Annotated in this window: 112 protein-coding genes, 3 pseudogenes, 1 riboswitch and 2 other annotated features (2 of these 118 only partly in view); of the genes and pseudogenes, 102 read left to right on the top strand and 13 right to left on the bottom strand. The window is 28.0% G+C overall.

Features of this window, described 5'->3' with window-relative positions; translation table 11 throughout:
• Positions 1–19, top strand: the final stretch of a protein-coding gene (locus tag ACQPUY_RS05480; RefSeq protein ID WP_430840043.1) for an alpha/beta family hydrolase. It extends 707 nt beyond the left edge of the window; the window shows 19 of its 726 coding nt (coding positions 708–726); the start codon falls outside the window, past its left edge; it ends in the stop codon at positions 17–19.
• Between the two features lie 60 nt (positions 20–79).
• Here ACQPUY_RS05480 and ACQPUY_RS05485 read toward each other — a convergent pair whose 3' ends face one another.
• The gene (locus tag ACQPUY_RS05485; protein WP_430840045.1) at positions 80–724 is read right to left on the bottom strand and encodes a hypothetical protein; all 645 of its coding nucleotides are present in this window, start codon (positions 722–724) and stop codon (positions 80–82) included.
• 195 nt (positions 725–919) lie between these two features.
• Here ACQPUY_RS05485 and ACQPUY_RS05490 point away from each other — a divergent pair, with 195 nt between their 5' ends.
• From ACQPUY_RS05490 to argS, 3 genes are all read left to right on the top strand, one after another.
• On the top strand, positions 920–2,410 hold the full coding sequence (locus ACQPUY_RS05490) for an LCP family protein (protein WP_430840047.1): 1,491 nt from the start codon (positions 920–922) through the stop codon (positions 2,408–2,410).
• A gap of 220 nt (positions 2,411–2,630) precedes the next feature.
• Complete coding sequence (locus tag ACQPUY_RS05495) at positions 2,631–3,275, top strand: site-2 protease family protein (protein WP_430840048.1); 645 nt, start codon at positions 2,631–2,633, stop codon at positions 3,273–3,275.
• Between the two features lie 299 nt (positions 3,276–3,574).
• Positions 3,575–3,777, top strand: a binding site (T-box leader).
• 183 nt (positions 3,778–3,960) lie between these two features.
• Entirely contained in the window at positions 3,961–5,652 is a 1,692-nt protein-coding gene (gene argS, locus ACQPUY_RS05500) for an arginine--tRNA ligase (protein ID WP_430840050.1), read from the top strand.
• Positions 5,653–5,865: 213 nt separating this feature from the next.
• On the opposite strand, the gene ACQPUY_RS05505 is transcribed toward argS, so the two are convergent.
• Positions 5,866–6,024, bottom strand: coding sequence for a FeoB-associated Cys-rich membrane protein (locus ACQPUY_RS05505; RefSeq protein WP_430840052.1), 159 nt, complete (start codon positions 6,022–6,024; stop codon positions 5,866–5,868).
• Between the two features lie 413 nt (positions 6,025–6,437).
• Here ACQPUY_RS05505 and ACQPUY_RS05510 point away from each other — a divergent pair, with 413 nt between their 5' ends.
• Complete coding sequence (locus ACQPUY_RS05510; RefSeq protein ID WP_430840054.1) at positions 6,438–7,226, top strand: ribonuclease H-like domain-containing protein; 789 nt, start codon at positions 6,438–6,440, stop codon at positions 7,224–7,226.
• A gap of 74 nt (positions 7,227–7,300) precedes the next feature.
• Here the strand turns inward: ACQPUY_RS05510 and ACQPUY_RS05515 are convergent, their stop codons facing one another.
• Positions 7,301–8,173, bottom strand: coding sequence for a ComEC/Rec2 family competence protein (locus ACQPUY_RS05515; RefSeq protein ID WP_430840056.1), 873 nt, complete (start codon positions 8,171–8,173; stop codon positions 7,301–7,303).
• A gap of 146 nt (positions 8,174–8,319) precedes the next feature.
• Between ACQPUY_RS05515 and ACQPUY_RS05520 the strand changes: the two genes are divergently transcribed.
• The 3 genes from ACQPUY_RS05520 (at position 8,320) to ACQPUY_RS05530 (ending at position 12,589) form a co-directional block, all read left to right on the top strand.
• A complete protein-coding gene (locus tag ACQPUY_RS05520) occupies positions 8,320–9,030 on the top strand; it encodes a lysophospholipid acyltransferase family protein (RefSeq protein WP_430840058.1) in 711 nt (236 codons plus the stop codon).
• A gap of 335 nt (positions 9,031–9,365) precedes the next feature.
• Positions 9,366–11,114: a phosphoenolpyruvate carboxykinase gene (locus ACQPUY_RS05525; RefSeq protein ID WP_430840060.1), complete on the top strand. Its 1,749-nt coding sequence runs from the start codon at positions 9,366–9,368 to the stop codon at positions 11,112–11,114.
• A gap of 131 nt (positions 11,115–11,245) precedes the next feature.
• Positions 11,246–12,589, top strand: coding sequence for a DUF2334 domain-containing protein (locus ACQPUY_RS05530; protein WP_430840062.1), 1,344 nt, complete (start codon positions 11,246–11,248; stop codon positions 12,587–12,589).
• A gap of 44 nt (positions 12,590–12,633) precedes the next feature.
• Here ACQPUY_RS05530 and ACQPUY_RS05535 read toward each other — a convergent pair whose 3' ends face one another.
• Positions 12,634–12,843, bottom strand: a complete 210-nt coding sequence (locus ACQPUY_RS05535; RefSeq protein WP_430840063.1) for a DUF378 domain-containing protein — start codon at positions 12,841–12,843, stop codon at positions 12,634–12,636.
• A gap of 62 nt (positions 12,844–12,905) precedes the next feature.
• Complete coding sequence (locus ACQPUY_RS05540) at positions 12,906–13,373, bottom strand: Lrp/AsnC ligand binding domain-containing protein (protein WP_430840066.1); 468 nt, start codon at positions 13,371–13,373, stop codon at positions 12,906–12,908.
• Positions 13,374–13,625: 252 nt separating this feature from the next.
• Between ACQPUY_RS05540 and ACQPUY_RS05545 the strand changes: the two genes are divergently transcribed.
• Positions 13,626–13,958, top strand: coding sequence for a hypothetical protein (locus ACQPUY_RS05545; protein ID WP_430840068.1), 333 nt, complete (start codon positions 13,626–13,628; stop codon positions 13,956–13,958).
• A 49-nt stretch (positions 13,959–14,007) separates the two neighbouring features.
• Here the strand turns inward: ACQPUY_RS05545 and ACQPUY_RS05550 are convergent, their stop codons facing one another.
• Positions 14,008–15,033, bottom strand: a complete 1,026-nt coding sequence (locus tag ACQPUY_RS05550; RefSeq protein ID WP_430840070.1) for a CehA/McbA family metallohydrolase — start codon at positions 15,031–15,033, stop codon at positions 14,008–14,010.
• A gap of 123 nt (positions 15,034–15,156) precedes the next feature.
• Here ACQPUY_RS05550 and ACQPUY_RS05555 point away from each other — a divergent pair, with 123 nt between their 5' ends.
• From ACQPUY_RS05555 to ACQPUY_RS05590, 8 genes are all read left to right on the top strand, one after another.
• Complete coding sequence (locus ACQPUY_RS05555; protein ID WP_430840072.1) at positions 15,157–15,657, top strand: gamma carbonic anhydrase family protein; 501 nt, start codon at positions 15,157–15,159, stop codon at positions 15,655–15,657.
• A 14-nt stretch (positions 15,658–15,671) separates the two neighbouring features.
• Positions 15,672–16,514 (top strand): CvfB family protein, encoded by an 843-nt coding sequence (locus ACQPUY_RS05560; protein WP_430840074.1) that lies wholly within the window; start codon positions 15,672–15,674, stop codon positions 16,512–16,514.
• Between the two features lie 291 nt (positions 16,515–16,805).
• Positions 16,806–17,642 carry a BglG family transcription antiterminator LicT gene (gene licT / locus ACQPUY_RS05565; protein WP_430840076.1) on the top strand — a complete coding sequence of 279 codons (837 nt, stop codon included), beginning with the start codon at positions 16,806–16,808 and terminating at the stop codon, positions 17,640–17,642.
• A gap of 182 nt (positions 17,643–17,824) precedes the next feature.
• The gene (locus ACQPUY_RS05570) at positions 17,825–19,708 is read left to right on the top strand and encodes a beta-glucoside-specific PTS transporter subunit IIABC (protein WP_430840078.1); all 1,884 of its coding nucleotides are present in this window, start codon (positions 17,825–17,827) and stop codon (positions 19,706–19,708) included.
• 61 nt (positions 19,709–19,769) lie between these two features.
• On the top strand, positions 19,770–21,182 hold the full coding sequence (locus tag ACQPUY_RS05575; RefSeq protein WP_430840080.1) for a glycoside hydrolase family 1 protein: 1,413 nt from the start codon (positions 19,770–19,772) through the stop codon (positions 21,180–21,182).
• Between the two features lie 137 nt (positions 21,183–21,319).
• Positions 21,320–22,126, top strand: a complete 807-nt coding sequence (locus ACQPUY_RS05580; RefSeq protein ID WP_430840082.1) for an amino acid ABC transporter substrate-binding protein — start codon at positions 21,320–21,322, stop codon at positions 22,124–22,126.
• 33 nt (positions 22,127–22,159) lie between these two features.
• Complete coding sequence (locus ACQPUY_RS05585) at positions 22,160–22,801, top strand: amino acid ABC transporter permease (protein ID WP_430840258.1); 642 nt, start codon at positions 22,160–22,162, stop codon at positions 22,799–22,801.
• A 13-nt stretch (positions 22,802–22,814) separates the two neighbouring features.
• Complete coding sequence (locus ACQPUY_RS05590) at positions 22,815–23,504, top strand: amino acid ABC transporter ATP-binding protein (RefSeq protein ID WP_430840084.1); 690 nt, start codon at positions 22,815–22,817, stop codon at positions 23,502–23,504.
• 36 nt (positions 23,505–23,540) lie between these two features.
• Here the strand turns inward: ACQPUY_RS05590 and ACQPUY_RS05595 are convergent, their stop codons facing one another.
• Positions 23,541–26,165 carry a calcium-translocating P-type ATPase, PMCA-type gene (locus tag ACQPUY_RS05595; protein WP_430840086.1) on the bottom strand — a complete coding sequence of 875 codons (2,625 nt, stop codon included), beginning with the start codon at positions 26,163–26,165 and terminating at the stop codon, positions 23,541–23,543.
• 203 nt (positions 26,166–26,368) lie between these two features.
• On the opposite strand from ACQPUY_RS05595, the gene ACQPUY_RS05600 reads away from it, so the two are divergent.
• From ACQPUY_RS05600 to ACQPUY_RS05615, 4 genes are all read left to right on the top strand, one after another.
• Positions 26,369–28,081 carry an ABC transporter ATP-binding protein gene (locus ACQPUY_RS05600; protein ID WP_430840088.1) on the top strand — a complete coding sequence of 571 codons (1,713 nt, stop codon included), beginning with the start codon at positions 26,369–26,371 and terminating at the stop codon, positions 28,079–28,081.
• Between the two features lie 109 nt (positions 28,082–28,190).
• Complete coding sequence (gene trxA / locus ACQPUY_RS05605; protein ID WP_430840090.1) at positions 28,191–28,505, top strand: thioredoxin; 315 nt, start codon at positions 28,191–28,193, stop codon at positions 28,503–28,505.
• Between the two features lie 14 nt (positions 28,506–28,519).
• Positions 28,520–29,383 carry an NAD(P)/FAD-dependent oxidoreductase gene (locus ACQPUY_RS05610; RefSeq protein WP_430840092.1) on the top strand — a complete coding sequence of 288 codons (864 nt, stop codon included), beginning with the start codon at positions 28,520–28,522 and terminating at the stop codon, positions 29,381–29,383.
• Positions 29,384–29,510: 127 nt separating this feature from the next.
• Positions 29,511–31,247, top strand: coding sequence for an oleate hydratase (locus ACQPUY_RS05615; RefSeq protein WP_430840094.1), 1,737 nt, complete (start codon positions 29,511–29,513; stop codon positions 31,245–31,247).
• A gap of 103 nt (positions 31,248–31,350) precedes the next feature.
• Here the strand turns inward: ACQPUY_RS05615 and ACQPUY_RS05620 are convergent, their stop codons facing one another.
• Positions 31,351–32,406, bottom strand: a complete 1,056-nt coding sequence (locus ACQPUY_RS05620; protein ID WP_430840096.1) for an NAD(P)H-dependent flavin oxidoreductase — start codon at positions 32,404–32,406, stop codon at positions 31,351–31,353.
• Between the two features lie 368 nt (positions 32,407–32,774).
• On the opposite strand from ACQPUY_RS05620, the gene ACQPUY_RS05625 reads away from it, so the two are divergent.
• The 50 genes and pseudogenes from ACQPUY_RS05625 (at position 32,775) to ACQPUY_RS05870 (ending at position 76,405) form a co-directional block, all read left to right on the top strand.
• Entirely contained in the window at positions 32,775–33,752 is a 978-nt protein-coding gene (locus ACQPUY_RS05625) for a beta-ketoacyl-ACP synthase III (RefSeq protein WP_430840098.1), read from the top strand.
• Positions 33,753–33,764: 12 nt separating this feature from the next.
• Positions 33,765–33,986 (top strand): acyl carrier protein, encoded by a 222-nt coding sequence (acpP, locus tag ACQPUY_RS05630; protein ID WP_430840100.1) that lies wholly within the window; start codon positions 33,765–33,767, stop codon positions 33,984–33,986.
• Positions 33,987–34,008: 22 nt separating this feature from the next.
• Entirely contained in the window at positions 34,009–34,935 is a 927-nt protein-coding gene (gene fabK / locus ACQPUY_RS05635) for an enoyl-[acyl-carrier-protein] reductase FabK (protein ID WP_430840102.1), read from the top strand.
• Positions 34,936–34,949: 14 nt separating this feature from the next.
• The gene (gene fabD / locus ACQPUY_RS05640; RefSeq protein WP_430840104.1) at positions 34,950–35,903 is read left to right on the top strand and encodes an ACP S-malonyltransferase; all 954 of its coding nucleotides are present in this window, start codon (positions 34,950–34,952) and stop codon (positions 35,901–35,903) included.
• Positions 35,896–36,639 (top strand): 3-oxoacyl-[acyl-carrier-protein] reductase, encoded by a 744-nt coding sequence (fabG, locus tag ACQPUY_RS05645; RefSeq protein ID WP_430840106.1) that lies wholly within the window; start codon positions 35,896–35,898, stop codon positions 36,637–36,639. Before fabD ends, fabG begins: the two co-directional genes overlap by 8 nt.
• Before the next feature lie 15 nt (positions 36,640–36,654).
• On the top strand, positions 36,655–37,896 hold the full coding sequence (gene fabF, locus ACQPUY_RS05650; protein ID WP_430840108.1) for a beta-ketoacyl-ACP synthase II: 1,242 nt from the start codon (positions 36,655–36,657) through the stop codon (positions 37,894–37,896).
• Position 37,897: 1 nt separating this feature from the next.
• On the top strand, positions 37,898–38,389 hold the full coding sequence (accB, locus tag ACQPUY_RS05655; RefSeq protein ID WP_430840110.1) for an acetyl-CoA carboxylase biotin carboxyl carrier protein: 492 nt from the start codon (positions 37,898–37,900) through the stop codon (positions 38,387–38,389).
• A 9-nt stretch (positions 38,390–38,398) separates the two neighbouring features.
• Positions 38,399–38,815: a 3-hydroxyacyl-ACP dehydratase FabZ gene (fabZ, locus tag ACQPUY_RS05660; protein WP_430840112.1), complete on the top strand. Its 417-nt coding sequence runs from the start codon at positions 38,399–38,401 to the stop codon at positions 38,813–38,815.
• Between the two features lie 15 nt (positions 38,816–38,830).
• Positions 38,831–40,174, top strand: a complete 1,344-nt coding sequence (locus ACQPUY_RS05665; protein ID WP_430840114.1) for an acetyl-CoA carboxylase biotin carboxylase subunit — start codon at positions 38,831–38,833, stop codon at positions 40,172–40,174.
• 13 nt (positions 40,175–40,187) lie between these two features.
• Complete coding sequence (accD, locus tag ACQPUY_RS05670) at positions 40,188–41,045, top strand: acetyl-CoA carboxylase, carboxyltransferase subunit beta (RefSeq protein WP_430840116.1); 858 nt, start codon at positions 40,188–40,190, stop codon at positions 41,043–41,045.
• Between the two features lie 44 nt (positions 41,046–41,089).
• Positions 41,090–41,839, top strand: a complete 750-nt coding sequence (locus ACQPUY_RS05675; protein WP_430840259.1) for an acetyl-CoA carboxylase carboxyltransferase subunit alpha — start codon at positions 41,090–41,092, stop codon at positions 41,837–41,839.
• Positions 41,840–42,204: 365 nt separating this feature from the next.
• Positions 42,205–42,699, top strand: coding sequence for a deoxycytidylate deaminase (locus tag ACQPUY_RS05680; protein ID WP_430840118.1), 495 nt, complete (start codon positions 42,205–42,207; stop codon positions 42,697–42,699).
• 113 nt (positions 42,700–42,812) lie between these two features.
• Positions 42,813–43,313, top strand: a complete 501-nt coding sequence (locus ACQPUY_RS05685) for a YcxB family protein (protein ID WP_430840120.1) — start codon at positions 42,813–42,815, stop codon at positions 43,311–43,313.
• Positions 43,314–43,408: 95 nt separating this feature from the next.
• Positions 43,409–44,104: a response regulator transcription factor gene (locus ACQPUY_RS05690; protein ID WP_430840122.1), complete on the top strand. Its 696-nt coding sequence runs from the start codon at positions 43,409–43,411 to the stop codon at positions 44,102–44,104.
• Positions 44,091–45,512, top strand: a complete 1,422-nt coding sequence (locus ACQPUY_RS05695) for a HAMP domain-containing sensor histidine kinase (RefSeq protein ID WP_430840124.1) — start codon at positions 44,091–44,093, stop codon at positions 45,510–45,512. The genes ACQPUY_RS05690 and ACQPUY_RS05695 overlap by 14 nt, the downstream gene beginning before the upstream one ends.
• A gap of 74 nt (positions 45,513–45,586) precedes the next feature.
• Positions 45,587–46,822: a hypothetical protein gene (locus tag ACQPUY_RS05700; RefSeq protein ID WP_430840126.1), complete on the top strand. Its 1,236-nt coding sequence runs from the start codon at positions 45,587–45,589 to the stop codon at positions 46,820–46,822.
• A gap of 8 nt (positions 46,823–46,830) precedes the next feature.
• Positions 46,831–47,025 (top strand): annotated as a pseudogene (locus ACQPUY_RS05705) (GNAT family N-acetyltransferase); the annotation flags it as partial.
• 91 nt (positions 47,026–47,116) lie between these two features.
• Complete coding sequence (locus tag ACQPUY_RS05710) at positions 47,117–48,526, top strand: amino acid permease (RefSeq protein WP_430840128.1); 1,410 nt, start codon at positions 47,117–47,119, stop codon at positions 48,524–48,526.
• 207 nt (positions 48,527–48,733) lie between these two features.
• Positions 48,734–49,144, top strand: coding sequence for a peptide deformylase (locus tag ACQPUY_RS05715; RefSeq protein WP_430840130.1), 411 nt, complete (start codon positions 48,734–48,736; stop codon positions 49,142–49,144).
• 61 nt (positions 49,145–49,205) lie between these two features.
• Entirely contained in the window at positions 49,206–49,733 is a 528-nt protein-coding gene (locus ACQPUY_RS05720; protein ID WP_430840132.1) for a putative immunity protein, read from the top strand.
• Between the two features lie 204 nt (positions 49,734–49,937).
• Positions 49,938–50,399 (top strand): diguanylate cyclase, encoded by a 462-nt coding sequence (locus ACQPUY_RS05725; RefSeq protein ID WP_430840134.1) that lies wholly within the window; start codon positions 49,938–49,940, stop codon positions 50,397–50,399.
• Positions 50,400–50,615: 216 nt separating this feature from the next.
• Positions 50,616–51,428, top strand: a complete 813-nt coding sequence (locus ACQPUY_RS05730; RefSeq protein ID WP_430840136.1) for an ABC transporter permease — start codon at positions 50,616–50,618, stop codon at positions 51,426–51,428.
• Between the two features lie 9 nt (positions 51,429–51,437).
• On the top strand, positions 51,438–52,421 hold the full coding sequence (locus ACQPUY_RS05735; protein ID WP_430840138.1) for an ABC transporter ATP-binding protein: 984 nt from the start codon (positions 51,438–51,440) through the stop codon (positions 52,419–52,421).
• A gap of 23 nt (positions 52,422–52,444) precedes the next feature.
• Positions 52,445–53,254 (top strand): ABC transporter permease, encoded by an 810-nt coding sequence (locus tag ACQPUY_RS05740; protein WP_430840140.1) that lies wholly within the window; start codon positions 52,445–52,447, stop codon positions 53,252–53,254.
• 21 nt (positions 53,255–53,275) lie between these two features.
• Positions 53,276–54,232: a metalloregulator ArsR/SmtB family transcription factor gene (locus tag ACQPUY_RS05745; protein WP_430840142.1), complete on the top strand. Its 957-nt coding sequence runs from the start codon at positions 53,276–53,278 to the stop codon at positions 54,230–54,232.
• 60 nt (positions 54,233–54,292) lie between these two features.
• Complete coding sequence (locus tag ACQPUY_RS05750) at positions 54,293–54,916, top strand: DUF3885 domain-containing protein (RefSeq protein ID WP_430840144.1); 624 nt, start codon at positions 54,293–54,295, stop codon at positions 54,914–54,916.
• Positions 54,917–54,951: 35 nt separating this feature from the next.
• Positions 54,952–55,410, top strand: a complete 459-nt coding sequence (locus ACQPUY_RS05755; RefSeq protein WP_430840146.1) for a hypothetical protein — start codon at positions 54,952–54,954, stop codon at positions 55,408–55,410.
• A 283-nt stretch (positions 55,411–55,693) separates the two neighbouring features.
• The gene (locus ACQPUY_RS05760) at positions 55,694–56,731 is read left to right on the top strand and encodes a helix-turn-helix domain-containing protein (protein ID WP_430840148.1); all 1,038 of its coding nucleotides are present in this window, start codon (positions 55,694–55,696) and stop codon (positions 56,729–56,731) included.
• Positions 56,732–56,889: 158 nt separating this feature from the next.
• The gene (locus ACQPUY_RS05765) at positions 56,890–57,111 is read left to right on the top strand and encodes a hypothetical protein (protein WP_430840150.1); all 222 of its coding nucleotides are present in this window, start codon (positions 56,890–56,892) and stop codon (positions 57,109–57,111) included.
• A 175-nt stretch (positions 57,112–57,286) separates the two neighbouring features.
• Positions 57,287–58,126, top strand: a complete 840-nt coding sequence (locus tag ACQPUY_RS05770) for a metallophosphoesterase (protein WP_430840152.1) — start codon at positions 57,287–57,289, stop codon at positions 58,124–58,126.
• 70 nt (positions 58,127–58,196) lie between these two features.
• Positions 58,197–58,940: a TatD family hydrolase gene (locus ACQPUY_RS05775; RefSeq protein WP_430840154.1), complete on the top strand. Its 744-nt coding sequence runs from the start codon at positions 58,197–58,199 to the stop codon at positions 58,938–58,940.
• 85 nt (positions 58,941–59,025) lie between these two features.
• A riboswitch (TPP riboswitch) is annotated at positions 59,026–59,133 on the top strand.
• A gap of 269 nt (positions 59,134–59,402) precedes the next feature.
• Positions 59,403–59,693, top strand: coding sequence for a thiamine-binding protein (locus tag ACQPUY_RS05780; RefSeq protein WP_430840156.1), 291 nt, complete (start codon positions 59,403–59,405; stop codon positions 59,691–59,693).
• Positions 59,665–60,453 carry an ABC transporter permease gene (locus tag ACQPUY_RS05785; RefSeq protein WP_430840158.1) on the top strand — a complete coding sequence of 263 codons (789 nt, stop codon included), beginning with the start codon at positions 59,665–59,667 and terminating at the stop codon, positions 60,451–60,453. Before ACQPUY_RS05780 ends, ACQPUY_RS05785 begins: the two co-directional genes overlap by 29 nt.
• 15 nt (positions 60,454–60,468) lie before the next feature.
• Positions 60,469–61,473, top strand: a complete 1,005-nt coding sequence (locus ACQPUY_RS05790; protein ID WP_430840160.1) for an ABC transporter substrate-binding protein — start codon at positions 60,469–60,471, stop codon at positions 61,471–61,473.
• On the top strand, positions 61,454–62,176 hold the full coding sequence (locus ACQPUY_RS05795) for an ABC transporter ATP-binding protein (RefSeq protein WP_430840162.1): 723 nt from the start codon (positions 61,454–61,456) through the stop codon (positions 62,174–62,176). The genes ACQPUY_RS05790 and ACQPUY_RS05795 overlap by 20 nt, the downstream gene beginning before the upstream one ends.
• 203 nt (positions 62,177–62,379) lie before the next feature.
• Positions 62,380–62,556: a hypothetical protein gene (locus ACQPUY_RS05800; RefSeq protein ID WP_430840164.1), complete on the top strand. Its 177-nt coding sequence runs from the start codon at positions 62,380–62,382 to the stop codon at positions 62,554–62,556.
• 49 nt (positions 62,557–62,605) lie between these two features.
• A complete protein-coding gene (locus ACQPUY_RS05805) occupies positions 62,606–62,698 on the top strand; it encodes a DUF2292 domain-containing protein (RefSeq protein WP_430840166.1) in 93 nt (30 codons plus the stop codon).
• A 102-nt stretch (positions 62,699–62,800) separates the two neighbouring features.
• Complete coding sequence (locus tag ACQPUY_RS05810) at positions 62,801–63,838, top strand: sulfate ABC transporter substrate-binding protein (RefSeq protein ID WP_430840168.1); 1,038 nt, start codon at positions 62,801–62,803, stop codon at positions 63,836–63,838.
• Positions 63,801–64,658 (top strand): sulfate ABC transporter permease subunit CysT, encoded by an 858-nt coding sequence (gene cysT, locus ACQPUY_RS05815; RefSeq protein ID WP_430840170.1) that lies wholly within the window; start codon positions 63,801–63,803, stop codon positions 64,656–64,658. The genes ACQPUY_RS05810 and cysT overlap by 38 nt, the downstream gene beginning before the upstream one ends.
• Positions 64,659–64,663: 5 nt before the next feature.
• A complete protein-coding gene (gene cysW / locus ACQPUY_RS05820; protein ID WP_430840172.1) occupies positions 64,664–65,515 on the top strand; it encodes a sulfate ABC transporter permease subunit CysW in 852 nt (283 codons plus the stop codon).
• An 11-nt stretch (positions 65,516–65,526) separates the two neighbouring features.
• Positions 65,527–66,621 carry a sulfate/molybdate ABC transporter ATP-binding protein gene (locus tag ACQPUY_RS05825; protein WP_430840174.1) on the top strand — a complete coding sequence of 365 codons (1,095 nt, stop codon included), beginning with the start codon at positions 65,527–65,529 and terminating at the stop codon, positions 66,619–66,621.
• A 9-nt stretch (positions 66,622–66,630) separates the two neighbouring features.
• Positions 66,631–67,221: an adenylyl-sulfate kinase gene (gene cysC / locus ACQPUY_RS05830; protein ID WP_430840176.1), complete on the top strand. Its 591-nt coding sequence runs from the start codon at positions 66,631–66,633 to the stop codon at positions 67,219–67,221.
• Positions 67,222–67,258: 37 nt separating this feature from the next.
• Complete coding sequence (locus tag ACQPUY_RS05835; RefSeq protein WP_430840178.1) at positions 67,259–68,944, top strand: adenylyl-sulfate reductase subunit alpha; 1,686 nt, start codon at positions 67,259–67,261, stop codon at positions 68,942–68,944.
• Positions 68,928–69,239 carry a 4Fe-4S dicluster domain-containing protein gene (locus tag ACQPUY_RS05840; RefSeq protein ID WP_430840180.1) on the top strand — a complete coding sequence of 104 codons (312 nt, stop codon included), beginning with the start codon at positions 68,928–68,930 and terminating at the stop codon, positions 69,237–69,239. The genes ACQPUY_RS05835 and ACQPUY_RS05840 overlap by 17 nt, the downstream gene beginning before the upstream one ends.
• Before the next feature lie 53 nt (positions 69,240–69,292).
• On the top strand, positions 69,293–70,093 hold the full coding sequence (cysD, locus tag ACQPUY_RS05845; RefSeq protein WP_430840182.1) for a sulfate adenylyltransferase subunit CysD: 801 nt from the start codon (positions 69,293–69,295) through the stop codon (positions 70,091–70,093).
• Positions 70,094–70,103: 10 nt separating this feature from the next.
• On the top strand, positions 70,104–71,798 hold the full coding sequence (locus ACQPUY_RS05850; protein ID WP_430840184.1) for a sulfate adenylyltransferase subunit 1: 1,695 nt from the start codon (positions 70,104–70,106) through the stop codon (positions 71,796–71,798).
• 219 nt (positions 71,799–72,017) lie between these two features.
• Positions 72,018–72,671 (top strand): deoxynucleoside kinase, encoded by a 654-nt coding sequence (locus ACQPUY_RS05855; protein WP_430840186.1) that lies wholly within the window; start codon positions 72,018–72,020, stop codon positions 72,669–72,671.
• A 166-nt stretch (positions 72,672–72,837) separates the two neighbouring features.
• Positions 72,838–73,278, top strand: a complete 441-nt coding sequence (locus ACQPUY_RS05860; RefSeq protein WP_430840188.1) for a hypothetical protein — start codon at positions 72,838–72,840, stop codon at positions 73,276–73,278.
• A gap of 162 nt (positions 73,279–73,440) precedes the next feature.
• The gene (locus tag ACQPUY_RS05865) at positions 73,441–74,841 is read left to right on the top strand and encodes an MFS transporter (RefSeq protein ID WP_430840190.1); all 1,401 of its coding nucleotides are present in this window, start codon (positions 73,441–73,443) and stop codon (positions 74,839–74,841) included.
• Between the two features lie 277 nt (positions 74,842–75,118).
• Positions 75,119–76,405, top strand: a complete 1,287-nt coding sequence (locus tag ACQPUY_RS05870) for an MFS transporter (protein WP_430840192.1) — start codon at positions 75,119–75,121, stop codon at positions 76,403–76,405.
• Between the two features lie 177 nt (positions 76,406–76,582).
• Here the strand turns inward: ACQPUY_RS05870 and ACQPUY_RS05875 are convergent, their stop codons facing one another.
• Positions 76,583–78,487, bottom strand: a complete 1,905-nt coding sequence (locus tag ACQPUY_RS05875; protein WP_430840194.1) for an NAD(+) synthase — start codon at positions 78,485–78,487, stop codon at positions 76,583–76,585.
• 269 nt (positions 78,488–78,756) lie between these two features.
• Between ACQPUY_RS05875 and ACQPUY_RS05880 the strand changes: the two genes are divergently transcribed.
• The 18 genes from ACQPUY_RS05880 to ACQPUY_RS05965 all read left to right on the top strand — a co-directional run bounded on the left by ACQPUY_RS05880 (position 78,757) and on the right by ACQPUY_RS05965 (position 100,289).
• Complete coding sequence (locus ACQPUY_RS05880) at positions 78,757–79,188, top strand: NfeD family protein (protein ID WP_430840195.1); 432 nt, start codon at positions 78,757–78,759, stop codon at positions 79,186–79,188.
• A complete protein-coding gene (locus ACQPUY_RS05885; protein ID WP_430840196.1) occupies positions 79,189–80,142 on the top strand; it encodes an SPFH domain-containing protein in 954 nt (317 codons plus the stop codon).
• A gap of 310 nt (positions 80,143–80,452) precedes the next feature.
• Positions 80,453–81,298 carry an amidase domain-containing protein gene (locus ACQPUY_RS05890; protein ID WP_430840197.1) on the top strand — a complete coding sequence of 282 codons (846 nt, stop codon included), beginning with the start codon at positions 80,453–80,455 and terminating at the stop codon, positions 81,296–81,298.
• Positions 81,299–81,528: 230 nt separating this feature from the next.
• Complete coding sequence (locus ACQPUY_RS05895; protein ID WP_430840198.1) at positions 81,529–82,218, top strand: hypothetical protein; 690 nt, start codon at positions 81,529–81,531, stop codon at positions 82,216–82,218.
• A 194-nt stretch (positions 82,219–82,412) separates the two neighbouring features.
• Positions 82,413–83,474: an AEC family transporter gene (locus ACQPUY_RS05900; RefSeq protein WP_430840199.1), complete on the top strand. Its 1,062-nt coding sequence runs from the start codon at positions 82,413–82,415 to the stop codon at positions 83,472–83,474.
• 29 nt (positions 83,475–83,503) lie between these two features.
• Positions 83,504–84,502 carry a 2-hydroxyacid dehydrogenase gene (locus ACQPUY_RS05905; protein WP_430840200.1) on the top strand — a complete coding sequence of 333 codons (999 nt, stop codon included), beginning with the start codon at positions 83,504–83,506 and terminating at the stop codon, positions 84,500–84,502.
• 180 nt (positions 84,503–84,682) lie between these two features.
• Positions 84,683–86,230, top strand: coding sequence for a GHKL domain-containing protein (locus ACQPUY_RS05910; protein ID WP_430840201.1), 1,548 nt, complete (start codon positions 84,683–84,685; stop codon positions 86,228–86,230).
• A 4-nt stretch (positions 86,231–86,234) separates the two neighbouring features.
• Entirely contained in the window at positions 86,235–86,909 is a 675-nt protein-coding gene (locus tag ACQPUY_RS05915) for a response regulator (RefSeq protein WP_430840202.1), read from the top strand.
• 197 nt (positions 86,910–87,106) lie between these two features.
• The gene (locus ACQPUY_RS05920; RefSeq protein ID WP_430840203.1) at positions 87,107–87,262 is read left to right on the top strand and encodes a zinc-ribbon domain-containing protein; all 156 of its coding nucleotides are present in this window, start codon (positions 87,107–87,109) and stop codon (positions 87,260–87,262) included.
• Between the two features lie 533 nt (positions 87,263–87,795).
• The gene (locus ACQPUY_RS05925; RefSeq protein WP_430840204.1) at positions 87,796–91,542 is read left to right on the top strand and encodes a phosphoribosylformylglycinamidine synthase; all 3,747 of its coding nucleotides are present in this window, start codon (positions 87,796–87,798) and stop codon (positions 91,540–91,542) included.
• Positions 91,543–91,789: 247 nt separating this feature from the next.
• Complete coding sequence (purE, locus tag ACQPUY_RS05930) at positions 91,790–92,269, top strand: 5-(carboxyamino)imidazole ribonucleotide mutase (RefSeq protein WP_430840205.1); 480 nt, start codon at positions 91,790–91,792, stop codon at positions 92,267–92,269.
• The gene (purC, locus tag ACQPUY_RS05935) at positions 92,269–92,982 is read left to right on the top strand and encodes a phosphoribosylaminoimidazolesuccinocarboxamide synthase (protein WP_430840206.1); all 714 of its coding nucleotides are present in this window, start codon (positions 92,269–92,271) and stop codon (positions 92,980–92,982) included. The genes purE and purC overlap by 1 nt, the downstream gene beginning before the upstream one ends.
• Positions 92,983–93,071: 89 nt before the next feature.
• On the top strand, positions 93,072–94,493 hold the full coding sequence (gene purF, locus ACQPUY_RS05940; protein ID WP_430840207.1) for an amidophosphoribosyltransferase: 1,422 nt from the start codon (positions 93,072–93,074) through the stop codon (positions 94,491–94,493).
• Positions 94,494–94,514: 21 nt separating this feature from the next.
• Positions 94,515–95,516, top strand: coding sequence for a phosphoribosylformylglycinamidine cyclo-ligase (purM, locus tag ACQPUY_RS05945; protein ID WP_430840208.1), 1,002 nt, complete (start codon positions 94,515–94,517; stop codon positions 95,514–95,516).
• A complete protein-coding gene (gene purN, locus ACQPUY_RS05950) occupies positions 95,504–96,112 on the top strand; it encodes a phosphoribosylglycinamide formyltransferase (protein WP_430840260.1) in 609 nt (202 codons plus the stop codon). Before purM ends, purN begins: the two co-directional genes overlap by 13 nt.
• A 145-nt stretch (positions 96,113–96,257) precedes the next feature.
• Positions 96,258–97,760: a bifunctional phosphoribosylaminoimidazolecarboxamide formyltransferase/IMP cyclohydrolase gene (purH, locus tag ACQPUY_RS05955; protein ID WP_430840209.1), complete on the top strand. Its 1,503-nt coding sequence runs from the start codon at positions 96,258–96,260 to the stop codon at positions 97,758–97,760.
• A 145-nt stretch (positions 97,761–97,905) separates the two neighbouring features.
• A complete protein-coding gene (gene purD, locus ACQPUY_RS05960) occupies positions 97,906–99,153 on the top strand; it encodes a phosphoribosylamine--glycine ligase (protein WP_430840210.1) in 1,248 nt (415 codons plus the stop codon).
• 638 nt (positions 99,154–99,791) lie between these two features.
• A complete protein-coding gene (locus ACQPUY_RS05965) occupies positions 99,792–100,289 on the top strand; it encodes a hypothetical protein (protein ID WP_430840211.1) in 498 nt (165 codons plus the stop codon).
• Here ACQPUY_RS05965 and ACQPUY_RS05970 read toward each other — a convergent pair.
• Both ACQPUY_RS05970 and ACQPUY_RS05975 read right to left on the bottom strand, forming a co-directional pair.
• Entirely contained in the window at positions 100,279–101,229 is a 951-nt protein-coding gene (locus tag ACQPUY_RS05970; protein WP_430840261.1) for an N-acetylmuramoyl-L-alanine amidase family protein, read from the bottom strand. The genes ACQPUY_RS05965 and ACQPUY_RS05970 overlap by 11 nt on opposite strands.
• A gap of 23 nt (positions 101,230–101,252) precedes the next feature.
• Complete coding sequence (locus tag ACQPUY_RS05975; protein WP_430840212.1) at positions 101,253–101,612, bottom strand: SH3 domain-containing protein; 360 nt, start codon at positions 101,610–101,612, stop codon at positions 101,253–101,255.
• Between the two features lie 259 nt (positions 101,613–101,871).
• Here ACQPUY_RS05975 and ACQPUY_RS05980 point away from each other — a divergent pair, with 259 nt between their 5' ends.
• The 8 genes and pseudogenes from ACQPUY_RS05980 to ACQPUY_RS06015 form a co-directional block, all read left to right on the top strand.
• Positions 101,872–102,165 (top strand): hypothetical protein, encoded by a 294-nt coding sequence (locus ACQPUY_RS05980; RefSeq protein ID WP_430840213.1) that lies wholly within the window; start codon positions 101,872–101,874, stop codon positions 102,163–102,165.
• 515 nt (positions 102,166–102,680) lie between these two features.
• The gene (locus ACQPUY_RS05985) at positions 102,681–104,585 is read left to right on the top strand and encodes an acyl-CoA dehydrogenase family protein (protein ID WP_430840214.1); all 1,905 of its coding nucleotides are present in this window, start codon (positions 102,681–102,683) and stop codon (positions 104,583–104,585) included.
• A gap of 47 nt (positions 104,586–104,632) precedes the next feature.
• Positions 104,633–105,835 carry an FprA family A-type flavoprotein gene (locus ACQPUY_RS05990; RefSeq protein ID WP_430840215.1) on the top strand — a complete coding sequence of 401 codons (1,203 nt, stop codon included), beginning with the start codon at positions 104,633–104,635 and terminating at the stop codon, positions 105,833–105,835.
• 438 nt (positions 105,836–106,273) lie between these two features.
• Positions 106,274–106,423: a hypothetical protein gene (locus ACQPUY_RS05995; protein WP_168354877.1), complete on the top strand. Its 150-nt coding sequence runs from the start codon at positions 106,274–106,276 to the stop codon at positions 106,421–106,423.
• Positions 106,424–106,492: 69 nt separating this feature from the next.
• Positions 106,493–106,957: a hypothetical protein gene (locus tag ACQPUY_RS06000; protein ID WP_430840216.1), complete on the top strand. Its 465-nt coding sequence runs from the start codon at positions 106,493–106,495 to the stop codon at positions 106,955–106,957.
• A gap of 13 nt (positions 106,958–106,970) precedes the next feature.
• A pseudogene (locus ACQPUY_RS06005) lies at positions 106,971–107,519 on the top strand (flavodoxin domain-containing protein); the annotation flags it as partial.
• Positions 107,520–107,645: 126 nt separating this feature from the next.
• Positions 107,646–109,355 carry a WD40/YVTN/BNR-like repeat-containing protein gene (locus ACQPUY_RS06010; protein ID WP_430840217.1) on the top strand — a complete coding sequence of 570 codons (1,710 nt, stop codon included), beginning with the start codon at positions 107,646–107,648 and terminating at the stop codon, positions 109,353–109,355.
• A gap of 182 nt (positions 109,356–109,537) precedes the next feature.
• Positions 109,538–109,789 (top strand): annotated as a pseudogene (locus tag ACQPUY_RS06015) (NAD(P)-dependent oxidoreductase); the annotation flags it as partial.
• Between the two features lie 369 nt (positions 109,790–110,158).
• Here ACQPUY_RS06015 and ACQPUY_RS06020 read toward each other — a convergent pair.
• Positions 110,159–110,623 carry a GreA/GreB family elongation factor gene (locus ACQPUY_RS06020; protein ID WP_430840218.1) on the bottom strand — a complete coding sequence of 155 codons (465 nt, stop codon included), beginning with the start codon at positions 110,621–110,623 and terminating at the stop codon, positions 110,159–110,161.
• Positions 110,624–110,791: 168 nt separating this feature from the next.
• On the opposite strand from ACQPUY_RS06020, the gene ACQPUY_RS06025 reads away from it, so the two are divergent.
• The 3 genes from ACQPUY_RS06025 to ACQPUY_RS06035 all read left to right on the top strand — a co-directional run bounded on the left by ACQPUY_RS06025 (position 110,792) and on the right by ACQPUY_RS06035 (position 113,373).
• Complete coding sequence (locus ACQPUY_RS06025) at positions 110,792–111,334, top strand: cysteine hydrolase family protein (protein ID WP_430840219.1); 543 nt, start codon at positions 110,792–110,794, stop codon at positions 111,332–111,334.
• A gap of 132 nt (positions 111,335–111,466) precedes the next feature.
• Positions 111,467–112,444, top strand: a complete 978-nt coding sequence (locus ACQPUY_RS06030; RefSeq protein ID WP_430840220.1) for an alpha/beta hydrolase — start codon at positions 111,467–111,469, stop codon at positions 112,442–112,444.
• A gap of 152 nt (positions 112,445–112,596) precedes the next feature.
• Positions 112,597–113,373, top strand: a complete 777-nt coding sequence (locus tag ACQPUY_RS06035) for a Tim44 domain-containing protein (RefSeq protein ID WP_430840221.1) — start codon at positions 112,597–112,599, stop codon at positions 113,371–113,373.
• A 61-nt stretch (positions 113,374–113,434) separates the two neighbouring features.
• On the opposite strand, the gene ACQPUY_RS06040 is transcribed toward ACQPUY_RS06035, so the two are convergent.
• On the bottom strand, positions 113,435–114,085 hold the full coding sequence (locus ACQPUY_RS06040; protein WP_430840222.1) for a glycosyltransferase: 651 nt from the start codon (positions 114,083–114,085) through the stop codon (positions 113,435–113,437).
• Between the two features lie 220 nt (positions 114,086–114,305).
• Here ACQPUY_RS06040 and ACQPUY_RS06045 point away from each other — a divergent pair, with 220 nt between their 5' ends.
• Together ACQPUY_RS06045 and brnQ are read left to right on the top strand one after the other, a co-directional pair.
• Entirely contained in the window at positions 114,306–114,647 is a 342-nt protein-coding gene (locus tag ACQPUY_RS06045; RefSeq protein WP_430840223.1) for a zinc ribbon domain-containing protein YjdM, read from the top strand.
• 46 nt (positions 114,648–114,693) lie between these two features.
• Positions 114,694–114,947, top strand: a binding site (T-box leader).
• 205 nt (positions 114,948–115,152) lie between these two features.
• A protein-coding gene (gene brnQ / locus ACQPUY_RS06050) for a branched-chain amino acid transport system II carrier protein (protein ID WP_430840224.1) crosses the window boundary here: on the top strand, positions 115,153–115,343 show its beginning. It continues 1,156 nt past the right edge of the window; the window shows 191 of its 1,347 coding nt (coding positions 1–191); the start codon lies at positions 115,153–115,155; the stop codon falls past the right edge of the window.

Consider the following 115,343-nt stretch of genomic DNA (forward strand, 5'->3'; position numbering starts at 1 on the left):
AATGTTAGAGGAAATATAAAAAAATATTATGTAAAAGAAATTAGCTGGCAAATTAATTAACCAGCTAATTTCTTTTATATTATGAAATCATTTCACTAAGCTTTTGTAATGCATCATCTTTTGAATCAAAAGAAAACTTATTTTCTTTAATATAGTTTTGGTCAGTTTCAGGCAAGTTTCCTAAGGGTTTTGAATCTGTATAGACTTTCTTTTCTGATTCAATTACATTGCCATTAGTATCAGTTTTGAAAATAGATATATATCCATTCTCTTCTCCTAAATAATATTTATTAGCTTCAAACTTATCACTTTTTACTTCTTTGTCACGAGTATATGTGAGTTTTTGCTCATTTTTTTCAGAAAGTTTATATCCATCTTTAGAAAGTTCTGTTGTTAATTCTTCTTCAGTTAAATTTTCCTTTAATTTAAGTTTTTCTTTTAAATTAAGTAAGTTATCTATCATGTCTACATTTTCGTTTGTTTTAAGCGTAACGAATATATCATCGCTTAAATATTTATTATCTGCATATACATTTTCATTTTCAACGTCTATATTAGAAATTTTTCTATTAGGGTTAGTAAAATAATCAGTAATAAAATAGCTTAAACAAAAAGAAATAGCTAGTAAAGTTACAAATGATACCAATAATGCAGCTTTTTGTTTTTTATTTAAATTTTTTTTTGCTGAATTAGAATTATTATTATTATTATTTAAATTATCCATATTTATCACTCCTTGCTATGATTATTGACAATAAACACAAAAAGTAAACAAGTATAATTTAAAAATATAAAAAATTATGCATATTGTTATTTTTTTGTAATGAAAATGACAAACTATTCTTGTATAATATTAAAGGTATTGTTGTGGATATGAATATAATTGTTATATAATATGGAAGTAAGGGGAGGAATAGGAATGAGTGAAAATGAATCATTAAAGAAAATAAAAGAAAAGAAAAAAAAGAAGAAAAATATAATAAAAATAATATTATTATCTATATTGGGGGTAATAGCTATTTCAATTGCAGTAGCAGTTGGATATTATAATCATATTAGAAATCAAGTGTATGTAGAGTATACACCTACTCCTACAAATGATGTGGAGTATACTGAAGTAGATGGTATTACCAATGTTTTACTAATAGGAACAGATGGTAGAACTACTGATGAGCCGGCAAGATCAGATTCCATAATAATTGCTACTTTAGATAATAACAATAAGAAAGTTAAGTTAACAAGTATAATTAGAGATACATTAGTAAATATTCCAGAGTATGGGGAAGATAAAATAAATGCAGCATTTTATTACGGAGCTTTGGAGACAGATGACAAAGGCAATTTAAGAGGTTCAGAAGGTGGAGCTGCTTTATTAATGAATACTATAGAAGAAAACTTTAATATACATTTAGATAAGTATATTATAGTGAATTTCTGGGGATTTGAATCTATTATAGATGAAATTGGTGGAATAGAAGCTGATATAAAAGACTATGAAATAGATGAAATTAATAAATATATTGGTGAATCTACAGGAGTTAATTCTCCTCCAATAACTGAAACAGGGTTACAAACTTTAAATGGTCAACAAGCTCTTTCATATGCTAGAATTAGATATGTTGGAAATGGTGGATTTGAAAGAGGAGAAAGACAAAATAAAGTTTTATTACAAGTTGCTACAAAATTGAAAGAAGTTAATCCTTTAAAATATGTAAGTTTAGCTAATACATTGGCAAAGCAAGTTAAAACTAATATAGATATACCAGAAGCATTGAATCTAGCTTATACCATATATAAGTTGCCTTCTTTAGATTTTGAACAATTACAAATACCGCAAACAGAACTTATAGCAAGAGATAATTTATATAAGGATAGAGGTTGGTGTCTATTAATAGACATTGAACAAAATGCACAGATAATGAATGACTTTATATTTAATGATAAGCTTCCTAATTCAGATGAATTTGATTTAGCTTCAGTTCAAAGTGTGGCAGCTATGTACGATGCAGAAGAAGCAAGATATAATTCAGTTTATAATATAAACCCATCAGATTATAATGATAAGAATATCGAAGAAGAAGTACTTCCAACCCCTCCAAAATCAGATTATGAGCAAGGGCAAACTGGAACAGGTTCAGGAACTGGAACGGGTTCAGGAAGTGGAACAGGTTCAGGAACTGGAACAGATTCAGGAAGTGGAACAGGTTCAGGAAGTGGAACAGGTTCAGGAAGTGGAACAGGTTCAGGAAGTGGAGCAGATTCAGAAAGCGGAGCAGGTTCAGGAAGCGGAGCAGGTTCAGGAACTGGAACAGATTCAGGAGATGGAGCGGATTCGGGATCAGGAACAGGAAATGGAGAAACTGGAAATGGTGGAGATGGAACGGGCTCAGGAACTGGAAGTTCTAATTAGAGAAGTGTGGCCCTAAAAATAGAAATTCAAATTCATAATTCCGAGGAAAGAGGAATTATTACATTTAGTTTGTAGAAGTAAATATGTTATATTAGAGTGACTTGGAGCTTGCGACGGAGCACTAATATAACATATTTATTTTTTTAAATAAATATGAACAGAGGGAATTTATAGAAATAAATATGGTATAATCATAAAAAAAGAAAGTAGGAGGGCTTAAATGTCGGATATACTATTAAATAAGATAATAACTATTCCTGCAATATTAATAGCCTTTGTTGCACAAGGTTATGCAAGAGCTAAAGTTGCAGATAAATTAGGAGATAAAACCCCTAGATTTCAGGGAAGATTAAGTTTAAATCCGTTAGCACATATAGATTTAATCGGGTTTGTGATGATAATACTAACTGGATTTGGATGGACAAAACCTGTAGAAACTAATCCAAGTGCGTTTAAAAGAGGATATAAGGATGAAATAAAAGTAACATTAGCAGGACCTTTATCAAATTTATTAGTCGCTTTTATTTTTATGTTTATATTCCAAACTTGGGCTGAAGTTGCATATAATAGATTACCATATTCTACTTATGTTATTATTGCTAATATGCTATATGCTATTTGTTTTATAAATATAAATTTATTTATATTTAATTTAATACCTATACCAGGACTTGCTGGATTTGATTTATTTAGGGAACTTAGTCCTAAAAACTTTTATAAATATGGAAGTAAACTATATGATTATCAACTACCAATACTTTTATTAATTGTTCTTTTTGGAGGAGTTATATTACAATACCCATCACAATTAATTATTAAGTTATTTGCAACAATATCAGGTTTAATATTAGGAATATTCTTTTAGAATTATAAGGCTGTATCAAAACAATTTTGATACAGCCTATTTTACTATTTAGGAAATTATAAAGATGTTACCCTGTGAATAATCTTTTATAATTTCCTTCCTTCAGCTCTGAAGTGCTTCTATTAATTTTGCGATGACTTGGAGCAAATGCGACGGAATAAGCAAAATTATATAGAAGTACTTTTTTATATTAATTTAATAATTAATTATCTTACATAAACTTCTTTCAGATATAATGATTTTAGGTTGACAATAAATCTTTGGTTTATGTATAATGTTGATATTATAATATAATAATATTAATATCTAGGAAGAGAAGAGTACTGTATTTGATTCTTTTAAGCGAGTGAGGGATGGTGGAAGCCTTGTAAGATAGAATATTAGGAAGAGAGCCTTGGAGATAGCTACTGAAATTTAAGTAGGATAGTTCGTTTGCTGCGTTAAAGCATTGAGTGGCATTTAATGCAATCAGAGTGGTACCGCGGATTTATTCGTCTCTTATATATTTAAGAGGCGTTTTTTTTAATTTCAATCATTTAGCTTTGAAGTGCATCTATTAATTTTGTGATGACTTGGAGCGAATGCGACGGAATAAGCAAAATTAATAGATGTACTTTTTTATATGGATTTTTCTAATTAATATAGAAGAATAGAATATAATTTTGAATTTTTAAGGAGGATAAAAATGGATTATAAAAAGAAAGTTGCTGAAGCTATAAAACAACATGTTGATATGGATGTTGAAAATATAGAAAAATTAATAGAAATTCCACCTAAAAGTGAAATGGGTGATTATGCATTTCCATGTTTCCAATTAGCAAAGGCTTTTAGAAAAGCTCCTAATATGATTTCGGAAGAGTTAAAAGATAAGATAAATGGTGAAGGATTCGAAAAGGTAATTAATGTTGGACCTTATGTAAACTTCTTTGTTGATAAGAATGAATTTACAAAGAATACTATTGAAAAAGTATTAGCTCAAGGCGAAGGCTATGGCTCAAGTAATGTTGGTGAAGGGAAAACAGTATGTGTAGAATATTCATCACCTAATATTGCAAAGCCATTCCATGTTGGGCACTTATTTACAACAGCAATAGGTAATTCTTTATACAAATTATTTAAGAAAGAAGGCTATACTGTAGAAGGAATTAACCACTTAGGTGACTGGGGAACTCAGTTTGGTAAGCTTATATCTGCATATAAGAGATGGGGAAATGAAGAAGCATTAGAAGAAAATGCAATAAATGAGCTTTTAAGAATATACGTTAAATTCCATGATGAAGCAGAAAAGGACCCAGCTTTAGAAGATGAAGGAAGAGCTTACTTTAAAGCTTTAGAACAAGGTGATAAAGAAGTTGAGACCTTATGGAAGAGATTTAGAGATTTAAGCTTAAAAGAGTTTGAAAGAATATATGAAGTGTTTGATGTTAAGTTTGATTCTTATGCTGGAGAAGCTTTCTATAATGATAAGATGGATGCAGTAGTTAATGAGTTAAGAGATAAGAACCTTTTAGTAGAAAGTAATGGTGCTCAAGTAGTTATGTTAGATGAGTATAACATGCCACCATGTATAGTATTAAAAGGTGATGGAGCATCAATATATGCTACTAGAGATTTAGCGGCAGCAATGTATAGAAAGAAAACTTATGATTTCTATAAGAGTATATATGTAGTTGGGACTCCTCAAGCATTACACTTTAAACAAGTATTTAAAGTATTAGAACTTGCAGGACATGATTGGGCTAATGATTGTATTCATGTAGGATTTGGATTAGTTAAATTTGCAGACAGAAAGCTTTCAACTAGAAAGGGAGAAGTTATTTTATTAGATGACTTAATAAAAGAATCTGTGGATAAAACTTTAGAAATTATTAATGAAAAGAATCCTAATTTAGAAAATAAAGAAGAAGTAGCTAAGAAAATAGGTGTAGGTGCTATTGTATTTACGTATTTAAAGAATTCTAGAGAAAAGGATATAGTATTTGATTGGAAGGAAATGCTTTCATTTGAAGGCGAAACAGGTCCGTATGTTCAATACTCTTATGCTAGAGCTAATAGTATTTTAACTAGAGCAGGTGAATTAAAAGGAGTTGCAGATTATTCTAAACTAGATTCGAAGGAAGAATTTGAATTAATAAAGGCACTAGAAGGATTTGGAAAGCAAATACATTTAGCAACAGAAAAATTAGAACCATCTATAATTACTAGATATGCAATAGAAGTTGCAAAATTATTTAATAAGTTCTACAATGCTCATTCTGTATTAAACTTAGAAGATGAAAGCTTAAAAGAAGCTAGAATTAACTTAGTAAAAGCCACATGTCAAGTTATTAAAAACTCTTTAGCTTTAATAGGAATAGAAGTAGTAGATAAGATGTAAAATATATAATAGGCTTACAGTAGTATAAGTTGTAAGAATTTATTATAAAAATAATGAAAAAATTAGGAGCTGTTGTAAACAGCTCCTAAATATAAAATGTAAAATTTAAAAATAGGTTAATATTGTCTGATAAAAGACTTAAATTGGTATTATATAAAAACTACTTTTAGTATTTTAACTTAAGTATGAAGTAATAAATATTCGATAGAATATTTATTTTTTTTCTAGCTTAATAATATTTTCTTTTTTTACAGGACAGTTACTAGAACATTTTCCGCAGTTACAACCACTACCTTTAGAAGATTTACGAACACTTTTAAAGATTATATATGCTGCTAATGCAACTATAATTAAAGTAATTAATATCTCCATGAGCACACCTTCTTTTTATAATAATAAATAAATTCATAGCAAATGTTATAGTTTTGGATTTAACAAAGGAGCTTTTTATTTCCACCAATTTCTTTTATTATTGCTTTTCTACTAATTTTAAATCACATAGGCTCATTTTATCCACCTTGTATTGAAAATCATTATCATGATTTAATGATAACAAACTGTTAAAAAATAGTCAATACTATTGAGGAATTATTAATAGTAATTTTCGATTAATTTGGAATATTTATTATTTTCAATGTTGAACATATTAAGTATTACATAATATTATATAAGTAGGGATAATTATATTATTATTTATTCCTATATTGTTATAAAAGATGATATAATGTTATAAGATAAAATAAGGAATTTCAAGGTGATAATGATAAGGAAGAAAGAGTGGTAATGTGATTATAAGAGAAAATATAATAGAGGTAGATTCCACTAATAGGGAATTTATGTTAAAAACGTCTGATATACACAGGCAACCAGAGGAACTTATATTTTTTGATTTAGAACACTATGTTTATAAGAAACCAAAATGTATAGGGGTATTTGGGGCTTGCGTATATGAAAATAATAAGTTATATGTGACTCAATATATGATAGAGAATAAGTATGAAACAATACAAATTTTAGAACTAGCAAAAAAATATTTTGTAAAAATGAAGAAAAAAGGGAAAAAAGCTATTGTCACCTTTTCTGGAAATAATGATTATACTGTGATTAATTATTTGTTCAAAAGGTATGGAATAGAACTTAACTTTTCTAAAGAGTTTGAGGATATAGATATTCAAAGAGAATATGAAAAGGAAATGAAACACTCGATAGGACTTAAAAATTTAGAAAAAGATTTTGATATCCATAGAGAGGGAGAAGTTATAAGTGGGTCTAATCTTGCAAAAACCTTTAATAAAGTTTTAAAAGATAAAGAATATATTTTAAGAATGCCAAAGGAAAAGATTGAAACTATATTATTATATAATGAACAAGATGTAACTAATTTATATAATATATATATGCTTTGGAAAGCTTATGTTAAAAATGAATCTAAAGAAATAAAAGAAATTGATGTGAAAAATGAAAAAGAAGATACTAAAGAGGAAGTCTTAGATGCTATTAATGGTGAAACAATAGAAATAAATAAAGAAAAAAATTTAAATAGCCAAGAAGATGCATTAGGGGAAATGAGATAAAGTATGTATATATATTAATTTAAGAATAAGTTCTTAAATGATAGATGCTCCTAAAATTTTTTTAGGAGCATCTATCATTTCAAAGAAATTTTAATAGTACTCCCATTTGAGGTAAGAACTATATTTCCATTTAGATCAGTCCTATATATATTAGTTTCCTTTAATTTGTTTAGAGTATTTTCTGTAGGATGGCCGTAGGAATTATTTTTTCCTACTGAAATAACTGATATTTTAGGATTTACTGAATCTAAGAAGGATTTTGTTGTTGAAGTTGAAGATCCATGATGACCTACCTTTAAAACATCACTTTTTAAGTTGAAATTATTAGCTAGTACTTCTTGTTCCACATCTTCTTCAGCATCTCCTGTAAATAAAAAAGAATTGTTTCCGTAAGAGACTTTAATAATAGGTGAATAATTATTTAAATTATCATAGGAATCTAAATTAGGAGAAAAAACTTCAAAGGATGTATTTTCTCCAAGGTTTATAGTTGAAGAATTAGCCTTCAATATTTTAATTTTTAAGTTTTTTCTGGAAAGAGCCTCTGCCATATTTTCAAAAGAAGAAGTATTATTATCTATTTTAGGAGAATAGAAGTTTAATACTATATAGTTATTTACTATATAGGCCATGTTTCCTATATGATCTTCGTGAGGATGAGTTGCAATTACATAATCAAATTGATGTATATTTAGTGAATTTAAATATTGAAGCAACTTATCCTTTCCATCCTTAGGACCTGAATCTATAAGTATATTTTTATAATTAACTTGAATTAAAATAGAGTCGCCTTGCCCAACATCTATAAAATGAACCATCATTTCATTTGGATTGGTAGAGGTAATATTTGAATTAATTAATGACTTTAATAAAAAAATACTTAGTAGTGCTAATGTCACTATTAATATATTTTTTATTTTTTTTATTAATTTATATTTTTTTATCATTTAAACTCCTTAAATAGAAATGTATATTTAAATTTGTTAATAATATACATATATTATTGACATGAGAAAATAAAAATATAATTGAAGAATAAAATGTAAGACATTATAATGAAATATAAGCAAATAAGATGGAGGTAGCAAATATAATGAAAGTCTTTAAGGTTATGCATTATGGATTATATATGTTATTTATGCAATTTAAAGCTATTAAACGTTGGTATATAGAGAAAACTAAGGGAGAGAAGGCAGCTATTGACTACAGTGGTAAAGTTGGTGAAGACTGGGCTAGATATACTATACATAGAGCCATAAAAATGAATGTTACTGTGGTTGGAAAGAAAAATATACCAAATCAGCCATGTTGTTATATTGGGAATCATACAAGTATATTAGATATACCATTATTAATTGATTCAGTTGGGAAGTGTATGGGGTTTGTAGCAAAAAAAGAAATGGTTAAAGCACCTGTAATAGGTTATTGGATGGGAAAGTACAATTGTGTTCCTTTAGATAGAGAAAATCCTAGAGAAGCAATTAAGGTTATTAGAGAAGGTGCTGAAAATATTAAGAATGGATATAGTATGGCTATATTTCCAGAAGGAACTAGAAGTAAGGATGGAAAGCTTAGAGAGTTTAAAAAAGGAAGTTTGAAACTTGCAACTATGGCCAAGGCACCAGTAGTTCCAGTTTCAATAGATGGAGCATATAGAGCTTTTGAAATTGACAGAAAATTTAAACCTATAGATATAACAGTTACATTTGGAGAACCAATTTATACAGATAAATTAACTAGAGAAGAAGAAAAAAAGCTTATGGAAAAGGTAAGAGAAGTAGTAGCAAAAAATCTTAATCAATAATATAATTATCAAGAAGCTATATTATTAAGTATATTAATAATATAGCTTTTGTTATATAACTATATTAACTAATAAAATAAAAATGTTCGAACCTATATAAATATTTATTGGAAAGGAAGAGGGTAATATTCGTGTATTTAATAAATCATAAAAAAATAGCATTAAATTTTTAGGTGATTACGTTTACTTTGGAATGAAATATTAAAAATTCGTAAAAATTTTTTAAAATGCAAAATCGGTCTTTATAATCTTGCAGAAAATGTGCTATAATATAAAAAAATAACGTTAAAATGAAATTTTTATTTTGTATATATTTCAAAAGGGGGGGCAAATCTATGAGAAAAGAATTTTCTATAAGTAATGATAAGGTATTAATAAATTTTACAGCTAAATACTGTAGCACATTTGAGGAATTAGTTGAAAGCGAGGGCTTTAGACGAGTTATAGAAAATTATTTAAAAAAGTCAAAAAAGAAATTTACTTTAAGTTGGAGATATTTAAGTCAAGAATTAAAAACGGAAGATGTAAATGAAGTATTAAGCACATTAGTTAAGATTTTTAAGTATTGCACAGTTATGAATGTTGAGGAAATAGTTGAAGCTAATCCTAGCTATTCAGATTTATTTTCTGACAAAGATAATTTTATTGCATTTGTAGAAGATTTATATTTATTCTGGAGAACATTAGAAAGATATACTGTTATTCATAGTAATAAGTTACAAAATGGATTATCAGCAGTTAGTTTTACACAGGCTAACTCAGCATTATCTAATTTAATAATAAAATTATACAGAAAAATAGAGAAAAATGTATTAGGATATAAGCCTAATGTGTTTAGACAAATTCCAGTAGGTGGAAATGCATCTGTTATAATTAATAAGGTTTTATGGCCATTACCAAAGGGATATGAGGCTCTTGAAGATATCGAATTTATAGATAGTATATTATTAGAAACACCATTTATAACATATCCAAAGAAAAACACAAGAAGTGGTATGTTTAGTGAAGTTAATTATAATCCATTAGTCAATTCAACTTTAAATAAGGATCATTGGTTCTGTTATCCTGCTAAGGTTGGTGAGTTACTAGCATTTATATATTTCCATAGAGATTTTATGCAACATGGAATAACATTATGTAATTTATTTGAAATGGCAAGAGTAGAAGAATATAGAGGGAAGAAGCCAGATTTAGTTTATGTTTTTGGTGCAAAGGATAATTATGGAGATAAGAAAACAGTATTCTATGATGATAAAGAAAATGATATAATGGTGGGATATGTAAATCACTCAGAAGAAATAGATTATTTTGGATATATGAAGAAGATGACATTAACACTTCATAACTTAGTAATGATTAAAAGAGGATATCTACCAATTCATGGAGCAATGGTTAACATAGTACTTAAGGATGGAAAGACTGCTAACGTAGTAATTATGGGAGATAGTGGTGCTGGTAAGTCAGAAAGTCTAGAGGCATTTAGGACTTTAAGTGAAGATTATATTAGTAATATGACTGTAATATTTGATGATATGGGAACATTTAAAGAAATAGATGGAAAGATTTATGGATATGGAACTGAAATTGGTGCTTTTGTTAGATTAGATGACTTAGACCAAGGATATGCTTTTAAAGAAATAGATAGAAGTATATTTATGAATCCAGATAAGATTAACGCAAGATTAGTTATGCCGGTTGCGCCATATAAGGAAATTGTTAAAGGATATGAAGTTGATTTATTCTTGTATGCAAATAACTATACAGAAGTAAAAGAAGGAGAAAAATCAATTGAGTATTTTAAGACTCCAGCAGATGCAATAAAGGTATTTAAATCAGGAGCTAGAATGGCGAAAGGAACTACTTCAGAAAAAGGACTAGTTGAGAGTTACTTTGCAAATCCATTTGGTCCTGCTCAAAAGCAAGAAGAAACTAATGAATTAATTGAAAGATATTTTGATGCAATGTTTAATGGTACAGTTAGGGTTGGACAAATTAAGACTTGTCTTGCATTAGAAGGACAAGAAAAAGATGGCCCAAGAAATGCTGCGATAGAATTATTCGATATAATTAAGAAAATGAAATAAATATTTAATAAAGTCTACTTTAAAAGTAGACTTTTTTTATTGTAAAATAATTCTATTATTTATTATTTTTTAGGGGATTATAAAAGATTATTATTTTAATGATTTTTATATTAATCTAGGAGGGGATATAAGTGAGGAAGAAGAAGGTTTATTCAATTATATTAATGATAGTAATTATAATTTCTTTATTTAATTTTCCAGTATATAAAAGTTATGGAATAAACTATAGCTATCACAATACTAGAGGACAAGAATTTATAAGAACACTAAGTTCTTCAGATAATAGTAGTAAAGAAATAAAAAAGGTTCCATATAATATTTCATTTATCTTAAATAATGAAACAATGAATTTTAAAGATGAGGTTTTATATGAAAATAATAGAATATATATAGCTATATCTGATTTTATAAAATATTTTGGCGAAACTGAAGAAATAGATGGTGATAATATTAAAGTAGGTAATATTGCAGATCTAGATATTACAGATAAAACTTACTATGAAGATAATACAATTAAACAATTAAGGGGAGGTATATTTAAAAAAAGTAATGATTATTATATTTCCTTCTTTGATTTATGTGAAATTTTAAATCTTAATACTTTTTGGGATTATGATAATAATAAGATTTATATATCGGAAAAGTCTATAGAAAAAGATGTAAATATAAAGAGAAATTCAAATAAAAAAAATGCATATATAAGATTTGAAGATTTTACAGCAGGAGATGTTTATCTTAGCAAATCTGCTTTGGAAAAGGTTAGAGCAGTTGTTGATTATATGAAAGATGAAAATCAGGATTTTAGCATTTCATGGATACCTAGATACATTAATCATGATTGTAATTTGGATAATGATATATCTAAAAATGATTCTATGGAAAATTCAAATTTTATTTTTACATTAGATTATATAGTTAATAGGGGAGGGACTATAGGATTACATGGATATACACATCAATATGAAGATAGTAATAGTGTTACTGGATTCGAATTTGGAGATGGAGGATGTACTGACTCAGAGGAAATAAGAAGAAAGGTTGAAAGTGCTATAACTGTAGCTAATAATCTTAATATACCTATTACTTATTGGGAAACACCACATTATAGAACAACAGCAGATGAACAGAAGATATTTGAAGAATATTTTAAAATACTATATGAACCTGCAATAGGAGTTTACAATGCTAATATTATAACTAGTGCTAATAACGAAATTACTAAGTATATACCAACACCTCTAGGGTATGTAGATGATAATACTGGTGAATCCATGATAGAGAGAATAAAAAATAGAGACAAAAATCAAGAGTTTAGTTTGTTTTATCATTTAAGCATAGAAATCAATAGTATAGATGTATCTGTTGATAATGATGGTAATATAGTATGTAAATATGATGATAACTCAATATTAAAGAATATAGTAAACCTAACAGATCAATCAGGATATAGATTTTCAAATATAAATAATTTGTAAAATTAATAAGGAAGTTTTACACTTCCTTATTAATTAAGTCATAATTATTCAATAGAATCTGTATATTTACTTTTAGCAAAAAATGAAATGGAGTATAATCCAGCAACACCTACTAAGGCATAAATAATTCTTTCTAAAGCAGGCATTGAGCCAAATAAACCATTAACTAGATTATATTGGAAAAATCCAATTAATCCCCAGTTAACAGCTCCAATTATAACTAAAATAAGAACGATTGAATCTAAAACTTTCATAATAATCCTCCCTTATTAATAGACTACATAAGTAGTTTGACCAAGAGAGAAGAAATTATGCATTATATAGTAATATTTCTATCTATAGGTTGATCTAAAGATATAATTGTATCAGTTCTTTGTATTCCAGTAATAGAATTGATTTTGTTTAATAATATATCTTGAAGGTCTGAGATGTTTTTGCATACAACCTTAGTTAATATAGAATAATTACCAGTAGTTAAATGTATTTCTACAACCTCTTTAATTCTAGAAAGTTCCTCAAATACAGAATTAAATGAAGAGGTCTTGTCTACGTATATTCCAACAAAACAACATACGTCATAACCTAGCTTAGGCAAATTTAAAAGTATTCTTGTTCCTTTAATTATTCCAAGCTCCTCCATTTTTTTCATTCTTACGTGGATAGTACCTCCACTTACATGGCAAATTCTAGCTATTTCTAAGTAGGGAGTTCTACAATCTTTTATTAATAAGTCTAATATCTGTAAATCTAATTCGTCTAACTGTGAAGTTAAATTTAAGCTCATAAGACCACCTCATTTTAACATTTTATAATTTCTTAGTATATTCTATCAAATAATTAATTAAAATAGAAGGGAATTATAATAAATTTAATAAATAAAATTCAAAATTTTATTATATTACTAAAATTTGTATTATAATTTCCAATATATTAGTAAATGTTTTAATGTTACAAATAATTAAATTTATATGTCTTGAAAAGATGGAGTATTTCTTTTAATATAGTATATAGAATCTTTAAAAGGAGGAAGTATATCGTGGGCATACTATTTACTATAGCATATTTTGCATTCCTAATTCTATCAATGATTTTATTATTTACATTAGGTAGAAAGTATGTATTTTCAAGAGTAAGAATAAACAAATGGATTCCATTAGGGATATCATTAGTTTTATTTGTATTACAATTCTTTTTTGGTAAACAAAATATATGGATAAGTGCGATATTTACTTTAGTAGTCGTTTGGTTCTTTATGTGGTTTATTGATATTCAAAGTACAGGTGGTCCTAAGAAAAAGGAAAAGAAAATTGAAATTAGACCTAAGGCTAAACCAAACAGAGTTAAACATATGCAAAATCAAAAAAAATAATAATTTTGAAAATAAACATGGCATTCTTTTATTGAATGCCATGTTTATTTCAATTTAAAATGTCATTATTATTTATAAAAATAGGAGAGCTGAAGGCTACCTTATTATCATCTTCAATTATTTTAATAATATACCATGTTTCATTTTTTTCATTTTTATGCTCATAAAGATACTTAATACTATTTAAATTTATGTTTTCAATAGATCTTATAATTTTACCATTATTACTTATTATTTGAATTTCTCTAATTTTATATTTTATGTCTTCAGCGAATATCATAAATCTAAGTTTAGTAGAAGTAATATTAATTTCTTCACCCATGAATACATCATTAATAGTAAAATAAAACCTTAAATATCTAGATTCAGTTGAATAAGTTCTCCTCTCTCTAAATGCAGAAATAATGTTGGCTGATGAAAGACTATTACAGATACAAACTGTTAGGTTTTCTGAATCTCCAAAGTTAATTTTATGATTGTCTTGTCCGTTAATTGCTCCAATTAGCCAACCGGCATCTAATAAGTTATAATAGTATTTATCATGACGTGTATATTTTCCATCAATACTTCCATTACCTACTTCAATTGAAGTGATTAATTTATTTAATAATTCATTATAATGTAGATTCTTTATATTTTTATGAGGGTGATTAATTGATATAAAGGCGTCAGGATTATTAAGCATCCATAAGGCTAATATTTTTAAGTCTCGTACAGTTCCAGTAAAATAATTATTTGAATTAATTATATTTAAATCTCCATAGAGGCTAGTTTTGCTCTCAAAGCCGACTAAAGGCAAAAAGTCACTATATTTCTTTCTTATTCTAGAAGCATAAATTTTAGTTCCCTGAAACTTTGAATGTTTATTATCTTTAATATATACTTCATCTGAAAGATAGGAGTTATGATCAGTTATGAACATAAAATTTAAACCTGATTTATAGGCATATTCATAGGCTTCAGAAGGGGAACCCTTACCAGTAGAATATTCTGTATGGCAATGAGGGATTCCATAATAGTATTTAAAATCAGATTTATCAAAGGTTGTTATATCTTTACTTCTTTTTTTTCCCAACTTAAACTCCTTAACAAATTATTATCTATCTATATATAGTATTTAAGAAGTATAAATAATGACAATAATATTAAGTAGTGATAAAATATCTTTAAGTATAAATTTATTTGGGAGGTTATAAAAATGATTTTAGATTTTAATGGAGTTAAACCAGTTATAGATAAAACTTGCTATATTTCAGAAAGTGTTGATATAATAGGAGACGTTGTTATTGAAAAGAATGCTAATATTTGGTTTGGAACTACAATAAGAGGAGATATGAGTAAAATTCATATTGGAGAAAATACTAATATTCAAGAAAACTCTGTTGTACATGTAGATTTTGATTATGAAACTAATATAGGAAATAATGTGACAATAGGTCACAGAGCAATTATTCATGGATGTGAAATTGCAGATAATGTTTTAATTGGAATGGGATCTATAATACTAAATGGAGCTAAAATATCAAAGAATAGTATTGTCGGAGCAGGATCTTTAGTAACTCAAAATAAGGTTTTTGAAGAAGGAGTTCTTATTATGGGAAGTCCTGCTAAGGTTGTAAGAAAATTAACTGAAGATGAAATTAAAAGTATAGCGCAATCTTCAAAGAATTATGTGGAAATTAGTAAGAAATACTTATAAAGCCAGGAGGAAAAATGATTAACATAGGTGATTATAATTTATTAGAAGTCAAGAGAGAAAAGGACTTTGGATATTATTTAGGTGATGAGGGAAAAGTTGAGGTATTACTACCTAAATCAATGACAGAAAAAAAAGAAATAAATATTGGAGATAAGTTAGAAGTTTTTGTATATAGAGATTCAAAAGATAGACCTATAGCAACCTTTAAAAAGCCATTAGTAACTGTTGGTGAAGTAGGGTATTTAAAAGTAGTTTTCCAAACAGATTTTGGTGCTTTTGTCGATTTTGGATTAGATAGAGATATTTTTGTACCAATGAAAGAACAAAGATTTAAGCTTCATACAGGAAGTAAATATTTATTTTATGTTTACTTAGATAAAACAGGAAGATTAGCAGCAACTACAGAAGTAGGAGACTATATTTTAAATGCTGTAGAAGAAGGTAAAGAATATAAAATTGGAGATGAAGTAATAGCACAAGTTTATGGAAAAACTGAAGGTGGTACTGTTCATGTTGCAATTGATGGTAAATATAAGGGCTTAATTTTACCTAATGAATATTATATGGAGATATATCCTGGAACTGAAATGAAGTTAAGAGTTAAAAGAATATATGAAGATGGTATTATAGGATTAACTCCTAGAAAAACTAGATTGAATGAAAGAGAAAAGATTCAAGAGGATATATTAAAATATTTAAAGAAAAATGGTGGATTTATGCCTTTTAATGATAAATCTAATCCAGAAGATATAAAAGCTACATTTAATACAAGTAAAAATTACTTTAAAATGGCTTTAGGTGGTCTTATGAAGGAAGGAAAAATAGTTCAAGAAAAAGAAGGAACTAGATTAAAGTAATAAATGTATGTTTAATATATTAAAATTTATTTAAGGTATTAGCGCTTACTTAATTAGGTAGGCGCTATTTTTATAACAAAATTTAGGGCTTAGTAAATGAAATTTTTACTAATTTGGTAAGGTTGACAGTATAAATTTCATGTGATAATATAAATGTGAATTTAATAAAAATATGGGTTGTTACTGGTTATGCAGGCTTTACCAAATTATTAATAGTATCTATGCTAGATATTATTTTATTTGGGTATGGTCTTTTTTTATACTCAAAAATCTGTTAAAGGGAGGAAGATAATGAAAATTGATAAAATAATAAACAATAATTTAATTAGAACATTTGATAATAATGGAAAAGAAGTTCTTGTTATGGGATGTGGCTTAGGTTTTCAAAAGAAAATTGGTGACATAGTAGATCAAAGCAAGATAGAAAAAATTTATTCTATTGAGAATAAAAATGATTGTAATAAATTAATGGCGTTACTTTCTGAAATCCCTTTAGAGTATATTCAGACTTCAAATGAAATAATTTCTTATGCAAAATATTCTTTAGGTAAAAAGTTAAATGATAATATTTATATTTCATTAACTGATCACATAAGCTTTGCAATTGAAAGATATAAGCAAGGCTTAAATTTTGAAAATGCCTTATTATGGGAAATAAAAAGATTTTATAATCATGAATTTCTAATTGGTAAAGAGGCTTTAGGCATTATAAGAAAACGTCTAAATGTTGAACTTCCAGAAGGTGAAGCAGCATCTATAGCAATGCATATAGTTAATGCGCAGCTTAATTCGCGAGATATGAATGATACTTTAGACATAACAAAAATGATTCAAAATATTTTAAATATAGTTAAGTTTCATTTCAATATAGAATTAGATGAATACTCACTTCATTATGAAAGATTTATAACACATTTAAAATTTTTTGCACAAAGAATGCTTAGTGGAAAAGTTATGAAAAGTGATGACACTAATTTTTGTGAAATGATAAAAATCCAATATAAAGATGCGTATTTATGTGCTGAAAAAGTTGGAAAATATATATTAAAAGAGTTTGAACATGAAATTTCAGATGAAGAAATGATGTATTTAACAGTACATATACAAAGAATAGTAAAAGAAGATTAATTTTATTAGGATTGATACTAATAATGTAGGCTATTCATAGAAATTATAGATTTTGAGCGCTCATCTATATTTCTTAGATTTTTTTAGCTTAATTATGCAAGGTAGTTACCGTAAGCAGAATAATTTCTGTGTTATGGGCTTTACTTCATTAAAATTTATATATTTTAAATGGAGGAATAAAAATGGATTATGCAATAGTTGCAAAGAAAATATTGGAAAAGATAGGTGGAGAAAGTAATGTTAATAGTGTACAGCACTGTATGACAAGACTTAGATTCACATTAAAAGATGAAAGCAAAGCTGATGATGACGCTATAAAGAAAATAAAAGGTGTCATGGGTGTAGCTAGACAAGGTGGACAATATCAAGTTATTATAGGCAATAATGTAGGAAGTTGTTATAAAGAATTAATTAAACTTGGAAATTTTCAAGAAAGTAATTCAAGTGAAGTAAAAGAGAAAAAAGGAATTATCAATAGTATATTAGATATAGTTTCAGGTTGTATGTCTGCAACAATGCCAGCTATTATTGGTGCAGGTATGATAAAGGTTTTATTAGTTATATTACCTATGATAGGAATACTATCAGATACTAGTCAAACATATGCAATATTAAGTGCATTAGGTGATGCAACATTTTATTTTTTACCACTTATTTTAGTAATTTCATCATCTAAAAAGTTTAATATAAATCCATATACTTTAGCAGCAGTAATTGGTGTTATGATATATCCAGATTTTATAGGGCTTGTTGATGCAGGTGAAAAGATTTCTTTATTTGGATTACCAGTAGCGTCAGCTAGTTATGCTTATTCAGTAATTCCAGTAATTATGATGGCATGGGTAATGCAATATGTAGAAAAATTAGCAGATAAAATTACTCCAGCAGTTACAAAGAACTTCTTAAAACCGATGTTAACATTATTAATTGCTTTACCAATTGCTTTAATAGTTATTGGACCAATAGGATTCTATGCAGGAGAAGCATTATCAAGTGCAATGGTATTTATTTATGATAAAGCAGGATGGCTTGCAATTATGATAATGGGTTCATTAATGCCACTTTTAGTTATGACAGGTATGCACTGGGCGTTCGTTCCACTATCAATAATGAATATAAACAATCCTAATATTGGATTTGATGCTTTATTATTAGTTGGTATGTTATGTTCAAACCTAGCACAAGCATCTTCATGTTTAGCAGTATTTTTTAAGTCAAAAAATAAGGATTTAAAACAAGTTGCAGGAGCTTCAAGTATTTCAGCATTTCTTGCAGGTGTTACAGAACCAGCTATGTATGGTGTAACTTTAAAATATAAAAAGCCATTATATGCATGTATGATTGCAGGTGGAGTTTCAGGGTTATATGCAGGATTTGTAGGACTAAAATGCTATGTTTTTGCTACACCAGCGTTAATATCTTTAGTTCAATTTATAGATCCAAATGGTGGTTCTAACTTTATAAATGCATTAATAACATTAGGAATTACAGTTGTACTTGCGTTTGTATTAACTTGGATATTAGGTTTTGAAGATCCAGAAAATGAAGAAGAGAAAGATGATCTTAAAGAAGTAAGTAAAGAAATTATAGTTGAAGAAGTTAAAAGCGAATCAAACTTAATTGTATTATCACCTATAGAAGGTAAAGCTGTTTCTTTAAAACAAGTGAATGATGTTACATTTTCTGAGGAGATAATGGGAAAAGGAGCAGCTATAATACCAACAGTAGGAAGAGCTGTTGCTCCAGTAGATGGAACTATTTCTGCACTATTTGAAACAAAACATGCTATTGGATTAACTTCAGATAATGGAGTAGAAATATTAATTCATATAGGGTTAGATACAGTTAAATTAGGTGGAAAACACTTCATTGCCCATGTAAAGAGTGGGGATAGAGTTAAGGCTGGAGATTTACTAGTAGAATTTGATATAGAAGAAATTAAAAAAGAAGGATATGAAGTAATTACACCAGTACTAGTTACAAACACACATGACTATAAAGATATATTATCTTTAATAGATAGAGATGTTAAAGAAAAAGATGAATTAATTAAAGCAATAAAGTAAATTTAAATTAAGAGTTGGAGCTGTCTATACGACAGCTCCAAATAAAATGGAGGTTGTTAAAATGATTAAGTTTCCAGAAGGATTTTTATGGGGAGGAGCTACAGCAGCTAACCAATTTGAAGGAGCATATAACGAAGATGGTAAGGGATTATCAATTCAAGATGTAATGCCAAAGGGGATAACTGGTCCAGCAACTGAGGAACCAACAGAAGATAATATGAAACTTGTAGGTATAGATTTTTATCATAGATATAAAGAAGACATAAGGTTATTTGCAGAAATGGGATTTAAGACATTTAGACTTTCTATTGCATGGTCAAGAATATTCCCAAATGGTGATGATAAAGAACCAAATGAAAAAGGATTAGAATTCTATGATAAAGTTTTTGATGAATTAGCTAAGTATGGAATAGAGCCATTAGTTACTTTATCGCATTATGAAACGCCGTTAGCATTAGCTAAAAATTATGATGGGTGGACAGATAGAAGACTTATAGGATTCTTTGAGAATTATGTAAGAACTGTATTTACAAGATATAAAGATAAGGTAAAATACTGGTTAACATTTAATGAAATTAATTCAGCATTACATTTTCCTTTAATGAGTGCTGGAATATGGACTCCAAAGGAAAAGTTAAGTAAACAAGATTTATACCAAGCTATGCATCATGAATTAGTTGCAAGCGCATTAGCAGTTAAGATTGGTCATGAAATAAATCCAGATTTTAAGATTGGATGCATGATTTTAGGTGTACCAAATTATCCATTAACTCCAATGCCAAGTGATGTATTAAAAACTTTAGAGCAAGATAGACAAAATCTTTTCTTTGCAGATATTCATGCAAGAGGAGAATATCCAAAATACATGAATAGATACTTTAAGGAAAATAATATTGAAATTAAGTTTGAAGAAGGAGATGCAGAAATACTTAAAAATACAGTAGACTTTATTTCATTTAGCTACTATATGAGCTCATGTGCAACCGCAGATCCAGAAAAAAATAAAGCTGGTAAAGGAAACCTAATTTCAGGAGTTCCAAATCCATATTTAAAAGCATCAGATTGGGGATGGCAAATAGATCCAGAAGGTTTAAGATATATACTAAACTTCTATTATGATAGATATCAAAAGCCTTTATTCATAGTTGAGAATGGCCTTGGAGCTGTAGATGAATTAATTACAGATGAAAATGGAAATAAGACTGTAAATGATGATTATAGAATTAATTACTTAAATGATCATTTAGTACAAGTTGCAGAAGCAATAGAAGATGGTGTTGAGCTTATGGGATACACTACATGGGGATGTATAGATTTAGTATCTGCATCTACTGCTGAACTTAAGAAAAGATATGGTTTCATATATGTTGATAGAAACGATGATGGAACTGGAACTTTAGAAAGATATAAGAAGAAGAGTTTTAACTGGTACAAAGAAGTTATAGCAACTAATGGTGGAAGTTTAAAAAGATAATCATATATTAATAAAAATACGATAAGAAAAAATTATCGTATTTTTATTGACTTTATTACTTCACTATGATAAAGTAGTAAATAGAAAAAGTGGTGTAAAAATTTTAACATTAACTACAATATTAGGGGGATATAAAAATGAATTTAAAAATAAAGAAGAGAATTTTAGTATTAGGTTTATTATCAGTATTGCCATTCACATTAATAGCTTGTAAAGAAAAAAATACAGAAAGTACCTTGGATAAGGAGAAACTAGTTCTAGGATTTGATGATACCTTTGTTCCAATGGGATTTAAAGATGAGAATGGAGAATATACAGGTTTTGATATAGAACTTGCAAAAGAAATTGGTAAAAAGCTAGGAAAAGAAATAGTCTTTCAACCTATTAATTGGACTATGAAAGAAACTGAACTTAATAATGGAAATATAGATTTTATATGGAATGGTTATAGTATAACAGAAGAAAGAGAAAAAAAAGTTGCTTTTTCAACTCCATATTTGAATAATAGACAAGTTATAATAACATTAGCAGACTCGGATATAAATACTAAAGCAGATTTAGAAGGAAAGATAGTAGGAGCTCAAAGTGAATCAAGTGCTATTGATGCAATAGAAGCAGATGGAGATATAATAAGTACTTTTAAGGATGGAGAAGTTATTACTTTTGATACTAATAATGAAGCCTTAATGGATTTAGAAGCAGGGAGATTAGATGCAGTTGTTGCTGATGAAATATTAGCTAAATATTATATAAATCAAAGAGGTTCTGATAAGTACAAGGTATTAGACGAAGACTTTGGAAAAGAAGCTTATGCTGTAGGAATGAGAAAAGATGATACAGAATTAGTTGAAGCATTCAATAAAGCTTTTAATGAATTAGTTGAAGAAGGTATTGCTGGAGAAATATCCAAAAAATGGTTCGGCGATGATATAATAGCAAAATAAAAAAGGACAGGAGAGGTGTTTACTTTGGAGTTAATAAATGAAATAATGACTTTTATTCCAGAAGCTTTAGGAGGATTAAAAGTAACAATAGAGATATTTGCAGTTACGCTTATTTTATCTATTCCATTAGGTGTTATTATAGCATCAGGAAGAGTTTCTAAAATAAAGTTTATAAAATCAATAACAGGATTTTATGTATTAATATTAAGAGGAACACCTCTTCTTTTACAAATTATATTTATATTTTTTGGATTGCCTTTATTAAATATAACTATTCCAAGATTTCAATCAGCTGTATTAGCAATGGTTTTAAATTATGGAGCATACTTTGGAGAAATATTTAGAGCAGGAATATTGTCTATAGATAAAGGTCAATTTGAGGGAGCAGAAGTTCTAGGTTTAAGTAAAAAGGATACATTCTTTAGAATTATAATGCCACAAGCATTAAAAAGAATATTTCCACCAGTAGCTAATGAAGTAGTAACTTTAGTAAAGGATACAGCTTTAATTTATGTTGTAGGTTTAGATGAATTATTAAAAATTGCAAAAATAGCATCAAATAGAATTTCTTCTATAATGCCATTTGTAGTAGTAGGAATAATATATTTATTATTTAATGGATTAATAACTAAAATTTTAGAGTATATAGAAAATAGATTTAATTATTATGAATAAGGAGGAGGATACTATGCTAAAAATTAAAAATTTAAGAAAAAGCTTTGGAAAAAATGAAGTTTTAAAAGGTGTAAATTTAGAAGTAAAGAATGGTGAAATAGCAGTTATAGTAGGACCCTCCGGTGGTGGAAAAACAACATTACTCAGATGTATAAATGGCTTAGAACTATGTGATAATGGAAGCATAGAAATAGGTAATAAATATTTATGTGAAAATGGTAATTATAAAAGTAAGGAAGAGTTTAATGAAGCAAGAAGAGATATAGGTTTAGTGTTTCAAAACTTCAATTTATTTCCACATATGAGTGTTTTGGAAAATCTAATAGAAGCACCTAAAAGAGTTTTAAAAAAAAGTGATGAGGAAGCTAAGAAAAAAGCTGAGGAAATTTTAAGTTTTCTTGGATTAGGTGATAAGCTTGAAAGTTATCCTCATGAATTATCTGGTGGTCAAAAGCAAAGAGTGGCAATTGGAAGAGCATTAGCTTTAAACCCAAAGCTTATGTGTTTTGATGAACCTACATCAGCTTTAGATCCAGGATTAACAGGAGAAGTAGCAAACCTAATAAGAAGTCTCGCAAAGGATGGAATGAGTATGCTTATAATAACTCATGATATGGATTTTGCTACAAAGGTAGCAGATAAAATTTATTCTATGAATAATGGAACTTTATTAGATGGAAATTTTTACACAGTATCAAAATAATTAAAAAGGCACGAAAGTGCCTTTTTAATTATTTATTTAATTTTTTTTATCACTTATTCTAAAGAATATCTTTACTATTTCGTTAACAGCAAATGGTATTAATGAAATTAAAATTACTATTCCCCAATCTTTTAAAGTCAGAGAATATACTTTAAATATTGTAGCTGTAAATGGAATAGTGATTATAGCAAACTGTATTAATATACCGAATAACACGGAACAAATTAGCCATTTATTTTTAAGTATTCCAACCTGGAATAATGACTTAGTTTCATTCCTCATTGAAAGAGAATAGAAAAGTTGAGAAACACTAAGAACTACAAAAGCCATAGTTTGAGCATGTCTCAATGATTCAGGATATAAATATTCACCTAATACAAAAGCAAATAGAGTATTAGCTCCTATTAATATACCATTAAGTATTAATAGAATCCCCATTCTTCCAGCAAATAAACTTTCTTTTGGACTTTTAGGAGGAAGATCCATTACACTTTTATCACCAGGATCAACACCTAAGGATAATGCTGGAAAACTATCTGTTATTAAATTTACCCAAAGAATATGAATAGGTAATAGTGGAGCAGGCCAATTTAATAATATTGCTACAAATAAAGCTACTACTTCTCCTAAGTTACAACTTAGAAGGAATATAATAGATTTCTTAATATTATTAAATATATTTCTACCTTCCTCTACAGCCTTAACGATTGTAGTAAAATTATCATCCGTTAATACCATATCAGCGGCTCCCTTAGCAACATCAGTACCTGTTATTCCCATAGCAACCCCTATATCAGCTGCTTTTAATGAAGGAGCATCATTAACACCATCACCAGTCATAGAGACTATATTATCATAAGATTTAAAAGCTTTAACTATCTTAACTTTATGCTCAGGGGATACTCTTGCAAATACTCTATAATTATTAATAATTTTAGTAAACTCTTCATCTGAATAGCTATCAATTTCACTTCCAGCCATAGCTTGAGAGATATCTTCTGCAATTCCAAGTTCTTTAGCAATAGCTACTGCAGTATTTTTATGATCTCCAGTTATCATTATAGTTCTAATTCCAGCTTTTTTACTTAATTCTATAGATCCCTTAACTTCTTCTCTAGGTGGATCAATCATTCCCATTAGCCCAACAAAAATAAGATCTTTTTCTAATTCATCTATAGCAACATGTTCATTATCAATATTTTTATAAGCAAGGGCTAAAACTCTTAGTGCATCATCAGACATTAAATTAGATGCTTTTAAAACTTCGTCTTTTTCTTTATTTGTGAATTCCTTAACTTCACCATTAACTAAGATTTTATTAGATATTTTTAAAATACTGTCTATAGCACCTTTAGTAAATACATTATACTTATCATTATAAGAATTTACTGTAGTCATAAGTTTTCTGTCAGAATCAAAAGGAATTTCATTTATTCTTTTAAATTCTCTATTTAAATCCTCTTTAAAAATATTAACTTTATTTCCTACATCTATTAATGCAACCTCTGTAGGATCTCCTGTTTGAATTCCATCTTTGGAAGTAGCATCATTACATAATATCATTCCATGAACTAAAAGTTTAGTTTCATGATTATTTATATCTATATTTTCTAGATTCGTAATTTCTCCATTAATATAATATTTTTTTACTGTCATTTTATTAATAGTTAATGTACCTGTTTTATCAGAGCAAATTATATTTACAGATCCTAAGGTTTCAACAGAAGGAAGCTTTCTTATAATTGCATTTTCTTTTATCATTCTTTGAACGCCAAGTGCTAATACAATTGCGACAATAGCTGGTAATCCTTCAGGAATAGCTGCAACAGCTAAGCTTATAGATGTCATAAACATTTCTAAGATATCCCTTCCTTGAAATATAGAAACTATAAACATTAGTATTGATATTCCAACGGCAATAAATCCTAAAGTTTTACCTAGCTGAGCTAGTTTCTTTTGAAGTGGGGTAGTATTATCATCTTCTGCATCTAGCATTTTAGCAATCTTACCAATTTGTGTATTCATGCCAGTATTAACTACTATTCCAACTCCACGACCGTAAGTAACAAGTGTGGACATAAATGCCATATTATGTTGGTCACCTATTGGAACTTCTTTGTCATCCAATATAATATTAGAATTTTTTTCTGCTGGAACAGACTCACCAGTAAAAGCAGATTCTTCAATTTTTAAGTTAGCAGTCTCAATAAGCCTTAAATCTGCTGGAATATATCTTCCTGCATCTATAACTATAATATCTCCTACAACAACTTCTTCAGAGGGAATTTCAATAACATTTCCATCTCTTCTTACTAAGGCTTTAGGAGTAGACATGCTTTTTAACGCTTCCAAAGCTTTTTCAGCCTTTGATTCTTGTATTACTCCAATAATGGCATTAATAAATATAACAATTAGTATAATTATTGCATCACTTATTTCACCAACTACAGCTGAAATAATAGAAGCAATTAAAAGTATATATATCATTACGTCATTAATTTGAGAGAAAAAAAGTTGTAATAATGATTTTTTCTTTTTTCCTTGAAGCTTATTTAAGCCATTTTTCTCTAACCTTGATTTAGCTTCAGAAGAAGAAAGACCATTAATTAAATTAGAAGATAATTCATTAATTATATCTTCTGATCTTTTATTAAACCACATTTAAAAACCTCCAACCTTTATAATATATTTATAAAAAAACCTATATAAATATATTGTATTTATTTTTAATAATATTAATACATGGAAAAAAAGTGAGTAAATTTATTTTTAAAGATAAAATTCTTATAAAGTATGGAAAATTATTATTAATTAGTCTATTATTAAATAATACTAATATTTGTAGTACTATAAGGAGGAGAAGTATGGTAAAAAGATTTATTAGTTATTATAAGCCATATAAGAAATTATTTTTCTTAGATATGTTAGCAGCTTTTATAGCAGCAGCTTGTGATTTAGTTTATCCAATGATGACTAGAACATTAGTTAATGATAGTATACCTAATAAAAATATTAGGATGTTAATTATATTTGCTGTAACTTTAATAATTATATATTTAATTAAGGCAGCTTGTGGATATTTCATGCAATATTATGGACATGTTATGGGGGTTCATATGCAAGGAGACATGAGAAGAGATATGTTCTTGCGCCTACAAAAATTGCCTAATACATATTTTGATAATAATAAGACTGGAGATTTAATGAGTAGAATGATTAATGATCTTATGGAAGTATCAGAACTTGCTCATCATGGTCCGGAAGATTTATTTATTTCAGTTGTTATGTTAGTTGGTTCTTTTGTTGTGTTGTGTACAATTAATATCCCATTAACTCTTATAATTTTTGCATTTATTCCATTTATAGTTTTATTTACTTGGCAGCAAAAAAATAAAATGCTTAATGCATTTATGGAAACAAGAGTAGAAACATCAGCCGTAAATTCAAATCTAGAAAATTCTCTATCAGGAATAAGAATTACAAAGGCTTTTGTATCTCATGAGCATGAAATAGATAAATTTCAAAATGGAAATGATAGATTTAAAAGAGCTAGGTCTAAAGCATACAAGGTAATGGCTGAATATTTTGCAGGAGTTGGCTTTGGAATAGATATATTAGATTATGTTTCTTTAATAGCTGGAGGTATTTTTACTTATTTTAATATAATTAACTTAGGTGATTTCTTTGCTTATCTATTATATATTAAGCTATTTACTCAACCAATTAAGAAACTTGTTAACTTTATGGAACAATACCAAAATGGTATGACAGGATTTAAGAGATTTATAGCTATAATAGATGAGGAAATAGAAGAGGATGGAAGTAGGGAATTAAAAAATATTAAAGGAAAAATTGAATTTAAAAATGTCAATTTTAGTTATGAAGAAAAAAGTATATTAGAAGGAATTAATTTAGATATAGAAGCAGGGAAAATGCTAGCTTTAGTTGGGCCTTCAGGAGGAGGTAAAACAACTTTTTGTAATTTAATACCTAGATTTTATGATGTAACTGATGGTGATATTACTATTGATGGTGAAAGTATTTATGATGTAACTTTAGAATCATTAAGAGGTAATATAGGTATAGTTCAACAAGATGTATTCTTATTTACAGGAACTATAAAAGATAATATTTTATATGGTAAACATGATGCAACTGATGAAGAAGTAATAAAAGCAGCTAAAAGAGCTAATATACATGATTTTATAATAAAATTACCAGATGGATATAATACTTATATAGGTGAAAGAGGTGTTAAGCTTTCTGGTGGACAAAAACAAAGAATTTCTATTGCAAGAGTTTTCTTGAAGAATCCACCAATTTTAATATTAGATGAAGCAACTTCTGCCCTAGATAATACAACAGAATATATGATTCAAAAATCTTTAGAAGAACTTTGCGAGGGAAGAACTACAATAGTAGTTGCTCATAGATTATCAACAATAAAAAATGCAGATGAAATTTTAGTATTAACTGATAAAGGAATAGAAGAAAAAGGAAGCCATGAGGAGCTTCTTAATGATGGTGGATTATATAAGGAATTATATGAATCACAATTTTTAAATTTAAAGAAATAAAATATAAGATATTGGAGAAAATATCTAGAGAGTATATTGACTATTAATAAAAAAATATAGTAGAATAATTAATAATACCCCTATAGGGTATATTAGGAGGTAGATTTATATGGTTCAACATGTATCTGAAGTTGATTTTAGTGAAGTAGTATTAAATTTTGAAGGTGTTGTGTTAGTTGATTTCTGGGCAACTTGGTGTGGTCCGTGTAAAATGATAGCGCCAGTAGTTGAAGAAGTTTCTAATGAAGTAAGCAATGCAAGATTTGTAAAAGTTGATGTTGATGAAAATGAAAATTTAGCAAATAAATATCAAATATCAAGTATTCCAACGTTAATGATATTTAAAAATGGTACTCCTGTTGATACATTAGTAGGATTCATGCCAAAGGATTCTTTAAAAGCTGCTGTAGTTAAGCACCTATAATTAGAGGTATTATATTGAGTAAGAGATATGATATTGCCATTGTAGGTAGTGGACCAGCAGGATTATCAGCAGCATTAAATGCAAAAATTAGAAATAAAGATTTCATTATTTTTGGAAATAAAAATTTAACTAGTAAAATAGTTAAAGCACCTAAAATTAATAATTATTTAGGGTTTTATGGACTTAGCGGAGAAAATTTAAAAGAAAGATTTCAAGAGCACTTAAATGCTATGAATATAGAAATAACGGAAGAAAGAATAAATAGCATATATGCAATGGGAGAATATTTTGCATTAATGGCTAATGATAAGACCTTCGAAGCAAAGTCTGTTATATTAGCTACTGGAATAGAGTTTACAAAGCCTATTAAGGGCGAAGAAGAATATTTAGGTAGAGGTGTTGGATATTGTGCTACTTGTGATGCACCTCTATATAAAGGGAAAACTGTAGTTATAATAGGTCATAATAAAGAGGCTGAAGATGAAACTAATTATGTGTCTGAAATTGCTGGAAAAGTATATTATGTTCCAATGTATAAAGGAAAGTATAATTTAAATGATAATATAACTTTAGTTGAAGATAAACCTATGGAGGTTATAGGTGATTTAAAAATTAAAAAGTTAGTTTTACAAAATTCTGAAATAGAAACTAACGCAGTTTTTATATTAAAAGATTCTATTTCTCCAGGTCAGTTAGTACCTGGCCTAAAAATTGAAGATGAACATATATCAGTTGATAGACTTATGACAACGAATATTAAAGGTTGTTTTGCAGCAGGAGATTGTGTTGGTAAGCCTTATCAATATATAAAGGCTGCAGGAGAAGGAAATATTGCCTCACTTAGTGCAGTAAAATATTTAGATTCTTTAAAAAAATAAAACTATATTAGAGTGCAAAGTTATTATAATTTTGTACTCTTTTTTGAAATTGTCTAAATACTTTATAGTTTGGATAAACTATAATATTATTAAAGAAAATAATCTATAGGAAGGTTGGGTACAATTTATGGCTAATAAACAAAAAAATAGTAAAGTAAATCCTTTGTTAGTAGTTGGAGCTATTGCAGGAGCAGCAGCAGTTGCAGCAGCTGCAAAGAAAGTGAAAGATAATAAAGAAAAGAAAGAATCTTTTGTAAGATTTAGTGAAAATTTTGTGGATAATAAAGAAAGGCAAGCTTACTTTGTTGGAGGTGGATTAGCATCATTAGCAGGAGCTGCCTATTTAATAAGAGATTGTAATTTTAAAGGAGAAAATATTCATATTATTGAAGGACTTCATGTTTTAGGTGGAAGTAATGACGGAGCTGGAGATGCTACCAATGGATTTATTGTTCGTGGTGGTAGAATGTTAAATGAAGAAACATATGAAAACTTTTGGGAATTATTTAAAACTATACCATCAATAGATATGCCTGGTATGAGTGTTACAGAAGAAATATTAAATTTTGATCATTTACATCCAACTCATTCACAAGCTCGTTTAGTTGATAAGTTTGGAAATATAATAGATGTAACTAGTATGGGATTCAATAATGCAGATCGTTTAGCATTAGGAAAGTTAATGATGATGCCAGAAGAAAAATTAGATGATTTAACTATAGAAGATTGGTTTAGAGATACTCCACATTTCTTTACTACAAATTTCTGGTATATGTGGCAAACAACTTTTGCTTTCCAAAAATGGTCTAGTTTATTTGAATTCAAGCGTTATATGGAGCGTATGATATTTGAATTTTCACGTATAGAAACTTTAGAGGGAGTAACTCGTACAACATATAATCAATATGAATCAGTTATCCTTCCAATTAAGGAATATTTAAGCAAGCAAAATGTAGATTTTAGTATAAATGCTACAGTTACAGATATAGATTTCAAACCAGGAGAGGGAATAACTGCCACAGCTATTCATATACAGGATGCTGAAGGAGAAAAGATAATAGAATTAAAAGAAGATGATATATGCATAATGACTAATGGATGTATGACTGATAATGCAACATTAGGAGATTTTAATACAGCTCCAGAATATAAAACTGAAAACCCAATTTCAGGAAATCTTTGGGAGAAAGTTGCAAAGAAGAAGATGGGACTTGGAAACCCAATACCTTTCTTTGATCATCCAGAGCAAACTAACTGGGAGAGCTTTACAGTAACTTGTAAAGGCAATAAGTTATTAAAACTTATTGAACAATTCTCAGGAAATATACCAGGAAGTGGAGCATTAATGACTTTTAGAGATTCAAGTTGGTTAATGAGCATAGTAGTTGCAGCTCAACCTCATTTTAAAAATCAACCAATGGATACAACTATTTTCTGGGGATATGGACTTTATACAGACAAAGTTGGTGATTATGTAAAGAAACCAATGAGAGAATGTACTGGAGAAGAAATATTAACTGAACTTTTACATCATCTTCACTTTGAAGATCAGATTGATGAAATTATGGATACAGTAGTAAATGTAATTCCATGTATGATGCCATATATAGATTCTCAATTCCAACCAAGAAAGATGACAGATAGACCTAAGGTTGTACCTGAAGGTTCGACTAATTTTGCTATGATAAGCCAATTTGTTGAAATACCTGAAGACATGGTATTTACAGAAGAGTATTCAGTTCGTGCAGCAAGAATAGCTGTTTATACATTATTAAATGTTAAACATAAAAATATTATACCTGTAACACCTTATAAAAAAGATCCTAAAGTTCTAATGAAAGCATTAAAAAAATCTTATAGTTAAAAAATAAGCTGCCAGAGGGCAGCTTATTTTAATAGTGCATAATGGATAATGGATAATGAATTATCCATTACCCATTACCTATTACTAAGGTATGGTTGATACATCATAAAAGCATGATTTTATTTAGAATTTCTTGAACAGAAACAATTTTATCTATTTTATAGGCATTTGCACCACAAAAAACTAGTCCATTTTCTACGTCTCCTTTGACGGCTTTTATTAATGCAGAGCTTATGCAATAAGGAGTACTAGAAGGATTGCAAGGAATTAAACAGTTATAACATTTTGTAATTCGTATCTTTTCATTTTTTAAAGTTTCTGTTAACTTATTTCTAATAGCTCTTCCAGGCATACCTACAGGACTGATAGTAAACTCAATATCTTCTTTCGTGCAATTTACATAAGCATTTTTAAAATTAATATGGGCATCAGATTCATGCGTTGCAGCAAATAGGGTAGCAATTTGAACTCCACTTGCACCAAGTTCTAAATATTTCATCATATCTTCATGAGTGAAGACCCCTCCAGCAACGATTACTGGTATTTTTTTATTAAATTCTTTTTCAAAATTTTTAATTTCTTCTATCACACTTAATATATTTTTATTAAAGTTAACAACTTCATTTTCTATATTATCTTTCTTAAAACCTAAATGTCCTCCAGCTAAAGGGCCTTCAATTATTACAGCATCGGCTGTTCGATTAAAGTGTTTTTTCCAATAGCTAAGAATAATTTTAGCAGCTTTTGAAGATGAGACTATTGGAGCTATTTTTATAGAACTATCTTTTGTGATTTCAGGTAAGTTTAAAGGTAGTCCAGCACCTGAAATTATCATATCTGCACCAGCTTCTATAGCTGTTTTTACATGTTCAATATAGTTGTTCATTGCCACCATAACATTAACACCGATGATTCCGTTACCGCTTATTTCTTTTGCTCTTTTAATATGTTTTGTTAGCCCTCGTAGGTTAGCAGCTAAGGTATTAGTTTCAAAATCATCCTCTTGATATCCAGGATGAGCAGCTGAAATAACTCCTATTGCTCCGTGTTTCGCTACATTACCTGCAAGATTTGATAGGGATACACCAACCCCCATTCCTCCTTGGATTATAGGTATTTTTGCAATTAAATTGCCTATTATTAATGGTTTAATATTCATAAATCTACTCCTTTTATATTCAAAATAATACTTTGACTATCAAAGTATTATTAATAGTATAATCTAGTAATTTGAAAAATACAATAATATTAAAAAATAATTACGATTATTGACAAAACAAAAAAATGGTATTATTATGATGATATTAGTTTGATAGTCAAAATATTTGAATTGCGTAAAGTGATGAATATGATTAAAAAGATATGATGGTAATAAAAATTCAGTTTATTTTGATTTGGAATAACTAATTCAAAAAATAATAAAGTATTATCTTAATATAATTAAATACTTTGATATTAAAAATATTTGATATGGATATAAAATATAATAAGAGTAAAGAGCTTTTATATTTTAGAAAGAGGCGTTAAATGAAGGGAGTAAAATTACTTGGATTTGGTCATTATTGTCCAGAGAATATAGTTACTAATAAAGATTTGGAAACTATAGTTGAAACTACCGATGACTGGATAATAAAAAGAACTGGTATTAAAGAAAGAAGGATATCAACTGGAGAAGGTACTGTTGAATTAGCATATAAAGCAGCTTTAAATGCTTTAGAAAATAGTAACTGTATTAAGGATGATATAGATTTAATAATAGTTGCAACAACTTCACCAGATAAAATAATGCCTTCAACAGCATGCAGTATTCAAGGATTGTTGGGTTGTAAAAATGCAGCAGCCTTTGATATTTCAGCAGCTTGTTCTGGATTTGTATATTCACTAATAGTTGCATCAAGTTTAATAAAAGGCACTGATAAAAAAAGAGCTTTAATAATAGGCTCTGAAGTTTTATCAAAAATAATTGATTGGTCTGATAGAAGCACTTGTGTATTATTTGGTGATGGAGCGGGAGCAGCAGTATTAGAGCTTTGTGAAGAGGAAGATTCAATAATTAGCACCTGTTTTTCCGCTGATGGTAATTTAGGAGAAAAATCATTAGTAGCTGCAGAATTAAAATTAAATACACCTTTTGCTCAAGATAACTCTATTGAAAAGAGATATGTTGAAATGAAGGGTGGTGAAGTATTTAAATTTGCAGTTTCAGTATTACCTGAAATAGTTAAAGAATTATTATCTAAATCAAATGAAGATATAGATAATATAAAATATATTATTCCACATCAAGCAAATTTAAGAATAATAGATGAAGCTGCAAGAAGATTAAAAATTAATAAAGAAAAGTTTTATATTAATGTAGACAGATATGGAAATACTTCAGCAGCAAGTATTCCAATAGCATTAAGTGAGCTTTTTGAAAAAGATCTTATAAAAAAGGGAGACAAAATTATTTTAGCAGCCTTTGGAGGGGGACTAACTTGGGCTGGAGCATTAATTAAATTTTAGGAGGAAATAAAAATGGTATTTGAAAAAATTAAGGGAATAGTAGTTGATCAATTAGGAGTTAATGAGGGGGATGTTAAATTAGAGACTAGTTTTATTGAAGATTTAGGAGCGGACTCATTAGATTTATTCCAAGTAGTTATGGATTTAGAAGATGCTTTTAACGTAAAAGTTGAAAATGTTGAGAATATTAAAACTGTAGGAGATGCTGTAAAATATATAGAAAGCGTTATATAAAAAATAAATTGGAGGAAAGCTCATGAATAATAATATTTGCAATTTGTTGAATATTAAATACCCTATTTTTCAAGGGGGAATGGCATGGGTTTCAGATAGTTCTTTAGCAGCTGCAGTTTCAAATGCGGGTGGTCTTGGAATAATTGCAGGGGCAAATGCTCCTGCAAGTTTTGTAAGGGAGCAAATTAGAAGAGCTAAGGAATTAACTGATAAACCATTTGGCGTAAATATAATGTTACTTTCTGAAAATGCAGATGAGTTATCAGAAATAGTAATAGAAGAAGGAGTTAAAGTAGTAACAACAGGAGCAGGAAATCCGGGTAAGTACATGGAAAAGTGGAAGAATGCGGGAATAAAGGTTATACCAGTTGTAGCTTCAGTAGCATTAGCAAAAAGAATGGAAAGAGCAGGTGCAGATGCGATTATTGCTGAAGGATGTGAGGCTGGAGGTCATATAGGTAAATTGACTACTATGGTTTTATTACCACAAGTTGTTGATGCAGTAAGTATTCCTGTTATAGCAGCTGGTGGAATTGGAGATGGAAGAGGAATAGCAGCAGTATTTATGCTAGGAGCAAAAGGTATTCAAGTTGGAACAAGGTTTTTAGTCGCTGATGAGTGTACAATACATGATAACTATAAGGAAGCAGTTATTAAGGCAAAAGATATAGATACTGTTGTAACAGGTAGACCAACAGGGCATCCTGTGCAGGTTATTAAAAATAAATTAGCAAGAGAATATATGAATCTTGAGAAGGAAAATGCTCCAATTGAAAGAATAGAAGAATTAGGAAGAGGAGCATTAAGAAAGGCTGTAAAAGATGGAGATATTGAAAATGGCTCACTTATGGCAGGACAAATTTCAGGACTTGTAAATAAAAGACAAAGTGCTAGAGAGATAATTGAAGAAATGTTTAGTGAGTATGAAAAAGTTAAGAATAGCCTTTAAGAGGAGATGAAAATATGAAAATAGCATTTATTTTTGCAGGTCAAGGCTCTCAATATATAGGTATGGGTGAGGAATTATATGATAATATTTTAATTTGTAGAGAAACCCTTGATAAAGCAAGAGAATTATTAGACTTTGATATAAAAGAGTTAATGTTTAATGGAGAAAAAGAAGAGTTAGATATTACAGAAAATACTCAGCCTGCAATATTAGCTACTTCTATTATGGCAATGAAGGCATTGGAGGAAAAAGGAGTTAGACCAGATGTAGTTGCTGGATTAAGTTTAGGAGAATATTCAGCCTTAGTTGCAGCAAATGTATTATCTTTTGATGAGACAATTCCTCTAATAAGAAAAAGAGGGGAATTTATGCAAGAAGCTGTGCCAGTAGGTATTGGTGCTATGGTTGCTATTATAGGATTAGAGTTAAATAAAATAAAATTAGCTTTAAATGAGGCAAGTGCTATTGGAATAGTTGAAATTGCTAATTATAACACTCAAAATCAAATTGTTATTGGTGGAGAAAAAGACGCTGTAGAAAGGGCAAGGAAATTATGTTTAGAAGCTGGTGCTAGAAGAGCAATTCCATTAAAGGTTTCTGGACCGTTTCATACATCCTTACTAGAAAGTGCTTCAATTAAACTTAAAGAAGAGCTTGATAAAATAGAGTTTAATAAGCCAAAAGTAAAAATAATATCTAATGTTACAGCTGATTTTATTGAAAATAAAGAAGAAATAAAAGAAATACTTTGTAAGCAAGTTAAATCTTCAGTTAGGTGGAGTGAAAGCATAAATAAGATGTTAGATATGGGAGTAGATACTTTCATTGAACTTGGACCAGGAAGAGTATTAAGTGGATTTGTAAAAGAAATTAGCAGAGAAAAAAGTTTAAAGATTAATATTTTTAACGTTGAAGATTTAAAATCTTTAAATAAAACATTAGAAGGGATTGGAGTTTTAAATGATTAAAAGTAAAAATGCAATAGTTACAGGTGGTGCAAGAGGAATTGGAAAAGAAATAGCAAGAAGCCTAGCAGAAAATGGAGCTAATATTGCAATTAATTATAGGAAATTTACTGATGAAATTAAATTGTTTGTTGAAGAATTAAATTCTCTTGGAGTAAAAGTTTTAACTTTTAAATGCGATGTTAGTAAAGAAGAAGAAGTTGAAGAATTTATAAAAGAAGTTAAGAATAGTTTCGGTAGTATAGATATATTAGTAAATAACGCTGGGATAACTAAAGATGGTTTGCTATTAAGAATGAGCGAAAAAGATTTTAATGATGTTATAGATGTTAATTTAAAAGGTACATTTAACATGACAAAAGCTGTATCAGGAATAATGGTTAGACAAAGATATGGAAAGATAATTAATATTTCATCAGTAGTAGGGGTAGCTGGTAATGCAGGTCAATGCAATTATGCGGCTTCTAAAGCAGGGGTTATAGGATTCTCTAAATCAATAGCAAGGGAGCTAGCATCACGAAATATAAATGTTAATGTAATAGCTCCAGGATATATTAATACAGATATGACTAAAGTTCTACCAGATAAGGTAAAGGAAGAAGTTTTAAAGACTATTCCTATGAAAAAAATAGGTGAGCCTAGAGAAATAGCTAATTTAGCTCTATTCCTATCATCTAATTTATCAGATTACATTACAGGTCAGGTAATAAATGTAGATGGTGGAATGGTTATGCATTAAAAGGAGAGAATTAATATGAAAAGAAGAGTAGTAGTTACAGGACTAGGTGCTATAACACCTATTGGCAATTCTGTTGAAAGCTTTTGGAGTTCTGTAAAAGAAGGTAAAAATGGCATAGATAATATTACTTATTTTGATACATCCGACTTTAAAGTTAAGGTAGCAGCAGAAGTTAAAAATTTTAATGCAGAAGAGTACTTAGGAAAAAAAGATGCAAAAAGATTAGATAAATTTACTCAATTTGCATTAGTAGCAGCAAAAGAGTGTATTAAGGATAGTAACATAGATTTAGATTCTGTAGATCGGGAAAGGTTTGGAGTGATTTTTAGCTCAGGAATTGGTGGACTTATTACTATCGAAAATCAAATGACAAATTTAATTAATAGAGGACCTAGCAGAGTATCACCAATGGCAATTCCAGCTATAATTTCCAATATGGCAGCTGGTGCAATTTCCATTGAGTTTGGAATATTAGGAACTTGTTTAAGCGTTACAACAGCATGTGCTTCATCAACTCAGTCTATTGGAGAAGCCTATAGAAGTATAAAAGATGGATACTTAGACAGAGCTATAGTTGGAGGTACAGAGGCATCTATATGTAGATTTGGTATTGCAGGATTTCAATCTTTAACTGCTCTTAGTAAAAGTGAAGATATTAATAGAGCATCTATTCCTTTTGATAAAGATAGAAATGGATTTGTTATGGGAGAAGGTGCCGGAGCATTAATATTAGAAGATTTAGAAAGTGCATTAAATAGAGGAGCTAAGATTTATGGTGAAGTAGTAGGATATGGAACAACATGTGATGCCTACCATATTACATCACCAAGGTTAGATGGGGATGGAGCATATAGGGCTATGAGAGACGCAATAAAAGATGCTAATATAAAACCTAATGAAATTGGTTATATAAATGCTCATGGAACTTCAACAGAAATTAATGATAAAGTTGAAACTCTAGCAATTAAAAATGCTTTTGGAGAAGTTGCAAAAGATATATATGTAAGTTCTACCAAGTCAATGACAGGACATTTACTTGGTGCAGCAGGAGCTGTTGAAGCAATAATCTCTATTAAAGCATTAGAGGATGGATTTATTCCTGCAAATATAAATTATTTAAATCCAGATGAAGATTGTGATTTAAATTTAGTTGCAAATGAAGGGAAGAATAAGGAAATAGATTATGCTATGTCTAATTCATTAGGTTTTGGTGGCCATAATGGAACAGTAATATTTAAAAAGTGGAGAGGAAAATAAGATGTTAACTTACGAGCAAATTAAGGAATTAATAAAATCAATAGATTCATCTTCTCTTAGGGTCTTTGAATTAGAAGAGCAAGGTTTTAAATTAAAATTAAGTAAAAATGAAGAAACTTCAAAGGAGATAATAAAGGAAAGTAACTCTATAAATGAAGTTAAATCAGCAATTACTTCATCAGAAAGCAATAATATAGTAATTAATAATAAAGCAGAAATAAATAATGATACAAATGAATCTTCCAATAATGATGAATATTATAATGTAGTTAAATCTCCTTTAGTTGGAACTTATTATTCATCAGGAACTCCAGATGGAAAGCCTTATGTTCAAAAGGGTGATAAGGTTAAAAGAGGAGATGTTCTTTGTATAGTAGAAGCTATGAAGATTATGAATGAAATAACTTCTGAATATGATGGAGAAATAGTTGAAGTATTAAGAAGTGATGAAGATATTGTTGAATTTGGAATGGAATTATTTAAGATAAAGTAGGTGAATATTTTGGATATAAAAGAAATAATGGAAATAATACCTCATAGATATCCATTTTTATTAATAGATAGAGTAGAGTCTTTAGAAGATAATAAAATAGTAGCTATAAAAAATGTAACTATGAATGAGTATTTTTTTCAAGGACATTTTCCTGTAGAACCAGTGATGCCGGGAGTTTTAATTATTGAGGCTTTAGCTCAAACTGGAGCAGTCGCTTTACTTAAAAGAGATGAGTTTAAAGGGAAGATAGCTTATTTTGGAGGAATAAATAATGCTAAATTTAGAAGAAAAGTAGCTCCTGGAGATACATTAAGATTAGAAGTTGAACTAACTAAAATTAGGGGATCAGCAGGAATAGGTAAAGGAATTGCTTATGTAGATGACAAAAAGGTTTGTGAGGCAGAGCTAACATTCATGGTTGGATAATAAAGAGGTGTTTTTATGATTAGAAAGGTATTAATAGCTAACAGAGGAGAAATAGCAGTTAGAATAATAAGAGCTTGTAAAGAACTTGGAATAAAGACAGTAGCTATTTACTCAGAGGCTGACAAAGATGCGATGCATGCACAGTTGGCAGATGAAGCTATTTGTGTTGGAAAGCCTAAATCTAAGGACTCATATTTAAATGAAAGTAATATTATAAGTGCAGCTGTAATAACTAAGTGCAATGCCATTCATCCAGGTTTTGGATTTTTATCTGAAAATGCAGAGTTCGCAGCAATATGTGAAGAGTGTAATATTAAATTTATTGGACCTAATAGTGATACTATAGGAATAATGGGAGATAAGTCTAGAGCAAGAGAGATTATGAGAAATGCAGATGTTCCTATAATTCCTGGTAGTAATGGAATAGTTAAAAGTTTAGATGATGCATATTCCGAAGCAGAAAAAATAGGATATCCAGTAATGATAAAAGCAGCTTTAGGAGGAGGCGGTAAAGGAATAAGAATAGTTCATTGCAAAGATGAATTAGAAAATGCTTATTTTACTGCAAAAACTGAAGCAAAAGTAAATTTTGGGGATGATACAATTTATATTGAGAAGTTTATAGAGAATCCTAGACATATTGAATTTCAAATTTTAGGGGATGAATATGGTAATATAGTACATTTAGGAGAAAGAGATTGTACCATTCAAAGAAGAAATCAAAAAGTATTAGAAGAGGCCCCATCAACAATTTTAAGTGAAAATCTTAGATCAGAAATGGGGAAGGCCTCAATTAATGCTGCTAGAGCAGTGAATTATGTGAATGCAGGTACTATAGAGTTTTTAGTAGATAAGTATGGACATTTTTATTTTATGGAAATGAACACTAGGATACAAGTTGAGCATCCTATAACAGAGATGGTTACGTCTATAGATATAGTAAAAGAACAAATAAAGATTGCTAATGGAGAAAGATTAGATTTTTCTCAAGAAGATATTAAAATTAAAGGGCATGCTGTTGAATGTAGAATAAATGCTGAAAATCCAAGTAAGGGATTTATACCTTCTCCAGGAAGGATAGAGTTTTTAAATTTACCTGGTGGTAATGGAATAAGAGTAGACACTGCAGTTTTTACAGGATATACTATACCACCAACTTACGATTCTATGATAGCAAAATTAATAGCTTATGGTAATAATAGAGAAGAAGCTATTAATAAGATGCTAAGGGCATTAGATGAGTTTGTAATTGAAGGAATTGACAATAATATTGAGTTTCAAATAGATATTTTAAATAATGAAAAATTTCGCTTAGGAGACTATGATACTAGTTTCATAAGCAAAGAATACAATTTATAGTTGGTGAAAAAATATGGGGATTTTTAAGAAAAGACAGTATGGAGTTATAAACATATCTAATTTAGAAGAAAAGGATATACCAGTAGTTCCAGATGGAACTTGGATTAAATGTAGCAATTGTGGTAAGATTCTATATAAAAAATCTTTAGAGGAAAATTATAATATTTGTACTAATTGTAATTATCATTTTAGACTTGGTAGTTATGAAAGAATTGAACAAATTTGTGATAAAGGAAGCTTTAAGGAATTTAATAAATACATGAAGTCAAAAAATCCAATGAACTTCCCAAACTATGAAGAAAAATTAAAAACAAATGAAGAAAAAAGTGGTACAGCTGAGGCGGTAGTAACAGGTGAAGGTGAAATTGGTGGAAATAAAGCAGTTATTGCTGTCATGGATTCAAACTTTTTAATGGGAAGTATGGGAACTATAGTTGGAGAAAAAATCACTATTGCAGTGGAAGAAGCTACCAAAAGAAGACTGCCTATTATTATATTTACAGCTTCAGGTGGAGCAAGAATGCAAGAGGGAATACTATCTCTTATGCAAATGGCTAAAATAAGTAGTGCATTATCAAGACATAGTGATGCTGGCTTACTTTATATAACTGTATTAACAGATCCAACAACAGGTGGAGTAACAGCTAGTTTTGCAATGCTTGGAGATATAATATTAGCAGAGCCAAAAGCTTTAGTTGGTTTTGCAGGAAGAAGAGTAATTGAGGGAACTATAAAAGAAAAATTGCCTGAAGATTTTCAAAGTGCAGAATTTTTATTAGAACATGGATTTATAGATAATATTATTAAAAGAGAGAAATTAAAAATGGCTCTTTCAGCTCTTCTAAATTTTCATAGAGTTAAGGAGGTGTAGTTGTGAAGGATATTAAAGCTTATGATAGATTACGAGTTGCTAGAATGATAGAAAGACCGACTACACTAGATTATATAGATAAGATATTTACAAACTTTTTTGAATTACATGGAGATAGAGTCTTTAGGGATGATAAGTCCATAGTTGGTGGAATTGGACTTTTAAATGGTAGACCTATTACTATAATAGGTATACAAAAAGGAAAAGACCTAAAGGAAAATATGGAGAGAAATTTTGGCTCTCCTCATCCAGAAGGATATAGAAAAGCATTAAGATTAATGAAGCAAGCCGAAAAGTTTAATAGACCAATTGTATGTTTTATAAATACTTCCGGTGCGTATTGTGGGATAGAAGCAGAAGAAAGAGGGCAAGGAGAAGCTATTGCGAGAAATTTAATTGAAATTGCTCAAATTAGTGTGCCTATAATTTCTATAATAATTGGAGAAGGAGGAAGTGGAGGAGCTATTGCATTAGCAGCTGGAGATAGAGTATGGATGCTTGAAAACTCAGTTTACTCTATTTTATCCCCAGAAGGCTTTGCTTCAATATTATTAAAAGATCCTTCTAAATCAAAGGAAGTTGCAGAAATTATGGGAATAACATCTTATGAGCTTTTAGAAAGAGAAGTAATCGAAAAAATAATAAAAGAACCTAATGGTGGAGCTCATAAAAACTTAGATTTAGTTGCAAGTTCAATAAAGGACGAATTAATTAAAGAGTTTAAGGTTTTACTTAATAAACCAAAAGATATACTTTTAGAAGAAAGATATCAAAGATTTAGAAAGTTCAAATAAACAAAGGGGAAATATCATTTTGTTTGTTCCGTCGTGAACTCCAAGTCACCACAAAATGATATTTCCCCTTTCAAAATAGAAGGAAGAAATTCCTCATTCCTCGGAATTTGCAATATAGTTACTTGTTCCGTCACAAGTTCCAAGTCACCGAGAGATAGCATCTTTCCTTTAATAAACTAAATGAAGAAACTCCTCATATTTCGGAGTTTCTATAATTTTGTTTGTTCCGTCGTGAACTACAGTCATCACAAAATGATATTTCCCCTTTATAGTCAGAAGTATTTAAATAATTAGAGATATAATGTATAATAGAATAAATTATTTTTAAATTTAGACTATTCTAATTATAATAGGGGGTATTTTAATTGAAAAGAATAGATTACATATCTTGGGACGAATATTTTATGGGTGTTGCTATTTTAGCAGGTATGAGAAGTAAGGATCCAAGTACCCAAGTTGGAGCATGTATAGTAGATAATGATAATAAAATATTAAGTCAAGGTTATAATGGGTTACCTAGGGGATGCTCTGATGATGAGTTTCCATGGAATAGAGAAGGTAATATGCTTGAAACAAAATATCCCTATGTAGTTCATGCGGAGTTAAATGCAATATTGAATAGTAGAGGAACAAATTTATTAGGTTCTAAAATATATGTCGCCTTATTCCCATGTAATGAATGTGCAAAGGCAATAATTCAGTCAGGTATTAAAGAAGTTGTTTATTTATCTGATAAATATGCTGATACAGATATAGTTAAAGCATCAAAGAGAATGCTTAGTGCTGCAGGAGTTAAAATGACTAAACTAGAGCCTAAAAATAAGACTATAGAGATATCTTTTGATATAAACAATATTTAATTTAGTTAAGGAAGCGATAGCTTCCTTTTTATTTACACATCATGGGAATTAATGGTATGATAAATTAAGAGAATATATATTATTTTGAGAATTTATATAAGGAGGGAACATATATGTTTGAGAGCACAGGAGTAGTTAATGAAGAAATAGTAAGGACTTTTAAAAGTGGGGTATTACCATCAGCAACGGAATTTTTTTTTAGAACAATGATTTTTATATGTATGGGCTTTGGAATTCTAAGTATATTCATGACTGAAAATAAAGTCTTTCTATTAAGTTTTTCTTTATTAACTATTATTTTTATTACAGAATATTTTTATATCATTAATAAGGTTATTAAAATATGCATACAACGTATGGAAGAATCTGTTGGGAAAAAAGAAAGTAAATATAATGTATATTTTGATGAAGAAGGAGCTATAGTAAATAATTTAGATACAGGGGTAAAATCACATATGAAATACGATGTATTTAAGAGATTTGCTGAAACTTCTAATGCATATGCACTTTTTACAAAATCAAATGAAATTATTGTTATATTTAAAGAGTGCATGAACAAAAGTGAAGTTGATGAATTTAAAGGATTTATAAAAGAAAAATGCCAACTGAAATAGTAGATGGTTTTAGTAAACTTTTATTAGTTAACAAGTTGTTAAAATGTGTTTATATTTGTATTGTATAATATAAGTCAATTGATTAGGAGAAAGTAATGAGAGAAAATATTTTAATTATAGAAGACGATAAGGATATAAGTGAAATACTGCGATTTGCTTTAATGAAGGAAGGATATAAGGTAAAAATAAATCCTAATGGATTAGAAGCTGAAGATGAAATAAAGGGATTCAATCCAGATTTAATACTACTAGATATAATGTTAAATGATACAGATGGGTTTAGTGTTTGTAGGAAAATTTCAAGTTATAAAATTCCTATAATTATGCTTACAGCTAGAGTAGACGTTATGGATAAAATTTTAGGACTAGAATTGGGAGCAGATGATTATATTACAAAACCTTTTGATATAAGGGAAGTAATAACTAGAATTAGGGTGGCACTTAGACTAAGGGAAGAGATTAAAAGGATATCACAAAAAACTGAATATACGGATATTATTATAGATGATGTTAGAATAAATGAAAATTGTAGAAGTGTTTATGTATTTGGAGAAGAAGTTGAGATGAAACCTAAGGAGTTTGATTTATTATTATTTTTATCAAAAAATCCTAATAAAGTTTATTCAAGAAATCAATTATTAGATTTAGTTTGGGGATATGACTATTTAGGAGATACAAGAACTATTGATGTTCATATAACTAGATTGAGGCAAAAGGTAAGAAAAAGATTAAATATAGAAACTGTTTTTGGAGTGGGCTATATGTTAAAGGTGAAAGATGTTAACAATTAGAAAGAAATATGGAATAGTACTAGGAACTATTTTTATTTTGTCAGTAATAGCTTTTAATTTAATTATGGACAAGTTCTTTGATAAAGAATTTGAAGATTTTATTAGAAATGATATGAAAGATATTTACTATATTTCATCTAAAAATTTAGAAGATTACATAGCTTTAAATAGTATAGAAAAAAGTAGTATAAATATAAATGATTTTGATAACAAGATGATAAGGTTTGTAATTGAAAGGGTAAACACTCAAGGAATATTTTATGATATCAATGGAAATATTATTTCAACTGCTATAACTAACGAAAAAGTTATAGATTTAAATATTTTAAAGGATTTACCACCATCCTTTGAAGAAGCAAAGAATAACAAAACAATGCTAGATATAGAAAGTAAGAATGGAAGCATATTAGGGAAATTAAGTGTTCCTATTTATAGAAATTATAATGAGCAAATAGGTACATTAGTTTTAATTAAAGATTACAGTGATAATTATATAAGAAATATAAATATAAAGAGATTAGTAAATATTATAGTTTTAATATTATTTTTAGCTATATTTATTTGTATTTATTTTATAGCATCTAATATTATAAAACCAATAATACTTTTAAAAAATAAGCTTTTAGAAATATCAACGGGAACCTATCCAGAAAAAATTGAAAATAAATCTAATGATGAAATTGGAGTTCTTATAGATAGTTTTAATAATATGAGTGAAAGAATAAAGAATAAAGATGAGAAAGAAAAAAGCATATTTAGAAATATTACTCATGAATTAAAAACACCATTAACTAATATTTCAGGCTATGCACAAATTTTAAATGAAGATGGTTTTAATGATGATGAATTTAAGAGGAATGCTTTAAATAGAATAATTTCTGAAAGTAATAGGATGCATGAACTAGTAATATCATTACTTGATATATCAAAGCAAAGTAGTGATTTAAAAGAATATTCCTTTGAAGCAGTTAACATAAAAAATATTATTGAAGATTTAATAAGTATAAAATATCCGAAAATAATTGAAAAAAACTTAAATATAATTAGTAAAATTAATAAAGAGATTATAAATGGAAATAAACAATACCTAACTATGTTGTTTAGTAATTTAATAGATAATGGAATTAAATATTCATATGAAAATACTGATATAAAAATAGAAACAAAAGAAATTGAAGAATATTTTCAGTTTTCAATATTAACTAAAGGAAAGAGGATACCTATTGAATTTAAAGATAAAATATTTGAGCCTTTTGTAAGAGTAGGAGAAAAAGGTTTTTCATCTAAGGACTCAAATGGACTAGGATTATATATATGTAAAAATATAGTTTTAGGACATAGAGGAAATATAGAAGTTGTTTTAAATAATGATAAATCAAAATTTATAGTGAATCTCCCAAAAGATTAACATCTTAGAAATAACTTAGTATTATTTTGAAAATAAATAATTATTAAAATGAGATTAGAAAGGGGAGAGATAATATGGTAATTAAAAAAATATTTATAGGATTAATAATTATTACTTTAAGTACAGGTGTTGGATGTTCCAATAGTATATCAAAGGAAAATAAGGTTATAGATACTGTTGTAATTGATGAAAATGCTAAAGGAACTGATAAATCTAATAATAATTTTAATGTTGAAAAACTTTTAACAACTGAAAATCTTAGTGGAAATAAAAATGGAGCAATAATAAGAAAAAATGATAAGTTAATAGAAATAAATTATAGTTCAGATTATGGAGAAGGTGAAGAAACAATATATTCGACTCAATTTCCAAAGCTATATATTGATAGTTTAGATATAGGAACTATTACAGATAAAAAGGAAAATGATAGAAATATAGTTAGTTGGGAAAATAAAGATATAAGTGGACAATTAATTGTAGATTATAAAGGTTTTACGGAAAACTTTAGAATTTTAAAAGATGATAAAGTATATATGTTAGATGATAACTGTGAAACAAAGGAAATAACTGCATATAAAAGGCTATTAGAAGATACTAATGGAAATATAATTAGATTTCAATCAAGTGAGGATGGAAAATTTGATATTTATTATTTTGATAAAGGAAATGGAATTGAAAAAATAGCAATAATCGATACAATAAGGGATAAATATTATGAATTAACAGGAGAGGTGATAGAGGTTATAAAAAATAATTCTATAAGTGTTTTAACTAATGAGGATGATAAAATATATATATTATTTGATAATGGTACTTCGACAACTATAGGGTATGTTGAAGACAATAAGTTTAATACTATACTTGATAATAAAACTGGAATAGACATTTGGGTTCAAGGTGGGATTGTTTATAGTAATAATAAGATATTATTCTCTGGTTTTGTTGAAGAAAAATATGGTGTATGGAGATATGATTTAGATACTAAAGAATTAACAAAAGAAGTTGAAGTAGATTACTTATATTCATTTTTAAAAATTAATAAAGAGAAAGATATAATTTTAATAGAAAATATAGGCGTACAAGATGAAAGAAATATAAGTATAGCTAATATAAATGATAATTTGGAGATATCTAATATTAAAGATTTTACAAATATTATTTTAGATAATAAAAATTATAGTGAAGGTTCATCCATTAAAGGTTGGAGCAACGATGGAAATAAGTTTTATGTACAATATATTAATTCTAATTCTTCAGAGGGAGGTCTAAAAATAGATGATATTTACTATGAGATATATGAGGTTGAATAGTAAGAATAATTGGACTTAAGGCACTTTGGTGTGGATACTTTGAGGGAAATGAAAAGTCACTTCGTGTTCAAGAAAAATGTGGCTTTGAGTATCATCATACTAATTATGATAAGCATTGGCCATTGATAGGGGATATAAGAACAGAAATTATTACATGTATTACTAAAGCAAAATGTTTGAATAATATGTTTATTTGCAAATAGTATAGGGAAGATGTTAAAATGATAAAAGCTGCAAGATATAATAATATTATAATTGTAGTTTTTATTATTTTACAAAAGTGAGGTTAAAAATATGCCGGAAAACAAAAGCAAAAAAATTATGTGGTATAGTCTTGCATTAATGGCCTTTTCAGGAGTTTGGGGATTTGGTAATGTAATCAACGGATTTTCTGAATACAATGGCTTACAAGCAGTTGTTGCTTGGTTAATTATTTTTGCAATTTATTTTATACCATATGCATTAATGGTTGGAGAATTAGGATCAGCATTTAAAAGTCATGGGGGTGGCGTTAGTTCTTGGATTGGAGAAACTATAGGACCTAAGATAGCATACTACGCAGGTTGGACATATTGGATTGTACATATGCCATATCTTTCACAAAAACCTAATAGCTTTATGATTGCAACAAGTTGGGCTATTTTCCAAGATAGTAGAATTAGTAATATGAATACATTATTATTACAAATAAGTTGTTTAATTATATTTGTAATTGCTATGTATATTGCATCAAAGGGATTAAATCCATTAAAGAAGCTATCTTCTTTAGCTGGAACATCTATGTTTGTAATGTCTATGCTATTCATATTATTAATGATGGCAGCACCAGCAATTACAAATGTTCAATTAAATGAAATTGATTGGTCATTAAGTACATTTATGCCGAAGTTTGATATGTCATTCTTTACAAGTATTTCAATATTAGTTTTTGCAGTTGGTGGTTGTGAAAAAATATCTCCATATGTAAATCAAATGAAGGATCCAGCTAAAGGTTTTTCTAAGGGAATGATAACACTAGCAATTATGGTTGCAGTTACAGCAATACTTGGAACAATTTCATTAGGAATGATGATTGATTCAAATAATATACCTAGTGATTTAATGACAAATGGAGCATACTATGCATTCCAAAAGCTAGGCGAATACTATAACTTAGGGAATTTATTTGTTATAGCTTATGCAATTACTAATATGATTGGACAGTTTGCAGTACTTATAATTTCAATAGATGCTCCATTACGTATGTTACTTGATAGTGGGGATAGAAGATTTATTCCAGAAAAGTTATTTGTACAAAATAAAAATGGTGCATATACTAATGGACATAAATTAATTTTTGTTATAGTTTCTATATTAATTATAGTTCCAGCAATAGGAATTGGAAGTGTTGATGAGTTAGTTAGATGGTTAGTAAAGCTAAATGCAGTATGTATGCCTTTAAGATATTTATGGGTATTTATAGCCTATATAGCTTTAAAGAAGGTTGGAGACAAATTCCAAAGAGAGTACTATTTTGTTAAAAATAGAACCCTAGGAATAATTTTAGGAACTTGGTGTTTCGCTTTCACAGCATTTGCATGTATAGGTGGAATGTACTCAAAAGATATATTCCAACTAGCGTTAAATATTATAACTCCATTTGTATTAATTGCATTAGGATTAATATTACCTTATATAGCTAAGAAAACTAATATATCTAAATAGTAGAAGATGCTATCTCAGTAATTTTTTAATTACATATGAGATAGCATTTTTTTATATACCATAAGGTCAAACATTCTGTATATATTTTGCTAAAATTTGTTTTTAAGTTATTTATGTTAGAGTATAATTTTATTGTGCAAATTAAAAAATAGAGATTGATATAATTAATAGTATTTAGAAAAAGAAATTAGAAAGGTTGGATTAATCATGATAAGACCAATTGTAAAGGATATATTATTTTTAGGACAAAAGTCAGAGCTTGCAACTAAAGATGATGTAGCAGTTATTGATGATTTAGTAGATACATTAAGGGCAAATTTAGAGTGTTGTGTTGGCATGGCTGCTAATATGATAGGAGTTAAAAAACGTATTCTTGTATTTAGTGTGGGTGATATTATAATTCCTATGGTAAATCCAGTTATATTAAAGAAAGAGAATGGTTATGAGATAGAAGAGAGTTGTTTATCTTTAACTGGCTTTAGAAAAACAATGAGATATGAAACAATTGAAGTTGAATATTTTGATAGAAACTTTAAGAAGCATAAACAAACATTTAATGGATTTACTGCACAGATTATTCAACATGAAATAGACCATTTTGAAGGGATAATAATCTAATATATAAAATTTCTTATGATGAGATTACTAATTAAAAAATATTTAAGAAAAAGGAGTTATCATGGCTAAAGTACGAAAAATGCTTGGAAAAGCGGATTCACCATATATTATATCTCTTATGAGATTAATAGAGATACAAAGCAATAATACAATTATAAAATGGTGCAATGAATATGCAAAGGAACATATTCTACCAATATATGAAAAAGATTATCCTAATGATCTTCGTTTAAAAAATGCACTAAATGCAGTAAATGAATGGCTAGAAAGAAAAATTAAATTAGTAGAAGCAAAGAAAATTATTAAGGAAGTTCAAATAGCTGCAAGAGAAGCTGAGGGAAATCCAGCTGCACAAGCTGCAGCCAGAGCAATTGGAGCAACAACAACGACGATAAATACTGTAACAAGTTCACTAGGACTTGCATTTTATGGTGCTGCAGCCATAGCATATTTATCAATTGGTGTTAATGAAAAGGCTCAGGTTTATGATGAAATTGCAGCGAGAGAGTGCAAAAAAATGGAAGAGGCTTTACGTAAAATTGCTATAGTAGACGAGCCTAATCCAGCAAAAATAAATTGGAACTGCTAAGTGGGAAAGTTTAATAAAAATAGATAATTATAGAATTTCAATATATTGTTATTCATAAAAGTTTAAAAGAATTTGAGATAGTGAATTATAATATAGATTATTAATAAGGATAGGTGGAAGTTTTGGATAAAGACAGTATATGTAAAGATAAGCTGCTTTAAATCATTAAATTACAGACCGAAGTAGCTCAATAAGGAATGGATATTGGTAACATTATGTAATAGATCTTTATTCTATGACCGTTTGAGACAAAAATTATCGCTTGCGTTAAGAAAAAATGAGGAATTCGGAATTATTTCTCTTGATATGGACGGACTAAAAGAGATTAATGATAATTATGGACATAGAGCTGGAGATGCAGCAATTAAGGAAATTGCTTTTAGAATTAAGAGTTTAGTAGGAGAGCTAGATACAGTTTCTGGACTTGGCGGAGATGAGTTCGAAATTATTGTTGGAAATGTAGTTGATAGAAATGATATAAAATTATTAACTAAGCGAATAGATTGTGAAATTATAAAACCTTTCGGATTTGAAAATTTTAAAATAAATCTTAGAGCCAGCATAGGATACGCCCATTTTAAGGAAGATGGCATAGAAATGGAGGTTTTGATTGAAAAGGCAGATAAATCAATGTATGAGGCGAAAAGAGAGTGTAAGGAATTGTGAAATGTACCTTGATTTAGTGTATACTAATGAAGAAAACATAACTCTTATCTATACTAAAATATAGGTAAGAGTTTTTTGTATTAATTTACAATATAGTTATTAATTAGAAAATGTTGACAGGAATATAAGTGTGGTATATAATTCCATAGTCTTAAAGGAGACTGGATTTTAATTAACTAAATAGTTAATCAAAATTATAATAAAAGGAGGGTTATTATGGAATGGAGAATATTAAAAGCCACATTTAAAAGAAATCTAATTATTAATTTAAGAGCATATCCAAAGGATTTCTTTATAGGGAACTTGCTAACAGGAGTATATACTGTAATTTCTGCTTTATTTATGTACAAGATGTTATTTGATGGGAATATAACAGAGGAATTTGTACAGTATACAAGTACTGGAGATTATATGGGATATATAATTTTAGGAAGTTTAACATATCTATTTGCTGTTAGGACATGTCTAAATGTAAGTAGAAGTCTTATTACAGAATTAAGAGAAGGAACTTTAGAAAGCTTAATGATAGCACCATTTAAAAGAATAGAATATTTCTTAGGAAACATGTTACATCAAACTTTAGCCACATCTTTTGAAATTATGGTATCTGTTATTATTGCTATTCCTTTTGGGCTAACCTTTAAAAATATGAATTTTATATCATTTATATTAGTTTTTATTATTACTTTATTTGGATTTTTTAGTTTATCTTTAGTCCTTGGAGCATTAATGCTTTATACAAGGGATACGTATATATCACAAAATACCTTATTTGTTGGAATGTTACTTTTATGTGGGATTACTTTTCCAATAGATTATCTGCCATATCCCTTAAGGATAGTAGGGGAATTAATTCCTGTAACAGAAATTTCTAATTTAATTAGGGGAACAACCTTGCTAGGACAGGGAATAGTAGAGCAAATGCCAAGAATTATTTATGTAGTTTTATTAAGTCTAGTTTATTTATTAATTGGATTTAAATCATTTAAATATGTAGAAAAAATTGCATTAGAAAAAATACAAGGATAGGTGAGAAATATGATAGAGGCAAAGAATTTAAAGAAGATTTATGAAACTAAAGTATCTAAAGGATTATTTAAAAAGGAAAAGACCTTAGTTAATGCGGTAAATGATGTATCTATAAGAATAAATAAAGGTGAAATTATAGGCTTTTTAGGTATTAATGGAGCAGGAAAAACAACAACTATAAAAATGTTAACCACATTAATATCCCCAACAGAAGGAAGCTATTACGTAGATGGGATAGATGCTATTAAGAATCCTATGGTTATTAAAAAGAAAATAAATATGGTAGCTGGTGGAGAAAGAATGATTTATTGGAGACTTACAGCTTATGAAAATCTTTGGTATTATGGCAGCCTTTATGGATTAGACTCTAAATTATTAGGGGAAAGAATAGATGAACTATTAAAACTGGTAGGGCTATATGAAAATAAAGATAAAAAGGTTGAAGAGTTTTCAAAGGGTATGAAGCAAAGATTACAAATAGCTAGAGGCTTAATAAATGATCCAGAATATCTTTTTATGGATGAGCCAACTTTAGGATTAGATGCCATAGTTTCAAAGGAACTTAGACAGCATATAAAACTTTTAGCTAAAGAAAAAAATAAGGGGATATTATTAACTTCTCATTATATGGAGGAGGTAGAAGAGCTTTGTGATTATATTTATATATTAGATAAAGGGAATATAATAAATCAAGGAACAGCAAAGGAGTTAGCTAAAGACACTTTTTCACATATAAAATTAAAATTATCTTTATATAATGAGGGTTATAATTTTAAAGAACACTTATTAAAAAAATTACAAGAGGAAGATAGTAAGGTCAAAATAATTCTAAAAGAAGGTTATTACAATGTAGAATCAACAAAAGACTTAAGAGTAAAAATATCAGAATTTTGTAATGAAAATAAGATATTAATTAAAGAAATATTTAAAATAGAGCCAAGACTAGAAGATATAATAATTAAACTATCTAATACTAGAAAGGTACTTAATTAATTTAAGAAAGAGTGGTTTATATTATGATGGAGTTTTTTAAAGTAGTAAAAGCAGAGTGTAAGAAGCAACATTTAAATTATTTTCACAGTAAAATAATTTATGTATCATTATTTATATGGCCTGTTTTAAATTTTATAACTAGTTATTATAGCTTTAAACCTTTTAAAATAATAAATAGTAAAATACCTTATTTGACTGAAGAAAATATAATTATATATCTTTTGTTAGGATATATGACTATGAGTTTATTTAGAAGCTTAGTTCAATCAGCTTGGAACTTTTCTTTCGAGAGAATAAGTGGTACATTAGAGTTAATATATTTATCTCCAGCTTCTAGACAAGCTGTTATATTAGGTAATGCAATCTCATCACTTTTTGAAAGTGTAGTAGTTATCGTATGTTTTTCTGTAGGAGTTATTATATTTAAAAAAGAAGTTTTAAATATAAATTATTTAGGATTAATAATAGTTTTATTAATTACCTTGGTAATGGCTGTATTATGGGGAATGCTTTTAAATTCGTTATTTTTATTTTCTAGAGATTCAGGATTTTTATTTACCATACTAGAAGAGCCGATGGAGATTTTTTCAGGGGTAAAGGTTCCGGTAGTTGTATTTCCTATTTGGGCAAAAGTTATTAGTGTAATTTTTCCATTAACCTATGCTATAGAAGGAGTTAGGAAGGTAATATTGAGTGGTGATAGTAGTATATATTTAGGTGATTTTATTACGATAGGAGTTACTATAATAATTATTGAATATATAGCTTCAGTAACTATTATTAAAATTGTTGAAAAGCATAGTAGGAAAACGGGAAACTTTACTTATTTTTAAATAAAAGGATGTTGATTAATTATGAGGGTAGATGCAATTTATGAAAAGGGAATAGTTGTTGAATTTGTATATTCACCATTATTTGAAATGTTTTGTGCATTACATGTGCTTTCAAATAGTCAGCATCATATCCATAGAGATAAATGGGTAGAAAAGATAAATAGTTTAATGACGGAAAATATGAAAAATGATATTAATAGATTTTCTTTAATTACAGATGAGTATTTAATAATAATGGATTTTTGTAATGATTTTAAAGAATGCTCAGATTTAAATATACTAAGTGCATTAGATTTTCTTGATGATGTGCCATTTTATAAGATAAATGGAGTATTTAAAAATTACAATAAAAGAATAACAAATATATATTATAGAGAGCTTTTAAGATTTCTAAGAGATTTTTATATTAAGATTTTTCAAAATGAGTTAAAATATATAGAACCAATTATTATTAGGGAATTAAAGAGAAAATTAACTTTAGGAAAAGATAAAGGAATTTTTTATCTTATAGATAGTATTCATAGTAGAATAGAGGTTCTAGAGGATGAAATAGTATTTTATAAGTTTAAAGAGTTTAGAGTAAAACTAGTAGATCTAAAGTATATAAATATTAATGTTTCTACTTTTATAAGTCCACATTTACTTTTAGGACAAGGTAAAAATAGCATAAATTTAACTGTTTTAATAGAGTTAGGTAATAATGAAGATAAGTGCCCTAAAGACTTAGAGAAAAAGCTTAAAGCTTTAGGAGATGCCACAAGGCTTAGGATATTAAGTGAAATAAATCCTATAGGCAAAAGTACTCAAGAGTTAAGTAATAGCTTAAATATATCAGAAGCTGCAGTATCTAAGGCTTTAAAGCTATTGTTAGAAGCAAAATTAGTAAATAAAATAAGAAGAGGCAATTATATAATATACTCATTAAACTCTATAGAAATTGATTATTTACCATATAATATTTATGAATATATAAATTAGAAATAAGTTATATTTATTAAATTAATAGGATGAAAAATATTATAATAATAATTAGAAGAAATGGAGAATTTTAATATAGATAATGTGGATGTGAATAAATTGAATTTATATATTAATAGTTTATTTAACGAATATTGTAATTTAACAAAAACTTGTATTTCATTTGAGATTGCACCAAACCAATATCCTTATTATGATGTTGATAATATAGAAGATAAGGATTTAAAATATAGAGAAGAATATGTAGATATATGTGTTGAAGATACATATGAAATTTGGGAGCAATGCGAATTCTCTAATGATTTGATTGTATTATATGAAGATAAATATAGTAGTCATAAGAAAAATGAAAAAGAGTTTGTTGAAAGTACTTTACAATCGTTAGATTTTAGAATGTATTCATTTAAATGGAAAAATGATGGTGAGGCTTATAATGGTGTTAGATATATTTGGAGAACCAATAAAATAAATGTAAAAGAACTTTTTAGAAAAATAATTCTTTCAGATATAGGAGAAAATACAGAATTAGACTGTGCAGTATATATTATTGATAATAAAACAAAAAATGTATTTTTCCTTTATGATGATAGAGGTGTTTATATATACTCGGATAATAAAAAAATTATAAATAAAATAAAGCAAGTTGATAAAGATAGTGAAGTTTTTGTGAAGAATTTAGGGTAGCATATAAGAGGTAACTTATAAGTTATGGAGGAGAAATGAATAAAGTATATTTAGATGTAACAGAACTAGATAAGTGTGTATGTGTAGTTATAAAAGATAAGGAAGTCATTAAAGCAGGTATTACTGTTTATCCTATGAGTTCAAATGAAAAAAATGAAAATTATCAACAATATGCTGATAATTATGATATACATTTTATTTTTGATGATGATATTCCTAAATTATCATTTTATACAGTTCCTCAAGTCGATATTTTTGCAACAGATAGTGAAGATGGCTTAATTGGAAGCGTTGGTTCAATGACAGATTTAGAAAGTGATTCACCAATATGCTATATCAATAACAATAAAAAATGCTTTTTTATTGCAAATAATCTAAAAGAGTTTTTAGAAAAAACTGATAACTGGAAAAATAATCTTAAACCATACAATGAAGTTGTATTTTATGATTCTAAATTAGAAGCTGAAAAAGAATTGAGATTTATTAATATTTAAGTTCTAAAAAGTAACTAATTTAAATTAATGTTCTATTACAACTTTCATTTTAATTAATAGATAAATATAATTAGAATATAAAAACTCACTTAATATAGTTATGGTGATTAGCATTATAAGTAAGTTAGTAATAGATTTATTAGGGATGCTAAAATAACTAACAGTTATTTTTTATGAATAAAATATGAAAATGGGTCAATTGTTTAAAATATGTAACTTTGATATTATTTAATTAATAAATGAAAAATTAATTAATGATAGAAATAGAGGTGACCTTACTCTTATGAAAATAAATGAAGTGATTAGGTATTATAGGAAGAAGGAAAGTCTTACTCAAGAACAAATGGCTAATTATTTAAATATAAGTGCACCAGCAGTGAATAAGTGGGAAAATGGAATATCATATCCAGATATAACTTTACTACCTTCTCTTGCGCGTGTCTTAAAAATTGATATTAATACTCTATTAGGATTTAACAAGGAATTGACAGACATAGAAGTTAAGAGTTTTATAAAAGAGATAGGCGAAATTATATCGAAAGAAGGCTTTAAAAAAGGATTTGAAAGAGGGTGTGATTTAATTAAAGAATATCCTAATTGTGATGAGTTAAGAATTGGGATATCAACAGTATTAAGAATATATTTATTAGAACCTAATATTGAAGAAAAATATAAATATGAGATTAAAATTATTGAGTGGCTTGAACTTGTAGCATCAAGCAATAAAGAAAATATAGCTTCTATGGCTAGATTAGATTTGTCAGCAATGTATAGAGAGAAAAAAGAATATAAAAAGGCTCAAGAGATATTGGATAAGATTCCAGAGATAGATATAGATAAAAAATTTCAACAAGCATTATTATTTGAAAGTAGCGGAGACTATGATAAAGCTTATGCTATTTATGAAAGTAAATTGTGGAAAAGCTCTCATGAAGTGTTTGCAACTTTATCTTTTATAATAAATCTATTATACAAAGAGAATAAATTTAGTGAAGCAGAAGAGTATGTGGAGTTTTGTAAAAAGGTTATTGAAGTATTTGATTTTGGATCATACTATAAATATCAATTAGATTTATCTTTAGCAAGAGAAAAGAAGGATAAAGAAAAAAGTATAGAAATGATTATAAAAATGGTAAATGAAGCAAGTAGTATGGATAATGCTATGAATTCAAAGCTATATAAGAATATGAAATTTAATGTAAATTCGAGTATTAGCAAAGATAAATACGAAAGAATAGTGAAAGAGGCAATTAAAAAAGATAAGACTCTTGATTTCATAAAAAATGATTCTAGAATAAAATTTTTATTAGGCCAAGACTAAAGTTTATAAAAAGTTTGATTATATATTTTAAAAACAAATAATCCTATATAGTTTGAAAATTTTTAAATAAAAAAGTTAGTTGCTTCCAATTAATTAACATTGATATTTTAAAAGTCTAGTAATATAATGTTAAAAAATATTTAATAAGGAGAATATCAATGAATAAAGGACAAGAAAAATTTTTTGAATTTATAATGCAAAATGTAGAAGAAAAAAATCAAGAAAAAGCTAAAGAATTATTAGCTGAAAGCTTTGGAAAACAAGATAATGGTACATTTAATAAAGAATATATGATGACTTTCATTCCTAGAATGTTAGAATTAATAAAGCCAGAAAATATTGAACAAGTAAAAAGTATTATGATGAATCATAAAGCATAATTATAAATAAGAATATCGTATTATCAGGAGTGATATACGATATTTTTATTTTTGATATATTTGTATATAATTTGTAGTTTTCTAATATTATTAAGTAAAATAATGATATACTAAACATATATTATTGATGAATAAGGAGTTAAGAGATATTTATATGAAGGAGAAATATATAATAATGAAGATATTAGTAGTTATTATTTTATTTGTTATTGCATTTTTTTTATTCTCTATATGGCAAAACAATAGTATTGTTATTTCTAATTATAATTATGAAAGCTCAGAAATTCCTTCCAAATTTAATGATTTTAATATTGTTCAAATTTCTGACTTACATAATAAAAACTTTGGGGAAGAACAATCTAAGTTATTAGAGAAAGTTAAAAGTTTGTCTCCAGATATAATTGTTGTAACTGGTGATTTAATAGATAGACGTAAGTATAATTTAGATGTAGCAATGAGTTTTATAAATAAAGCAGTTGAAATTGCACCTATTTATTATGTTTCAGGTAATCATGAGGCTTGGTCTGGAAAATATTCTGAAATAAAAGAGCGGCTAATTGAAGCAGGAGTTAATATTATAGATGATGCAAATGTAGAAATTAAAAGGGGTGATGAAAGAATCCAACTTTTGGGATTATCTGATCCAGCTTTTTTGACATCTAATTATATAGATGGCACTGATACTAGTAGTATAGAGAGAAATTTAAGCAATTGGTCAGAGATTGAAGGCTTTAAGATTTTACTTTCACATAGACCGGAACTATTTGATTTATATTCTAGAAATAATATAAATTTAGTTTTTTCAGGACATGCTCATGGTGGACAAATTAGAATTCCATTTATAGGAGGACTTATTGCTCCTAATCAAGGCTTTTTTCCTAAATATACTAGTGAAAGTTATAATAGTGATAAAACTACAATGTTTGTTAGTAGAGGACTTGGAGATAGCTTATTTCCATTAAGAGTATTTAATAGACCAGAAATTATATCAGTAACACTAAAAGTTTCTAAATAAGAATATAAAAATAATTATGTGGATAGATACTTAGTTTATAATTTTCATTACAAAAGTGAAGGAGGGTAACATGTATATAGATTGTCATACGCATTTAGATTTTTTTGAAGATAATATAGATAAAGCAATTGAAGAGATAAATAACAATGAAATATTAACCTTAGCTAATAGTATGGATATTGAAAGTTATATTAAAAATAAAGAATATAGTAGAAAAAGCAAGTTTATTAAACCTTGTTTTGGAATTCATCCATGGAAAGCGGCAGAGTATACAGGGGATTTACAAGAATTAATTTCTTATATTGAAGAAAGTGAAATTATAGGAGAAATAGGATTAGATTATCTTTGGGTAGAAGATAAGAATACCTTTGAACCTCAAAGAAAAGTATTTAATTTTATATTAGAAGAAAGTATTAAGAGAAGTAAAGTAGTAAGTCTTCATACGAAGGATGCAGAAGAGGAAATATATGAGGCTCTTAAGAAATATAATTATAGTAAAGCAATAATTCATTGGTATAGTGGAGATATAAGTACTTTAGAGAAGTTTATAGCTCTTGGCTGCTATTTCACTGTTAGTGTGGATATTGGTTATTCAGAAAAAACCTATGAAGTACTTAGTAAAATACCAATAGATAAATTACTTATAGAAACTGATGGACCAACTGCTCTGGAGTGGGTGAATGGAAGGTATGGATATCCAAGTGAAATAAAGAGGATTTATGAAAAAGTAGCCGAATTTAAAAATATCCATATTAAAGAGTTGATGGTTATTGTTGAAGAAAATTTTCAAAGATTATTTAGTGAAGGAATTTAAACATTTTTATTCAAAGATGAAAGATAACTATTATTAATAAACTTGACATTTATAACCAAAATGATAAAATAAAATTATAAACTTAATAATTTGTCTGGGGGGGCAGTGAACTGTCTGAGATAAAATTGATACTATTTTGACCCACAAACCTGATTTGGATAATGCCAACGTAGGGAGATTATGTATTGTTTTCAATTACAAATTAAGCTATCAAGCAGCGTTCTTAAGCAGGAATGCTGTTTTTTTGTTTTTGGAGAATTTATAAAAAATTATTCTAAGGTTAATTTTTTATAAATTCCATCCATCAGCTTTGAAGTGCATCTATTAATTTTGTGATGACTTGGAGCTTAGTCACGGAATAAGCAAAATTAATAGTTGCACTTTTTTTGTAAATAATCATTCTATCAGATTTAAGATAATTACTTAAGTTAATATTAAATTAAATACGAGGAGGAGAATTTTATGTCACTTTGTAATGTAAGTCTTCAAGTAATACCAACAGTTACTGAAGAAAGAATTTATCCTGTAGTGGACAAGGTTATAGAATATATAGCATCTACTGGAGTAAAATATGAGGTTGGAGCAATGGAAACTACAATGGAGGGTGAGCTGGATGTTTTACTAGAAATAGTAAAGAAAGCTCAAGATATATGCGTTAATGAAGGCGCATCAAGAGTATGTTCTATGGTTAAAATAGACTATAAAGATGAAGGCGTGACTATGGATGAAAAAATCGGAAAATATAGAAAATAAATTAGCACCTATAGTATTTTTAATAATTTTATTGATTATATGGGAAGGAATAGTTAGGGGCGGTGGAATAGAAAAATATATAATGCCAGCTCCTACAGATATCATAAAAGTCTTAATTAGTGATTTTAAAACTATGATACCTCATATTTTAGCTACATTATATGAAGGAGTTGTAGGATTTATAGTTGCTATAGGTCTATCTATAATATTAGCAATAATTATGGATATGGTGCCATTAATAAAAAAGGCTCTTTATCCAGTTTTAGTTATTTCACAAACTATACCAACTATTGCTTTAGCACCACTTTTTATTATTTGGTTTGGATTTGGTGCATTACCTAAAATAATAGTAGTAGTTATTGTATGCTTTTTCCCAATAGTAATAAGCATAGTAGATGGATTAGAAGGTGTAGATAAGGATTTAATAAATCACTTTAAATTAATGGGAGCTTCTAAATTAAATATATTTGTACATTTAAAGCTTCCTTATGGAATGATAAATTTCTTTTCAGGAATGAGAATTGCAGCAACTTATAGTATTATGGGAGCCATAATTGGAGAGTGGCTTGGAGGAGATAAAGGCCTTGGTGTATATATGACTAGAGCAAGAAGTGCCTATGCTTTAGATAAAATGTTTGCAGCTATAGTAATAATAGTAGCTATAAGTATGGGGATATTTATTTTAGTTTCAGTAATAGAAAAAATATTTACTCCGTGGAATAATGAAAAAAGGAAGAATACAAAAGGGGAAAATAATTAATTAGAGGTGGAAATAATGTTAAAAAAGAGAATAATATCAGTAGTATTAGCATCAATAATGTCATTAACTTTATTTGCAGGATGTAGCAAAAATGAAGAAGTGAAAAGTGAAGAAGATTTACAAAAGGTTACAGTAATATTAGATTGGACACCAAATACAAATCATACTGGCTTTTATGTAGCAAAGGAAAATGGATACTACAAAGATCTAGGATTAGATGTAGAAATTATTCAACCATCAGAAGGATCATCACTACAACTTTTAGCAGCTGGAAAGGGAGATTTTGCAGTTAGTTATCAAGAAGATTTAACTTATGCTAGAACATCAGATAGTCCATTACCAGTTATGGCAATAGCAGCTATAATACAACATAATACATCAGGTTTTGCTTCTCCTAAAGAAAAGGGAATAGAAACTGTAAAAGATTTTGAAAATAAAGTCTATGGTGGATGGGGTAGTCCATCAGAAGAAGCTATTTTAAAGACTGTTATGGAGAAGAATGGAGCAGATTTTAGTAAATTAAAGATGATTGATGCTGGAACAGAAGACTTTTTTATAGCAACTAAAAATAATTTAGATTTTGAGTGGACTTTTGAAGCATGGACAAATATTGAAGCTAGTCTTAGAGGTTTTGATATAAACTACATACCAGTTAGAGATTTAGATCCAGCTTTAGATTACTATACACCAATTATTGCTACTACTGAAGATACAGTTAATAATAAAAAAGAATTAGCTAAAAAATTCATGGAAGCTACTACAAAAGGTTATGAATATGCTATAGCAAATCCTGAAGATGCTGCTAAGATATTAGTGAAAAATGTGCCAGAAATCAGTGAAGAATTAGCTATAGAAAGTCAAAAGTATCTTGCAGATAAGTATATGGAAGATACTAAAATTTGGGGACAAATGAAGGATAGCGTATGGGATAACTATACTAACTTCTTATATGAAAATAAATTAATAAATAAGGAAATGAAAGCAAGCGAGGCTTATACAAATGAATTCTTATCAGAATAAGATTTTATTAAAAAATGTTTCTAAATCCTTTGATGATATGGAAATATTAAAGGATATAAATATTGAAGTAAATAAAGGTGAACTAGTTTCTATACTTGGACCATCAGGAAGCGGGAAAAGCACTATTTTTAATATATTAACTAACATTATTAAGAGTGATAATGGCTTGGTAAAAGTAGATGGTAAATTAAGCTATATGTATCAAAAGGATATGATGGTTCCATGGAAAAAGGTAATAGATAATATAGGTATACCACTTATTTTTAAAGGAAAGAGTAAAAAAGAAAGTAGAGAAGAGGTAAAAAAGCATATAGAAGAATTTGGACTTGGTGGATTTGAATATAAATATCCGTCTCAATTATCAGGCGGTATGAAGCAAAGAGCTAACTTTTTAAAAACATATTTAACTACCAATGATATTATGCTTTTAGATGAGCCCTTTGGAGCATTAGATTCAATGACAAGAAGAAAAATGCAAAGGTGGCTTTTAGACTTAACTAAAGAGATGAACTCTACTATATTATTCATAACTCATGATATAGAAGAAGCAATATTACTTTCAAATAGAATATATATAATTTCAGAAAAGCCTGCAGTTATAAAAGGGGAAATTAAGGTTAATTTACCTAAGGAAAGAAATGAAGATATTGTTACTAGTGAAGAGTTTATTAAGATAAAAAAAGATATAATAAATCTTATGTAATAGAAAAAGATTCATGCAAATTGCGTGAATCTTTTTATTTAAAATAATTAAAAATAAATTTTGTGAAATGGTTGACAAATTAACTAGCATAGAATAATATAATTACATAGTAAACCGATGGGAAAAATGTAAATAATTATAAGGGGGAGCTATTAATCAATAAAAAATAATATTTAGAACTATAGTGGGGAGTGGTTATAAATATGACTAAAAATTATACTAGTACAAAATTAAGACAGGACGGAAATATAATGATTAGACAAATATTGGAAAATTTAAACAGAGTTTATAGTGGGACTTTAACAATAATTAAACAGGATGGTTATCCAATACAATATAATTTAAATGAAAAATTTTATTCTGGAGAGTATCTTTGTTAAACATGATATTAATATAGGAGAGGATAGTTTAAATTTCATTATAGAAACTTTGGATAAAATAGCTTACGGAAGTATAATAATTACAATGGATAAGGGACATATTTCAAAAATCGAGAGAGAAGAAAAGTTTAGATTAAAATAAATTTATAGATATTTAATATAAAGTTGACTAAAAAATTAGAGGCTTTATGAATATTAATTTTCATTAATATTCATAAAGCCTTTTTTGTTTGGGGGAATAAATATGTTAAAAAATAAAATAATAATAGGATTTGCCATATTGGGATTAATATCCATAGGTTCACTTACAGGTTGTGGAAATATGAAAGAAGAAAATACTGAAAGTAAGGAAATAACTTTATTGAACGTTTCTTACGATCCAACTAGAGAACTATATGAAAGTTTTAATGAGGCTTTTTCAAAATATTATGAAGAAAAGACAGGAATAAAAGTTAATATACAACAATCTCATGGGGGCTCAGGATCACAAGCAAGATCTGTAATAGATGGCTTAGAGGCAGATGTAGTTACATTAGCATTGGCAGCAGACATAAATTCATTAAATAGTAAACAAGAACTTATAGCAAGTGATTGGCAAAGTAGACTAGCAAATAATTCAACACCTTATACATCAACTATAGTTTTTCTTGTTAGAAAGGGTAACCCTAAAAATATAAAGGATTGGGATGATTTAATAAAGCAAGGCGTAAATATAATAACTCCTAATCCAAAGACATCTGGAGGAGCAAGATGGAACTATCTATCAGCTTGGGGATATGCTTTAAAAGAAAATAATAATGATGAAAATAAAGCAAAGGAATTTATAAGTAGTTTATATAAAAACGTTAGTGTTTTAGATTCAGGAGCTAGACAAGCTACTACAACTTTTGTTCAAAATAATATTGGGGATGTTCTAATTTCTTGGGAAAATGAAGCATTACTAGCCATAAACGAAAAGGGGGATGGAGATTTTGAAATAATAGTTCCATCAATAAGTATATTAGCAGAACCACCTGTAGCAGTAGTAGATGCAGTAGTCGAAAAGAAGGGGACAAAAGAAATAGCAGAGGAATATTTAAAGTATTTGTATTCAGATGAGGGACAAGAAATTGCAGCTGAAAATTATTATAGACCTAGAAATGAAGAAATTTTAAATAAATATAAAGATAAGTTTGCAAATTTAGAGTTATTTACAATAGAAGAATTTGGTGGATGGGAAGAAACTCAAAAAAAGCATTTTAATGATGGAGGTATATTTGATGAAATTTATAAAAAAGAATAAAAATATACCTGGTTTTAATTTAACCATAGGATTTACTGTCTTTTATATTAGTATTTTAATTTTAATACCTATATCTACAGTATTTTTTAATACTTTTAAAATGGGATTTAGTGAATTTATGGAAATAGTTACTGATGAAAGAGTAATACATTCCTATTACATTTCTTTTGGTACATCATTTTTAGCATCAATGATTAATTTGTTTTTTGGTTTATTAATAGCTTGGATATTAGTTAGATATAAATTTTTAGGAAGTAAAATAATTGATTCTATAGTAGATATACCATTTGCTTTGCCAACAGCGGTAGCAGGTATAGCCCTTACAAGTTTGTATGCTCCCAACGGGCTTATAGGAAAAGTATTTATTAATATGGGAGTGAAGGTAGCATTCACTCCTCTTGGAATAACACTTGCATTAGTTTTTATAGGTCTTCCTTTTGTAGTTAGAACTGTTCAGCCAGTTTTAGAAAATATAGATATAGAATGTGAAGAAGCTTCATTATGTTTAGGAGCAAGTGGATCTAAAACATTTTTAAAGGTTATTTTACCAGAATTGATACCAGCATTAATAACAGGATTTACATTATCCTTTGCAAGAGCTTTAGGAGAATATGGATCAGTTGTATTTATAGCAGGAAATATACCCATGGAAACTGAAATAACGCCACTCCTAATAAGGGGTAAATTAGAACAATATGATTACAATGGAGCAACAGCTATTGCATTAGTTCTACTAGTCTCATCTTTTATCATTCTATTTTCTATTAACATTCTTCAATGGATAAATAAAAGAAAGAAGTTAGTAGTACAGGAGGGATAAGAATCATGAAAGTAGAGAAATTTAAAAATGCTAGATATGAAAATAAGATAATTAAATATTTTCTGATAAGTGTAGCTTTAATTTATATAATATTAATTCTTATAGTTCCTATAATTTCAGTTTTTTTAAAAGCTTTTGAAAATGGACTTAAACCTTACTTTGATGCCATAACTGATGAGTATACATTAAAAGCTTTAAAACTAACCTTATTAACTATTGTAATTACAGTTCCTATAAATACTATCTTTGGTATAGTAGCTGCCTTTGCAATAGCAAAATTTGAATTTAAGGGAAAGAGCCTTTTACTATCCATTCTAGATTTGCCTTTTGCTGTATCACCAGTAATTGCAGGACTTATATTTGTTCTTTTATTTAGCACGAATCATGGTTATTTAGGAGAATTCTTAAATGAAAATAATATAAAAATAATTTTTGCACCACCTGGAATAATAATTGCAACTTTATTTGTTACTATGCCTTTTGTAGCTAAAGAGTTGATACCTTTAATGGAATCCTTAGGAAATAATGAAGAAGAAGCTGCTACTATTTTAGGAGCAAGTGGATGGAAGACCTTCTTAAAGGTGACATTACCAAATATAAAATGGGGATTATTCTATGGAATTATTTTATCAACTTCAAGAGCAGCAGGGGAATTTGGAGCTGTATCAGTTGTTTCTGGACATATAAGGGGATTAACTAATACAATACCTCTTCATATAGAAGTACTTTATAACGAGTATCAGTATAATGCAGCATTTTCTGTTGCATCAATTCTAACTATTATTGCAGTTGTTAATTTAATTATAAAGAATATATCAGAATGGAAAGTTAAAGATTTAAATAAGGTAAAGAACTAGGAGGGATTTAATTGAGTATAGAAATTAAAGAGATAAGCAAAAAATTTGGGAATTTTAATGCTCTTGATAATATAAATTTGAAAATTGAAACTGGTGAATTAGTTGCGTTACTAGGACCATCAGGCTCAGGGAAAACTACTTTGCTTAGAATTATAGCAGGACTTGAAGAAGGTGATAAAGGAACAATACTTTTTGACGGATTAGATAATACAAATAAAAAAACTAAAGAAAGAAATGTTGGCTTTGTTTTTCAACATTATGCTCTTTTTAAACAAATGAATGTTTTTGAAAATGTAGCATTTGGATTAAAGGTAAAAAAGAAAAAATCAAGATTGAGTAATGAAAAAATAAATGAAAAAGTTATGGAATTATTGACTTTAGTAAAAATGGAAAATATGGCTAATAGATATCCAAATCAATTATCGGGGGGACAAAAACAAAGAATAGCCTTAGCTAGAGCTTTAGCAGTTGAGCCAAGAGTACTTTTGTTAGATGAGCCTTTTGGAGCTTTAGATGCAAAGGTAAGAAAAGAATTAAGAAGATGGCTTAGAAAGCTGCATGAAGAATTTAATATAACTAGTGTTTTTGTGACTCATGATCAAGAAGAAGCTTTAGATGTTGCAGATAGAATAGTTGTATTAAATGGAGGGAAAATAGAGCAAGTTGGAACTCCAGAAGAAGTATACGATAATCCATCAAATGAGTTTGTTTATAATTTCCTGGGAAATGTTAATTTGTTTCACAAAAGAATTCAGAGTAATGAGGATAAAGAAGGAAACTTTATATTAAATAACGATTCTAAAGAATTAAATTCAAAGATTTATGATGACTATGCGGCTAAGGCAATAAATGAAATTAGTTACGTAAGACCACATGATATTGAAATTTTATTAGAAAATGAAGATAGTGCTATAAAAAGTAAAGTTACTTTTATAAGGGCAGTTGGACCAGTAGTAAATATTGAACTAATAAGGCTTGATAATAGTGAAATTATAGAAGCACAGATAAATAAGGATAATTATAAAGTGTTAAATATTAAAGTAGGACAAGAAGTCTATATTAGGCCTAAGGATATAACAACTTTTATAATAGATTATACTATTTAGGAGATTATTATGAAAAGAAATATAGTTTGGCAAAATACAAAAATAAGTAAAAAGCATAGAGAAGAATTATTAAATCAAAGGGGAGTAGTTCTTTGGTTCACAGGATTATCAGGAGCAGGAAAATCTACAATAGCCTCTTTTTTAGAAGAGTTTCTAATTAAAAGGGGGAAATTAACCTATTTATTAGATGGAGATAATTTAAGACATGGATTAAACAAGGATTTAAGTTTTTCATATGAAGATAGGAAAGAAAATATAAGAAGAGTTTCTGAAGTATGTAAATTATTTCAAGATTCAGGAATTATAACAGTAGCATCATTTATATCACCATTAAAAGAAGATAGGTATATGGCAAGGAATATTATAGGAGATAATTTTATTGAAGTTTTTGTAAAATGTCCGTTAGATGTATGTGAGAGAAGAGATCCTAAGGGATTATATAAGAAAGCTAGAAATGGAGAAATAAAAGACTTTACTGGAGTAGATTCAGAATATGAAGAGCCTGATAATTCTGAGATAGTAATAGATACTTCTAAGAATTCTATAATGAAGTCTTTATCAGAAATAATAGATTTTCTAGAAAAGAAAAATCTAATTTAATCATTACTATTAAATTAGATAAGATTAGAGGTGAATTATGAATTTTGAAATAGAAAAGATAGAAACTGATATTTTAATTATAGGAGGGGGTACTTCAGGGTGTTATGCAGCAATAACATTAGGTGATATAAGTGATAAAAAAGTTTTAATAGTAGATAAAGCAAATATAAAAAGAAGTGGGTGTCTTGCAGCAGGAGTAAATGCTATAAATGGATATTTAAATAATGGGGAAAGCGAGGAAAGTTATTTAAATAATGTTATCAAAGAAGGGTCATCTATAGTAAGAGAAGATTTAGTTTATTCTATTGCGGAAAATTTAAATAAGGTTACTAATAGGTTAGAAGAGTTTGGAGTTGCTATTTTAAAAGATGAAAATAATAACTATATAGCCCGTGGAAAAAGAAGTATAAAAATAAATGGAGAAAATATAAAGATTATTTTAGCAAATGAAGTAAAAAAGAGAAAAAATATAAATATCTTAAATAACGTAAATATTGTAGATTATATTGTTAAAGAAAATAGAGTTATAGGAGTTATTGGATTTTCTGTAAAAAAAGATATTTTCTATTTAATATATAGCAAAGGCGTAATTTGTGCTACAGGTGGAGCTTCAGGTATTTATAAACCTAATAATTCTGGATTTTCCAAACATAAAATGTGGTATAGTCCCTTTAATACAGGAGGGGGATATGCTATGGGAATAAGAGCAGGAGCAGAGATGACTACCTTTGAAATGAGATTTATAGCCTTAAGATGTAAGGATACAATTGCACCAACAGGGACAATTGCACAAGGATTAAAAGCAAGACAAATCAATAGATATGGTGAAGAATATATAAAAAATTATGGAGAAAATATAACTTCAATTAGATTATACAGCACTATAGAAGAAAATAAAAAAGGAAGAGGGCCCTGCTATTTAGAAACAGCAGGGATAGAAGAAGTAGTAGAGAAAGATTTATATAAATCTTATTTAAATATGGCTCCTTCTCAAACTTTAAAGTGGATTGAGAATGATATTGGACCTAGATATAAAAATGTAGAGATAAGCGGAACTGAACCATATATAGTTGGAGGACACAGTGCTAGTGGATATTGGGTAGATATAAATAGGAGTACAACAATTAGGGGGTTATATGCAGGTGGAGATGTAGTTGGTGGATCACCTAAAAAGTATGTAACAGGAGCTTTAGTTGAAGGAGAAATAGCAGCTAAATCTGTATTGAAATATATAGAAGAGATTGAAATCCAACATTTAAATAAAAATGAAATAAGTAAACTTTTTGATTCTTTGTTTAAGTTTAGAAATTGTAAAGATATAAAGTATAAGATAAATGAAATAGAAGAAGAAATGCAAGATATTATGGACAAGTATGCTGGAGGAATATCAACATTTTACGAATATACAAATAATAGTTTAAAAATTGCAGAAGAAGAAATAGATAAATTACTTGAAGAAAGTAATTTATTAAAAGCAGAAGATAATTATGAATTAATGATTATTTGTGAATTAATAGATAGATTATATGTGGCTAAAGTTTTAATAAAACATATGAAGTCAAGAAAGGAAACTAGGTGGAGAAGCTATGGTGAAAATAAGGATTATCCTAATATAGATAATAACTATTTGAAATATGTAAATTCTGTGTATAAGGATAAAAAAGTAGAAATTATTTATAGAGATATAGTAAAAAAAGGAGAGATTTATGAGCATACGAATTAATAAAGATAAGTGTGTTGGATGTAATAAGTGTATAGAGATTTGTCCTGGAAATCTTATTTATAAAAATGAAGTTAATAAGGCCTATATAAAATACGAAGAAAGCTGTTGGGGATGTACAGCTTGTTTAAAAGAATGTAGTGTGGAGGCAATAGAATATTATTTAGGAGAAGATATAGGTGGACAAGGAGCCTATATGACAGTAAAAGAAAAAAATAAAAATCTAATATGGAAGATTTATAAAAATGAGGAGGTATTTGAAGTAACTACTAATAGAATAGAATCCAATAGATATTAATAAGATGATTTTTAATTTGGCTGTATTTTTGACAGCTATAAGGGGGAGATTTTATGGATCATTTAGATAGATTAGAAGCTCAAAGTATTTATATTTTAAGAGAAGCTTATAAGAAGTTTGGAAAACTTGGTATGCTTTGGTCAATAGGAAAAGATTCTACAGTGTTATTATGGCTTGCAAGAAAAGCCTTCTTTGGATATTGTCCATTTCAATTTATTCATGTTGATACAACTTATAAAATTCCAGCAATGATAGAATATAGGGATAAAATTGCTAAAGAATTAGGGTTAAATTTAATAGTCCATACTAATGAAGAAGCTGTAAAAAGTGGAATGGGGCCAAGTAAAGGTAGATTAGTTTGTTGTAAGGCTTTAAAAACAGATGCTCTTCAACAAGTAATAAATAAATATGAGTTTGAAGGATTAATTTTAGGAATAAGAAGAGATGAAGAGGGATCTAGATCTAAGGAGAGAGTCTTTAGTGAAAGAAATAGAGATTCAAAATGGGATTATATAAATCAACCACCAGAACTATGGGATCAATTTAAAACAGACTTTCCAAAAGGGAATCATATAAGGGTACATCCAATACTTCATTGGAATGAAATAGATATATGGGAGTATATAAAAAGAGAAAATATTCCACTTATAGATTTGTATTTTTCTAAGAATGGTAAAAGATATAGGAGTTTAGGATGTGCTGAATGTACAGGAACTATAGATTCTAATGCTTCAACTATTGATGAAATTATTAATGAACTTAAAGCAACAAAAACTTCAGAAAGAGCAGGAAGAGCCCAAGACCAAGAAGATTCTTATGCAATGCAAAAATTACGTAAAGAAGGGTATATGTAGGGGTGCAAATATGAGTAGTAGAGAAATTTTAAGGATAGTGGCAGTTGGACATGTAGATCATGGAAAGTCAACAGTAATAGGACGATTACTTTATGATACTAATTCTATAGCTGAAGGAGTAATTAATAAGGTGAAAAAAGTTTGTGATGAGGATGGCAAGGTATTTGAATATGCATTCCTATTAGATGCCTTTGAAGAAGAGCAAAAACAAGGAATAACTATAGATACAACAGAAATAAAATTTAAAAGTGAAAAAAGAGATTATGTAATAATAGATGCACCTGGACATAAAGAATTTTTAAAAAACATGATATCTGGTGCAGCAAGTGCAGAAGGAGCACTTTTAATAATTGATAGTAATGAAGGGATACAAGAACAGTCCAAAAGACATGGTTATATTTTATCATTACTTGGAATAAAACAAGTTTATGTTCTAGTTAATAAGATGGATTTAATCAATTATGCTGAAGATAAATTTAATAATATTAAGTTAGAAATGAATAAGTTTTTAGAGAATTTAGGTGTATATCCTAAAAAGTATATTCCTATTTCAGCTTATTATGGAGAGAATATATCAAGAAAATCCCATAAGATGAATTGGTATAATGATGAAACTGTTTTAGAAGCATTAGATTTATTTACAAAGGAAAGAGGGTTAGAAGATAAGGGGCTTAGGCTTCCAATACAAGATGTTTATAAATTTGATGATAGAAGAATAATAGCAGGAAGAATAGAATCAGGAAAGATAGCTGCGGGGGATGAAGTTTTAATATCACCAACTAATAAAATTACTAAGGTAAAATCTATAGAATATTTTTTAGATGAGGATAAAAGAAGAGTAGAAGAGACAGGAAGAAGTATAGGAATTATATTAGAAGATGAATTTTATAATAAAAGAGGAGAAATTATTTCGCATATTACTTCAAGGCCATTAATTGGAGATACCATAGAAGCAAATATAATATGGATGGGTAAAAATAATTTAAATAAAAATAAAAAGTATAAATTGAAGTTAGTTACTCAAGAGGTAGAATGTGAGATTTCTTCTATAGAAAAGGTAATAGACGCTACAACTTTGAAAGAGTTAATTGATGTAAATGAAGTAAAATTAAATGATGTGGCTCAAGTAATAATTAAAACTAAGGAATTAATATCTTTTGATAAGTTTAGCGACAATAATTCTATGGGACGATTTGTTATAATAGATGATTATGATGTAAGTGGAGGAGGAATAATTTCTAATTTAAAGAGAAGCAAAGAGAATATAGGTACAATTTTTATTAAAGAAAATATAGAAATAATTTTAGATATTTTTGAAGAATACTACATTATTTTACCGGGTGAGATTATAAATAAGGTTAATAAAAAACAAAATATATTTAGAGTAGGAGAAGAGGTTGAAATAAAGGGAGAAACATTTAATTATGGAAAAAGTTTTGATATTATAATTGCTGATAAAAATATAGCTATAAAAGTGAGAGATAAAAAGCTTAAGGATATAATTTATTTAGATAATTATAAGTATGAATTTTATAATATAATAAATGAAAAAGGATTTAGAATAAAAATAAATAATAATGAAGAGTTATATAAATATGTAGAAGAATATAAATCTTTAGTTTCTTTAAATCATAAGCTTATAGATTTTTATAATAAGTGGTTGGATTTTTCTTCATTTAGAAATATTAAATATTTAGGAAGTTGAACTATTAATTGTTAATTGAGCTGATCTTTGTGACAGCAGCTTTTTGTCTTTATAGAATTATATTAGAAGATAAATTGTGAAGATTTAGAAAAGTACAATATATAGTATAAAATTTATTTTAAATACAATATATAGTGCAAAAAATAAAAGTCAAGTCTTGAAAGTGATTTTTTTATTATGTAATATAGAGAAAGACAAAAAGTAAAGGATAGGTGAAGCATGTTGATAGTTGTTGGAGGTATGATTGGACTTGGTAAAAGTTCTGTTGCTGAAATTCTAGGGAATCATTTTAATTCAGATGTATTTTATGAAAGTGTAGATGATAATCCTATATTACCTTTATTCTATAGTGAAAGTGAAGAAGAAATTCAAAAAAATAGATATCCATTTTTATTACAACTATATTTCTTAAATACAAGATTTAAGAGCATAAAGGAAGCACTAGTAAATAATAATAATGTTTTAGATAGATCAATATATGAAGATTGGTATTTTGCTAAAAAGAACATGGAACTTGGAAGAATTAATGAATTAGAAATGAAAATATATGAAGATCTTTTACACAATATGTTAGAAGAATTAGAAGAACTTCCAAAGAAGGCACCAGATATTATGGTTTATTTAAAGGGATCCTTTGAAACTGTTCTGAATAGAATAGCATTAAGAGGTAGGGAGTTCGAAATAGATGAAAGCTTAAAAGAATATTATCATTTCTTATGGAAGGATTATGATGCATGGGTAGAAAATTGCTATAATGCATCAGAAGTTCTAATAATAGATATGGATAAGATGGATGTTGTAAATAATGAAACTGATAAAGACAAGCTAATAAAATTAGTTGAAGAGAAGCTTAAAGAAGTTAGAGAAAAATAAAAAATTATAATATAAGTATATATGATTAGAGTAAATTATTTAAATTTGCTCTAATTTTTTTTGTAAAAAATAAAATAATTGAAGCTTTAGAAAAATGTTAGAATTATTTAAAAGGGTTTGTAAGATTTAAATGATAGTATAGAGGAAAAGAGAGTAGGAGAGATATATGGAAAATGATAATAAAGAAAAGTTAGAGTTAAAGATAAAAAAATCAGCTATACTTATAGTAATTATAGTAAATATAATTGTGGGTTTATGCTTAAATTTTAATGAAATTCTAACAGGAGGGCCTATAAGTAGTAAAAATATAATAGTATCTATAGGATATTTATTAGTATGGATTTTAAGTATATTATTAGCAAAATATTTAAAAAGTAAAAATTTATTAAAGATATTTTTAGGATTTTGGATAGTTAATTTATTTATGTATATCTTAGTAATGATTTTATTGAATTTTAGTTTTTATCCTAAAATATTTATTATTTTTGTGATAATTTTCATTGGACCTATGCATGGTATATACATAGGAAATAGTATTATTACAATAAGTATAATAGATATTTTAATAAGCATTTTTATTTATTATATAATCAAGAGAGAAAAATAAGTAAGAAGTATTATAGAACTTTTATGATAATATGAAAATTTTAAAGATAATTTTCTAGAATTACCTCAAATTAAAGTTTATGTCATTTTTCATGAATTTTCATTTAAGGAAAATAGTAGTACAATGTAAAAATTGACTGATTTTTTACAAGGAGATGAAAAAATGAAAAGAGAATGGACAATATTATTAGTAATTCTACCAATGATCTTTATGACTACACTAGATAGTAGTATAGTAAATGTTGCATTACCAACTATGGCAAAGGAACTTGGAACTACTATGGCTGGAATAGAATGGGTAGTAACTAGTTATCTTATAGCGATATGTGCATTAATTTTATTATTTGGTAGATTTGGAGATATAATTGGAAAAAGTAGAGTATTTAGGTTTGGAGTAGCGGTATTTACAATAGGATCTTTACTTTGTGGTTTATCTAATTCATTAATAACTTTAATTATATCAAGAGTAATTCAAGCAGTAGGGGCTGCTGCTGCTATGGCTACTAATCAAGGAATAATAACAGAAGTATTTCCTGCTTCAGAAAGAGGCAGAGCATTAGGGCTGACAGGGACAGCAGTTGCTTTAGGAACTATGGTAGGACCTACATTAGGAGGAGTAATTGTTTCAGTAGCTCCTTGGAAATACATATTTTTAATAAATATACCTATAGGTATTTTAGTTTATATTTCTATAATTAAGACATTAAACTTTAAAAAAGCTTATAATAAAATAAATTTTGATTTAAAAGGAAGTATTCTATTTATTATTTCAATTATATTACTTTTTTGTTCAATAAATTTCGGACAAAGTATTGGATTTACTAATCCTATTATAATAGGATCATTTATTATATCACTTATACTATTATTTGTATTTATTAAAAGTGAAGGAAAAGTTAGTAGTCCAATGTTAGATATAAATATATTTAAAAATAAATTATTTTCATTAAGTATATTCTGTGGATTTACTTCTTTTATTGCATTAGGAGCAATGAATATAATTTTACCATTTTATCTTCAAGATGTATTGAGTTTAACTCCAAGAGCTGCAGGTTTTATGATGACAGTTTCACCTATAGTTTTATTCATAGTAGCACCTGTAAGTGGACATTTATCTGACAAGGTTGGAAGTGAAAAAATATCAGCTTTAGGATTAAGTATTATGACTTTAGCCTTCTTTTCATTAGCTATTTTTAAGGAAAATACACCTCTATTTTTAGTAGGACTTCTTATAGGTTTAGTATCTCTTGGAAGTGGAATGTTTCAATCACCTAATAACTCTTTAATAATGTCTACAGTTGATAAGAGTAAGCTTGGAATTGCAGGAAGTATAAATGGTCTAATAAGAAATTTAGGAATAACAGTAGGAATAGCATTCTCTACAAGTCTTTTGTATACGATGATGAGTAGTAAAATAGGTTATAAGGTTTCTGGCTTTGTTGAAGGAAGAGCTGATGTATTTATTTATGCAATGAGATTTGTATTTATAGGCATTGCTATAATTAGTTTAATTGGAGCTATATTAACTTTATTAAGAGTATTAAGAAAAGAAGATGTAGCTTAGAATAAATGGAGTTGTTTATAAAAACAGCTCCATTTATAATTTGCTTATTAATTTTATAAATAAAGATTTGTAAGTTTCTTTGAGTTAAAAGGAATAAATATAGAAAAATAAATATACATTTTATTAAAAAATTTATTTACTGATATAATAATGTTACTATATAATTGTATTATATTATAATAAATGGATATTTTAGGTGATATTTAAGTAGAATAATGTTATGAATATCTAATTATAAAAATTAAATACATTTTAGCAATAGAGTAAAGGGGGAAATATGAAATTTAAACTTTTAAAAGAAAAAAACTTTTCACTTTTAATGTTTGGAAAAATCACATCTTTAATTGGTTCTTACATGCAGAGTTTTGCATTATCACTATTTGTATTAAGTACTACAGGCTCTGCTACAAAATTTGCATCTATCCTTGCTGTTTCATTAATTCCAGGGCTAATTGTATCACCTATTTCTGGGGTAATTGTAGACTGGTTTTATAGAAAAAATATATTGATTTTTTTAGATTTGGCAAGTGGGATAGTAGTAAGTATTTTTGCTATTATTTACTTTATTACTGGAGAAATGCCTTTAATTAATATTTATATTTTAGTTATAATACTTTCCTTGATTTCAACCTTAGATAATCCAACTCTTCAAACTATAATTCCAACGATAACAAAAAAAGAAGATTTAGTTGAAGCTAATGCATTAAATTCACTTTTAATGGCTATTGGTAATATAATTTCGCCTGCTATTGCAGCATTAGTATATGGTAGCTTTGGATTAAAGGGTGTTTTTATAGTAAATGCTATTACATTTTTTGTATCAGCTATTTCAGAAATCTTCTTAGTTATTCCTAGGAATATAAAGTCAAAAGGGAAATTATCTTTAAATAAATTTGCTTCGGAATTTAAAGATGGAATTGGATTTATATTAAAGAAAAGAGATATTATAAATATTGTAAGCTTAGCTGTAATATTAAATTTTGCATTAGGTTCTTTTACTATTGGTTCCGCATATATTAGTAAGATTATTTTAGAGGTATCAGATATACAATATGGTATAGTGGATACTTTTGCTGTGGCAGGGATGATTTTAGCCACTTTTATTGTAGGGTGGCTTTCAAAGAAGTATTCTTTAGGTAAAAATTTATACGGAAGTTTAATGATAGCATCAGTACTTTTATCAGGATATTCTATTGTAGCTTTAAAACCATTAGTAGCTATTGAAAATTCTATTTTTTATTTATATTTATTAATGCTATTAATCACATTAACTATGTGTATATTTATTGGTATCGCAAATACCTTTTTAAGTTCAGGACTTCAATCAATAGTTCCTTTAGAGTTTTTAGGAAGAGTATCAACAGTTGTTTCAACAGGATGTATGATAGCTTCACCTTTAAGTAGTATGGTTTATGGATATCTTTTTGATAAAATTAGTGTTTCAAGTATATTCTTAATTTCTTCAGGAATAATGATTATAGCAATGTTATTATTTAAAAAATCATTACTTCAAATTAATCTTTTGGAAGAAGAAAAATATGAAATTGATGTAAATACTGTTTAGTTTTGAAATGTAAATTAAATATGGATATTACAAGATTATTAAAATTTATTTTGTAATATCCATTTTTGAACTTTATTCAATTTTTTCATATCTTTGAGTTAGTAGAAGTAAATATGGTATGTTAGGATGACTTGGTGCTTTAGGTGGATCAACTAACATAATATAGTTACTTATTTTTTATTTAAAAGAATTAAATGATGCATCGGAAGGCATTCTCCAGTCCCCACGAGGACTTAAAGAAATACTACCAACCTTAGGTCCGTCTGGTAATGCACTCCTTTTAAATTGTTGAGTAAAGAATCTGTAAATAAACTTATCTAGCCACTTTTCAATTTCTTCTTTACTGTAATCATTTTTAAAGGCTTTTTCAGCTAAAAATTGAATTCTTTCCTTTGAAGAGCCATTTTTAATAAAGTGATATAAGAAGAAATCATGTAGTTCATATGGTCCAACTATATCTTCTGTTTTTTGTGTAATTTCCCCTTTATCTCCTTTTGGTAATAACTCTGGACTTACAGGAGTATCTAATATATCTAGTAATGTTTCAGAAACTTCTTTAGTAGACTCTTTTTCAGCTACATATTTAACTAAGTATCTAACTAAAGTTTTTGGTATAGATGGATTTACAGAATACATACTCATATGATCTCCATTATATGTACACCAACCAAGGGCTAATTCTGAAAGATCTCCTGTACCTATTAATAATCCGCCTTCTTTGTTAGCTAAGTCCATAAGGATTTGAGTTCTTTCTCTTGCTTGAACATTTTCATAAGTTACATCATGTATATCTTTATCATGACCAATATCTTCAAAATGTTGAAGAGCAGCTTTTACTATATTTATTTCTCTTAAGTCACAACCAAGTTCTTTGCATAAAGTCAAGGCATTGTTGTATGTTCTATCTGTAGTTCCAAATCCAGGCATTGTTATTGTAACTATATTTTTATTATCTAAGCCTAGAAGTTTAAAGGTTTTTACTACTACAAGTAAGGCTAATGTAGAGTCAAGGCCTCCTGATATTCCTATAACTGCTTTCTTTAAATTAGTATGTTCCATTCTTTTTGCTAAAGCAGAAGCTTGAATGCTGAAAATTTCTTTACATCTTTCTTCCCTTTGCTTAGCATTAGAAGGAACAAAAGGATGTTTATCTAAATATCTATCAAAGTTACTAATATTATTCTCTTTATAATTAAAATTAATAATTTTTGCATCAAAAGGAACTATTCTTGAAGCATCTCTATAGCTTATATTTTTTAGTCTTTCACTATTAAGTTTAAAAACATCTATATAAGAGTAAATAATTTCATTTTCTCTTTGGAATCTTTCATTTTCTTTAAGTATAGTTCCATTTTCTGAGATAAGAAGATGACCACTAAATAATAAATCTGTAGTAGATTCATGAACTCCTGCAGAAGAATAAATATATGCAGACATACATCTAGCACTTTGATTTGAAATTAAAGCTTCTCTATAATCTTTTTTACTTACTAATTCATTAGAGGCAGATAAATTCCCTATAATATTAGCTCCTAAAAGTGAGAGATATGAGCTTGGAGGTATAGTAACCCAAAGATCTTCACAAACCTCAAAACCAAAGCTATATGCACCAGATTTGAAAATTAAGTTAGTTCCAAATGGTATATCTTTTTGAAAATCAAAATCAACTTTTTCATCAACAATTCCTAATCCTTCACTAAACCAACGTTTTTCGTAAAATTCACTATAGTTAGGCAGGTATGATTTTGGAACAATTCCTAGTATTTTTCCATTAAATATTATATAAGCACAGTTAAATAAAACATTTTTAAAGTTTAAAGGAGCGCCTACAGCTATTAGCATATCTAGACTAGAACTTTTTTCTAGTATTTTTTGAATAGCGATATTTGCTTTTTCTAAAAGGCTATATTGCATAAATAAATCTCCACAACTATATGAAGTAATACACAATTCAGGAAAAACTATTGCCTTTGTTTCATTTTTAGAGGCTTCATCTAAGCATGAGAAAATATTCTCTAAGTTATATTCAATATCTGCAACACGTGTAACAGGACATGCAGCAGCAACTTTAATAAAATCCATAAAATCTCTCCAATCTATATATTAATTAATAATATTTTAACTCTTTTTTGATATTAAATTCAGAACTAACTATTTAAATAATAAAAGGAAAACAATAGAAAATCAATGATAATAAAAGAAAAGACAATTAAGAGTTAAATAATACTGCATAAAAAGATATAAAAACTATTGTAATAGGATAAGAAATATAATATAATAAAATCATAATTAAACAATTTCAAAAATTTACTAGAAATGTTATAATATCATTAAGAAAAGGAGGGGGAGTAATGAGTGCAGTAATTTTTTGGATTATAATTGCAGCTATAGCAATTGGCATTGATATAATAACAAGTAATTTTTTATTTGCTTGGTTTACAGTTGGTGCAATTGCAGCTATGATTGCAGATATGATAGGTATATCATTCGAGTTCCAAATAATAATTTTCCTAGTATTAAACTTAATAACAATAGCTGTAGGATATCCTTGGGCTAAGAAAAAGTTTAAAAATGAGGTTAAGAGAATACCTTTAATGGAAGAAACCTATATAGGTAGGATAATGAAGGCAGAAGAGGATATAGTAGATAGGGCACGAGTTAAAGTAGATGGAGTGTACTGGACTGTACAAAATACAGGAGAAGAGATTAAAGCTGGTGATAGCTTTAATATTATTGGAATTGAAGGTATTAAATTAATCATAAAAAAAGAGGAGGAAAATTAGATGGATGGAATTATAGGAGTAGTTATTATTGGGGTAATAGTACTTTTTATTTTAATTACAATTTTATCATCAATAAAAATAGTAAATACAGGATATTTATATGTAGTAGAAAGGTTTGGACAGTATCATAAAACTTTAGAGCCAGGATGGCACTTTATGATTCCTTTTGTAGACTTTGTTAGAAAAAGAGTATCAACAAAGCAACAAATTTTAGATGTACCACCACAATCAGTTATTACTAAGGATAATGTTAAGATTTCAGTAGATAATGTTATTTTCTATAAACTTTTAAATGCAAGAGATGCTGTTTATAACATAGAAGATTTTAGATCTGGTATAGTTTATTCAGCAACAACTAACATGAGAAATATTTTAGGTAATATGTCTTTAGATGAAATATTATCAGGTAGAGATAAGATTAACCAAGATCTTTTAAGCATAATTGATGAAGTTACTGATGCATATGGTATAAAGATTCTTTCAGTTGAAATTAAGAATATAATACCACCAACAGAAATTCAAGAAGCTATGGAAAAACAAATGAAAGCAGAAAGAAATAAAAGAGCTATGATTCTTGAAGCAGAAGGACAAAGACAATCCCAAATTGAAAAGGCTGAAGGGGAAAAGAGATCTAAGATACTTGCTGCAGAAGCTGAAAAAGAAGCTAATATAAGAAGAGCAGAAGGATTAAAAGAATCTCAATTACTTGAAGCGGAAGGTAAGGCTAAAGCAATTGAAGAAATATCTATTGCAGAATCAGAAGCTATTAGAAAGGTTAACCAAGCAATAATAGAATCTGGAACTAATGAAACTGTTATAGCATTAAAACAAGTAGAAGCTCTTAAAGAAATGGCTAATAATCCAGCTAATAAGCTTATATTACCAAATGAAACTTTATCTTCACTTGGAAGTATAGCTGCAATAGGAGAAATGCTTAAAGGTAGTAAAGAATAAATAAAGAAATATCATAGTTTTAAGATACAGTAATCATTTTTGATTTCTGTATCTTTTTCTATTTTTAACATATGAGTTTGGGAGTATTATGAAGAAGTTAGAATTATAGATTTATATCTATGTATAAATTTTATTATAGTCTTAATAATAAATATAAATATTTATTTAATGACGTAGTTATGGAGTGTTTTTTATGAGACATAATAAAAAAATAATATATTTATTAAGGATATTAATTCTAATTTTACTAATTAGTATAAGTATAACGAGTAGAAGTATATTCAGTTATATTAAAGATGAATATTCATCAATGAAGTATAATAACGAAATTAGTGATATGAAAAATAGTAATTATAATAGAGAGAAAGCTAGGGAGTATGCATTAAAGTGGGCAACATCATCTAATAAAGAATATTATAATTTTATAAATGATGGCGGTGATTGTACAAATTTTGTTTCTCAAGTTTTAAGGGCTGGGGGATTGGATTTTGTAGGATCTAAAGCAAATGCGACAAGTATTAAATCTTGGTTTTATTATTCGTCAAATTTGCCAAATAGAACTTCTACATGGACAGCTGCTAATCCTTTTAATTTGCATTTTGGAAAGGAATATAAAAGAGCTTATGATTATAGAGAATATAAGATTGAAGATGCTTTAAAAAACTGGAATGAAATTTATTCAAGTATTTATATAGGTGATATAGTTCAATATTCAAGGCCTAATAATATAGCTTTTCATTCTCAGGCAATAACTGATATTTTAGATAAAAGCACTATTTATTTTAGTCAACATTCAAATTCTATAGAGAATTTCTATAAGAATGGTAATTTAAAATATTATTTGCTAGGTAAGCCTAATGATTATAATTTTCTTATATATAATATTAAGAAAGAGAAAAATAATCTTGAGGCCACAAATAGTAGGTTCTTATTAACTGAAGAGGACTATAAAAAAGAACTTAGAAAGGCTATAGATATGATTAAACTTAGTATAGAAGATACCAGATTTGATAATGAAGAATATAAAAATATAGATACTGAAAAATTTATTAGAAATATGGAAAGAAAAGTTGAAAATACAGAATTTAATATGAATGCTAGGTCTAAATCATCCAAAGAATTATTGGAATATTTAACGGATCGAAGCGATATTTAGATATTATTTTTATTTTAACATAAAATTAGGAATATAAAGTAGTAAATTTGATAAGAATAAAAATGACCCGAAAGGGTTACGTAGGTTTCTTTGCCGGTGGTGTATACTGCCGGTATTTTTTTCAAGAAAGTCTATTCCAAAATTATATTTAAGTAAATAATACAATTTATTTAATAATTATATAATATATAGTATAATTATTTATATAATTTAAATAATTGGGGTAAAAAATGAATATTAGAATAATATGTTGGAATATAAAAAATAAATTCAGAGTAGATGATGGAATAGAACTACTAAATAGAAAAGAATGTTTAGATAGGAAAATCTATTATCAGTTTTTAGATAAAAAGGTTGAAATAATTATTTTTGAAGGAAGTAATTTAAATAAAATAAATATAAAGAATAAAGAAGGTAAGATAATAATATTAGTTGAAGAGTTAGATGATAATAAATTTAATCAGATAAATGAAGTATTTAAAAATAATTTTTTGAAAATTTTAGTTGGAAAGGATAGTTTATCTGACAATAGAAATGGGATAGGATATTTTCCACAACTACTTAATAAAGATGATGAAATTAATATATGCGCATTACTATATATGTTAACTAATGAAAAAGTATTTTTTTATAACTTTAATAAACCTCATATAATAGTGGGAGAATATGGAGAGAATAATAAAGATGAAATAATACCAATATTCATATTAAAGAGATTTAGTAATTTTACAAAGCTAAAGAACTTCTCTTTAAATTTGCATGTAACTGAGGAGTTGAATTTAAAAGAGATTAGTTATATTGAAGATGGATTAATTGAGTATATAGATTTTGATGGGAAAATAAAAATTAATCAATTTATAAGTGATAAAAAAACAAATAATATATTTTTTTATCTAATTGCAAATCAGAAAAATATATAAGCTTAACTAAGATATATGGTGCCCTTGGGAAAGGAGGGAATACTTTATATATTAGTTAAGTTTTTTTTTTTGTTTTCACTTAAATAACTTAAATAATTATTTATAAAGTTAAAAAAATTGAATTTAATTAGTGTCGAAATATATAATTTTATTGCAAAGAATGTTAAAAAATAAACAAAGGGGGATAAGGTATTATGTTAGAGATAATACAAAAAACATTAACTGATAATTCAATAATTGGTGCTATATTTTCATCTATATTAATAATAGGATTAGGATTTTATCTAAGAAAAAAAGAGATGATAAATTCTGTTGCATCAAAAATATTAACTAAAATAGTTCTTACGGTATCATTACCAGCTTTAGCTTTTACTTCATTTATGAAAGATATAGATGGAGATCAACTTAAGCAAGGGATAAGTATTTTAATTTGGGGATTTGCTATATATATTATATTAATTCCTATAACTAAGATAATGTATTCAAAAGTAAAAGGTGACAAACAAGTTGTTTATAGAATACTTACTATATTTGGATCAACAACGTTTTTTGGTACACCAATAGTTACAGCGGTATATGGATCTGTTGGAACAATGTACTCTAATATATTTAATATAGCTTATAGAGTTTTCTTATATTCATATGCATTTATAAAGATGTCTGGAGCAAAGATGGATAAAGAAAATTTAAAAAAGAATGTTAAAGAAATATTTTTAAATCCTATAATACTTGCTACATTTTTAGGACTTTTTATTTGGTTATTCCAAGATATGCTACCACAAGTTCAAGTTGCAGCTAAAGATACAGTTGAAAGTTATGCTTTCTTAAGAATAGATAAAACACTTCCATGGTTATATAAGCCACTTTCATATTTACAAAGTTTAGCTTCACCACTTGCTTGGTTATCAATAGGAGCTACTTTAGCAGAGGTTCCATTTAAAAAAGCAATGTCTCAAAGCGATGCTTGGATATATAGTTTAATAAAAGTAATGTTAATACCAGTAATCAATTTAGTATTATTAGTAGTATTAAATGTAACAGGAATATTACCAGTATCATTTGAAGCAGTAGCAACAACAGTAATAATGATGGCTGCACCAACTGCAACAGTTGCAGCAGCATATGCAATTAATTTTGAAAAAGAAGCTGTATTTACTTCAAATTGTTCATTATTATCAACTCTTTTAGGGGTTGTAGCTATGCCAATATGGATAATAGCATTAGAGATTATTAAGAATTTACCTATTTTTGCATAAAAATATAATAGATTGTTGGAGGTAGCAATATGATTAAGATGGTATGCTTTGGTGTCAGAGACACAGAAGTTGAATATTTTAATAAATTAAATGAAGAGTATGGATATGATTTAAAATTAGTTACATCAGGTCTTACACATGACAATGTAGATGAAGCAATAGGTGCAGAAGCTATAATGGTAAGAGGAAATTGTAAAGCAGATAGAAGAAATCTAGAATTATTAAAGGAAAATGGCCTAAAATATGTTTTAACTAGAACAGTTGGATTTGATCATGTTGATTTAGAAGCAGTAAAAGATCTAGAATTAAAATGTGCTAGAGTTCCTGGATATTCACCAAATGCAATAAGTGAGTTAGCAGTAACACTTTCAATGATGCTTTTAAGACATACAGCCTATACAGTTAATAGAACAAGTAATAAAAACTTTACAATTGATTCATTTATGTTTAGTAAAGAAATTAGAAACTGCACAGTAGGAGTACTTGGAACAGGAAGAATTGGATTAACAACAGCTAAATTATTTAAAGGATTAGGAGCAAAAGTTTTAGGATATGATATATTCCAAAGCGATGAAGCTAAAGAAGTTGTTGAATTCAAAAGTTTAGATGAAGTTATAGCAGAATCAGATGTTATTTCAATACATATGCCTTATTTTAAGGATTCCAATTATCATATAATTAATGATGAGTTTATATCAAAGATGAAAGATGGAGCTGTTTTAGTAAATACTGCTAGAGGAGAACTTCAAGATTTAGAAGCTATAATAAGAGGAATTAAAAGTGGTAAATTAGCTGGTTTTGGTACCGATGTACTTGAAGGAGAATCACAAGTATTCTTTAAGAATTTAAATGGACAAAAACTTGAAAATGAAGTATTTGAAGAATTAGTTAATTTATATCCAAGAGTATTAATAACACCTCATATGGGTTCTTATACTGATGAAGCATTAATCAATATGATAGGTATATCTTATGAAAATTTAAGGGAATTTATAAATTGTGGACAATGTAAAAATAATATAGTATAGTATAATTGAAATTAGGGCTGTCGAAAGATGGCCCTAATTTTAAGAGGTAAATTACAATTTTTGCTATTATATGATGTAAATTTATATGTTTTTTGAAAAAATTAGACATTATTTACAATTGAATCGAAAGAATATATAATTTTGTTGGATGTTTATATTATATTTAGTTAGGAGAGAACTATGAAAATAAATTTTGAAAGGAAGTTAGTATTATCAGCAATATTTATAGCTTTAATACCATTAATATTTTCATATGGAATATTTATAAATGATAAACTAGATACATATGATCAAACAATAAAGGATATGTTAAGATATTCAGCTTATGATATATCAACAAATAGCTTAGTAAAAGAAAAGTTAATTGATAATGAAAATGATGGAGTAATACAAAGCTATGCAGCAGATATTATTTCTTATAATGAATTTATAGATATAATTGTTATATGTGATATGAAAGGGGAAAAGTATTCGCATTTAGATGAATCACAAATAGGGGAAATATTTGTTAATCCAGATAAAAAAAGTGTATTAGAAGATGGTAAAGGTTATTATTCATTAATGGAGGGATCCATGGGAGTAACATTTCGCTGGTTCGAACCTATAATGGATGGAGAAAAGCAAATTGGCTTTGTTATGGTAGGAAAGTACTATAGTGATATTAGCAAAGTAAATTTAATGGTTAAGATAAATTATATACTATTATTTTTAATTACTATAATAGTATCAGTAATACTTTTTAAGTTTTTAGCTAGAAAAACAAAGAAAGAAATATTTGATATGGAGCCAGAGGAGATAGGAAGGCTATATAATGAAAAACAAACAATAATAGATAATGTCGAAAATGGAATAATAGTTTTAAATAAATATAATGAAGTTATTGAAGTAAATGAAAATTATTATAAATTATTTAATAATTTTGATGTGGATAAAGTAATAAAGAGACTTGAGTCTTATATAGATGAAAAACAGTCTTTTAAAATGAAAGAGTTTGTCATTCAAAATAGAAAAGTTTTTGTAACTTTAAGTAGTATAGTAAGTAATGAAGAATACTTAGGTGTATTAATTCTCTTAAGTGATAAAAATAATATAGACAAGCTTGCAAAAGAGATTACAGGAATAGATGAGGCTGCAAAAAGTTTAAGAGCTAACATACATGAGTTCAAAAATCATTTGCACGTTATATTAGGGTTAATTCAATTAGAATTATATTCTGAGGCTAAAAAATATATACTTGATATTCAAAAAGTTCAAGAGGATAATTCTATAGAATTTTTACAAATAAAAGATTGTTGTGTTAGAGCGTTGCTTCTAAGTAGAAAGGCAGTTGCAAAAGAAAAGGGTGTAAATTTAAATTTATATAACGGATCTATTTTATGGGAAGATCATGGAATAATAGATTCTAATGATATAGTAACTATTTTAGGTAATTTGATAGAAAATTCATTTGAAGCATGTAGTGCAAGTAATAATTTAGATAAATTAGTTGAAGTATATTTAAATGAGGATGATTATAGAATAGAAATAAAAGTAAAGGATAATGGATTACCTTTAGTTTATAAGAATATAGAAGAGATGACAATTGAAGGAGTATCATCAAAGGGAGAAGAAAGAGGAATAGGATTATATCTAGTTAAAAGTAAAGTTGAGTTATACAATGGAGATATAGAAGTAAAAGAGTACAAGGATAAGAAAATATTCTGTATAACAATATTAAAGGGAGAGTAATTTTATGATAAAAGTATTAATTGTAGAAGATGATCCCATGGTAGCATTTATAAACAAACAATATTTAGATAAAATAGGTGGTATTAAAGTTTTAGGACCAGTAATTGATGAAGAAGAAATTATAGAAATATTAGAAAAGGAAAAAATAGATTTAATTCTTTTAGATGTATTTCTTCCTAAGAAAAGTGGAATAGAAATACTTAAAAGTTTAAGAATAAAAAAATATTTAGTTGATGTTATTATAATTAGTGCTGCAAATAGTTCTGATGAGATAAAAAAAGCTTTTGCTTATGGAACTGTGGATTATTTAATTAAACCATTTAACTATGAAAGATTTGAAGAAAGTATAAATAAATATAAGTTAAGGTATGAAATATTAAATAAAGAATTGAATATAAAGCAAGGAGATATAGATAGTTTGTATTCAAAACACATTAAAGGATACGATGTTCCTAAAGGGTTAAATAAATTGACCCTGGATAAAATAATTAAGATTTTAGATGTTGATTATAATAAAATGTGGAGTGTAAGAGAAATTGCATTTAATCTGAATATAAGTAATGTAACTGTGAAAAAATATATGGATTATTTAGAAGAAATAGATAAAATTTTTGTTGAAACTACATATGGAAATGTAGGAAGACCAGAGTTTAAATATAAACTGAAAAATAGTATATAAATAATAATTAAATATAAAGTTAAGAAAAATTTTCTTTTTTTAGAAAAAATACTAGATTTTTATGGATAAATATGATAATATTATTGAGTAGTCAAAAGGACTATAATATATTTGCTTTAAAGATTTTTATAGATAATGATATTCTCCGTTATAGAGATTAGTGTTACTAGAATAGTCTTTAAAATGGAGGGTTTAAAATGGAAGATAAGAAAATAATATGTAAAGATTGCGGAAATGAATTCATATTCACAGTTGGAGAACAAGAATTCTACAAAGAAAAAGGATTCGATAATGAACCAGTAAGATGTGCTGATTGCAGAAGAGCAAGAAAAGCTCAAAACAATAGAAGATAGTTAAAAAAGACTGTAGGTAATACTACAGTCTTTTTTATATTCTTTTGTAAATCTTAATCTTTATAATTTATCAAAGTAGTTTGTGCTGCATTTATTAAGTTTCCTATTGCTTTAAGAGTAAAATGTATTTCTTTTCTATTATTATGCAATTGTTCAGAATTTAATTAAGCATTGCTTAAATGATTTTCACAAGATCAAAGTTTTTCTAAAGCTAGTCTTAAATTTTCTTTAGTAGTTCTCTTTACAAATAACACCACCTTTATTTATATCTTTATTAGGCTACCATAAAAATTTTTAAAAAAATAACATAATATATCAAATATTTGATAAAAAACTTAAAGAATAAAACGTAAATTATGCATAGATAAAACGAATATAATTCGTTATATAACGAATTATATAATAAATTTTAATGATAAAGTTGACATTTAAATATTAAAATGATAGTCTTAAAATATAAATACGAAAAATATTTAAAAAACTAAATTTAATGTTCGGTTATCTTAGAACTGCTAGCTTTGGAGGTATGAAAGTTGAAGTTGAGATGTATATTTGTAGAAAAAAAGAAGGGATATGACGTAGAAGGGGAGAGCTTGCTAGAGGATTTTAAAAATAATTTAGGAGTGAATTATTTAGAGTCTGTTAGATTAATTAATAAATATACTTTAGGGGAAGTAAAAGAAGAGGAATATCAAAAAGCTCTTTATACTATATTTTCAGAAAAAACAGTAGATAATTTGTATGAAGATAATTTTAAACTTGGAGAAAATGAAATTGCCTTTGGAGTGGAGTTTTTACCAGGACAATATGATCAAAGAGCAGATTCAGCTTCAGAGTGCTATCAAATATTAACTTCAGGTGAAAAGATAGAAGTTAAGTGGACAAAAATAATAGTGTTAAAAGGTAATTTATCAAAAAATGATGTTGATAAAATCAAAAAATATTATATAAACCCAGTAGATTCAAGAGAAGTTAATGTGGATAATTTAGAACTATCATCAAAACTTCCAGAGCCAAAAGATGTAGAAATATTAAATGGATTTATAGATAAAAACAATTATGAAATTGAAAAGTTACATAGTGAAATGGGATTAGCTATGAGCTTAGAAGATATTAAACTAATAAGGGATTATTTCAAAAAAGAAGAAAGAGATCCAAGTATAACAGAAATAAAAGTTATAGATACTTATTGGTCAGATCACTGCAGACATACAACTTTTTCAACAGCAATAGAAAGTGTAGTTATTGAAGAAGGAGTTTATACAAGTCAAATAGTCAAGTCATACGATGCATATTTAAAATCAAGAAATTTTGTTTATGGTGAAACAGATAGAGATGAAACACTTATGGATATTGCTGTTATTACTATGAAGGAAATGAGAAAAAGAGGTCTTTTAGAAGATTTAGACGTTTCAGATGAAATAAATGCTTGTTCAATAAAAGTTAATATTGAAACAGATAAGGGAAATGATGAGTATTTAGTAATGTTTAAGAACGAAACTCATAATCATCCTACAGAAATAGAACCTTTTGGTGGAGCGGCTACATGTCTTGGTGGAGCGATTAGAGATCCGCTATCAGGAAGAACTTATGTATATCAAGCAATGAGAGTTACTGGTGCTGCTGACCCAACAGTTAGTATTGAAGAAACTTTAAAAGGAAAACTTCCTCAAAGAACTATTACTTTAGGAGCTGCTCATGGATATAGTTCTTATGGAAATCAAATAGGACTAGCAACAGGTCAAGTTGCAGAAGTTTATCATCAAAATTATGTTGCTAAAAGAATGGAAGTTGGTGCGGTAATTGCAGCAGCCCCTAAAGAAAATGTAGTAAGAGAAGAACCAAAAGCTGGTGATATCGTAATTCTTTTAGGTGGAAGAACTGGAAGAGATGGTTTAGGAGGTGCAACTGGATCATCTAAAGAACATACTGAAGATTCTATTAATGAATGTGGAGCAGAAGTACAAAAGGGTAACCCGGTAACAGAAAGAAAAATTCAAAGGTTATTTAGAAATTCTGAAGTTTCTAAAATGATAAAAAGATGTAATGATTTTGGTGCTGGTGGAGTGTCGGTAGCAATTGGAGAATTAACTAGGGGATTAGATATAGATTTAGACAAAGTTCCAAAGAAATATGCGGGATTAGATGGAACAGAAATTGCAATTTCTGAATCTCAAGAGAGAATGGCAGTTGTAATTAATAAAGAAAATGAAGATAGATTTATAGAATTAGCTAAGGAAGAAAATTTAGAGGCAGTAAAGGTTGCTGTTGTTACAGATTCTGAAAGACTTAAGATGTTCTGGAGAGGTAAAAATATAGTTGATTTAAAAAGAGAGTTTTTAGATACAAATGGAGCAAGACAAACTACTAATGTAAAAGTAGAATCTCCAGAAAAATATCCTTTCCTAATAAATGAAGATTTAAATGTAAAAGAAGAATGGATTAAGACATTAAGAAAGTTAAATGTATCGTCACAACAAGGGTTAGTAGAAAGATTTGATTCTACAATTGGAGCTGGAACAGTACTTATGCCATTTGGTGGTAAGTATCAAAAGACTCCTGCCGAGGGAATGGCAGCAAAGATACCAGTTTTACATGGCGAAAGTAAAGATGCTACTTTAATGACTTTTGGATTTAATCCTGAAATGGGAATATGGAGCCCATATCATATGGCTTATTATTCTGTTATCGAAGCAATAACTAAGCTTTCAGCTATGGGTGGAAATTATAAGAAAGCAAGACTAACATTGCAAGAGTATTTTGAGAGATTAGGTAAGAATGATATTAAATGGGGAAAACCATTTGCGGCTTTACTTGGGGCTTATCAAGCACAAATGGATTTAGGAATACCTGCAATTGGTGGTAAAGATTCAATGTCTGGAACTTTTGGGGATTTAGATGTACCACCATCATTAGTAGCATTTGCAGTAGATGTAGAAAAGGCAAATAATATTATTTCTCCAGAGTTTAAAAATAATAATTCTAAATTAGTTTTATTAGTGGCAGAAAAAAATGATGATATGACGTTAAAGGTTAAGTCCTTTAAAAATAATTTAGATAAACTTCATAATTTAATATTAGAGAAAAAAGTTATATCAGCTTCATCAATAAAGTTTGGTGGATTAGTAGAGGCATTAACAAAGATGACATTAGGAAATAGAATTGGGGTAGAGCTTAAAGGATTAAATAAAGAAGAATTATTCGGGCTTAATTATGGAAGCTTAGTTTTAGAAGTTAAAAATGAAGTTGAAATAGAGAAGGAGTTTGAAGGTTGCGCTTATAAAGCAATAGGTAAGACTATAGAAGATAGGGCTGTAATTTTAAAAGATTATGATATTAACTTTAATATAGATATGTTAGAGGAAATATTAGAAGAAAAGTTATCAAAAGTATTTAAGATAAAAACTGAGGATAAGAAAGAAAATGTGAAATTAGATTTATTTGAAACTAAAGAAATAAAGAAACCAGCTATTAAAATAGCAAAACCTAGAGTATTTATACCAGTATTTCCAGGAACAAATTGTGAATATGATAGTGCAAAAGCTTTCAGAAAAGAAGGGGCAGAAGTTACTGAATTAGTTTTAAATAACATGAATAAAGAACTTTTAAATGAATCTATCTTAAAGATGGAAGAAATAATTAGAAAAAGTCAAATTATTATGTTGCCTGGTGGATTCTCTGCAGGAGACGAACCTGATGGTTCTGGTAAATTTATATCAACAGTCTTTAGAAATGAAAGAATTAAAGATGCTGTAATGGACTTACTTAAAAATAGGGATGGATTAATGTTAGGAATATGCAATGGGTTCCAAGCTCTCATTAAGTTGGGATTAGTACCTTATGGAGAAATTATTGATATAGAAGAAGATATGGCTACTTTAACTTACAATGAAATTAATAGGCATATGAGTTCAATAATTAGAACAAGAATTACTTCAAATAAATCACCGTGGTTTAGTGAAGTTAATATAGGGGATATTCATTCAGTTGCTATATCTCATGGTGAAGGAAGATTTGTAGCACCAAAGGAATTACTTCAAAAGTTAGAAGTAAATGGACAAATAGCAACTCAATATGTTGATTTAAATGGCAATGTATCTATGGACATGCCGTATAATCCTAATGGTTCGATGTTGGGTATTGAAGGAATAACAAGTCCAGATGGAAGAATTCTTGGTAAAATGGGACATTCAGAAAGAATTGGAGATAACCTCTATAAAAATATACCAGGAAATTTCGACCAAAAGATATTTAAAGCAGGAGTAAAATACTATGAATAATGAAAAATGTATAATTCATAATTAAGGAAATAAATCAAAGAAGTTGATTTATAGAATTAGAAGAATGTAATTACTTATCTAATGGAAAATAAAATTAATAAGAAATATATAATTAAAATATTTTTGACAATGAACAATACGTAATGAGTAATTTAGGATATAAAATAAAAAATTCAGTTAACTGAATTTTACCAGTAATTATCCATTATGCATCATGCATTATCAATTAATAAAAGGGCGGTTTTATATGAAGGTAGTAATATTTTTTGGAAGTAAATCAGATACTGATGTAATGAAAGGGGCAGCTAACTGTTTAAGAGAATTTGGAGTTGAATTTAAAGCATACGTGTTATCAGCTCATAGAGTTCCTGAAAAGTTAACTGAAACTTTAAAAGAGGCTGAAGAAAATGGTTGTGAAGTTGTTATTGCTGGAGCTGGTCTTGCAGCTCACTTACCAGGAGTTATAGCATCTCAAACTACAATGCCAGTTATAGGTGTTCCAATTAAGGGAGCTGTTGAAGGGTTAGATGCTTTATTTTCAATAGTTCAAATGCCTAAATCAATTCCAGTTGCAACAGTAGGAATCAATAATAGCTATAATGCAGGAATGCTTGCAGTTCAAATGCTTGCTATAAAGGATAAGGCTTTAAGAGAAAAATTAAATCAATTTAGAGTAGATATGAAAAAGAAATTTATAGATGAAAATGGAGAAGGAGTGGATTTATAATGGAAAAATTAGAAATGATGTATGAAGGAAAAGCAAAGAAAATATATTCAACAGATAAGGTTGATGAAGTAATAGTTTATTATAAGGATGATGCTACAGCATTTAATGGAGAAAAAAAGGGACAAATTGAAGATAAGGGTGTTTTAAATAATGCTATAACTTCAATGATATTTGAAATGTTAAATGAAAATGGTATTAAGACTCACTTTATTAAGAAGTTAAGTGAAAGAGAGCAGCTTTGTAAGAAGGTTGAGATTGTTCCTCTAGAAGTTATTGTAAGAAATGTTGCAGCAGGCTCAATGGCTAAGAGATTAGGTTTACAAGAAGGGTTTGAACTTAAGACAACAGTATTTGAATTATCATACAAAGATGATTCACTTGGAGATCCATTAATAAATGATTATCATGCAGTTGGAATTGGAGCAACTACTTTTGAAGAGTTAGATAAGATTTATGAAATGACTGCTAAAATTAATGAGTTACTTAAAGAATTCTTCATAAAGCAAAATATTAGATTAATTGATTTTAAATTAGAGTTTGGTAGATATAATGGAGAAATTTTATTAGCAGATGAAATATCACCAGATACATGTAGATTCTGGGATGCAACAACAGGAGAAAAGCTAGATAAAGATAGATTTAGAAGAGATTTAGGAAATGTAAAAGACGCTTACGTTGAAATATTAAATAGAATAGGAAAGAGAGCATTATAATTCATAATGCGTAATTGATAATGCATAATTAAGGAAATAACTCAGCGTAGCAGAGTTATTAATTATTCATTATTTATTTTTAATTGTAAATGGGGGTATTATTTTTGAGTTCGTATTTAATGTTTGATCCAAGTAATGATAAATTTAAAGATGAATGCGGAGTTTTTGGTGTTTATGTAAATAAACCTATGGATGTATCATCTATGACATATTACGGGTTATATGCACTTCAACATAGAGGACAAGAAAGTGCCGGAATAGCTGTTGCTAATGGTGAGGCAATCGATATTCATAAAGGAATGGGCCTTATAACAGAAGCTTTTTCTAATGAAAGTTTAAATAGACTTAAAGGGTTTGCAGGAATAGGACATGTTAGGTATTCTACAAGTGGTGATACAAGAATTGAAAATGCTCAACCATTACTGAGTCAATCAAAGCTTGGGTCAATAGCTATGGCTCATAATGGTACTTTAGTAAATGCTGATGTTATAAGAGGATTATTAGAAGATGGAGGACATGTTTTCCATACTTCTATTGATTCAGAAGTAATAGCTAATCTTATAGCAAGAGGAGCAAAAAAAGGTATTGAAAAGGCCATAATTGATGCAATTCAAGCTGTAAGAGGATCTTTTGCTATGGTAATTTTAACTGAAGATAAACTTATAGGTGTTAGAGATCCACATGGAATAAGACCCTTATGTCTTGGAAAAATGGAAGAAGGATATGTATTATCTTCTGAAAGTTGTGCTTTAGATGCTATAGGTGCTGAATTAGTAAGAGATATAGATCCAGGAGAAATTGTTATAATAGATGAAAATGGAATTAAATCTTATAAGTATTATGAAAATACACAATGTCAAACTTGTGCTTTTGAATATATTTATTTTGCAAGACCGGATTCAACAATAGATGGATTAGATGTTCATGAGTCAAGAGTAAGAGCAGGAGAACAGTTGTTTAATGAACATAAAATTGAAGCAGATGTAGTAGTTGCAGTTCCTGATTCAGGAATACCAGCAGCTATTGGATATTCAAAAGCATCTGGAATTCCATATGATACGGGGTTCGTAAAAAATAGATATGTAGGTAGAACATTCATAACTCCGTCTCAAGAAATTAGAGAGAGAGCAGTTGCAGTTAAGCTAAATCCGTTAAAAGTTAATGTTAATGGTAAAAGAGTAGTCTTAATTGATGATTCTATAGTTAGAGGAACTACTTCAAAATATTTAGTAGATTCTTTAAGAAGAGCTGGTGCTAAAGAAGTACATTTCTTAGTAGCATCACCTGTAGTTAAATTTCCATGTTATTTTGGAATTGATACACCATACAGAAGTGAGTTAATAGGAGCTAAAAAATCTACTGATGAGATTAGAGAAGCTATAGGATCAGATTCTTTAGGATACTTAAGTATGGAAGGAATGTATAAGTGTTTTAAAGAAAATTGTGGATATTGCGTTGGATGTTTTAATGGTATTTATCCAGTAGCAACACCAATGGAAGGCGCAAAATAAGGCTGAAAGGTAGTGTGTAAAATGATAACTTATAAAGAAGCTGGAGTTAATATAGAAGAAGGATATAGATCAGTAAAACTTATAAAAGAATATGCAAGCAGAACTATGAGTGAATATGTTTTAAATGGTCTTGGAAGTTTTGCTGGAATGGTTGAACTTCCAGAAGGATATAAAAAGCCTGTTTTGGTTTCAGGAACAGATGGAGTTGGAACTAAACTTGATATAGCATTTAAAACTAAAAAATATGATACAGTTGGAATAGATTGTGTAGCTATGTGTGTTAATGATATTTTATGCCATGGAGCTAAACCATTATTTTTCTTAGATTATATAGCATGTGGAAAGCTTCAGGCAGAAGTAGCAGCAGATTTAGTTAAGGGAATTTCAGAAGGATGCATTCAAGGTGATTGTGCTTTAGTTGGTGGAGAAACAGCGGAAATGCCTGGATTTTATAAAGATGGCGAATATGATATGGCTGGATTTGCAGTAGGAATAGTTGATAAAGATAAAATAATAAATGGTAAGAATATAAAAGTAGGAGATAAGCTTATTGGAATTGCATCTTCTGGATTACATTCGAATGGATATTCTTTAGTTAGGAAATTATTTTCAGATTTAAATGAAGATTTAGGTGGAAAAGAAGCTTGGAAGACTTTGATAACTCCAACTAAAATTTATGTTAAACCAATTTTAAAACTACTTGAAAGCTTTGATATAAAAGGAATGGCTCATATTACAGGTGGAGGATTTATTGAAAATGTTCCAAGAATGTTTAATGAGGAAGGATTAACAGCTGTTATAAATAAAGATAGTTATCCATTACCTTTAGTTTTTGAAAAAATAATAGAAAAAGGTGTTAATAAAGATCATATGTATAATACCTTTAACATGGGAATTGGTTTTGTATTATGTGTAGATGAAGCAGATGTAAATCCTATTATAAAAGCATTAATTGAAATGGGGGAAAAAGCTTATGAAATAGGTTATATAACATCTGGAGGTGAAGGTTGTTGTTTAAAATAGCAGTGCTTGCATCAGGAGGAGGGACAAACCTTCAATCAATAATAGATTCAATAGATAATGAAAATTTAAATTGTAAAATTGAAATGGTTATAGGAAGTAAAGAGGGAATATATGCATTAGAAAGAGCTAAGCTTAAGGGGATAAAAAGCTATGTAGTAAATAAAAAAGATTACGGAGATAAGACATCAGATAGAATATTAGAATTAACTAAGGGAAAAGTTGATTTAATAGTTCTAGCAGGTTATCTTTCAATACTTCAAGGAAATATTCTTAGAGAGTTTAAAGATAGAATTATTAATATTCATCCATCTTTAATACCTAGTTTTTGTGGACCGAAGATGTATGGATTAAAGGTTCATGAAGCAGTTATAAGTTCTGGAGTAAAATATACTGGTTGTACTGTACATTTTGTTAATGAAGAAGTAGATGGGGGAGCAATAATTCTTCAAGAAGTTGTACCAGTTTATTTTGAAGATACAAAGGAAGAATTGCAAAAAAGAGTTCTTGAAAAAGAACATATTTTATTACCTAAGGCAATCGATTTAATAACTAGAAATAAAATTGAAATCATAAATGGCAAGACGAGAATAGAGTAAATTGATAATTAATAGAGGATAATTGATAATTATGGATATAACTCACTGAAACTGAGTTGATAAATTAAAGAAATTCTGGAGAAATTTCATCAATAATTATGCAGTATCAATTATGAATTATCCATTAAAAAAGGAGTTATTTAAAATGATAAAAAGAGCATTAGTAAGTGTTTTTGATAAAGATGGTATTTTAGAATTTTCTAACTTTTTGCAAGATAAGGGAGTAGAAATAATATCTACAGGTGGAACATATAGGCATCTAAAAGAAAATGGGGTTAATGTAATAGAAGTTAACGAAGTTACTAATTTCCCAGAAATGCTAGATGGAAGAGTTAAAACTCTTCATCCAATTATACATGCGGGTATTCTTGCTATAAGAGATAATGAAGAGCATATGAATACTATTAAAGAAAGAAATATTGAAACTATAGATATGGTTATAGTTAATTTATACCCTTTCTTCCAAAAGGTTAGAGAAGACTTAAGCTTTGATGAAAAAGTTGAATTTATAGATATTGGTGGACCAACTATGCTTAGAGCAGCAGCAAAAAACTTTAAAGATGTTATTGTAATATCAGATAAGGAAGATTATAAAGCTGTTATGGAAGAAATAAATGAAAATGGAGATGTTTCAGTATCATTAAGAAAGAAATTAGCTGGAAAAGTATTTAATTTAATGAGTGCATATGATGCTGCAATATCTAATTTCTTACTTGAGGATGAAGAATATCCAGAGTATCTTTCAATATCATATAAGAAAAAGCAAGGCTTAAGATATGGAGAAAACCCTCATCAAAGTGCAGCTTACTATAGCTCAAATGAATTTGATGGAGCAATGAATAGTTTTGAAATATTAAATGGAAAAGAGTTATCTTATAACAACATTAAGGACTTAGATATTGCTTGGAAGGTTGCATGCGAATTTGAAGAAGTTGCTTGCTGTGGACTTAAACATAATACTCCTTGTGGAGTTGCTATAGGAGAAGCCCCTTTTGAAGTTTATAAAAAAGCTCATGATGCAGACCCAACGTCTATTTTTGGTGGAATAGTTGCTATAAATAGAAAAATAGATAAATCAACAGCAGAAGAAATGGTTAAAATATTTTTAGAAGTAGTAGCAGCACCAGATTATGATGAAGATGCTTTAGAAGTATTAAGAACTAAAAAGAATTTAAGAGTAATAAAATGTACTAATGAACCAAAGGCTAAAAAATATATGGTTACAGTAGATGGCGGTATATTAGTTCAAGAAGAAGATAGTAAGTTAATTAATGATGTAAAAGTAGTTACTGAAAAAACACCAACTGAAAAAGAAATGAAGGATTTACTATTTGGGATGAAAGTAGTTAAATACGTTAAATCTAATGCGATAGTTGCAATAAAAGATGGCGTAGCAGTAGGAATTGGTGGTGGACAAGTTAATAGAATTTGGGCTACTGAAGAAGCACTTCAAAGAGGAGAAGGAGCTACAGTATTAGCATCAGATGCTTTCTTCCCATTTAGAGATGTAGTAGATGAATGCGCTAAAAATGGAATAAAAGCCATAATTCAGCCAGGAGGATCAATAAGAGATCAAGAATCTATAGATGCTTGTAATGAACATGGAATAGCAATGGTGTTTACTGGAATTAGACACTTCAAACACTAAATATAAATAATGCATAATGCGTAATGGATAATGCATAATTAAGGATGAAATTCTTAAAGAATTTCTTTTATTTAATGACTCAACTATGTTGAGTCATTTCAACAATTACCAATTATGAATTATCAATTAATTTTGGGGGGATTTAATGAAAATATTATTAATTGGATCTGGTGGAAGAGAGCATGCTTTAGCATGGAAAATAGCTAAGAATAATAGAGTAGAAAAAATATATGTAGCTCCTGGTAATGGGGGAACTGCTAAAGAGCCTAAATGTGAAAATATAAATATAACTGATATAGATGAACTTTTAGAATTTGCTTTAAATAACTCAATTGAATTAACAGTTGTTGGACCAGAAGATCCATTAACTAAGGGCATAGTAGATAAATTTAAGGATAATGGACTGAAAATTTTTGGACCTAGTAAGGAAGCTTCAAGACTTGAAGGTAGTAAAAGTTTTTCTAAAGATTTTATGAAAAAGTATGGAGTTAAAACAGCTGAATATGAAGTGTTCTATGATTCACATAAAGCCTTAGATTATTTAGAAGGCTGTAGTTATCCTATAGTAGTTAAGGCTGATGGATTAGCAGCAGGAAAAGGTGTTGCTATTTGTGAAAATAAAGAAGAGGCAATAAATGCAGTAAAATCCTTTATGATAGATGATATATTTAAAGGAGCTGGCGAAAAAATTGTTATAGAAGAGTTTTTAGAAGGAGTTGAAGCATCAATTCTTTCAATCACTGATGGACAAACTATAATTCCATTTATTTCTGCAAAAGATCACAAGCAAATATTTGATGGAGGAAAAGGGCCAAACACCGGAGGAATGGGAGTTTTAGCACCAAATCCATATGTAACAGATGAAGTATTAAGAGATTTTGAAGAAAATATTATGAAAAAAACTTTAGTTGGTATAAGAGAAGAAGGTTTTGACTTTAAAGGAATTATCTTCTTTGGACTTATGATAACGAAGAAAGGTTCATATCTTTTAGAATACAATGTAAGAATGGGTGATCCAGAAACTCAATCTGTTCTTTATTTAATGGAAAGTGATTTGCTAGAAATTATAGAAGCTGCATTAAGAGATGAATTATATAAGACCGAAGTTAAGTGGAAGTCAGGAGCTTGCGTAAATGTAGTTTTAGCATCAAAAGGTTATCCAGGAAGTTTTACAAAGGGTTATGAAATAAGCATTGAAGATGAAATTAAAGATAAAGTATTTTTAGCAGGAGCAACTTTAGAAGATAATATATTAAGAACTAATGGTGGAAGAGTACTTTCTGTAGTTGGAGTAGGAAATACAGTTGATGAAGCCAGAAAAGATGCATATAATTCTATAAATAAAGTGAAATTTATAGATAAGTATTTTAGAAATGATATTGGATTAATGTAGAAATATATAACTATAAGATATGAGGTGAGAATTGGAATTATGCTACAAAGTTAAAAGTAGTAAAATAGAATAATAAAAAAGGTATTATTTAGTAACTGACACTACGAAATAGTACCTTTTTACATAAGTTTATTTATATTAAACTAAAAATCATGACTTTTTCAAATTTTAATATCCTATAAGTAGCTTAAAAGTGTAATTTTTAATTTCTTCGTGAAAATTACTTTTAGCGAAATTTTATTAAGTTATATATTTTATAAATTATTAACTAGCAACTATCACCAGTCATATTAATAAGATAAGGAAATCTATCAATCGCTTCAATCATTTGCTTCAATCATTTCCACATCGAAAAAGAAATAGATTCTAAAAATATCAAGATTATAAGCAACAAGACTTGCATCTGAAAAATAAGCTTCTACTTTACTAACATTAGTATAATAATTACTAGATATTCTTGATAATCCAAATCTATCCTGAATTAAGAATCATACCAACAAAACTATATAGTGTAAATATATTTCCAATAGTAGTAGCTTCTTTTATAAGTTAGAGGTTATGTGTTAGAATATAACTTTTAAAAAAAATAAAATTAAATGTGATATAATATTAAATAAGAATTTGGGAAGGAAGTAGATATGAAATTATATAAATTAAAATTCTTATTAATTATTATTTTCATTATTTTAATTGTAATTCCTTTTTTACCCTATAAAATGCCAGAAAGAGATAGATATGAATATGACAACTTGATAAGATTAGAGATTCAATGTCATGAATGGAGTGGTGGGCCTAAAGTTATTGGTGGCCAAGAACATTTAGATAGATTTCTAGACACTTTACCTGACAAAACAATTTCAAGAGATACTGTAAATTTAATTGGAAATACTCCATTTAAAAGTATATCAACATTTAGGCAGGGAATTCCTTCATATAGTGAATTTGTTGTTTATGGAGAATTTAAAGAAGGTTATTCAAGATTTAATGAGGTTAGTTTTGATGTTAAAGAATGGTATCCTAAGAACAAATACGTAACACTATATGATAGTATGATTTTTTATAAATTAAAGATATATCCTATTTTAATTATTATAATTATTTTTTTTATATTAGCCAGTTTAAAAATTAAAAAGTAACCCAGTATGCATTATCTTCTTTAGCTGGAATTGGATAATTAGAAGATCCAGCCGGGATGTACCCAGTTTGAGTTCTTAAAGCTTTTACTGCACCTCTTTCAACTATAGAAGCATTTTCATTGAGAGATATGAAAGCGTATTCTGTTCTGTATACAACAGCTTCTGTTACTCCATTAGTTTTAAGATTCCATGCATATGCGAAACTATTATTTCCATCAGTAGCTGTATTACAAGAATAGAAAATACTATGTGTATTTTGGAATGCAGAGCTATTAATTTGGTTAAAATCAGCTATTTCAATATTGTAATTAGAACCAAATAATAATTTTCCTACTTCACCATGACCAAATAAAGTGAATTTGATTATTGGATATATTCTTTTACCAACACCTGAAATGTTACCAGTATTTATATAGTTAATAAATTCTGCTTTAGATTTAACAAATTGTATATTAGATCCAAAGACAGATGCACTATGTTTAAAATTATTAATATCTTCTTCAGAATAACTTCCTGAGTCTATTAACCATGTAATAACTTTTCCTGAGTCACTTGAGGTTCTTATATTTATTAATTTTTTGATAGCAGTTTCAATTAGTACAGCTGGCATTTTTGTTAATCTTAGAACTGCAAAATCAGCTTCTTTATGTCCTCTGTTGTAAGCTCCAATTTTATTTGAAATTGATGAGGCAATATCTACTGACAATCTTTTATTTTCAGCTGTGCTATTTGGATAAGTATAGCACTCTGTACCATAGGCACTACCACTTCCATCAAGGGCATTAGCATGAATTGATATGAAAAGGTCTGCGCCCCAGCTATTTGCCATTTCAGCTCTTTCAGCTAATTCCACACTAGTATCAGAATATCTTGAATGAGAAACCTGAATTCCTTTAGCGTTAAATAAGCCTGTTAATTTTTGAGCAATACTAAGGACAATATCTTTTTCTTTTAGTCCATTTCTTAATGCTCCAGAATCATTTCCTCAGTGTCCAGAATCAATAAATATCTTTTGTACTCCAGGCATTCCAACACCACTACAAGAACCACTAGAGCACCAGAAATATCTTCGCACACTCTCCATCTCTCCCCAGTAGTTTGATCTTTAACTGTCATATAAACTCTTCTGCCACTTCCACTAGTCCAGCTTATCCATGTATATTTGTCAGTTATAACCACTTGGTCATAAATAACTGATTCTCCTAAATGATACTGGTCTAATATTACCCCTGTAGTTGCACAGGGGATAGTTCTTATATTAAGGCTTATTTTGGGATAACATATACCATCTTCAGAATATGTATTAATTATTATTTCTGCCATAAAAATCACTCCTTGAAATTTTAATACTTTTTATTGCCGGCTTGAGTGACTAGTCATTAATTATAAAGTGAATTTAAAGCAAATTGTAAACTAAAAAAATTATAAAAAATAAAAAAATTATGTTTATAAATAGAACATATGTTTGTTTATAATTATATAGGGGAGGGATATATATGGAAAATAATATGTTAAAAAAATAATTAAGTATAGAAAAGGAGATAATAACTCTTTATTAGAAATTATAGAAATATTTAACCCTTTGATAAGTAAATATTCTAGATTATTAGATAAAGAAGATACAAGACAAGATTTGATTATACATTTAATAAAAGTTTTGAATAATATTCCGATGAATAATAAAAGTTTATTTAAGAATAAAGAGATAATTGGGTATATAGCTAAATCTATAAGAAATGAATATATAAAATTATCAAAAAAAAGAGATAAGATGAAACTTAATGAAATAGAATTAAGTTTAGATATAGAGATAAGTCATGAAGAGTGTGAAGCTGAATTTGAGATTTTAGATATGCATAATAGCAATCACTTCTAAGAAAGCAAGAGCTTCATCCATTTGAATCATTACATTTTAATTTTACTATTCCCCTTCAATAGTTATATTTTGAATTGGAGAAATAACATTTTCAGAAGAGTTATTTTGTGTATTTGAAGTTTCAGTATGAGAATGTTCAATAGATGTTATTTTAGGATAATTAAAGTCATCTTTATTGCATAATATTTATAAAAGGAAGTAAATATATTTTTCTATTTTTAATGTATAAAAATAGATATGGATTCCATTAACATTTTATAAAATATTAGTGGATAAATTTGTTAAGAATTATAAAATTTAGATATAATAAATGTAAAATTACAAATATTTTCAGAATAAATTGACAATGAATAGTATTAGTCTTACAATAATTATTATTAAGAAAGAAAAAATTTATTAATAAATTTTGTTATTTTAATAATATTTGCAGCATAAGTTTTAGCGTTTATTACAAATGTAAATGTGTTTTTTATTTAATTATTTAAATAAAACGCGAAATAAAAGGAGGCAGGTTTATGTTTTTTAAGACTACAGACCAACACGAAGAATTTCGTGCAAAAATTAGAGAATTTGCAGAGGCAGAAATAAGACCACAGGCATTAATGTGGGATAAGGAAAACATTTTTCCAACAGAAGTTGTTAAGAAATTAGGGAAAATGGGTGTAATGGGTACACCATATCCAAAAGAATATGGTGGATTAGGACAAGATGTTATTAGCTATGCTATTGCTGTAGAAGAACTTTCAAGAGTAGATGGTGGAACAGGCGTTATATTATCTGCTCACGTTTCATTAGGAAGTTATCCTATATTTGCTTTTGGAACTGAAGAGCAAAAACAAAAGTATTTAGTACCATTAGCAAGTGGAGAAAAAATTGCTGCTTTTGGATTAACTGAGCCAAATGCTGGTAGTGATGCAGGTGGAACTGAAACAACTGCTGTACTAGATGGTGATTATTATATTTTAAATGGTGGAAAAATATTTATAACTAATGCAGATAAAGCTGATACATATGTTGTATTTGCTGTAACTACACCAGATATTGGTGTTAAGGGCATTAGTGCTTTTATAGTTGAAAAAGGATGGGAAGGATTCACTTTTGGTGATCATTACGATAAAATGGGTATTCGTTCTTCATCAACAGCAGAATTAATATTTAATAACGTAAAAGTACCAAAAGAAAATTTATTGGGAAAAGAAGGAAAAGGCTTTAACATAGCTATGCAAACCCTTGATGGTGGACGTATAGGAATTGCAGCTCAAGCATTAGGTATTGCTCAAGGTGCATATGAAAATGCTTTAGAATATTCCAAAGAAAGAGTACAATTTGGAAAACCAATAGCTGAGCAACAAGGCATTTCATTTAAATTAGCAGATATGGCAACTAAAATAAGAGCTGCAAGATTATTAATATATAGCGCTGCAGATTTAAAAGAAAATCATGAGTCTTATTCTATGGAAGCTGCTATGGCTAAGATGTATGCTTCAGATATATGTTTAGAAGTAGTCAATGATGCTTTACAAATATTTGGAGGTTCAGGCTACTTAAAAGGTATGGAAGTTGAAAGAGCATACCGTGATGCTAAGATTTGTACTATTTATGAAGGAACTAATGAAATACAAAGAGTAGTTATAGCTTCTCATATAATAGGAAAGATGCCAAAGGGAGATAAAAAATCAAAGAAGAAGGCTGACCCATTGACAGGAGTACGTAAGAAGGTTATATTTAAGGAAGGTACTGCTAAAGAAAATGTAGACAAGCTTGTAGAAGCATTAAAAGCTGATGGATATGACTTTACTGTTGGAATAGATATTAATACTCCAATACAAAAAGCCGATCGTGTTGTTAGCGTAGGTAGAGGAATTGGAGAAGAAAAGAATATGGAACTTGCCAAGGCTTTAGCAATTCAAGCTGGTGCAGCTATTGGATCATCTCGTCCCGTAGCTGAAACATTAAAGTATTTACCTCTAAATCGTTACGTTGGAATGTCAGGACAAAAGTTTAATGGAAATCTTTATATAGCATGTGGTATATCAGGCGCAGGACAACATCTTAAAGGAATAAAGGATGCAACAACTATAGTTGCTATCAATACTAATCCTAATGCGCCAATATTTAAAAATTCCGATTATGGTATAGTTGGAGATATAATGGAAATAATGCCATTATTAACAGCTGCTTTAGATAATGGAGAACCAAAAAAGGATGCTCCTCCTATGAAAAAGATGAAGAGATCTATACCTAAGAAGACTACTCCTACATGGAAAACTTATGTATGTAGTGGTTGTGGATATGAATATGATCCAGCAATAGGTGATGAAGAAAATGATGTAGCACCAGAAACTCTATTTGAAGCCCTTCCAGAAGAATGGATTTGTCCGGATTGTGGTGAAGAAAAATCTAATTTTATAGAGGTTTAATCTTTAGCAAAAGTTTAAATTTTCATAGTCAAAAGGAGGATTAATTTATGTTTTGTGTTAGAAAGGTAACTGAAGACCTTTATTGGGTAGGCGGTAATGATAGACGTCTTGCTCTATTTGAGAATATTCATCCAATTCCAAGAGGGGTTTCATATAACTCATATTTATTATTGGATAAGAAAACAGTATTATTTGATACTGTAGATTGGTCAATATCTAGACAATTTTTAGAAAATATTGAAGCGGTTTTAAAAGGTAGAAAGCTTGATTATTTAGTAATAAATCATATGGAGCCAGACCATGGAGCTTCAATAGAAGAAATAATTCTTCGTTATCCAAATGTTAAAATAATAAGTACTGAAAAATCATTCTTATTAATGAGACAATTTGGTTTTGATGTAGATAATAGAATAATAGAAGTAAAAGATGGAGATGTAAAGTCTTTTGGTAAGCATGAAATTAAGTTCATAACTGCACCAATGGTACACTGGCCAGAAGTTATGGTAAGTTTCGATACTAAGAATGGAGTATTATTCTCAGCTGATGCTTTTGGAACTTTCGGAGCTTTAGATGGAAAATTATTTAATGATGAAGTGAATTTTGAACGTGACTGGATTGATGATGCTAGAAGATACTATACTAATATAGTTGGTAAGTATGGTCCTCATGTACAAGCATTACTTAAAAAGGCAAGTACTCTTGATATTAAGATGATTTGTCCATTACATGGACCAGTTTGGCGTACAAATTTAGAATATTTTATAGATAAGCACGATAAATGGAGTAAATATGAGCCAGAAGAAAAGGCTATAATGATAGTATACGCTTCTATGTATGGCAATACAGAATCAGCAGCTAATGCATTAGCAACTAAATTTGTTGAAAGAGGAATCACAAATGTAGTTATGTATGATGTTTCTAATACTCATGTATCTACATTAATTTCTGAGACATTTAGAGTTAGTCACATTGTTTTAGCTTCTGTAACATATAATTTAGGTATTTATCCATTAATGCACAACTATTTAATGGATATGAAAGCACTTAATGTTCAAAATAGAACTGTTGCTCTTATTGAAAATGGTTCTTGGGCAACTCAATCAGGAAAGCTAATGGGACAATTCCTTGATGGTATGAAGGGAATGAACGTATTAAATGACAAGCTTTCATTAGTATCTTCAATGAAGGAAGATAATATTGTTGATATGGATGGACTTGTTGAAAGTGTTATTGAATCTATGAATAAATAGTACATCACACGTACACTTATATAGTACTAACAATAAAGAAATCTGCGATAAAATATCGCAGATTTTTTTTATTGTATCTATTTCAACAAAATTATATTTATTATACAGGTTTACATATATTTATGGTTTAATATAGTATATAGACTATATTATTAAGGGCAATGGTTAAAGGAGAATATATTGTGCCAAAAGAAATACAAGAGTTTAAATAAAATGTACTTACAGAATGGATACCAAACTCTGAGTATTAATATGCAGATGTATAGATATAGAAGTTTATTTAAATACATATTAAACTAACTTGTAGTTTGGAGCTTGGCCACTTATTAGAAAGAAATAAAAAATATTATATAAATATATATTGTAATAAAATATAATGAATTTTCCAATAATATTAATGTTAAGTTTATGCTAACAATAATTATTTTTGGAGGAAGTATGAATAGAGAAAGTAGAAATGCAGCTTATTCTAGAGCAAAGGAAATGATGATAGCAGGTGAGTCTTGGGATAAAATAATGGATGAAACAAGACTAAGACAAAAGGACTTAAAGAAAATTCAATCTACAGAAATAAGTCCTAAATTCTAATTAATTAAAATATGTCAGGCATAAGCCTGACATATTCATATATTAAATATATAATAATGGGGGAGTACTATGGTACATTTAGTTTATTGTGATAATTCTGGGAAAAAAGGTGAAAAAGTTCTTGATAAAATTATTTCAGGAAGTAAGACAATGGTTGTAAGGGGAGCAGCAGGAAGGAAAATTCCGCATAGTCGTGTTTTTGTTGGGGAGAAACTTTATTTTATGGAAAAGGGTAATATGAAAATTACTCATTCTGCTATTGTATCAAATGTTGAAAACTACACTAAACTAACTGAAGATGAAATAAATGAAACATTTGAAGAAAACAAAGTAAAACTTAATTTATCAGAAAAGCAAAGGATACGTTGGCATAAGAAATGCCTTTGTTTAGTAGAGTTTAATGAAGTTAAAGAAATAGAGACATTGGATTTTGATCATCAGAGCAATATGGATGATTGGTTAATAATTGAAAAAATTGAAGATGTAGTTGTGGGTACAAGCATACCATATAATTATGAAAAATCTAAACTTTAAAAGGATGTAAAATTTAGATATAAAAATGATATGTCCTCTACATGGACCAGTATGGAGAAATAACTTATCATACTTTATTGAAAAGTATGATAAATGGAGTAAATATGAACCTGAAGAAGAAGGTGTTATGATAGTTTATTCATCAATGTATGGAAATACTGAATCAGCAGCTAATGTGCTTGCAACTAAATTTGTAGAAAAAGGAATAACTAATTTAGTAATGTATGATGTTTCTAATACTCATGTTTCTACATTAATATCTGAAACATTTAGAGTTAGTTATTTAGTTATAGCTTCAGTTACTTATAATTCAGGAATATATCCTCCAATGCATAATTACTTAATTGATATGAAGGCATTAAATCTTCAAAAGAGAACAGTTGCATTAATTGAAAATGGTTCATGGGCTTGCAATACTGGTAAGTTAATTGGAGATTTCTTTGCAGGAATGAAGAATATGACATTATTAGATAATAAGCTAACACTTTTATCAGCAATGAATGAAAAGAATGTTGTAGATATGGATGCATTAGTTGATGGTGTTATTGAATCAATGAAATAAAGAGTTTAATTTAAAATCTGTGGTTTATACCGCAGATTCTTTTATTTCGATAATAGATTTTCATAATGTTTATGGATACTTTTTACAATAATAGGAGTATAATTATGTAATGTAAGAGGTGATTAAATGAGGCGATATAATATTATAAAGGTTAAAAATATATTTTTATCAATGATAAGTTTTCCTTTATTTATAGCAGTTTATATATTAGCAATGTATGAATTATATACCCTATGTAGATTTGGCAGATATGATAATAATCTTAATATTTTTATTTTATGTTTAGTATTCTTTTTTATATATTTAGTAACATTTATTGCACTAATAATAAAGCAACAGAGTGATTACCCAAATGAACTTATTGAAAACTTTAGTTTTACAAGTGATTATATTAAGATAGATGATTACCTTGGAATTGAAATAGATATAGAAGATATAAAGTCTTTTAAAATAAATAAAAAATATGCTTATATAAAGATTAGAAATAAAGAGATAGTTATTTTAAGTTTTAATAATAAGAGTGATTATGATGTATCTTACTTTAAAGAAATATTACATTCTAAAGAAGAAAAAAGAAGAAAGTCATTAATGAAAACAGTATGGACATGGATATCAATAGTAATAATTATTTTTACTACAGGCTATTATGGTATGAAAATTTATAGGACAGCTTTAAATTTTAATGGTAAGTTATCTTGGCTATTATTTGAACTTAAAAATGAAAAAAATATAACTCTTAATAATAACAATATATATGATACTGGAATAGAAGGTATATTTGAGGATATTAGTAAAAAGGTAGACTTGCCAGAAACTATGTATATTTCGGATACAGGTCTAAGTTTAGAGTTTAATAGTAAAGGAGAAATAGAGTCTTTCTATGCCTTTGTTTATGGTAAAAATGATAAAGATGAAGTTAGTAGTTTCTTAGTAAATTATGATATAAATAAATCTAATAAAATAAGAGTAACACTAGATGGTTATGTGACCCCGGATTTTAATGATGATAAATTGTTAGAACCCTTATTTGATACAATGAAGGTAATTCCTTTAAAAGATACAGTAAGTAAATGGGATTCTAATAAATATGCTATTTTATATTATGGTAAAAGAAGTTTTGGATATAATACAGATGGGATAGTCTATATTGATAATGAAGGAAAAACAAATATGCCGAGTATGGCAGCATCAGAAGTTATAGGATATACAGTGTCGGTATATGTTCCAAATAGAGAAAAGGAAATTACTCCTCTTAGATATAATTTAGTTGATGATTTAAATAATGTTAAATCAGCTCCTTTAAACTCAGTTGATAATAATACTAAAAAACCTAGTAGTTCATCAAATAGGGAAGAACCAGAATATTATTTAACTGATAATATTGGATATAGATTAAAAATAGTTGGGGCTGCGGCAGGGAGTAGAGCTTATTCATTAGAAGTTACTGCAGATGGAGGAAATAACTTTGAAGTATTAAATGATGATCCATTCTTAGGTAGATTAGGGGGAGCATCTGGAATTACTTTTATAAATGAAAAATTAGGATTTATAGCATTATCCCATAATGGAGGAGATGAAGCTGATTTATATAGAAGTGAAGATGGCGGATTAACATTTACTCAAATAAATATTCCAAGGAGGGAAGTAACCTTAGATAGTGGAACTGTGATAGAACCTTTTGATTTTCCAGAAATGCCTTTTGAGGATAATGGAGTTTTAAATATGTTAGTTGGTCAAGGTGCTGATGGTGATTATAATGGAAATAGTGATGCATTATATGAATCAAAGGATAATGGTTTAACTTGGGAGTTTAAAGAAGAAGTAAAAGATAATTAAAGTATAGTAACTATATAAAGAATGTAGCAATACCAGTTTACTAAAGAATATTAAATTTTGATATTTATTTTACTTATTATAAGTTAATATAATAGTATAAAAATTACAAATTAGGAGGAATGTTATACTTACAATTGGATATATAGGAAATGGAAAGAGTACAAATAGATATCATCTGCCTTTTGTATTACAAAGATATGCCTACTAATAAAGACTTTGGAATAGACTCCTTTGAACACTATGGAACTTTAACTTATGTAGATGAAGAAGGTACAATTCATGAGGAAAAAGTTAAATCTGTAAATGGTGATTATGGAAGAGTATATGATGATTTATATGAGACTATAGTAAATAATAAAGAAAAGAAAATTAAAGATGAAGAAACCTTATTACAACTTCAAATACTAGAAGAAGGAATAAAGAATTTGTATTAGTTGAAATTCAGCTCGTCTGAATTTCCTCCTTTAGTTATCCTTAAGTCTATAAAATTGTATTGGTCTTGGACTCTGTAACATATTATGCGTAGGTCGACTTGGAGCCTGTGACGGAGACAGAGCATAATATGTTACAGAGTCCTGTAGAATCAATTTCTTATTGAATTTTCATCGCATATTTTTTTATAATTAGTAAACATTTCATGTAGTTCAGGAAAGGATCTTTTTAAAGAAAGAATTTTATTATCCTTTGACATAAAACAATGCTTACTCGTACCTGTACATCTAATTTCTTTAGTTTTTTTGTCTCTAATTACATAGTTAACAGTTAGTTTAATTCCATAATGTACCTCTCATAATTCTTATATCTTATAATATTTCAATAACCTCAACTGTATATTTATCTTCTGGAGCAACTACTTCAACAATATCTCCAGCTTTTTTACCTTTTAGTGCTAATCCAAGATCTGATTCAATGCTTATACACATATTTTCAGGATCTGAATCCATAACTGTTACTAAAGTTACTATATCTTCAAAGTCATCTTCAACAAACTTTATTTTTGCTTTGCTATTAACTCCTAAAACAGATTTATCTATTTCAGCATCAGCTATAATATTAGCAGTAGAAATCATGGTTAATAGATATTGTATTCTATTATCATTTGCTCTATAATTAGCACAAGCTTCTTTATACTCTGCATTTTCAGATCTATCACCATGAGCTGCTGCTATAGCTTTTTCTTTAGCTATCTCGGCTCTTTTTACAGTCATTCTATATTCTAATTCTTCTCTTAATTTTTTTATGTTCTCTTCAGTTAGCTCATTATTCATAGAAATTAATCACCTCTTAATAAATATCATAAGAATATTATATAATATAAATGGATAAATTAAAAATTTTTTATATAATAAAAGAGAGTTAATTATTATAAATAAGAAAATTATATATGATATAGTAAAATTAAGTATTGAGTTTATGAAATTTAGGAGGAGATTTTAATGAATAAGTTGTTAGTAGTTGTTGATTATCAAAAGGATTTTGTAGATGGTGCTTTAGGATTCGATAAAGCTATAACTTTAGAAGGTGGAATATATAATAAAGTAAGGGAATATTTAAATGAGGGGAATAAGGTATTATTTACTTACGATACTCATAAAGAAAACTATTTAGAAACTAGAGAAGGAAAGAATTTACCAGTAATACATTGCATTAAGGGAACTAATGGTCATGAGCTATTTGGAAGTTTAAAGGAATTTAAAGAAAAAGAAAATACATATTATTTTGATAAATATGGATTTGGTATAGCACCTGAAGATATGATTAAAATATCAAAAGAAATTGGGCAAGATATAGATGAAATTGAGATAGTGGGTGTAGTTACTAATATTTGTGTAGTAAGTAATTTTGTTATGTTTCAGTCTCAATATAGAAATGCCAATATAGTTGTAGATGCAAACCTTTGTGCAAGTTTTGATGAGGAGTTGCATAAGAAAACTTTAGATGTTATTGAAGGATTACAAGGAAAAGTTATAAATAGATAAAAGTATAGCTATACAATGATAAATAAAAGTTTGTTTATCACTGTATAGTTTTTTATATACAAATATATTGACAATCAAAATATTTGTATATAAAATAATAAAACATAAAATACTATAATCAGGAGGACATAGATGAATAAGAAAAGGAAAATAATGGTATATATTTTAGTTGCAATAATATTATTATTAATTGGTGGACTAGCTTATATTGGAAACTATTTCTTTAATTATGCACTTGTGAGACAAGAAGGAATAGTAACATTATCTAGTATAGATCCTAATGCACCTCAATCAATAGAAACCGATGCTGAGATAATAAATAAACAAAAATCTAAGGAAAATGTTGAAAATTGGCTAAAAAAAGTTAATACTGAAGAAGCTACAATAGTATCTGAAGATGGTCTAAAGCTTTGGGGAAAGTTATATTTTCAAGATGAAGAAAGTGATAAATGGGTAATTATTGCTCATGGATACACATCTAGTCATGAAGATGTACAACCTATAGCATTAAATTTTTATAATCAAGGATATAATGTATTAACTCCAGATATGAGAGCTCATGGTAATAGTGAAGGAAAGTATATTGGAATGGGATGGTTAGATAGAAAAGATATGCTATTATGGATAGACTATGTTCTATCTTTAGATAGCAATTCACAAATAGTTCTTTATGGCGAATCTATGGGGGGTGCTACAGTAATGATGACTTCTGGAGAAGATTTACCTAATAATGTTAAGGCTATAGTTGAGGATTGTGGTTATACATCAGTACAAGAGATGTTCGAAGCTCAATTATATGAAAGATTCAAATTAAAATCTTTTCCAATTTTAAACGTAGCGGAGTTAGTGACTAATATTAGAGCTAAATATAACTTTCATGAAGCTTCAGCCTTAGAACAAGTTAAAAAATCAACAACACCAATTTTATTTACTCATGGTGGAAATGATACATATGTGCCTACAGAAATGTTATATAGATTATATGAAGCAGCCAATTGTGAAAAAGATATTTTAGTAATTGATGGAGCAGGTCATGGTTCTGCACCAGATGTAGATCCAACAACTTATTATGATAAGGTATTTAACTTCTTAGATAAATATATTAAATAATAAATATGAATATAGTAAAAATCAAATCTTTTCATAGACAGAAGGTATTTAAAGAAAATTTCTTTAAATACCTTTTTAATATTTTAAATTTACTTTAAAATATTAATATAGGAAATAAATTGTAGTTTTAATAAGAGAAAGAGAGTTGTGAAGTGGTTGAAAACAAAAAAATATTTAAAAGAATGATATCTATTATTTTATTGATTTTAGTAATTAATATACCATCAAATGCCTTTGCAAGAGCCGGAGGAGGCGGAAGTGGAGGAGGTGGTGGAGGAGGCGGTGGAGGCGGTAGTAGCTCACACCATAGTGGAACCTCAGGAAGATACAATGGTAGAAGCAATCCTATTTCTTCAATAATAAGTCTCGGAATGTTTTTTTGTATTTCATCAGCAGGAGTTATAATTTTTAAAGTAAGGCTTAGTAAAAAGAAGATAAAAAGTATCTCAACTATAAAAAACTTAGGTAAAAATGATTATAATTGGGATTATGATAAAATGAAAGACGATATAGAGAAAGCTTTTTATAAGATTCAAGATGCATGGATGGAAAGAAATCAAGATATAGCAAAAGAATTTATGAGCGAAAAACTATATGTTAGACATAGGTCAAAAACGGAGTGGATGAAAGTAAGAAAAGAGAAAAATATTCTTAAAAATATGAAATTGATAAAAGCAACACCTATTGCAATAAAAGATAAAGAAGGAGTTTTAGAAGATATTGTATGGGTTCATATAAAGGCTAAATCTATAGATTATTTAATAAATGAAGCAACTGGTGACTTAATAGAAGGGAATAAATATAGAAGAGTACCTTTCGAAGAATATTGGAAGTTCATAAGATATGAAAATAGGTGGGTATTAGATGAAATAAGGCAAATAGATGAGATAAGTGATTTAGATTTCTTTGATATAAATATTGATAGATGATAAAGGAGGGTTTCAATCAGTAAATTAATTGAGACCCTTCAATTAAATTATAAATTATTCTTTACTTAAATTTATCAGGGAATTGTTTAATTATACCATCAGAAAGAATATCAGCAAAGTGAATCATATGATCTTCACCTTTATCATATGCAGTAATATCCGACTTCCAATCATTACTTAGTCTAGCTACAACTTGATCAGTAACAAATTGTAAGTGTTTATATAGCATATCTTTTAATACCTTATTTGAATAATTAGGATTAGCTGTACTTAGAAAGTCTGCAATTTTATCAGCATTTTCATACCAAAGCTTATTATTTTTTTCTAGAGCTTTAGAATCTTTGTTTTTTGCAGCTTCAAGAACATTACCAGCTAACTCTATATGTTCTTTTAATAGGGCTGAAAGCTTATTACCAGCATCTTCACCGTAGTATGGTTTAATTGAATTGCCAATATCATCTTGATTTTTTAGAAGTCTTTCTAATACAATGCTTTTATCCTCAAGAGAAGCAATATCACTTACAATAAAGCTTCTAGTCCATGAAACGTGGTCTATCCATAATCGTCTTTGGTTCATTTTCAAATCACATTTAGTTTTATTTATAGATGAATCTCCAAAAAAATTGTTTTCCATAGCATTTACTTTTAATGGCATCAAGAATGAGTTTACTAATAATATTGATAAAAATAAGTTCTTTAATAGTTTATTCATCGTAATATTCTCCTTTGTTTATATATTCCTGTTTTAGTTTGTTTCTATTTAAAGTTATTTATACTAATTTAGAACACAAATAAATAAAATTATATATGATAATAATAAGTATATATGAATAAAATAGTATAATATTTGTAAAAATATTATATATATGATAGTATAAATAAATGTAAAACATGATTATATATTATATTGAACTAACGGAGGAAATGAATTAATGATAAATTTGCCAAATTGTCCAAAATGCAACTCAGAATATACGTATGAAGATGGTAGTCTTTTAATTTGTCCTGAATGTGCTTATGAGTGGACTTTGAATTCAGAAAATACAGTAGACGAAGATGAGTTAGTAGTAAAAGATTCAAATGGAAATATATTAAAAGATGGAGATTCAGTTACTATAATTAAGGATTTAAAAGTTAAGGGAAGTTCGGCTCCATTAAAGCAAGGCACTAAGGTTAAAAACATAAGATTAGTTGAAGGCGATCATAATATAGATTGTAAAATAGATGGTTTTGGTGCTATGAAATTAAAATCAGAATTTGTAAAAAAAATATAATATTGACATATAAATAAAAAGATTGTAATATTAAAGTAAATAATTTAAAAATTCTATGAAGAGAAAAAGTAAATTATTATTTTGTTCAACAGAGAGTTGGTATATGCTGAAAGCCAATGTTCAAAAGATAATTGAAAATCATCTCTGAGAAGCAATACTGAAAATTATAGTAAGTATTGACGGAATCTTTCACCGTTAAAAGATAAGCGTATTGTTTGATATGTAACTAAGTGCTATAAATATTTTATTAAAAAATATTTATAGAATTAGGGTGGTAACGCGGATATTTCCGTCCCTTGTTTTTCAAGGGACGGTTTTTTTATTATTTAGGAAATTATAAGGAGGTTACCATGTGAATAACATTTTATAATTTCCTTCCCTCAGCTCTGAAGTGCTTCTATTAATTTTGCGATGACTTGGAGCTTGCGACGGAATAAGCAAAATTACATAGAAGTACTTTTTTACTTTTAATAATAATTAAAATAAATAATATAGGAGGTATAACATGAAAAACTTAACAAAAAAAGATCTATTACTAATAGGGCTGATGCTTTTTTCACTATTTTTTGGAGCTGGAAATTTAATATTTCCACCATTTATGGGAGAATCAGCTGGAGAGAAAACTTGGATAGTATTATTAGGGTTTTTTATTACTGCAGTTGGATTTCCAGTATTAGGAGTTATAGCTGTAGCAAA

The organism is Clostridium nigeriense, from assembly GCF_050585245.1.
Lineage (GTDB): Bacteria > Bacillota > Clostridia > Clostridiales > Clostridiaceae > Clostridium > Clostridium nigeriense_A.

Excerpts from the sequence above, each read along its gene's own strand:
- purD (WP_430840210.1), top strand. The coding sequence starts at position 97,906 with ATGAAAATATTATTAATTGGATCTGGTGGAAGAGAGCATGCTTTAGCA.
- ACQPUY_RS05695 (WP_430840124.1), top strand. The coding sequence starts at position 44,091 with ATGTTAACAATTAGAAAGAAATATGGAATAGTACTAGGAACTATTTTT.
- fabG (WP_430840106.1), top strand. The coding sequence starts at position 35,896 with ATGATTAAAAGTAAAAATGCAATAGTTACAGGTGGTGCAAGAGGAATT.
- ACQPUY_RS05780 (WP_430840156.1), top strand. The coding sequence starts at position 59,403 with ATGTCACTTTGTAATGTAAGTCTTCAAGTAATACCAACAGTTACTGAA.
- ACQPUY_RS05775 (WP_430840154.1), top strand. The coding sequence starts at position 58,197 with ATGTATATAGATTGTCATACGCATTTAGATTTTTTTGAAGATAATATA.
- ACQPUY_RS05490 (WP_430840047.1), top strand. The coding sequence starts at position 920 with ATGAGTGAAAATGAATCATTAAAGAAAATAAAAGAAAAGAAAAAAAAG.
- ACQPUY_RS05840 (WP_430840180.1), top strand. The coding sequence starts at position 68,928 with ATGAGCATACGAATTAATAAAGATAAGTGTGTTGGATGTAATAAGTGT.
- ACQPUY_RS05755 (WP_430840146.1), top strand. The coding sequence starts at position 54,952 with ATGAATAAAGTATATTTAGATGTAACAGAACTAGATAAGTGTGTATGT.
- ACQPUY_RS05865 (WP_430840190.1), top strand. The coding sequence starts at position 73,441 with ATGAAAAGAGAATGGACAATATTATTAGTAATTCTACCAATGATCTTT.
- ACQPUY_RS05855 (WP_430840186.1), top strand. The coding sequence starts at position 72,018 with ATGTTGATAGTTGTTGGAGGTATGATTGGACTTGGTAAAAGTTCTGTT.
- ACQPUY_RS06010 (WP_430840217.1), top strand. The coding sequence starts at position 107,646 with ATGAGGCGATATAATATTATAAAGGTTAAAAATATATTTTTATCAATG.
- ACQPUY_RS05835 (WP_430840178.1), top strand. The coding sequence starts at position 67,259 with ATGAATTTTGAAATAGAAAAGATAGAAACTGATATTTTAATTATAGGA.
- acpP (WP_430840100.1), top strand. The coding sequence starts at position 33,765 with ATGGTATTTGAAAAAATTAAGGGAATAGTAGTTGATCAATTAGGAGTT.
- ACQPUY_RS05595 (WP_430840086.1), bottom strand. The coding sequence starts at position 26,165 with ATGTGGTTTAATAAAAGATCAGAAGATATAATTAATGAATTATCTTCT.
- ACQPUY_RS05975 (WP_430840212.1), bottom strand. The coding sequence starts at position 101,612 with ATGGCAGAAATAATAATTAATACATATTCTGAAGATGGTATATGTTAT.
- ACQPUY_RS05905 (WP_430840200.1), top strand. The coding sequence starts at position 83,504 with ATGATTAAGATGGTATGCTTTGGTGTCAGAGACACAGAAGTTGAATAT.
- ACQPUY_RS05900 (WP_430840199.1), top strand. The coding sequence starts at position 82,413 with ATGTTAGAGATAATACAAAAAACATTAACTGATAATTCAATAATTGGT.
- ACQPUY_RS05505 (WP_430840052.1), bottom strand. The coding sequence starts at position 6,024 with ATGGAGATATTAATTACTTTAATTATAGTTGCATTAGCAGCATATATA.
- purE (WP_430840205.1), top strand. The coding sequence starts at position 91,790 with ATGAAGGTAGTAATATTTTTTGGAAGTAAATCAGATACTGATGTAATG.
- ACQPUY_RS05575 (WP_430840080.1), top strand. The coding sequence starts at position 19,770 with ATGATTAAGTTTCCAGAAGGATTTTTATGGGGAGGAGCTACAGCAGCT.
- ACQPUY_RS05715 (WP_430840130.1), top strand. The coding sequence starts at position 48,734 with ATGATAAGACCAATTGTAAAGGATATATTATTTTTAGGACAAAAGTCA.
- purM (WP_430840208.1), top strand. The coding sequence starts at position 94,515 with ATGATAACTTATAAAGAAGCTGGAGTTAATATAGAAGAAGGATATAGA.
- ACQPUY_RS05535 (WP_430840063.1), bottom strand. The coding sequence starts at position 12,843 with ATGAAAGTTTTAGATTCAATCGTTCTTATTTTAGTTATAATTGGAGCT.
- ACQPUY_RS05600 (WP_430840088.1), top strand. The coding sequence starts at position 26,369 with ATGGTAAAAAGATTTATTAGTTATTATAAGCCATATAAGAAATTATTT.
- ACQPUY_RS06000 (WP_430840216.1), top strand. The coding sequence starts at position 106,493 with ATGGTACATTTAGTTTATTGTGATAATTCTGGGAAAAAAGGTGAAAAA.
- ACQPUY_RS05990 (WP_430840215.1), top strand. The coding sequence starts at position 104,633 with ATGTTTTGTGTTAGAAAGGTAACTGAAGACCTTTATTGGGTAGGCGGT.
- fabD (WP_430840104.1), top strand. The coding sequence starts at position 34,950 with ATGAAAATAGCATTTATTTTTGCAGGTCAAGGCTCTCAATATATAGGT.
- ACQPUY_RS05525 (WP_430840060.1), top strand. The coding sequence starts at position 9,366 with ATGAGAAAAGAATTTTCTATAAGTAATGATAAGGTATTAATAAATTTT.
- accD (WP_430840116.1), top strand. The coding sequence starts at position 40,188 with ATGGGGATTTTTAAGAAAAGACAGTATGGAGTTATAAACATATCTAAT.
- ACQPUY_RS05515 (WP_430840056.1), bottom strand. The coding sequence starts at position 8,173 with ATGATAAAAAAATATAAATTAATAAAAAAAATAAAAAATATATTAATA.
- accB (WP_430840110.1), top strand. The coding sequence starts at position 37,898 with ATGTTAACTTACGAGCAAATTAAGGAATTAATAAAATCAATAGATTCA.
- ACQPUY_RS05560 (WP_430840074.1), top strand. The coding sequence starts at position 15,672 with ATGATTAACATAGGTGATTATAATTTATTAGAAGTCAAGAGAGAAAAG.
- ACQPUY_RS05735 (WP_430840138.1), top strand. The coding sequence starts at position 51,438 with ATGATAGAGGCAAAGAATTTAAAGAAGATTTATGAAACTAAAGTATCT.
- ACQPUY_RS05485 (WP_430840045.1), bottom strand. The coding sequence starts at position 724 with ATGGATAATTTAAATAATAATAATAATAATTCTAATTCAGCAAAAAAA.
- ACQPUY_RS05870 (WP_430840192.1), top strand. The coding sequence starts at position 75,119 with ATGAAATTTAAACTTTTAAAAGAAAAAAACTTTTCACTTTTAATGTTT.
- ACQPUY_RS05730 (WP_430840136.1), top strand. The coding sequence starts at position 50,616 with ATGGAATGGAGAATATTAAAAGCCACATTTAAAAGAAATCTAATTATT.
- ACQPUY_RS05785 (WP_430840158.1), top strand. The coding sequence starts at position 59,665 with ATGAAAAAATCGGAAAATATAGAAAATAAATTAGCACCTATAGTATTT.
- ACQPUY_RS05860 (WP_430840188.1), top strand. The coding sequence starts at position 72,838 with ATGGAAAATGATAATAAAGAAAAGTTAGAGTTAAAGATAAAAAAATCA.
- ACQPUY_RS05580 (WP_430840082.1), top strand. The coding sequence starts at position 21,320 with ATGAATTTAAAAATAAAGAAGAGAATTTTAGTATTAGGTTTATTATCA.
- cysD (WP_430840182.1), top strand. The coding sequence starts at position 69,293 with ATGGATCATTTAGATAGATTAGAAGCTCAAAGTATTTATATTTTAAGA.
- ACQPUY_RS05625 (WP_430840098.1), top strand. The coding sequence starts at position 32,775 with ATGAAGGGAGTAAAATTACTTGGATTTGGTCATTATTGTCCAGAGAAT.
- ACQPUY_RS05965 (WP_430840211.1), top strand. The coding sequence starts at position 99,792 with ATGAAATTATATAAATTAAAATTCTTATTAATTATTATTTTCATTATT.
- ACQPUY_RS05495 (WP_430840048.1), top strand. The coding sequence starts at position 2,631 with ATGTCGGATATACTATTAAATAAGATAATAACTATTCCTGCAATATTA.
- cysW (WP_430840172.1), top strand. The coding sequence starts at position 64,664 with ATGAAAGTAGAGAAATTTAAAAATGCTAGATATGAAAATAAGATAATT.
- purH (WP_430840209.1), top strand. The coding sequence starts at position 96,258 with ATGATAAAAAGAGCATTAGTAAGTGTTTTTGATAAAGATGGTATTTTA.
- ACQPUY_RS05915 (WP_430840202.1), top strand. The coding sequence starts at position 86,235 with ATGATAAAAGTATTAATTGTAGAAGATGATCCCATGGTAGCATTTATA.
- ACQPUY_RS05920 (WP_430840203.1), top strand. The coding sequence starts at position 87,107 with ATGGAAGATAAGAAAATAATATGTAAAGATTGCGGAAATGAATTCATA.
- cysT (WP_430840170.1), top strand. The coding sequence starts at position 63,801 with ATGGAGGTATATTTGATGAAATTTATAAAAAAGAATAAAAATATACCT.
- ACQPUY_RS05800 (WP_430840164.1), top strand. The coding sequence starts at position 62,380 with ATGACTAAAAATTATACTAGTACAAAATTAAGACAGGACGGAAATATA.
- ACQPUY_RS05810 (WP_430840168.1), top strand. The coding sequence starts at position 62,801 with ATGTTAAAAAATAAAATAATAATAGGATTTGCCATATTGGGATTAATA.
- ACQPUY_RS05750 (WP_430840144.1), top strand. The coding sequence starts at position 54,293 with ATGGAGAATTTTAATATAGATAATGTGGATGTGAATAAATTGAATTTA.
- licT (WP_430840076.1), top strand. The coding sequence starts at position 16,806 with ATGAAAATTGATAAAATAATAAACAATAATTTAATTAGAACATTTGAT.
- ACQPUY_RS05570 (WP_430840078.1), top strand. The coding sequence starts at position 17,825 with ATGGATTATGCAATAGTTGCAAAGAAAATATTGGAAAAGATAGGTGGA.
- fabF (WP_430840108.1), top strand. The coding sequence starts at position 36,655 with ATGAAAAGAAGAGTAGTAGTTACAGGACTAGGTGCTATAACACCTATT.
- ACQPUY_RS05850 (WP_430840184.1), top strand. The coding sequence starts at position 70,104 with ATGAGTAGTAGAGAAATTTTAAGGATAGTGGCAGTTGGACATGTAGAT.
- ACQPUY_RS06020 (WP_430840218.1), bottom strand. The coding sequence starts at position 110,623 with ATGAATAATGAGCTAACTGAAGAGAACATAAAAAAATTAAGAGAAGAA.
- trxA (WP_430840090.1), top strand. The coding sequence starts at position 28,191 with ATGGTTCAACATGTATCTGAAGTTGATTTTAGTGAAGTAGTATTAAAT.
- ACQPUY_RS05795 (WP_430840162.1), top strand. The coding sequence starts at position 61,454 with ATGAATTCTTATCAGAATAAGATTTTATTAAAAAATGTTTCTAAATCC.
- ACQPUY_RS05995 (WP_168354877.1), top strand. The coding sequence starts at position 106,274 with ATGAATAGAGAAAGTAGAAATGCAGCTTATTCTAGAGCAAAGGAAATG.
- ACQPUY_RS05985 (WP_430840214.1), top strand. The coding sequence starts at position 102,681 with ATGTTTTTTAAGACTACAGACCAACACGAAGAATTTCGTGCAAAAATT.
- ACQPUY_RS05770 (WP_430840152.1), top strand. The coding sequence starts at position 57,287 with ATGAAGATATTAGTAGTTATTATTTTATTTGTTATTGCATTTTTTTTA.
- ACQPUY_RS05880 (WP_430840195.1), top strand. The coding sequence starts at position 78,757 with ATGAGTGCAGTAATTTTTTGGATTATAATTGCAGCTATAGCAATTGGC.
- ACQPUY_RS05700 (WP_430840126.1), top strand. The coding sequence starts at position 45,587 with ATGGTAATTAAAAAAATATTTATAGGATTAATAATTATTACTTTAAGT.
- purF (WP_430840207.1), top strand. The coding sequence starts at position 93,072 with ATGGGGGTATTATTTTTGAGTTCGTATTTAATGTTTGATCCAAGTAAT.
- ACQPUY_RS05890 (WP_430840197.1), top strand. The coding sequence starts at position 80,453 with ATGAAGTATAATAACGAAATTAGTGATATGAAAAATAGTAATTATAAT.
- ACQPUY_RS05885 (WP_430840196.1), top strand. The coding sequence starts at position 79,189 with ATGGATGGAATTATAGGAGTAGTTATTATTGGGGTAATAGTACTTTTT.
- ACQPUY_RS05555 (WP_430840072.1), top strand. The coding sequence starts at position 15,157 with ATGATTTTAGATTTTAATGGAGTTAAACCAGTTATAGATAAAACTTGC.
- ACQPUY_RS05790 (WP_430840160.1), top strand. The coding sequence starts at position 60,469 with ATGTTAAAAAAGAGAATAATATCAGTAGTATTAGCATCAATAATGTCA.
- ACQPUY_RS06025 (WP_430840219.1), top strand. The coding sequence starts at position 110,792 with ATGAATAAGTTGTTAGTAGTTGTTGATTATCAAAAGGATTTTGTAGAT.
- cysC (WP_430840176.1), top strand. The coding sequence starts at position 66,631 with ATGAAAAGAAATATAGTTTGGCAAAATACAAAAATAAGTAAAAAGCAT.
- ACQPUY_RS05685 (WP_430840120.1), top strand. The coding sequence starts at position 42,813 with ATGTTTGAGAGCACAGGAGTAGTTAATGAAGAAATAGTAAGGACTTTT.
- ACQPUY_RS05590 (WP_430840084.1), top strand. The coding sequence starts at position 22,815 with ATGCTAAAAATTAAAAATTTAAGAAAAAGCTTTGGAAAAAATGAAGTT.
- ACQPUY_RS05665 (WP_430840114.1), top strand. The coding sequence starts at position 38,831 with ATGATTAGAAAGGTATTAATAGCTAACAGAGGAGAAATAGCAGTTAGA.
- ACQPUY_RS05760 (WP_430840148.1), top strand. The coding sequence starts at position 55,694 with ATGAAAATAAATGAAGTGATTAGGTATTATAGGAAGAAGGAAAGTCTT.
- ACQPUY_RS06045 (WP_430840223.1), top strand. The coding sequence starts at position 114,306 with ATGATAAATTTGCCAAATTGTCCAAAATGCAACTCAGAATATACGTAT.
- ACQPUY_RS05620 (WP_430840096.1), bottom strand. The coding sequence starts at position 32,406 with ATGAATATTAAACCATTAATAATAGGCAATTTAATTGCAAAAATACCT.
- ACQPUY_RS05910 (WP_430840201.1), top strand. The coding sequence starts at position 84,683 with ATGAAAATAAATTTTGAAAGGAAGTTAGTATTATCAGCAATATTTATA.
- ACQPUY_RS05720 (WP_430840132.1), top strand. The coding sequence starts at position 49,206 with ATGGCTAAAGTACGAAAAATGCTTGGAAAAGCGGATTCACCATATATT.
- ACQPUY_RS05745 (WP_430840142.1), top strand. The coding sequence starts at position 53,276 with ATGAGGGTAGATGCAATTTATGAAAAGGGAATAGTTGTTGAATTTGTA.
- ACQPUY_RS05765 (WP_430840150.1), top strand. The coding sequence starts at position 56,890 with ATGAATAAAGGACAAGAAAAATTTTTTGAATTTATAATGCAAAATGTA.
- argS (WP_430840050.1), top strand. The coding sequence starts at position 3,961 with ATGGATTATAAAAAGAAAGTTGCTGAAGCTATAAAACAACATGTTGAT.
- ACQPUY_RS05740 (WP_430840140.1), top strand. The coding sequence starts at position 52,445 with ATGATGGAGTTTTTTAAAGTAGTAAAAGCAGAGTGTAAGAAGCAACAT.
- purC (WP_430840206.1), top strand. The coding sequence starts at position 92,269 with ATGGAAAAATTAGAAATGATGTATGAAGGAAAAGCAAAGAAAATATAT.
- ACQPUY_RS05540 (WP_430840066.1), bottom strand. The coding sequence starts at position 13,373 with ATGAGCTTAAATTTAACTTCACAGTTAGACGAATTAGATTTACAGATA.
- ACQPUY_RS05875 (WP_430840194.1), bottom strand. The coding sequence starts at position 78,487 with ATGGATTTTATTAAAGTTGCTGCTGCATGTCCTGTTACACGTGTTGCA.
- ACQPUY_RS05520 (WP_430840058.1), top strand. The coding sequence starts at position 8,320 with ATGAAAGTCTTTAAGGTTATGCATTATGGATTATATATGTTATTTATG.
- ACQPUY_RS05710 (WP_430840128.1), top strand. The coding sequence starts at position 47,117 with ATGCCGGAAAACAAAAGCAAAAAAATTATGTGGTATAGTCTTGCATTA.
- ACQPUY_RS05675 (WP_430840259.1), top strand. The coding sequence starts at position 41,090 with ATGATAGAAAGACCGACTACACTAGATTATATAGATAAGATATTTACA.
- fabK (WP_430840102.1), top strand. The coding sequence starts at position 34,009 with ATGAATAATAATATTTGCAATTTGTTGAATATTAAATACCCTATTTTT.
- ACQPUY_RS05690 (WP_430840122.1), top strand. The coding sequence starts at position 43,409 with ATGAGAGAAAATATTTTAATTATAGAAGACGATAAGGATATAAGTGAA.
- ACQPUY_RS05895 (WP_430840198.1), top strand. The coding sequence starts at position 81,529 with ATGAATATTAGAATAATATGTTGGAATATAAAAAATAAATTCAGAGTA.
- ACQPUY_RS06030 (WP_430840220.1), top strand. The coding sequence starts at position 111,467 with ATGAATAAGAAAAGGAAAATAATGGTATATATTTTAGTTGCAATAATA.
- ACQPUY_RS06040 (WP_430840222.1), bottom strand. The coding sequence starts at position 114,085 with ATGAATAAACTATTAAAGAACTTATTTTTATCAATATTATTAGTAAAC.
- ACQPUY_RS05615 (WP_430840094.1), top strand. The coding sequence starts at position 29,511 with ATGGCTAATAAACAAAAAAATAGTAAAGTAAATCCTTTGTTAGTAGTT.